General features: G+C 57.4%; 87 protein-coding genes (2 of these 87 cut by a window edge). 42 read left to right on the top strand and 45 right to left on the bottom strand.

Features of this window, described 5'->3' with window-relative positions:
- The 3 genes from HFP54_RS04855 to HFP54_RS04845 all read left to right on the top strand — a co-directional run.
- A protein-coding gene (locus tag HFP54_RS04855; RefSeq protein WP_146414167.1) for a glycosyltransferase family 4 protein crosses the window boundary here: on the top strand, window positions 1-1,144 show its 3' portion. It extends 35 nt beyond the left edge of the window; 1,144 of the gene's 1,179 nt are visible here — the last part of the coding sequence; its start codon lies beyond the left edge, outside the window; its stop codon occupies window positions 1,142-1,144.
- Between the two features lie 232 nt (window positions 1,145-1,376).
- Entirely contained in the window at window positions 1,377-2,321 is a 945-nt protein-coding gene (locus tag HFP54_RS04850; protein WP_146410876.1) for a serine/threonine-protein kinase, read from the top strand.
- Window positions 2,318-3,289, top strand: coding sequence for an acetyl-CoA carboxylase carboxyltransferase subunit alpha (locus tag HFP54_RS04845; RefSeq protein ID WP_146410878.1), 972 nt, complete (start codon window positions 2,318-2,320; stop codon window positions 3,287-3,289). The genes HFP54_RS04850 and HFP54_RS04845 overlap by 4 nt, the downstream gene beginning before the upstream one ends.
- A gap of 225 nt (window positions 3,290-3,514) precedes the next feature.
- Here HFP54_RS04845 and HFP54_RS04840 read toward each other — a convergent pair whose 3' ends face one another.
- Window positions 3,515-4,549, bottom strand: coding sequence for a CvpA family protein (locus HFP54_RS04840; protein WP_168564289.1), 1,035 nt, complete (start codon window positions 4,547-4,549; stop codon window positions 3,515-3,517).
- 346 nt (window positions 4,550-4,895) lie between these two features.
- Here HFP54_RS04840 and HFP54_RS04835 point away from each other — a divergent pair, with 346 nt between their 5' ends.
- Window positions 4,896-5,642, top strand: a complete 747-nt coding sequence (locus tag HFP54_RS04835; protein ID WP_146410882.1) for a metal-dependent hydrolase — start codon at window positions 4,896-4,898, stop codon at window positions 5,640-5,642.
- A gap of 20 nt (window positions 5,643-5,662) precedes the next feature.
- On the opposite strand, the gene dtd is transcribed toward HFP54_RS04835, so the two are convergent.
- A complete protein-coding gene (dtd, locus tag HFP54_RS04830) occupies window positions 5,663-6,103 on the bottom strand; it encodes a D-aminoacyl-tRNA deacylase (RefSeq protein ID WP_146410884.1) in 441 nt (146 codons plus the stop codon).
- Between the two features lie 271 nt (window positions 6,104-6,374).
- Between dtd and HFP54_RS04825 the strand changes: the two genes are divergently transcribed.
- From HFP54_RS04825 to HFP54_RS04810, 4 genes are all read left to right on the top strand, one after another.
- Window positions 6,375-7,325: a DUF1559 family PulG-like putative transporter gene (locus HFP54_RS04825; RefSeq protein WP_168564288.1), complete on the top strand. Its 951-nt coding sequence runs from the start codon at window positions 6,375-6,377 to the stop codon at window positions 7,323-7,325.
- A 383-nt stretch (window positions 7,326-7,708) separates the two neighbouring features.
- Complete coding sequence (locus tag HFP54_RS04820) at window positions 7,709-9,139, top strand: sulfatase family protein (protein WP_168564287.1); 1,431 nt, start codon at window positions 7,709-7,711, stop codon at window positions 9,137-9,139.
- Window positions 9,140-9,202: 63 nt separating this feature from the next.
- Window positions 9,203-10,600: a sulfatase family protein gene (locus HFP54_RS04815; protein ID WP_168564286.1), complete on the top strand. Its 1,398-nt coding sequence runs from the start codon at window positions 9,203-9,205 to the stop codon at window positions 10,598-10,600.
- A gap of 98 nt (window positions 10,601-10,698) precedes the next feature.
- Window positions 10,699-12,153, top strand: coding sequence for a sulfatase (locus HFP54_RS04810; protein WP_390656857.1), 1,455 nt, complete (start codon window positions 10,699-10,701; stop codon window positions 12,151-12,153).
- Between the two features lie 59 nt (window positions 12,154-12,212).
- On the opposite strand, the gene HFP54_RS04805 is transcribed toward HFP54_RS04810, so the two are convergent.
- The 9 genes from HFP54_RS04805 to HFP54_RS04765 all read right to left on the bottom strand — a co-directional run bounded on the left by HFP54_RS04805 (window position 12,213) and on the right by HFP54_RS04765 (window position 24,523).
- Window positions 12,213-13,760: a glycerol-3-phosphate dehydrogenase/oxidase gene (locus tag HFP54_RS04805; RefSeq protein WP_235951281.1), complete on the bottom strand. Its 1,548-nt coding sequence runs from the start codon at window positions 13,758-13,760 to the stop codon at window positions 12,213-12,215.
- Entirely contained in the window at window positions 13,760-15,244 is a 1,485-nt protein-coding gene (gene glpK / locus HFP54_RS04800) for a glycerol kinase GlpK (protein ID WP_146410891.1), read from the bottom strand. The genes HFP54_RS04805 and glpK overlap by 1 nt, the downstream gene beginning before the upstream one ends.
- Before the next feature lie 287 nt (window positions 15,245-15,531).
- A complete protein-coding gene (locus HFP54_RS04795) occupies window positions 15,532-16,329 on the bottom strand; it encodes a FliA/WhiG family RNA polymerase sigma factor (RefSeq protein WP_145302784.1) in 798 nt (265 codons plus the stop codon).
- Window positions 16,330-16,391: 62 nt separating this feature from the next.
- Window positions 16,392-16,625, bottom strand: a complete 234-nt coding sequence (locus HFP54_RS04790; RefSeq protein ID WP_168564285.1) for a hypothetical protein — start codon at window positions 16,623-16,625, stop codon at window positions 16,392-16,394.
- A gap of 222 nt (window positions 16,626-16,847) precedes the next feature.
- Window positions 16,848-17,996, bottom strand: a complete 1,149-nt coding sequence (locus HFP54_RS04785) for a flagellar biosynthesis protein FlhF (protein WP_146410895.1) — start codon at window positions 17,994-17,996, stop codon at window positions 16,848-16,850.
- A 98-nt stretch (window positions 17,997-18,094) separates the two neighbouring features.
- Window positions 18,095-20,158, bottom strand: coding sequence for a flagellar biosynthesis protein FlhA (gene flhA / locus HFP54_RS04780; RefSeq protein ID WP_168564698.1), 2,064 nt, complete (start codon window positions 20,156-20,158; stop codon window positions 18,095-18,097).
- 236 nt (window positions 20,159-20,394) lie between these two features.
- Window positions 20,395-21,294, bottom strand: a complete 900-nt coding sequence (locus HFP54_RS04775) for a hypothetical protein (RefSeq protein ID WP_168564284.1) — start codon at window positions 21,292-21,294, stop codon at window positions 20,395-20,397.
- Window positions 21,295-21,297: 3 nt separating this feature from the next.
- Complete coding sequence (locus HFP54_RS04770; protein WP_146410898.1) at window positions 21,298-21,795, bottom strand: hypothetical protein; 498 nt, start codon at window positions 21,793-21,795, stop codon at window positions 21,298-21,300.
- 277 nt (window positions 21,796-22,072) lie between these two features.
- Window positions 22,073-24,523 (bottom strand): DUF4962 domain-containing protein, encoded by a 2,451-nt coding sequence (locus HFP54_RS04765; protein ID WP_168564283.1) that lies wholly within the window; start codon window positions 24,521-24,523, stop codon window positions 22,073-22,075.
- Window positions 24,524-24,950: 427 nt separating this feature from the next.
- Between HFP54_RS04765 and HFP54_RS04760 the strand changes: the two genes are divergently transcribed.
- Together HFP54_RS04760 and HFP54_RS04755 are read left to right on the top strand one after the other, a co-directional pair.
- On the top strand, window positions 24,951-26,324 hold the full coding sequence (locus HFP54_RS04760) for a putative porin (protein ID WP_168564282.1): 1,374 nt from the start codon (window positions 24,951-24,953) through the stop codon (window positions 26,322-26,324).
- A gap of 346 nt (window positions 26,325-26,670) precedes the next feature.
- On the top strand, window positions 26,671-27,045 hold the full coding sequence (locus tag HFP54_RS04755) for a hypothetical protein (RefSeq protein ID WP_168564281.1): 375 nt from the start codon (window positions 26,671-26,673) through the stop codon (window positions 27,043-27,045).
- 25 nt (window positions 27,046-27,070) lie between these two features.
- On the opposite strand, the gene HFP54_RS04750 is transcribed toward HFP54_RS04755, so the two are convergent.
- From HFP54_RS04750 to gatA, 3 genes are all read right to left on the bottom strand, one after another.
- Window positions 27,071-28,792, bottom strand: coding sequence for a methyl-accepting chemotaxis protein (locus HFP54_RS04750; RefSeq protein WP_168564280.1), 1,722 nt, complete (start codon window positions 28,790-28,792; stop codon window positions 27,071-27,073).
- 163 nt (window positions 28,793-28,955) lie between these two features.
- Complete coding sequence (gene gatB, locus HFP54_RS04745; protein WP_168564279.1) at window positions 28,956-30,419, bottom strand: Asp-tRNA(Asn)/Glu-tRNA(Gln) amidotransferase subunit GatB; 1,464 nt, start codon at window positions 30,417-30,419, stop codon at window positions 28,956-28,958.
- Between the two features lie 143 nt (window positions 30,420-30,562).
- A complete protein-coding gene (gatA, locus tag HFP54_RS04740) occupies window positions 30,563-32,038 on the bottom strand; it encodes an Asp-tRNA(Asn)/Glu-tRNA(Gln) amidotransferase subunit GatA (protein ID WP_168564697.1) in 1,476 nt (491 codons plus the stop codon).
- Between the two features lie 462 nt (window positions 32,039-32,500).
- Here gatA and HFP54_RS04735 point away from each other — a divergent pair, with 462 nt between their 5' ends.
- From HFP54_RS04735 to HFP54_RS04725, 3 genes are read left to right on the top strand one after another with little or no spacing between them, the layout of a single operon-like run.
- On the top strand, window positions 32,501-34,909 hold the full coding sequence (locus tag HFP54_RS04735; protein WP_168564278.1) for a hypothetical protein: 2,409 nt from the start codon (window positions 32,501-32,503) through the stop codon (window positions 34,907-34,909).
- Window positions 34,906-35,508 carry an STAS domain-containing protein gene (locus HFP54_RS04730; protein ID WP_168564277.1) on the top strand — a complete coding sequence of 201 codons (603 nt, stop codon included), beginning with the start codon at window positions 34,906-34,908 and terminating at the stop codon, window positions 35,506-35,508. Before HFP54_RS04735 ends, HFP54_RS04730 begins: the two co-directional genes overlap by 4 nt.
- Complete coding sequence (locus tag HFP54_RS04725) at window positions 35,505-36,770, top strand: GspE/PulE family protein (RefSeq protein WP_168564276.1); 1,266 nt, start codon at window positions 35,505-35,507, stop codon at window positions 36,768-36,770. The genes HFP54_RS04730 and HFP54_RS04725 overlap by 4 nt, the downstream gene beginning before the upstream one ends.
- Before the next feature lie 37 nt (window positions 36,771-36,807).
- On the opposite strand, the gene HFP54_RS04720 is transcribed toward HFP54_RS04725, so the two are convergent.
- A complete protein-coding gene (locus tag HFP54_RS04720; protein WP_168564275.1) occupies window positions 36,808-38,241 on the bottom strand; it encodes a sensor histidine kinase in 1,434 nt (477 codons plus the stop codon).
- Between the two features lie 66 nt (window positions 38,242-38,307).
- On the bottom strand, window positions 38,308-38,895 hold the full coding sequence (locus HFP54_RS04715) for a response regulator (RefSeq protein WP_174820194.1): 588 nt from the start codon (window positions 38,893-38,895) through the stop codon (window positions 38,308-38,310).
- A gap of 510 nt (window positions 38,896-39,405) precedes the next feature.
- On the opposite strand from HFP54_RS04715, the gene HFP54_RS04710 reads away from it, so the two are divergent.
- The 3 genes from HFP54_RS04710 to HFP54_RS04700 all read left to right on the top strand — a co-directional run bounded on the left by HFP54_RS04710 (window position 39,406) and on the right by HFP54_RS04700 (window position 42,332).
- Window positions 39,406-39,642: a FeoA family protein gene (locus HFP54_RS04710; RefSeq protein ID WP_165701455.1), complete on the top strand. Its 237-nt coding sequence runs from the start codon at window positions 39,406-39,408 to the stop codon at window positions 39,640-39,642.
- A 93-nt stretch (window positions 39,643-39,735) separates the two neighbouring features.
- Complete coding sequence (gene feoB / locus HFP54_RS04705) at window positions 39,736-42,060, top strand: ferrous iron transport protein B (RefSeq protein ID WP_315853847.1); 2,325 nt, start codon at window positions 39,736-39,738, stop codon at window positions 42,058-42,060.
- Window positions 42,045-42,332 carry a hypothetical protein gene (locus HFP54_RS04700; protein ID WP_168564274.1) on the top strand — a complete coding sequence of 96 codons (288 nt, stop codon included), beginning with the start codon at window positions 42,045-42,047 and terminating at the stop codon, window positions 42,330-42,332. Before feoB ends, HFP54_RS04700 begins: the two co-directional genes overlap by 16 nt.
- Here the strand turns inward: HFP54_RS04700 and mnmG are convergent.
- On the bottom strand, window positions 42,329-44,176 hold the full coding sequence (gene mnmG, locus HFP54_RS04695) for a tRNA uridine-5-carboxymethylaminomethyl(34) synthesis enzyme MnmG (protein ID WP_168564273.1): 1,848 nt from the start codon (window positions 44,174-44,176) through the stop codon (window positions 42,329-42,331). The genes HFP54_RS04700 and mnmG overlap by 4 nt on opposite strands.
- 321 nt (window positions 44,177-44,497) lie before the next feature.
- Here mnmG and HFP54_RS04690 point away from each other — a divergent pair, with 321 nt between their 5' ends.
- Window positions 44,498-46,630, top strand: coding sequence for a hypothetical protein (locus HFP54_RS04690; RefSeq protein ID WP_168564272.1), 2,133 nt, complete (start codon window positions 44,498-44,500; stop codon window positions 46,628-46,630).
- Window positions 46,631-46,671: 41 nt separating this feature from the next.
- Here HFP54_RS04690 and HFP54_RS04685 read toward each other — a convergent pair whose 3' ends face one another.
- Entirely contained in the window at window positions 46,672-47,271 is a 600-nt protein-coding gene (locus tag HFP54_RS04685) for a hypothetical protein (RefSeq protein WP_168564271.1), read from the bottom strand.
- A gap of 213 nt (window positions 47,272-47,484) precedes the next feature.
- Between HFP54_RS04685 and holA the strand changes: the two genes are divergently transcribed.
- The gene (holA, locus tag HFP54_RS04680; RefSeq protein ID WP_168564270.1) at window positions 47,485-48,534 is read left to right on the top strand and encodes a DNA polymerase III subunit delta; all 1,050 of its coding nucleotides are present in this window, start codon (window positions 47,485-47,487) and stop codon (window positions 48,532-48,534) included.
- A gap of 36 nt (window positions 48,535-48,570) precedes the next feature.
- On the opposite strand, the gene HFP54_RS04675 is transcribed toward holA, so the two are convergent.
- From HFP54_RS04675 to HFP54_RS04665, 3 genes are all read right to left on the bottom strand, one after another.
- Window positions 48,571-49,509, bottom strand: coding sequence for an ABC transporter ATP-binding protein (locus HFP54_RS04675; RefSeq protein ID WP_146410941.1), 939 nt, complete (start codon window positions 49,507-49,509; stop codon window positions 48,571-48,573).
- 104 nt (window positions 49,510-49,613) lie between these two features.
- Window positions 49,614-51,959, bottom strand: a complete 2,346-nt coding sequence (locus HFP54_RS04670; protein ID WP_168564269.1) for a hypothetical protein — start codon at window positions 51,957-51,959, stop codon at window positions 49,614-49,616.
- A complete protein-coding gene (locus tag HFP54_RS04665) occupies window positions 51,956-52,300 on the bottom strand; it encodes a MazG nucleotide pyrophosphohydrolase domain-containing protein (protein ID WP_168564268.1) in 345 nt (114 codons plus the stop codon). Before HFP54_RS04665 ends, HFP54_RS04670 begins: the two co-directional genes overlap by 4 nt.
- Before the next feature lie 580 nt (window positions 52,301-52,880).
- On the opposite strand from HFP54_RS04665, the gene HFP54_RS04660 reads away from it, so the two are divergent.
- From HFP54_RS04660 to HFP54_RS04650, 3 genes are read left to right on the top strand one after another with little or no spacing between them, the layout of a single operon-like run.
- Complete coding sequence (locus tag HFP54_RS04660; RefSeq protein WP_235951278.1) at window positions 52,881-53,912, top strand: sulfotransferase family protein; 1,032 nt, start codon at window positions 52,881-52,883, stop codon at window positions 53,910-53,912.
- A complete protein-coding gene (locus HFP54_RS04655) occupies window positions 53,884-55,221 on the top strand; it encodes a 3-keto-disaccharide hydrolase (protein ID WP_235951277.1) in 1,338 nt (445 codons plus the stop codon). The genes HFP54_RS04660 and HFP54_RS04655 overlap by 29 nt, the downstream gene beginning before the upstream one ends.
- A 14-nt stretch (window positions 55,222-55,235) precedes the next feature.
- On the top strand, window positions 55,236-56,165 hold the full coding sequence (locus HFP54_RS04650) for an alpha/beta hydrolase (protein ID WP_168564267.1): 930 nt from the start codon (window positions 55,236-55,238) through the stop codon (window positions 56,163-56,165).
- Window positions 56,166-56,172: 7 nt separating this feature from the next.
- Here HFP54_RS04650 and ispH read toward each other — a convergent pair whose 3' ends face one another.
- Entirely contained in the window at window positions 56,173-57,129 is a 957-nt protein-coding gene (ispH, locus tag HFP54_RS04645) for a 4-hydroxy-3-methylbut-2-enyl diphosphate reductase (RefSeq protein WP_168564266.1), read from the bottom strand.
- 117 nt (window positions 57,130-57,246) lie between these two features.
- Here ispH and hpnC point away from each other — a divergent pair, with 117 nt between their 5' ends.
- The 4 genes from hpnC to HFP54_RS04625 all read left to right on the top strand — a co-directional run bounded on the left by hpnC (window position 57,247) and on the right by HFP54_RS04625 (window position 63,227).
- Window positions 57,247-58,164, top strand: a complete 918-nt coding sequence (gene hpnC / locus HFP54_RS04640) for a squalene synthase HpnC (protein WP_235951276.1) — start codon at window positions 57,247-57,249, stop codon at window positions 58,162-58,164.
- Window positions 58,161-59,153, top strand: a complete 993-nt coding sequence (locus HFP54_RS04635) for a phytoene/squalene synthase family protein (RefSeq protein WP_168564264.1) — start codon at window positions 58,161-58,163, stop codon at window positions 59,151-59,153. Before hpnC ends, HFP54_RS04635 begins: the two co-directional genes overlap by 4 nt.
- On the top strand, window positions 59,150-60,583 hold the full coding sequence (gene hpnE, locus HFP54_RS04630) for a hydroxysqualene dehydroxylase HpnE (protein ID WP_168564263.1): 1,434 nt from the start codon (window positions 59,150-59,152) through the stop codon (window positions 60,581-60,583). Before HFP54_RS04635 ends, hpnE begins: the two co-directional genes overlap by 4 nt.
- Window positions 60,584-60,716: 133 nt before the next feature.
- Window positions 60,717-63,227 carry an FAD-dependent oxidoreductase gene (locus HFP54_RS04625; protein WP_168564262.1) on the top strand — a complete coding sequence of 837 codons (2,511 nt, stop codon included), beginning with the start codon at window positions 60,717-60,719 and terminating at the stop codon, window positions 63,225-63,227.
- On the opposite strand, the gene HFP54_RS04620 is transcribed toward HFP54_RS04625, so the two are convergent.
- From HFP54_RS04620 to HFP54_RS04610, 3 genes are all read right to left on the bottom strand, one after another.
- Window positions 63,218-64,687, bottom strand: a complete 1,470-nt coding sequence (locus HFP54_RS04620; protein WP_168564261.1) for a UdgX family uracil-DNA binding protein — start codon at window positions 64,685-64,687, stop codon at window positions 63,218-63,220. The two genes, HFP54_RS04625 and HFP54_RS04620, sit on opposite strands and share 10 nt — an antisense overlap.
- Window positions 64,684-66,018, bottom strand: coding sequence for a putative DNA modification/repair radical SAM protein (locus HFP54_RS04615; RefSeq protein WP_206036008.1), 1,335 nt, complete (start codon window positions 66,016-66,018; stop codon window positions 64,684-64,686). The genes HFP54_RS04620 and HFP54_RS04615 overlap by 4 nt, the downstream gene beginning before the upstream one ends.
- Window positions 66,019-66,160: 142 nt before the next feature.
- Window positions 66,161-67,999, bottom strand: coding sequence for a TIGR03960 family B12-binding radical SAM protein (locus HFP54_RS04610; protein ID WP_168564260.1), 1,839 nt, complete (start codon window positions 67,997-67,999; stop codon window positions 66,161-66,163).
- Window positions 68,000-68,168: 169 nt separating this feature from the next.
- Here HFP54_RS04610 and nirD point away from each other — a divergent pair, with 169 nt between their 5' ends.
- Window positions 68,169-68,495 (top strand): nitrite reductase small subunit NirD, encoded by a 327-nt coding sequence (gene nirD, locus HFP54_RS04605; protein ID WP_146410978.1) that lies wholly within the window; start codon window positions 68,169-68,171, stop codon window positions 68,493-68,495.
- Window positions 68,496-68,600: 105 nt separating this feature from the next.
- Here nirD and HFP54_RS04600 read toward each other — a convergent pair whose 3' ends face one another.
- The gene (locus HFP54_RS04600) at window positions 68,601-69,299 is read right to left on the bottom strand and encodes a metal-dependent hydrolase (RefSeq protein ID WP_168564259.1); all 699 of its coding nucleotides are present in this window, start codon (window positions 69,297-69,299) and stop codon (window positions 68,601-68,603) included.
- A 110-nt stretch (window positions 69,300-69,409) separates the two neighbouring features.
- Window positions 69,410-70,651 (bottom strand): tryptophan synthase subunit beta, encoded by a 1,242-nt coding sequence (gene trpB / locus HFP54_RS04595; RefSeq protein ID WP_168564258.1) that lies wholly within the window; start codon window positions 70,649-70,651, stop codon window positions 69,410-69,412.
- An 86-nt stretch (window positions 70,652-70,737) separates the two neighbouring features.
- On the opposite strand from trpB, the gene HFP54_RS04590 reads away from it, so the two are divergent.
- The 3 genes from HFP54_RS04590 (at window position 70,738) to HFP54_RS04580 (ending at window position 73,718) form a co-directional block, all read left to right on the top strand.
- Complete coding sequence (locus HFP54_RS04590; protein WP_235951275.1) at window positions 70,738-71,616, top strand: DUF429 domain-containing protein; 879 nt, start codon at window positions 70,738-70,740, stop codon at window positions 71,614-71,616.
- A 94-nt stretch (window positions 71,617-71,710) separates the two neighbouring features.
- Window positions 71,711-72,607: a bifunctional DNA-formamidopyrimidine glycosylase/DNA-(apurinic or apyrimidinic site) lyase gene (gene mutM, locus HFP54_RS04585; protein WP_168564257.1), complete on the top strand. Its 897-nt coding sequence runs from the start codon at window positions 71,711-71,713 to the stop codon at window positions 72,605-72,607.
- A gap of 130 nt (window positions 72,608-72,737) precedes the next feature.
- Window positions 72,738-73,718 carry a prenyltransferase/squalene oxidase repeat-containing protein gene (locus HFP54_RS04580; RefSeq protein ID WP_390656854.1) on the top strand — a complete coding sequence of 327 codons (981 nt, stop codon included), beginning with the start codon at window positions 72,738-72,740 and terminating at the stop codon, window positions 73,716-73,718.
- Window positions 73,719-73,761: 43 nt separating this feature from the next.
- Here HFP54_RS04580 and HFP54_RS04575 read toward each other — a convergent pair whose 3' ends face one another.
- A complete protein-coding gene (locus tag HFP54_RS04575) occupies window positions 73,762-75,021 on the bottom strand; it encodes a BamB-related PQQ repeat family beta-propellar protein (protein WP_168564256.1) in 1,260 nt (419 codons plus the stop codon).
- A gap of 151 nt (window positions 75,022-75,172) precedes the next feature.
- Window positions 75,173-77,167: an ABC transporter ATP-binding protein gene (locus tag HFP54_RS04570; RefSeq protein ID WP_168564255.1), complete on the bottom strand. Its 1,995-nt coding sequence runs from the start codon at window positions 77,165-77,167 to the stop codon at window positions 75,173-75,175.
- Window positions 77,168-77,339: 172 nt separating this feature from the next.
- Between HFP54_RS04570 and ald the strand changes: the two genes are divergently transcribed.
- The 3 genes from ald to HFP54_RS04555 all read left to right on the top strand — a co-directional run bounded on the left by ald (window position 77,340) and on the right by HFP54_RS04555 (window position 81,712).
- Window positions 77,340-78,437 carry an alanine dehydrogenase gene (gene ald, locus HFP54_RS04565; protein ID WP_146410996.1) on the top strand — a complete coding sequence of 366 codons (1,098 nt, stop codon included), beginning with the start codon at window positions 77,340-77,342 and terminating at the stop codon, window positions 78,435-78,437.
- Window positions 78,430-79,470 (top strand): endonuclease/exonuclease/phosphatase family protein, encoded by a 1,041-nt coding sequence (locus HFP54_RS04560; RefSeq protein WP_168564254.1) that lies wholly within the window; start codon window positions 78,430-78,432, stop codon window positions 79,468-79,470. Before ald ends, HFP54_RS04560 begins: the two co-directional genes overlap by 8 nt.
- Window positions 79,471-79,546: 76 nt before the next feature.
- On the top strand, window positions 79,547-81,712 hold the full coding sequence (locus HFP54_RS04555) for a sodium:solute symporter family protein (RefSeq protein WP_168564253.1): 2,166 nt from the start codon (window positions 79,547-79,549) through the stop codon (window positions 81,710-81,712).
- A gap of 31 nt (window positions 81,713-81,743) precedes the next feature.
- Here HFP54_RS04555 and HFP54_RS04550 read toward each other — a convergent pair whose 3' ends face one another.
- From HFP54_RS04550 to HFP54_RS04540, 3 genes are all read right to left on the bottom strand, one after another.
- Window positions 81,744-82,199, bottom strand: coding sequence for an FHA domain-containing protein (locus HFP54_RS04550; RefSeq protein WP_146411005.1), 456 nt, complete (start codon window positions 82,197-82,199; stop codon window positions 81,744-81,746).
- A gap of 98 nt (window positions 82,200-82,297) precedes the next feature.
- A complete protein-coding gene (locus tag HFP54_RS04545; RefSeq protein WP_206036056.1) occupies window positions 82,298-83,086 on the bottom strand; it encodes an ABC transporter permease in 789 nt (262 codons plus the stop codon).
- 135 nt (window positions 83,087-83,221) lie between these two features.
- On the bottom strand, window positions 83,222-84,031 hold the full coding sequence (locus HFP54_RS04540; protein ID WP_146411011.1) for an ABC transporter permease: 810 nt from the start codon (window positions 84,029-84,031) through the stop codon (window positions 83,222-83,224).
- Window positions 84,032-84,380: 349 nt separating this feature from the next.
- Here HFP54_RS04540 and HFP54_RS04535 point away from each other — a divergent pair, with 349 nt between their 5' ends.
- Window positions 84,381-85,325, top strand: coding sequence for an alpha/beta hydrolase (locus HFP54_RS04535; protein ID WP_235951274.1), 945 nt, complete (start codon window positions 84,381-84,383; stop codon window positions 85,323-85,325).
- Window positions 85,326-85,354: 29 nt separating this feature from the next.
- Here the strand turns inward: HFP54_RS04535 and HFP54_RS04530 are convergent, their stop codons facing one another.
- From HFP54_RS04530 to HFP54_RS04490, 9 genes are all read right to left on the bottom strand, one after another.
- On the bottom strand, window positions 85,355-86,167 hold the full coding sequence (locus HFP54_RS04530) for a FliO/MopB family protein (RefSeq protein ID WP_168564252.1): 813 nt from the start codon (window positions 86,165-86,167) through the stop codon (window positions 85,355-85,357).
- Between the two features lie 40 nt (window positions 86,168-86,207).
- The gene (gene fliN, locus HFP54_RS26110) at window positions 86,208-86,723 is read right to left on the bottom strand and encodes a flagellar motor switch protein FliN (protein WP_315853846.1); all 516 of its coding nucleotides are present in this window, start codon (window positions 86,721-86,723) and stop codon (window positions 86,208-86,210) included.
- A 163-nt stretch (window positions 86,724-86,886) separates the two neighbouring features.
- Window positions 86,887-87,441 (bottom strand): dihydrolipoamide acetyltransferase, encoded by a 555-nt coding sequence (locus tag HFP54_RS04520; RefSeq protein ID WP_146411016.1) that lies wholly within the window; start codon window positions 87,439-87,441, stop codon window positions 86,887-86,889.
- Entirely contained in the window at window positions 87,441-88,217 is a 777-nt protein-coding gene (locus HFP54_RS04515; RefSeq protein WP_168564251.1) for an OmpA/MotB family protein, read from the bottom strand. The genes HFP54_RS04520 and HFP54_RS04515 overlap by 1 nt, the downstream gene beginning before the upstream one ends.
- 3 nt (window positions 88,218-88,220) lie before the next feature.
- Window positions 88,221-88,982, bottom strand: a complete 762-nt coding sequence (locus HFP54_RS04510) for a motility protein A (RefSeq protein WP_145302639.1) — start codon at window positions 88,980-88,982, stop codon at window positions 88,221-88,223.
- A 136-nt stretch (window positions 88,983-89,118) separates the two neighbouring features.
- Entirely contained in the window at window positions 89,119-89,346 is a 228-nt protein-coding gene (locus HFP54_RS04505) for a flagellar FlbD family protein (RefSeq protein WP_146411022.1), read from the bottom strand.
- Window positions 89,347-89,548: 202 nt separating this feature from the next.
- Window positions 89,549-90,247 (bottom strand): hypothetical protein, encoded by a 699-nt coding sequence (locus HFP54_RS04500; protein ID WP_168564250.1) that lies wholly within the window; start codon window positions 90,245-90,247, stop codon window positions 89,549-89,551.
- A 40-nt stretch (window positions 90,248-90,287) separates the two neighbouring features.
- On the bottom strand, window positions 90,288-91,442 hold the full coding sequence (gene thiO / locus HFP54_RS04495; protein WP_197136010.1) for a glycine oxidase ThiO: 1,155 nt from the start codon (window positions 91,440-91,442) through the stop codon (window positions 90,288-90,290).
- A 152-nt stretch (window positions 91,443-91,594) separates the two neighbouring features.
- On the bottom strand, window positions 91,595-92,476 hold the full coding sequence (locus tag HFP54_RS04490; protein WP_168564249.1) for a TIGR04282 family arsenosugar biosynthesis glycosyltransferase: 882 nt from the start codon (window positions 92,474-92,476) through the stop codon (window positions 91,595-91,597).
- 398 nt (window positions 92,477-92,874) lie between these two features.
- On the opposite strand from HFP54_RS04490, the gene HFP54_RS04485 reads away from it, so the two are divergent.
- The 6 genes from HFP54_RS04485 (at window position 92,875) to HFP54_RS04460 (ending at window position 101,975) form a co-directional block, all read left to right on the top strand.
- Window positions 92,875-94,479, top strand: a complete 1,605-nt coding sequence (locus HFP54_RS04485; RefSeq protein WP_146411028.1) for a serine/threonine protein kinase — start codon at window positions 92,875-92,877, stop codon at window positions 94,477-94,479.
- Window positions 94,479-95,699 carry a lysophospholipid acyltransferase family protein gene (locus HFP54_RS04480; RefSeq protein WP_168564248.1) on the top strand — a complete coding sequence of 407 codons (1,221 nt, stop codon included), beginning with the start codon at window positions 94,479-94,481 and terminating at the stop codon, window positions 95,697-95,699. Before HFP54_RS04485 ends, HFP54_RS04480 begins: the two co-directional genes overlap by 1 nt.
- 62 nt (window positions 95,700-95,761) lie before the next feature.
- Window positions 95,762-98,671, top strand: coding sequence for a PSD1 and planctomycete cytochrome C domain-containing protein (locus tag HFP54_RS04475; RefSeq protein ID WP_261346676.1), 2,910 nt, complete (start codon window positions 95,762-95,764; stop codon window positions 98,669-98,671).
- Between the two features lie 7 nt (window positions 98,672-98,678).
- Window positions 98,679-100,058: a DUF1501 domain-containing protein gene (locus HFP54_RS04470; RefSeq protein WP_235951272.1), complete on the top strand. Its 1,380-nt coding sequence runs from the start codon at window positions 98,679-98,681 to the stop codon at window positions 100,056-100,058.
- Window positions 100,059-100,167: 109 nt separating this feature from the next.
- Complete coding sequence (locus HFP54_RS04465) at window positions 100,168-100,545, top strand: STAS domain-containing protein (RefSeq protein WP_165701450.1); 378 nt, start codon at window positions 100,168-100,170, stop codon at window positions 100,543-100,545.
- 161 nt (window positions 100,546-100,706) lie between these two features.
- A complete protein-coding gene (locus tag HFP54_RS04460; protein ID WP_168564246.1) occupies window positions 100,707-101,975 on the top strand; it encodes a PP2C family protein-serine/threonine phosphatase in 1,269 nt (422 codons plus the stop codon).
- A gap of 231 nt (window positions 101,976-102,206) precedes the next feature.
- On the opposite strand, the gene HFP54_RS04455 is transcribed toward HFP54_RS04460, so the two are convergent.
- Entirely contained in the window at window positions 102,207-103,139 is a 933-nt protein-coding gene (locus HFP54_RS04455) for an ATP-binding response regulator (RefSeq protein ID WP_168564245.1), read from the bottom strand.
- A 260-nt stretch (window positions 103,140-103,399) separates the two neighbouring features.
- Between HFP54_RS04455 and HFP54_RS04450 the strand changes: the two genes are divergently transcribed.
- Window positions 103,400-106,798: a PAS domain-containing hybrid sensor histidine kinase/response regulator gene (locus HFP54_RS04450; RefSeq protein ID WP_168564244.1), complete on the top strand. Its 3,399-nt coding sequence runs from the start codon at window positions 103,400-103,402 to the stop codon at window positions 106,796-106,798.
- 16 nt (window positions 106,799-106,814) lie between these two features.
- On the opposite strand, the gene HFP54_RS04445 is transcribed toward HFP54_RS04450, so the two are convergent.
- The 3 genes from HFP54_RS04445 to HFP54_RS04435 all read right to left on the bottom strand — a co-directional run bounded on the left by HFP54_RS04445 (window position 106,815) and on the right by HFP54_RS04435 (window position 110,658).
- Complete coding sequence (locus HFP54_RS04445) at window positions 106,815-107,636, bottom strand: ExeA family protein (protein WP_146411054.1); 822 nt, start codon at window positions 107,634-107,636, stop codon at window positions 106,815-106,817.
- A gap of 5 nt (window positions 107,637-107,641) precedes the next feature.
- Window positions 107,642-109,123: a division plane positioning ATPase MipZ gene (locus HFP54_RS04440; protein WP_168564243.1), complete on the bottom strand. Its 1,482-nt coding sequence runs from the start codon at window positions 109,121-109,123 to the stop codon at window positions 107,642-107,644.
- A gap of 107 nt (window positions 109,124-109,230) precedes the next feature.
- Window positions 109,231-110,658, bottom strand: a complete 1,428-nt coding sequence (locus HFP54_RS04435; protein ID WP_168564242.1) for a hypothetical protein — start codon at window positions 110,656-110,658, stop codon at window positions 109,231-109,233.
- A 362-nt stretch (window positions 110,659-111,020) separates the two neighbouring features.
- Between HFP54_RS04435 and metH the strand changes: the two genes are divergently transcribed.
- Both metH and HFP54_RS04425 read left to right on the top strand, forming a co-directional pair.
- Window positions 111,021-114,728, top strand: coding sequence for a methionine synthase (metH, locus tag HFP54_RS04430; protein ID WP_168564241.1), 3,708 nt, complete (start codon window positions 111,021-111,023; stop codon window positions 114,726-114,728).
- Window positions 114,729-114,958: 230 nt separating this feature from the next.
- Window positions 114,959-115,343, top strand: the 5' portion of a protein-coding gene (locus tag HFP54_RS04425; protein WP_168564240.1) for a DUF6655 family protein. 245 nt of this gene lie beyond the right edge of the window; only the first 385 of its 630 coding nucleotides appear in the window; its start codon is at window positions 114,959-114,961; its stop codon lies off the right edge, out of view.

The following is a 115,343-nucleotide window of genomic DNA, read 5'->3' as shown; positions in this document are numbered from 1 at the left end:
CGGCGGCGCGCAAGAAAACACGTTGCTGAACTGTTTGGACTTGGTCCAACTGTATGGAGATGACGTGTTGCTGGCGACTGGACCCGCGCTGGGCCCCGAAGGTGATTTGATCAGTCAGGGGCGAACGGGCGATTTGCCGGTGCGGATGATTGATTCGCTGCGACGAAACATTCATCCGTTGCGTGACGCCACCGCGGCCCGCCAATTGCGGCAAGTGATTCGGCAATACAAACCGGATGTCGTTCACACCCACAGTGCCAAGGGCGGCATGCTGGGACGATGGGCGGGATGGGCGGAAAAGGTGCCGGCCGTTGTGCACACCGTTCACGGTGCGCCGTTTCACCCATATCAGCCTGCCGCATCGCGACGATTCTTCGCTGCGTGTGAACGTTGGGCGGCGAAGCGTTGCCACCGGTTGATCTCGGTGGCCGATGCGATGACCGATTTGATGGTCGACGCGTCCGTCGCGCCGCGTGAAAAGTTCATCACCATTCACAGCGGAATGGATGTGCAGCCGTTTTACGACGCTGATCAGCATCGAACGGAAATGCGGCGTCATTACGGCTTTGTCGACGACGACATTGTCATCGGCAAGATCGCTCGACTGTTTCATTTGAAGGGCCACGCCGACCTGATCGAATCGGCCAAAGATGTCGTCGCCGCCAATGCACGGGTGAAATTCTTGTTGGTCGGAGATGGCATTTTGAAAGATTCCCTTCAGCGTCGCGTGGACGAACTCGGGCTGGCGAAGCACTTTGTGTTCGCCGGGTTGGTCCCACCGACCGAGGTCCCGCGCCAGCTGAGCGCGATGGATGGCCTGGCACACACGTCGTACCGCGAAGGTCTGGCTCGTGCGTTGCCTCAAGCGTTGATCGCCGGCCGCCCGGTGGTTTCCTACGACGTCGATGGGGCCCGCGAAGTTTGCATCAGTGGCGAAACTGGATTCCTGGTTCCCCCCGGCGATGTCGAAGCACTGACCCGCGCATTGGTCGAACTGGCCGCCGACCCGCAGCAGCGTCAAACGATGGGGGATGCCGGACGACGCCGTTTCACCGAACAGTTCAAGCACGAAACCATGACCCGGCGGATCCGCGACGTGTACCAAGAATTGTTGGCCGAATCGGGTGTCCAGACCGGTTCCTGAAAGGGCAGGGCGGTGCGGAATCGACCAGGCGTTTGGGGGCCAGCATCGCCCGATCCCCAGTGTCCCCGCCACCGGCAAGGTTTCCCAGACGGTCAGGGCTTCTGCTGCAGTCGACCCGGGTGCGGTTCGTGACGATTGAGGCCACCTTTCGGTCTACACCAATCTGCCGGTCGTCTACTATGATGAGAGCCCGCACGACTTATCTAACCCTCATCGGCCGCAAAGATTACGAATGTCAAAAACTCGCGACTTCCTGGGCCCCTATCGCCTAGCACGACTGATCCGGGCGGGCAGTACCAGCGAAGTTTGGGAAGCCATCGAGGAGCATGACCACAAGCGGTATGCGTTGAAAATTTTGAAACGCAGCATGCGTGAGAACAAAGGCGAAATAGCTGCGCTAAAGCACGAGTTCACCGTCGCCAAAGATCTCAGCAGCGATCGCATCGTCAAGATGTACGAACACCGAGTCGAAAACGGGGTGCCGTTTTTGGTCATGGAATTGTTCAGCGAATTGAACATGAAGCAGGCTCTGCGACGCGGACCCGAATCTCTGGCGTTCATGCTGGACAAGATCATCATGCAGGCCGCCGAAGGCCTGTATTACATGCACACCAAGAATTGGATCCATCGCGATATCAAGCCGGACAATTATCTGGTCAGTCGCGAAGGCGTCACCAAGCTGATCGACTTCACGATCGCCGAGCAAAAGAAGTCCGGCATCGGCAAGTTGTTTCACCGCAGCGGCGGGACAGTGCAGGGCACTCGCAGCTACATGTCGCCGGAACAGATCCGCGGCAAGATCTGTGACGAACGCAGCGACGTCTATTCCTTCGGCTGTGTGTTGTACGAAGCGGCGACGGGAAAGCCGCCGTTCACCGGCCAGACGCCGAACGATTTGCTCAGCAAGCACCTCAACGCGTCCATCCCGAGTGCCGTCGCACAGAACAACAACGTGACCAAAGAGTTCGCGGAGTTGGTCAAGAAGATGATGGCCAAGAAACCCGATCAACGACCCGAATCCATGTGGGAGTTCTTGAAGATCTTTCGATCACTGCAGATCTTCAAGAAACGTCCCAAGCCACCTGAAATCAGCGTCTTTGACGACATGCCGGGAATCCGCGGCAGCGAAGACTTGTTGATCAAAGGCAAGCCAAAGAACGAAGGTGATGAAGAATGAGCGCCGGCCCCGGTTTGGAATTTGAACAAGAGATCAACGATCTGGAAGAACGGATTGCTTCGATCGAACGCGCCACCGATCGTACCGGTGCCGATGATGACCAGTTGCGTCAATTGCGATTGGAATTGGTCCATCGCTTGAAGGATGTCTACGGTTCGCTGGATGCATGGCAGACCGTCCAGATTGCACGGCACAAGAACCGCCCCTACACACGCGACTATTTGACCCTGGCGTTCGACGAGTTCGTCGAATTGCACGGCGACAAACACTTCGGTGATGATCGTGCGATGCTCAGCGGATTCGCGAAGCTGGACCGATTCAAGGTCATGGTCTTGGGACACCAAAAAGGCCGCACGTACAAAGAACGCGCCGCCTGCCATTTCGGATGCGCCCACCCCGAAGGCTATCGAAAAGCGATGGTCAAAATGCGGCTGGCCGAAAAGTACCGCTTGCCGCTGATCTGCTTTATCGACACGCCCGGCGCCTATCCCGGCGTCGGTGCCGAGGAGCGTGGGCAAGCTCAAGTGATTGCCGAAAGTATGTTCATGATGAGTCGGTTGAAAACGCCGGTCATCTGTATCGTCATCGGCGAAGGCGGCAGCGGCGGCGCCCTGGGGATCGGCGTCGGCGACCGTGTCGCCGTTTTGCAGCATGCTTACTACAGTGTGATCAGCCCCGAGGGTTGTGCGGGCATTTTGTGGAAGAGTCACGAACACGCGCCCAAAGCCGCCAACGCACTGCGGTTCACCAGCAGCGATTTGGTTCGCCTGGGCGTCGTCGATGACGTCATCGAAGAACCGCTTGGCGGTGCCCATCGTGACCATCACCAGATGGCGTCGCGGCTGAAGACTTATCTGTCTCGCAAGCTTTCGGAATTGGAATCCGTTCCGGTCGATCAGTTGATCGAACAGCGGTACGAGAAGTTCCGCGCGATGGGCATCTTTGATGAGATCGCGGCGACCGCTTGATGGTCTGCGTCGTCGACTTCATGGGCATGCATGATCGGCCGATCGATGGGCGATTGTTCCAAGACGTTGACGCTGATGCGGCCGCAAAACAGGGCGAATTTCAACCGCTCCGCAACGTCCGATAATGCCCCTTATGTTGTATTCGAGGTGCGGTTTTCCCCGTGTTTCAGGTGATTCGCTGTTCCGCGGGTTCGTCACAGTGGACCCACGGCGATGGATGCCCCGCTAACGTTGCCATGGTGGCACGCTGTTGTTCGATCCGCCGTAATTCCATCCGCCGTTTTGCGGCGCCGATGTGCCGCCGAAATTCGATCCGCCATACGCTGAACCGTTCGTTCCGTAGGCCGATCCGTTGCCGGTTTGGCCTTGGTTGTACGTCGAAGATGGCTGGGAATTTTGGTACCCGCGTTGTGCGTTTTGATACGTCTGCGATGCCGATTGGCGGACGTCTTGATACGCGTTTTCGGCTCGCCGATAGGCGTCTTGTGATTGGTCGATTTGGCGTCCCCAGGCATCGACTTGCTGGCGCGCCTGATCCAGGCCTTGCTGGATGAATTGGTTGATCGGCGTCGAATTGGATCGGCCACCGGACCATGATGATGCCGATGCGGGAATCGCCGGCACGCCGCCGGGCGCAGATCCTGAACCCGATGCGAATCCGGAATTCCAGTTTTGCGCCGCGGGATCGTTTTCCGCCGAGTTACCCGACCACGGTGCCGACCATGGTTGGGATGGACCGGGTTGTGCCTGTTGGAACTGCTGGTCGAATTTGTCCAAAACCGGCTGAACGATTTCGTGCAATTCCGGTGGGATGATTGCTTGACTCTTGTCCAGGACGCGAGCGATGTAGCGACCGCTGCGACTTGCGACAATAGACTCGCGCAGGCCCGGACCCAACAGAGTGACGGCGAATAGCGTGATCAGGGTGCAATACAACGCGCCCTTCAACAGGCCAAACATCGCACCAATTTGCCGGTCAAATTCTTTCAATCGCATGCGGTCGATCGTCCGGCTGATCATCCGGAACATCATCCAGATGACCAGCGACGTACCCACGTACAAAATCAGCATCGCAAGGAAGCGATTCCACGGCGGATCGGCTTTGATGGATTCGCTGAAAGGTTCGCGAAACTGGTACGCGACGATGTAGCTGACGACGATCGATGCGATCGAAGCCAGTTGCCACGCAAAGCCTTTGATCGCGCCGAACAACGTGGCTCCGACCAAGACGACCAGCATCAGGATGTCGTAATTGTCCATTCCGCGAACGAGTTTGGGAGCAGGGCGTTTTGCTAGCAAAAAATGAAACACGACTTCGTTGTTCCATGACGCCGCGACGTTGGCCTCTGCAAGCGACTTTCTTATACGCGATCGACCGGCGGCATCTGAAGACCAATCGCAGTGGCATTCGGCGGTGAATACTGGCTATGTAAGACGCGGGGAACTCCGCATGGCTGTTGTTGGTGACGGGGATCCAGCGATCGCCAAACTGACCGGCGTGTTGCCCGCGGCAAGGGCGACGCAATGATGCCCCGGTGCGACACCCCGCGGACCGCCCTGCTCCGTCGATTCGAACCTTCACCCCTGCATTGAAAACCGACGCGTCGTGGCCGATTTCAAAACCCACATCACCGGAAGCACGCTGGTCGGCGTCGGCTATGGGTATTGGGGAATGGCGTCCCAGGGGATGTCGCTGGAATCCGCGATCATCGCAGGCGGGTTGTGCAGCGTCAGTGGGATGCTGCCCGATCTGGACAGTGATTCGGGAATCCCTTTGCGTGAAACAAGTATGTTCGCCGCGGCGATTGTGCCTGTCCTGATGATCGAACGCTTTCGCGACATGGGGCTATCCAACGAAGCGATGGCGTTGGGGGCGATGCTGGTCTACGTGACGATCCGATTCATCCTGGTGGAGGTCTTCAAACGCTACACGGTCCACCGCGGAATGTGGCATAGCATTCCGGCGGCTTTGGTCGCGGGACTTTCGGCGTATCTAGCAATGCCCTGCGCCAGCGAAGGAATCCGTGTCTACAAATCGTTGGCCGTTTTCGTGGGCTTCATGGTGCACCTAATCCTGGACGAAATCTGGAGCATCGATTTCCGACTCGGGCACTTCCGACTGAAAAAGTCGTTTGGAACTGCGCTCAAATTCTTCGGCAACAACTGGCTCGCCAACGTGTCGGTGTACGCCAAGCTATTCTTGTTGGCCTATCTGGCATGGGGCGACTACGGGATTTTGGATCGTCTGCGTCAACGCAACCGCATGCAAGAAACCGGGGCGGCCTATGAAACCTACATTGCCGACCCACAGCAAGAGTTTCGGCAATGGGCCGATCGATTGCCGTGGCGATGATCCTGACGAGATTCGGGGAATCAATCTCGCTCCAAAATGAAAGTGACCGGCCCGTCATTGGTCAGCGCCACTTTCATGTCGGCCGCGAAGATGCCGGTCTCAGTCGGAACGCCCTGCCCGACCAAGCTGTGCACAAAATGCTGGTACAGTTCGTTCGCGATGGCGGGGTCGGCCGCGTCGGTAAATCCTGGGCGACGACCCTTTCGACAGTCCCCCAGCAAAGTGAACTGGCTGATCGCCAAAGCCGACCCGCCGATATCCAGAATCGATTGGTTCATCTTGCCGTCGCTATCATCAAAGATGCGCAATTCGGCGCACTTCTTGGCTAGCCACTCGGCGTGTTCCGCTTGGTCCCCCTGCCCCACCCCGACAAGTATCATCAGGCCGGGGCCGCAGCGCCCCACAATCTTTCCGTCCACAGACACCGTCGCTTCGGTGACTCGCTGGATAACCAAACGCATGTTTCCGTTTCCCAATGAGCAAAAAGGGCGATCACGTTCGTTGAGTTCGCAGCGACCGTTGTGGCGGACAAACCCGTCCAAGCGTCGTCGATGACCTTGGGGAAAATGACACCGGGGACTCCGGTCGGAGCCAGAAGGTGATCGATGGATCGAAGGGCTGAATCGACGGCCGTTTGGGCCATGGATCTGATCCGGATGCCCCGCCTGTTTTACAATGGACCGTCGATACGAACTGACCGCAAGCCGCCTGATTCTTTGATCTGAATCGTCCATGGAATTTCTTTTCACCTGTCCGCACTGTGGAACGCGAACCGAAGTTGATCGGAAATTCAGCGGTGCGCAGGGGGCCTGCGTGACATGTGGCCGACCGATCACGATTCCCGACTTTGATGGTCCTGACGCATCGGCACTTCGATCAAGTGCAAACGCCAACGACACGTTTCAGTGGCGGAGCACCCTTGCCCGCAAGCCGCTTGCCATCTTTACCGCCGGGCTGGTCTTTCTGGGCTGCTTGGTCGCCATGCTAGTCGCAGTGGTGAGGTTTGGTGGTGGAGCCGTTTCGACAATCCAAACGGCTCAAAGCCGCGCGGTATCGACTTCGAACTTAAAGCAAATTGCGAAGGCGTTGAATGCTTACGCCGATGACTATGGGCGCTATCCGCCGGCCTACACGGTCGGTCCGTCGGGGACTCCGCTGCATTCATGGAGAGTCTTGATCTTGCCTTATCTGGGTGAAAAAGAGCGATACGAATCCATACAGCTCGATCTGCCTTGGGACAACGCGGCAAACCAACAGTGGACAAACTTGGTGCCGGACGTTTACAGCCATCCAAGGAATGAAGGGTTGTCGGGAACAACGCCTTATCAGGTGCTGCTCGGACCACGAACGATCTTTGCGCCCGGTCAGTCGAAATCGCCGAAAGAAATTTCCGATGGTCGTGCATCCACATTGTTGGTGGTCGAGGTGCAGCCCGATGCTTTTACCAGAAGCTGGATGCAGCCCACCGACTTGGATTTTCGTCGACAATGGAACCAAGGATACGGTGGCATGTCGGATGAAATACGCGGCATGCATTCAGGTTCCATTCTGGTCGCCACGGCAAACGGCCAGGTGCATCAGTTGGATCTTCAGACTCCCGTCACAACCATTCAAGCGATGATCACACCCAACAGTGGTGATTCGGTGCCGGCGGGGACGCTGCGTCCGATCGTCGCTCGATAAACGGTGCTAGCGGGCATTCGGGTTCAAATGGCTTGGTGCGACACGCGCCGGCTATCACTCTAGATTCCGTTGTGGGCGTCACGGATTTGCTGTTCCGAACGATTCCTGGGGACCGGGAAAATCAGGGCTGGGCGTCTGGCCAGCTTCAGCCAACCAAAGTTGATGCTGATTTGCCGTCGACATTTCGATCGGTGATCGTATTTCAGTTAAGGTGTTCCTGAAGATGGTCTGACGCAGAAACCCCAGGACTGAAAACCCAGGACCGTCCTGGCCCGAAAGATGGGCCCCCTACCCTGCCCCGCCCCTTCGATCCGAGTTTCCGCCGGGAATGGCATTTCCATTCTTAGAGGGAACCGGCTCCAATCTCGACAACTGAGAAAAACATGCCAAATCAAACGAGCATTGTGTGTCTGTTCTCGATCGCGTTTCTCTGGATATCCGGCGTCTGCTGGACCGGCACTGCGAGCGGAGATGAATCGGCCGACGCAGCCGAAATTCAACGCAGCAACATTGTCTTCGTGATTGCCGATGACTGTACGTTCCGTGATATCGGTTGTTATGGCGGGCAAGCGTTGACGCCCAACATCGATGCTCTGGCGACGCAGGGCATGCGGATGACCCACTGCTTTCAAGCGGCCCCCATGTGTTCACCCACACGTCACAACGTTTACACCGGTCTTTATCCGGTCAAAAGCGGGGCATATCCAAATCATACGACGGTCGATCCAGGTACAAAGTCGGTGGTTCAGTACCTGGGCGACTTGGGGTATCGCGTCGCGCAAAGCGGGAAAACGCACGTCAATCCCAAGAGTGTCTTCACTTGGGAAAAACTGAATGCAGATGGGAAGAAGAAGCAAGGAAAGACCCCCGATTTCAAACGCATCGACAAATTTTTCGCCGAGTGCAAGCAGGCTGGTCAGCCGTTCTGTCTGCTTGCCTGTTCGAACGAACCTCACAGTCCGTGGGACAAGGGGGATGCGTCGCAATATCCGCCGTCAGATTTGGAACTGCCGCCCTATTTTGTCGACACGCCCGAAACACGTGAGGCGTTCTCGCGATATCTGGCCGAAATCACATACTTCGACGGCCAAGTCGGCAAGTTGTTGGACCTGTTGGATAAACGGGGATTGGCCGACAACACTCTGGTCATGGTCGTCAGCGAGCAAGGAAATTCTTTCCCGTTCGCTAAATGGACCTGTTACGACACCGGGCTTCAGTCGGCTTGCGTGGTTCGTTGGCCTGGCAAAGTGGAACCAGGTGCGGTGAATCCGGCCATGATCGAGTATGTGGACTTCTTGCCGACTTGGATTGAGGTCGCTGGCGGTATACCTGACAAAAATCTGGACGGCGCAAGCCTTTTGGATGTGTTTGCAGGCAAGCAGACACACAAAAACTATGTGTTTGGCGAGATGACCACTCGGGGGATTCACCATGGATCGGAATATTACGGAATCCGATCGGTTCGTTCCGGACGTTTTAAATACATCTGGAACTTCAGCCCGGAGATGGAGTTCCAAAACGCGTGCACGCGATCGAAAGAATTCAGGAGTTGGGTTCAGGCTGCAGAAAATGGAAATGAACACGCCGCCGAATTGGTTCAACGCTACACGAGTCGCCCCGAAGTCGAACTGTACGACATTCGAAATGATCCGCTGGAACAAGATAACCTGGCACAGATGCCGCAGTACACGGCGGTGAAAGATCGATTGAAAGCGGAACTGGATCGCTGGATGACCGCTTGTGGCGATGCCGGTCATCAAACGGAAATGAAAGCCTATGATCGCATGCCCGGTCATTCGCCCAAATCAAAATAGTCAGGCGATCGATGTCAGGTTTCGAATCCGAAGAACTGTTTTATCTTGCCGAAGGTTTCGTTGATGCGATTGACCATGATATGGATGGCTGCATTCACCGCGATTGGGGTGTCTACGGCTGATGGTAGTGGGACGCAATTGCCACATTTGGTCGTCTACCTTTCAGATGACCATTCGCAGGTGGATTCCAGCCTTTATGGGAATTCAAATATACCGACGCCACAGATGGAGCGTTTGGCTGACGAAGGTCTCGTGTTCACTCACGCATTTGTGGCTTCACCCGCCTGTGCGCCAAGTCGCGCCGCCTTGCTGACCGGGCTGATGCCTGCTCGCAACGGCGCGGAGGCGAACCATACACAGCCGCGTCCCGATATTGCGTCGCTGATCGGGAATTTGAAAGATGCAGGATATTGTGTTGCTGCGTTTGGAAAGGTTGCACACGGCAAGCAGGTGAAACGGTACGGTTTCGATGACGTTCGATTGCAATCTTCCCTTCAACAGTTGAAGCCCAACGTCCGGAAGTTTTTGCGGACATATGACTCGTCGCAACCGCTGTGTCTGTTCGTGGGGACGAGCAATCCTCATGTTCCTTGGACCAGCAAGACGACCTTCGACATGGGTGATATTGAATTTCCACCGCATCATTTGGATACGCCGGCGACCCGCCAGCACCGCGCGGAATATTACCAAGAGATCAAAGAACTGGATCAGTACCTGGGCGAACTGCGTTCGGACGTCGCGCAGCATTTGGGATCAAATGTTTGCTTTGTGCATTCCAGTGATCATGGATCTCAATGGCCGTTTGGGAAATGGAACTTGTATGATTATGGGACCCGTGTGCCCTTGATCATGGCTTGGCCAGATCACATTCCAAGCGGGAAGACGACCGGTGCCATGGTCAGTTGGGTTGATCTGCTGCCGACTCTGATCGACCTGGTTGGTGGCCGTCTTCCGGATGATTTGGACGGTCGCTCGTTTTCTGATGTCGCCTTGGGAAGAGCGGATCAGCATAGAGATTGGATTTTTACCACGCACACGGGTGATGGTCGGATGAATGTCTATCCAATCCGCTCGGTGCGTTCGCGTCGTTGGAAGCTGATACACAACCTGCATCCAGAATGGGCGCATACCAATCACTCGGATCTGCTACGCAAGCCCGGTGCAGGTGCCTACTGGAACGAGTGGTCGGATCGGTTTTTGTCTGACGAACGTGCAACCGCCATCATCAATAGATACTACAAGCGGCCGCAGTGGGAGTTCTACGATTTGGAATCGGATCCCTGGGAACAGCAGAACTTGGCGAACGATCCAAACCATGAAGCAACCATCGGTGATTTCAAACACAGACTGAACGATTGGATGCTACAACAGGGGGATCAACGCACCGTTCATGCTGATCCGCGGCCCTTGGAGAATCCCAATCAATGGCATCCACGCTCGTTTCCCGATATCGCCGATTGACGAAGGATTGGTTCTCGCCGTCTGTGAAAATGGATCGGCCTTCGTTGTGCTTTGGCCGACGCGGATCGCTGTGCAGTGTCGCGAGGTTTCCGCTCGCCATCTTACTTGGAACGCTGCTGTGGATTTGTGCGACCACAGTGGGGGCGGAAACGCCCAAATCGGTTCTGATGATTGCGGTCGACGACTTGGGTGCCGCAATCCGGTGCTACGGTGATCCGATTGCGGTGACGCCGAATATCGATCGATTGGCCTCTCGCGGGGTAAAGTTTGATCGTGCTTACAACCAGTTGCCCCTTTGCAATCCATCGCGTGCTTCAGTGATGACCGGGCTGCGGCCTGACGCCATCAAAGTGTACGACTTGGCGCGTCATTTCCGCGAAGAATTACCCGGTGCCGTGACCCTGCCCCAAGCTTTCCAGATGGCGGGGTATCAAGCGCGGAGAGTTGGGAAGATCTTCCACTATGCGGTTCCCGCTGCCATCGGAACCGATGGATTTGATGATCCTGTGTCTTGGGATCAGGTGGTCAATCCAAAAGGACGAGACAAGCGTGAGGAACATCTTGTCTTCAACGCCGAACCGCATCGGAAAATCAGTGCTTCGTTGTCATGGCTGGCCGCCGATGGAACCGACGAAGAACAGACCGATGGGATGGTGGCAACCCAAGCGATTCAGTGGCTGGAAGACGTGCCTAAACGACCCCAGTTCATTGCGGCAGGTTTTTTTCGACCACACACACCTTACATTGCACCCAAAAAGTACTTTGATCTCTATCCGTTGGAAACCATTCGGCTTCCTTGGGCACCCGAAAATGATCGGGACGATATCCCCACCCCGGCGTTTGCCCACAATTGCCCCGTTCCAAACTATGGTTTGGATTCATTGACGCTGCGGAAAGCCATCCAAGCCTATTACGCGACCGTTTCATTTGTTGACGCGCAGGTGGGAAGGATTTTGGACGCAGTGGACGCTGCCGACTTGTGGGATGATCTTGTGATCGTGTTTTGGTCCGATCACGGATACCATCTGGGAGAACACAACGGCGTTTGGCAAAAACGAACGCTCTTTGAACAAGGGGCACGAACACCGCTGGTCATGTATTCGCCCAAGGCCAAAGGAAACGGCGTCAGTTGTGATCGTATCGTTGAATTTGTTGATATCTTTCCGACATGCCTGCAAATGGCTGGTGTGCCATTGGGTGACCTGGCAGGACAGCTTCATGGCCGTTCGTTGGTGCCGCTATTGGATCAACCGCTGAACGAGGATTGGAACGGCAGTGCGGTGACGCAAGTATTACGCCCAGCAGATCAACGCTTGGCAACACCAGTCATGGGACGCTCCGTTCGAACCAGACGTTATCGCTATACGGAATGGAATGGCGGAGATTCAGGTGTTGAACTGTATGACCACCATAGCGATCCGATGGAATTTCATAACTTGGCAGAACAACCAAACGAATCGGTCCGACGCAGCATTGAAAGGCTTCGGAAACTATTTGGGGATCGCGCCATTTCGCATCCGCCGGCCAGTCCCTTTGAACCAGCGGCTCTTTGACCAGGCCGGCTAAGAATCGCAACTTTAAATGCTGTCGGTTTTAGCGTCGTTCAATGGGGCTAGCGAGGTTGCATCGTTGGAGATGGCGGAAAGAAATGCGATGCCGTTTCGCGAAACTCACTTAGTTGCTTTTGCTTCCAATCGCCATCTTTTTGCAGCTCGATTGCCATTACGTCCGCCACCGTTTCGGCGATTTCCATCGTCGCTGATGTGTTCAGGAATAGACACCGGGTGCGGCGTGCCAGGACGTCTTCCACCGTTCGGGCCATTTGATAGCGTACTGCTCGTTGGACGTCGGCAACGGTGTAGGCGAAGTTCTGATGTAGAGGCGTCGGGTCGGCACCGTCCGGTTCGATGGCATTGCCATCGATGATGGCAGTGTCGGTGGTGCGACACGGTTGTGATGGCAGATCTGCCGTTTTGATCGCTCGGTCCACCACGTCTTCCGCCATTTTTCGAACGGTCGTCCATTTGCCGCCAGTGATGGTGATCAAGCCGGAGTTGGACACCTGAATTTTGTGGTCTCTTGAAAGCGATGCCGTCCTTGCGCTCGGATCGTCTTGCACCAACGGTCGAATTCCAGTGAAGACGCTCAGGATGTCTTGGTATCCTGGCCGGCGGTTCAGATAATCCGATGCGGTCTCCAGAATAAATTCGATTTCTTGATCTTGTGCCGACGGTTCGACGATCGCTTCATCAATCGCGGTGTCGGTGGTTCCGACCAGAACATGATCGTACCAGGGGATCATGAACAGCACGCGTCCGTCGCTGGTCTTTGGAACCATCAGTGCCGATGATCCCGGCAGGAAATCTTTGGGCAAGACAATGTGGACGCCTTGGCTGGCGGCGACCAGGGGCGAACTGTCCGGCGCATCGACCGCTCGCAACTGGTCGCAGAAGGGGCCGGTCGCATTGACCACTGCCCTGCCCCGAATTTCCAACGATTGATTCGATTCCTTATCGGTCACGTGAACGCCAACGATCGAGCCCGAAGTCGACTTTTCAAAGTCGAACGCGTTCGCATAGTTCAGCAAGCATGCGTTGTGCTGTGCTGCGGTCAGCGCCATGTCCGTCAACAACTGCGTGTCATCAAACTGGCCATCTTGGTATTGGACGCCGCCGCCGGTTCCGTGATTGGCCAACGTCGGTAAGTGTTCGCCGACGGATTTGGCGTCAAGCATTTTTGAGCCCGCGAAACCTCTGCCGGTCGCCAGCACGTCATACAGCTTCAGCCCGGTCCAGTAATACCATCGGGCAAGTTTTGAATCACAGGGAATGATGAACGACAGCGGATGAACCGTGTGCGGTGCGTTCTTTCGCAACAACGATCGTTCACGAAGTGCATCGCGGACCAGGGTTAGGTTGCCCTGCTGGAGATAACGAACGCCACCGTGAACCAGTTTAGTACTTCGGCTGGAGGTGCCTTTGCCAAAGTCGTCGCGTTCCACCAACACGACATCCAGGCCTCGCGTTGCCGCATCCAACGCGATGCCGACACCCGTTGCCCCGCCTCCAATGACCACCAAGTCCCAGGGGGCAGAACGAGTTTGGATTCGTTCAACCGATGCGTGTCGGTCCAATGGTTTGGGCACGCTATTCATGGACATCAAGCTTTATCCCAATGGCGAGATCTGGAAACGGCGTCGCGCCAACGCCCGCGACGGTGAATGACCTCATCGGACGACATCGTCGGGTGAAACGTTTGGTCGACGGTCCAGATGGTTTCGATTTCGGCGGTGTCTTTCCAAAATCCGGTTGCGAGGCCCGCAAGGTAGGCGGCGCCCATCGCGGTTGTTTCCACCGACTTGGGGCGAACAACTGGAACGCCCAAGATGTCCGCTTGAAACTGCATCAACAGATTGTTTGCGGCCGCGCCGCCATCGACACGCAACTCGGTCGGGTCGATGCCGGAATCTTTCTTCATTGCATCCAAAACGTCGGCAACTTGAAACGCAATGCCTTCCAAGGTCGCGCGAGCCAAATGGGCACGGGTTGTACCACGAGTGATTCCAATCAAAGTGCCGCGTGCGTGTGCATCCCAGTGGGGTGCCCCTAGTCCGGCCAGTGCCGGAACCAAATAGACATCATCGGTGTCGTCGACCTGAGCAGCCAAGGCTTCGACATCGGACGATTGTTCGATGATGCCCAATCCGTCGCGAAGCCACTGCACCGCTGCACCGGCAACAAAGATGCTGCCTTCCAGCGCATAGGAGGATGATTCGTCCAAGCGACATGCCGCCGTGGTCAACAGCTTGGATTCGGAAAGCATCGGATGATTGCCGATGTTCATCAGCATGAAGCAACCGGTCCCATACGTGTTTTTTGCCATGCCGTGTCGCGAACAATTTTGTCCCATCAAAGCGGCTTGTTGATCGCCCGCGATTCCAGCGATTCGAATCGGGGAACCGAACAGGTCAGCGATCGTTTCACCATGGATCGCAGACGACAAAACGACGTCGGGTAAAACGCTGGCCGGGATATCGAATAGCTTCAGCAGTTCGTCGTCCCACCGCTGATCCGACAGATTCCATAACATGGTTCGCGACGCGTTGGTGACGTCGGTGATGTGTCGTTGCCCGCCGGTCAGGTTCCAGATCAGCCAACTGTCGACGGTCCCGAACGCGACCTTTCCGGAATCGGCCAGTCGCCGAGCGTCGGGAGTGTGGTCCAGCAGCCACCGTAACTTGGTGGCACAAAAATAGGGATCAATCACCAATCCCGTCTTGTTTCGTACTTGTTCGCTGTGCCCTGCCTCGACCAAGCGTTCGCATTGCTCGGCGGTGCGGCGATCCTGCCACACGATTGCCGGCGCTAGGGGCTGGCCGGTGTCGCGATTCCAGATGATGGTCGTTTCACGCTGGTTGGTGATGCCGATTCCCGACACAGCGTCCGCTGGAACCTGCTGTTCCTGAAGCAATTGTTGTGCGACGTCGCGTTGGGTTTGCCAGATTTGCAACGCGTCATGTTCGACCCAGCCCGGCTTGGGATAATGTTGGGTGAACTCTTGCTGTTTCATTCCAACGACGGATCCGTCGTGATGGATCAGCAGGGCGCGGCTGCTGGTGGTGCCTTGGTCGAGTGCCAGGATCATAAGTCAGCGGTCGTGCGAAAAGGACTTGGTGTCGGGCCCAATCGAAATGGCCCCACTAACTGGGAAGCCAACATTTTATCGCAACGGCCCACGGTTCGCTGTTTTGGAGTATGTCGCACGCACCAGTCGCTATCGATTGGATCGCGGTTTACCCCCCACGGAAATCTTTTCCGCAGACGCTGGAAAACGCGGTTGTATTTCGAGGCATCGAAACAATGGTCGACTCACGAAAAAAGCCGCCGGTGAAAACACCGGCGGCTGTTCGAGCTAGAGCGTTGGTCGATGATCTAGGCGGCGAATTCAGTCTTGCGGACACCCAGTTGCGTTTGCAACCGGTTGACGATGGAGGTGTGCATTTGGCTGACGCGTGACTCGGAAAGATCCAAAGTCGCGCCGATTTCCTTCATCGTCAATTCTTCGTAGTAGTACAGAATGATGATCAGGCGTTCGTTTCGATTCAGGCCTTTGGTCACCAGACGCATCAGATCGTTCTTCTGGACACGACGCGTCGGGTCTTCACCCTTCTTGTCTTCCAGGATGTCGATTTCACGAACGTCTTTGTAACTGTCCGTTTCGTACCACTTCTTGTTCAGCGAAACGACGCCGACCGCGTTGGCATCGGACTGCATCTTTTCGACTTCTTTGACGTCCAATTCCATGTGCTCGGCAAGTTCCTGGACGGTCGGGGCACGCCCCAACTTGGTTTCCAGGGTCTTGCGAGCGACGCCCAGCTTGCTGGCTTTGCTGCGAACCAAACGCGGGACCCAGTCCATCGTTCGCAGTTCGTCCAACATGGCGCCACGGATCCGCGGCACGCAATAGGTTTCGAATTTGACACCGCGGTCCAGGTCGTACGCGTCGATGGCGTCCATCAACCCGAAGATGCCCGCGCTGATCAAGTCGTCCAGATCGACGCCATCGGGCAAGCGTTGCCAGATACGTTCGCCGTTGTATTTGACCAGCGGCATGTACCGTTCGACCAGCTTGTTGCGAAGCGGTTCGTAGTTGGGAGCGTCTTTCGACGTCTCCTTCAACGTGGCCCATACTTGTAGGATCTCGTCATCGGCTGTGACTGTCGCTGCCATTCAATCCTCCGTGAAATCATTTGGCCGTCGCGGCATCCTGCCGGCGACGCGTTTGGCCACGTTTAGTCTGTATTATTGGATTTCGTTGTCGACGTTTCGATTTCCGCGATGCTCTGGCGATACCAGTCCACTCGGTGGCGAAACATCTGTTCGACGTTGTGACAGATCAGGTGATCCGTGATCCATCCGGCAAAAGCGCCGATGATCGCGAACACCACCAGCACGGTCACGGATTCCAAAACCACTTGGCTGACCAATTCGCGGTGGATTGCACCACGAATGATGACCATCGCCATGGCGAGGGAACCGAGTGAGACGGCGTAAGTCCTGATCAACGGCCCATCCACGTGAACGGGTCAAATCGAAACAATAAATTCCTGTCGGAACGATCTGGCAAGATTTTGAAAATCAGACTCAAGCTGAATTTCTCTTGCGCGGGCCGCTCCATTTTTCTGTATCGGTTGGCGGGTGGCTTTGACTTGATCGGATTGATCGAAAAACCTTTAACAATCCGTTTCTCAGGCGGCTTCCAAATGCTGTCGTGAAACCGCAGAGGGAAACATTTGCTGTGCCAAAGCATCCGCGTCGGCAATGCCGATGTCGTCGGGTACTTGCTGACCATGTGTGACGTAACTCAGCGGCAATGATCGCCCGTTTCCGCGGTCGCTTGCGACCGACTGTTCGAGCGCGGCCAGTACCGTTGCGCTGTGCGGTGTTTCGTCCATCTTGGTCAAGATCATTGCGTCGGGACGTGCCGGCGAAAAACCGTCCAGCGTCGTCAAAATGGAATCCAAGCCGCTGGTGGCACTCAGCACCAAGTGAATCTCATCAGGCTTTGCGGCATCCAAATAGGACACCAGTTGTTCGATTCTCGCGTCGCTGCGAGGGCTACGGCCTGCGGTGTCGATCAAGACCAAGTCGACGTCGCCCAGCCGTTCCAAAGCCGCTTGCATATCGCCGGGGTCTTCGACGACCTCCATGGGCAAATCCATGATTTGCGAATATGCCTTGAGTTGTTGAACTGCGGCAATGCGATAGGTGTCGATGGTCAGCAAACCGACCTGACGACGGGCTTCGATTCGGAAGCCGGCGGCCAGCTTTGCGATCGTTGTCGTTTTTCCGACGCCGGTGGGGCCGACCAGAGCCACCACATGGCGGTGCCCCGGACGTGTGCGAATGGGGCCGGCGATTTTGATGTTGCGGGCGACGGTTTGTTGTAGCGGTTCGGCCCAGGTCAGCGGGCTTGCATGGTCACCCAGCGTTGCCTGAAAACTGGCGGTGGAACTGATCCATCGTGCAGCGATCGAATGCGGTACACCCAACTGAAGCAATTCGGAACGATAGACTTCCAACGATGCGGGCAGATCATCGCTGCTGTCGGTGCGAAGGCGAATTTGCACGTCGGACGAAGGGTCACGGGCGTCAATTCCTGTCGGTTCCGGTGCCATCGGATCGGTGGGCGACGCGGACGTTGACACCGGCATTTCGTTTGCCGGCAATTCATCGCTCATGCCCGCGGTGACTTCGACGTGGGTTCGTCCCAACCAGCCCAGCCAGCCGTCACGAACCTGACGAGTGTGCAGCACCGACGCGGTCGGGCCCATCTGTCGCCGAATTTCCGCCAGGGCGGCTTGCAGGTTGGCGGCTCGGAACGTGCGAATGTGCATGGTGTCAAACGTGGAAGTGATTGTCGTTTTGAATCGTCGGTCGACGAAGACAAACGGAAGACGATGGCGTCGGTTTCAGGGACTGTTGATATGGGGGATCAGGCCTTGCCGGAAGCTTGGTCGCTGACGACCCCGTGTGATTCGATTTGGGTGTCTTGGGTGATTTCGTTGAAGGAAAGGATTCGCAACCGTGGAATGGTCACCGCGGTGATTTGCCGGAGCCCCGGTCGGATTCTTGGACTTACCAAAACGACCGGGTGGTGGCCCAGACCGATCAGTCTCTTAACCGCTTCTTGCAATCGGCTGCAAGTGAGGTCCACGGCTTCAGGGCTCATCCGGACAAAAAGTCCTCGTTCGTTGTGTTCCACGCCGGCCGCAATGCGATCTTCCATTTCCGGATCCAGGGTGACGACGTGCAAACGGCCTGATGCATCGCGATAGCGGGAACTGATGGTCCGTGCCAGTCGGTGGCGCACGTATTCACAAAGCAGCGTCGGATCTTTGGTTTTGCCAGCGAAATCCCCCAGGGTTTCCAGGATCAGGCTGAGTTGGCGAATCGGCACGTCTTCACGCAGCAGTTGTTGCAACACCTGCTGGACTTCACTGACCTTCATCACCCCTGGTATCAGTTCATCCACGACGGCGGGAGCGACTTCCTTCAATTCGTCGATCAGATGCTTGGTGGAATCGCGGGACAACAATTCGTCGGCGTGCCGCTTGGCGATTTCCTGCAGATGCGTTGCCAGGACTGCACCGGGTTCGACCAACGTGTAACCAAAGATCGCCGCCTGTTCCCGCCGCATCGGGTCGATCCAAACCGCGGGCTCGCCGAACGTGGGATCGCGAGTCGCTTCGCCTTCGATGGTACCGGTGGTCTGTCCGCTATCGATGGCTAGCAAATGGTCGGGAAGCAACGACGCGGTCGCCATGGAGTTACCGGCGATACGAATCTGGTATTCCATTTGTCCCAACGTCATGTCGTCGCGGACTCGCACCTTGGGCAAAATGACCCCGATATCGCCGGCGATGGAGTGGCGAATGCCGGTGATGCGTTGCATCAAATCACCGCCACGCGACGGATCGGCCAATGGCAACAATCCAAGCCCGATGGCGACTTCCATCGGATCGACGGCAAGGAAATCTTCGGGACGTTTCTCTGGTGGCGGCGTGGCCTTTTCCGCCTCCATTTCCGCCTGCTTCGCTTCGGCTGCTTGATGAGAGTGCCGATTCATGACGACGGCCAACCCGATGCAACCGAAACCAAGCGTGGCCATGGGCAAGGCGGGCAAATTGGTCACGATCATCAGGCACAAGAACGCACCAGCGACCATCAAAGCTTTGGGATTGCCAAACAGTTGTTGCAGGAACTGTTCCGGCAGACTGCTCTTGGCGGCACTTCGCGTCACCAGCAAGCCGGCAGCCAGGGAGATCAACAGCGCCGGGACTTGGCTGACCAACCCGTCGCCGATCGTCAACTTGGTGAACAATTCCGCGGCTTGGCCAAAGGACATGTCCGCCCGCATCGTGCCGATGTACAGTCCGCCAACGACATTGACCAAGGTGATGACGATGCCGGCGATCGCATCGCCCCGCACGAATTTGCTGGCACCATCCATTGCACCATAAAAGTCCGCCTGTGCGTTGATCTCTTGGCGTCGACGTTGGGCTTCTTTTTCGTCGATCAGTCCGGCATTCATGTCGGCATCGATGGCCATTTGCCGACCCGGCATTCCGTCCAACGCGAATCGGGCAGCGACTTCACTGATCCGAGTCGCCCCCTTGGTGATCACGATGAACTGAATCAGGACGATGATCACAAAGATGATCAATCCGATTTCAAGTCGGTCGCCCGCCACGAATTCGCCAAAGCTTTGGATCACGCCGCCGGCGGCGTTCATCTGGTTCTTTTCGGCACCGCTGAGGATCAAACGCGTCGTGGCGACGTTCAGCACCAGCCGAGCCAGGGTGGTCGCCAGAAGCAACGACGGAAAGATGCTGAATTCCAGCGGTGTCGCTACGTAGACGGTCGTCAGCAACACGATCACGCCGATCGTGATGTTTCCCGCCAACAGCAGGTCCATCAACATCGGTGGTAACGGGACCAGAATGACCACCAAACAGGCGATGATGCCCAGCGGCAGAATCAAGTCGCGATAACGCATCAAGCGTTGCATGGGCGATCCTTCGCACCGAAACAAACGTCTCCGCGGCACCCATCCCAAGGTGCGGTTGCGGCAAAGATGGGAAACTAGCGAACCTTCATCGCCAGGGTCCAGACGGAATTCTGATTCGACCCTGACCCCACGGCATGTTTCACGTTGCCGGGCGCAAGAACGTGCCGCGCATGCTTACGAGTTTCCCTGCGATTTGTCGCGTTAGCTATTCAGCCAAGAACGAATCAATCGTTCCGTGAAACATCTTCAGTGCCAACGGTAAACCAGCCGACCGAAGCAAGCCCGATCATGGTCAGCAAGACGCTGAACAGCAGCAGGTTCGACAGCAAGGCAATGGATGCAAAGATCAGGACGCCCAATGCCGCGGCATGACGCGGCGGCAGAAGCCAAATGAACAGTCCGCCCAGTGTTTCCACCACCACGGCTTTGCGACTGTACCAGGTGGCGATGTCGCGAACCGTTTCGGCGTCAAAGTTGGCTCGCAACCAATTGAAGACCCAGTAGTCACGGTCGAAGAAATAGATCTCATAGAACACTTGGCCGGACCAATATTCGTCCGTCCATTTTCCCACCGCGCCGCCCAGCAATATCATCGACACGATCAGCCGGCTGAGCCATGCCGCCCGTCGGATCAAGATGCGTTCATAAGCTGGGCGTTGGTCGGCGGTCAGTTCATCCAGCTTCACTAGCCTGGATGACATCCAAAACGCCCAAAGGCTGGCCCACCACGCCGTCGCGAACGTCATGTCATTGTGGCTGCCCTGGTGCCAAACCAAGACGGTTATGCAGGCAAAGCCGATCAGACAGCCCGTCCGACGGACCTTCGCAGTCGGCGTCACTACCGCAAAGGCGAGTGCGGAGATTCCGCCAAAGAATCCGATCCGGAGTGTCGTGATGGACTGCAACCAACCAGGGAAAAAGTCATCCGCCAGCGGCCAAGTGGAATACACATAATCTGCCGCTAAGAAAAACGACCATTTCCAAAACAAGGCCGCCAGCATCAACACGACGACGAAGCGAAAGGCGGCCAGGGGTCGTGACATCGACCAAGATTCCGCGGCTTCGGTATCGATCCAATCCATGTTGTCCAAGGACGCCGACATCGACGGTGGGGTTGAATGCATCGATCACAACCCCCGTGTCGGTAACTGTCCGTGATCGTCATCGACCCGCCGCAGACGCATGGTGATGTCGGCATCGGTGTCGACTTGATAGACCGTTCGCAAGCGATGCCCGCGATAGCTAGATTCCAGCTCGATCTGACAGTCCTGTCGATCTTTCAAATTTCGATAGCGACCATTGGCAAACGTGACCGAACGCAACGGGAAATGATTGATCGTTGCTTGTTCGGATATTTGCCGTTTTCCGTCTTGATGACGAATGACGGCGTATCGGTTGCGAAAGCTGTACATCGCGGGAATGGGCTGTTGAATTGCCCACAATGCAAACGATTCAGTCCGCAGGTGAAAGCGATCCATCGTTGCCCGAGTCACCGCGGGGACGAACGGGAACAGTGCCAGCCATAGTGTGATCGCGACGATCAATCCCACGATTGCCGCAAGCAGCGGATCGTCGCGAAAAACAAAACGAGGCGGTTCCTCGGTCGTGACAGGTGGTGCACGCATCAGTGGCATTCCAAATTCAATTTCCTCGGTCGTGGTCGACCGGGGCGTGCGAGCACCGCAATTGCAAACTGTCGGATTCGCACTAACAGGCAACGCTACGTTACGCAAAACGTGCGTCATCCAGCTGGTTGCACCGGAGAGTCACTTTTGACCAGGAAATCGATGCGTTTCTTGCGGAATGATCCGGTTGTGCGTGCGTGGACGCGAAATTTCCAGGGCCTGGACGCGAATTCAGACCCCAGAAAGTTTCTTTTTTGCCAGACGAACGCGGATTTATCTAACGCAAATCTGCTGTGAACCTCTGCGGCGTCTTCTTGCCGGCGGGATCTTCGACTCTGATCTGAATTTGCTCGGTCTCAGCGTCAGCAGTGCTTCGGTACGCTGCGGCGGCTTGCGGGATTTGAACCGTAACCGTTTGTTGCGGTGTGCGCGAAACCAATTCATAGCGATCGTCCATCACCCGATAATCGAAGCTTGCAAACGCAGGATCGCGACCCTGGGCAACTCGGTAGACGGTCAAAAACTCCGATGGCCGACCAGCGACTGAATGTTCGGCGGGAACGTCCGCTGATAAGTGCCATTCACGCAACTGGATTCTTGGTCGCGGATTGGGATCGTATTGATCCGTTTGGTTGAACTTCAATCCATCGGGAACCAAGAAGTTCACGTGGCAGTGGACATCGTCCTGATGAACCTGGATCTCGTGCTGGTTTTCAATGTCAAATTTGTCGACGGCGTGAAGCCAGTAAGTCATCGTCGACGCTTCGGTCGGAACTAGACGGTCGTAGACGACCACGGTTTCCGGCTTCACAAAGATGACGGTTCTGGTGAACCGATCCAATGCGGATCGTGAGTCATTCGCATTTGCACGATAGCAATCGCCCGCTTCACCAACCACAACATCGACACTTGGCGACTGGACGAAGTCGACGATCTTCGCTGTTGCCTTTGCAGAACGCTTCAACTGTCCGATGCCATTGACCGTGATATTGTTGACCGATCGGGTGCTCCACATCCAATTCTTGTGATGATCGCTGGCGTACATGTCTCGCTTCCCAGATCGAATCAGCAAGCGTTTCCCGTAAGCCCAAAGCAAGAACGAATTGTTCGCTTCGTAGCCATGGGATTGCGTGCCGAACGGGCTGGACTTGAAGGTGACTTGGACATTGTCCTTCGCATCGATCAAGTTCGTATTTAGCATTGCCTGGCCGGTGCCGGCGAAGCAACGAGATTCGTGCAAGTCGACCGGTGGGGATGACTGCAGATTGCCCATCGCACCGCGAATGAATTGAACGTAGTCCGTTTCGGGTTCATGGTCGGGATGTTGTTGGACGTACCAGCCCCAGTGAGGATTCCCAGATTGCGATGCCAAGACGTGCATCAGATCGACGACTTTGGACGATGATGCTTTGGCGTTCAGATCGCCGAAACCACCGCCCACCTTTCCCGGCGGCAACAGATAAATCGGATAGTAGCCGATCTGACTGAAGTAAGGCTTTTGATAAGCATCGATCCGCAACGCGCTCTTCATGATGTCGGCCCACCAAGTGAAACGGCTGATGTAACTGTTCCAATATGTGACCCCTTCATGCCAACCACCGTCGTCATCGCTCCATACGGGGTAGTTGCTGAAGAAAACGTTGGCGGCGAACCAAGTCCATTGATCGGCGTCATCGATCTCCCCATGAAACGCAATCCCCACCTCGCCCAGGAAGTGCCAGGCACGGTTGCTGTGACTGGAATACGGGCTCCACAAGTGCCGCGGGCACAGGTGTTCGTACATCTCCTGTCCCCGGATTTGCATCACCTCTTGGCACTTCCGCCGGTCGGCTTCCGTCAACCGTGAATGGATGAAGGTGTAAGCGCGTGAAAAGTAGTACGCGTAGGGCATTCCTGCTTCATCGTTGTAGCGATAGCCCGTCGCACCTTGTGGATCCCACTGGGCGCAATCCATCAAGATCTGTTTAGCGAGATCGCCGTAGGCATCGTTACCTGAAAGTCGATAGGTGAATGCCAACGTGGTGGCCGAACGCAGAGCGGCGATGGTACGCTGACGATTGCCCCACCAAAGTTCTCGCCATTGTTCGCCACGCGGCGTGATGTCGTCGCCATACTTGCGGGGCTCTTCCGTCGATGGAGGAGATTTCAGTATGCGATCGCATTGCCGGCACAGTTCGGCGTACTGTTCGGCCATCGGACCTTCGGCAAGCTCTTTTAAACGGTCCACGTCTTCGGGCCGAATGAAAAGTCGAGGATGTTCGCTTGGAATGCGGGCCAGCAGTTCGCTACGCGACGGCATGGGCATTTCCGGCAAACCGCCAGTGATCGTAAACCGTCGGGCTTGGCTCCAGTTCGTCTTTCGGTCGCTGGCGTCGATTCCGCGATAACGCCAAAAGTAGGTTCCCGGTGATAATGTGGACGCCGGCGTATGTACCGACAAATCCAAGTCATCGGCGTGGTACGTGTCGGCATCTGGAAAACTTGGGTCAAGCGAACACTGAAGCTGCCAGCGATTGATTTCTGCTTGCGGCCGCCAATGAAAATTGGGTGGATTCGACGACACGGCCGTGTCATGCCCAGGACGATAGCCCCAATCCGATTCGTTCGCCGGCGACTGGTCCAACGGTCGTTCGGTCGCACCGCAAATGGAGGCGTCGAACAAAAGCACATCAAACGATATGGAAACCAATAGCGCAATAGCGAGGGATGGCAGCGGGCGGAGCGACATGGAAGCTTTGGGGGTGGGCAGGCGGGCGGGACACCAAGTCATGGTCGACCGGCGTTGCCACTATCGTACCGTTTGCCCTCGTCGAAGATTTGCCGTCACACACGTTGAAAGGGTGATGGCCGCAGTGTCACATTGTCGCATCGGGCCCATTTGATTGATGAGAACTGCTCATTGCGGCTGAGTGCAAATCGAAGTCAGTCGCGTCAGAAGTCACGGTTGTACGGCGCGGCGACGCTGAGAAGTGGACCTGGAGGTCCACTTCTTGTGGGGTTCACTCATCCCGATTCCCGAAGGACGCTACTGAACGTTCGGTCGTCATGAATCGCCTGAGTCACGATGCTCTTTTGTGACATGATGGTTTGCATGTGCGGCGTTTTCGATCAAAGGTATCTGCTGCGGTGGGTGCCGCAATGAACATCAAGTCACGATGAATGCCCCAAGCTTTTCTTTTCGTCCGGATTGTCTTTGTGGACTGCTGATTTTGTCTTGCCTGACCAGTGTCGGGACGACAGAGACGGTCGATGTATTGCAAGACGCCGCGAGGATCGGGCGGCAAACCGATCCCGCTTTTGAACAGGCTTGGGAAGCTTTGGTTCAACCCGAAGTCGCATCCGATTTGCAAGTGCCAGTGCCCTGCCCTGACGAAAATGAGGCAGACGATCTTGCTTGTGACGCGGATCCCGGTTGGCTGGATTTGGACGCGGGATACGACCACGGCTTTTACCTGGGGACTGCCGACGGCAACTTCAAGCTCCGGATGCTTGGACTGCTGCAGACGCGATACTATTCCAATTGGCGCGACATTGATGCATCGGTTGGGGACCGATTGGAAGCTGGTTTCGTGCTGGAACGAGCTTCGTTGATCTTCACCGGCAACGTGCTGAACCCACAATTGCAGTATTGGTTTGTTTTGAACGGCGAACGGTCATCGGGGACCCGATTCGTGGAAGAGGCCCGAATAAGCTATGCGTTCTCCGACGCGTTGTTGATGCAGATCGGTCGCCTTCGAAACCCGGCGTTCTTGCGGGAACTCGATATCAGTTACACCCGTCAATTGGGAATCGATCGTTCCTATTACCATTCCGTGTTTTCAACAGGTGTCTTGGAGGGCATCACTTTGACCGGCCAGACGCCTCAGTTCCGCCTGATCGGTTTCTTAAGCGATGGCAGGCATTCGGGATCTGTCAGTCGCACGAAAGACTTCTTCCAAGACCAAACGGACTTTGCATTGACGGTGGGCGGCGATTGGAAGCTGTTCGGGGAGTGGGCGCAATACGGTGACTTTGCATCGTGGGCAGATGAGGGGCCCGCGTTGTTCGCCGGTCTATCGATGCACTACGAGCACGGCGAAACGCACGACGTCTTGGGAGTCGACGAAGACTTCATCAGTTGGACAGCGGACCTGACCTATGAAAACGCTGGCTTCATGGCATTCGTCAGTACGGTCGGTCGTCATGCCCAACAATCCAACGGCAATATTGATCAAACCGGCGTGATGATGATGTCCAGCTATCAAGTCGTTCCGGAAAAGTTCGAGCCGTATGTACGCTATGAGTACGTGGATTTCGATGGGGTGATCAATACGGGGGCATTGGCCTTGCCCGTCTCGGACAGTTCTTTGAATGTCCTCTCTTTAGGGATCAATTGGTACTTTGCACGTCATGCCTGCAAATGGACCACCGAGGTGTTGCACTCATTCGACCCGGTTCCGTTCACCTCAGCAAATACCGGATTGTTGGTCGACCAGGCGGGCCGCAATGGCCAGACCGTTCTGGGGACCCAGTTGCAACTGTTCTTCTAAGAAGGTTCCAGCGTGAATGTCGCACCGGAAAGTCACATCTTGGTCGGCATATTCCGCAGATTCAGATCAACCGCGGTGGGACGACACGTTTGTACCCAACTGGTTGCTTGTGTCGTTTGACATCTCCGACTAGTGTCGGAATGACCTCATTCGCCGCACCGGATCGGCCCATCATTTCGTTTTGTCCCGCCCACACTTTGGCGCAAACGAGTCTTTGATGGACCGTCTTTGGCGGATGTCGTGGCCGTCTATCCCTTGAAGCGATGGGGATCACCGAGAGTACAGGGAGGGAATCAAAGCGGTGTGATGCCTCAACGCCCCACCTGTCATCACTTTCGGATCCGTCATGCGTTCACAACGACTTGCAATTTTGGCATTCGCCAGTGTGTGTTTGATTCTTTCGGCACAGTCCAGTGTGTTTGCGGACCAAGTCATTTGGTCGTCGCATTCAGCGATCGTCTATCCACAGGGCGTTATGACGTATACCGTTCCCTCGCCGACAGAATCGCCGGTGGTGGTCTATGACGCTCCGGTGATCGTGCATTCAGCTGATCCGGTTCAACGATCGATCCCCGTCTATCGGTCGCATCCCACGGTACAGCGGCCATTGACCTGGCACCGTCGCGTGTATCGGCGTCGTGGTTTGGCGGGTTACGAATACCAAACACAGCGTGCCCGGGCGCGAACTGCCGCCGGATACAATTCGCTTTTCGCCTTTTGAGGACGCACCGATCAAGGCGATCGAATCAGACGCGGAACGTTGAAAGGGTCTGCAGCAACTGAGCGGAGAATTCTTTCAGGTCGTCGCTGCTGTGATCCACTTTTTCGCTGCATCCGGACAAGTCACCACTGGACTGGCTGACGGCAGCGATGTCGCCGGAGATGCTGGTCGACGCGGTGGAGACTTCGTTGATGCTCTGGTTAATTTCGTCCATCCCGTGAGCGGCCTGGCCGATGTTCAACGCGATCTCTTGAGCAGCTTTGGATTGTTCGCCGACCGCGGCTGTGATGGAAGCGACGATCGCATTGACATTTTCGATGACGGCGGTGATCGCTTCGATATCCGTCACGGCGTTGTTGGTATTGGTTTGAACGTCCGTGATTTTTTCACGAATGTCCAGCGTCGCGTCAGCGGTTTGTTTTGCCAAGTCCTTGATCTCACTGGCCACCACGGCAAAGCCTTTTCCTGCTTCGCCTGATCGAGCGGCTTCGATGGTTGCGTTAAGCGACAGCAGATTGATCTGTTCGGAAATCTCAGTGATCACCTCCGTCACCTCATCGATGGCATCGGCACGAGACCCCAGGTGATGGATCCGCTGCCAGGTGGACTTGGTTTGATCAACCGCTCGCATCGATACATCGGTCGCCTCGGAGGTGCTTTCGGCGATGGATCCGATGGTCGCCGTCATTTCTTCCGCGGCAGTTGCCACGGTGGCGATGTTGTTGCGTGACTGTTCCACGGCTGATGCGATTCGCGAAATGTTCTGGCTCATTTCCTGCGTCGATGAATTGACATCGTTCGTACGTCGGTTGCTGTTTTTAGCGTGTGACGCAAGGTCATCGGCGACGCCCGAAAGGCTGCGTGCCTCTTGGTCCAAACGCGTGACATTGTTGACGATGGTCGAAACGACTTGGTGCAATTTGTCCATGAATCGATTGAACCAACCGGCCAATTCGCCGAATTCATCTTGCGAATGAATTTCGATTCGCTTGGTCAAGTCGCCTTCACCATCGGCGATGTCATGCAGGCTTTGGGTGACCATCTTGATCGAACGCAATAGCCCCCATGCCACCCACAGGCTGGTGGCTAGAATGGCGATGAATATCAGGGTCGAAATCAAACGCATCGACCAAGCATTGTTTGAAAGAGATTGTTCTAATTCTGCGCGGATCAATGCTTGTTGTTCATCGATATTGTCCAGATAGACACCGGCCCCCAACCACATGGTGGTGCCCGGAATCAATTCCGCATAACCCAGCTTGGCCGTCGGTCCGTGCCCCGGTTTGTCCCAGACATATTGGACGAATCCACCACCCTGATTTGCGGCATCGTTTAGATCGACCACCAGAGGGACGCCATTAACATCGGTCATGTCCGAGAGGTCGGTGCCCTGCAACGAATGGTTGGTCGGGAGGGCGACGTTCGTCGTCCCATCGTAGACGTAGTAGTATCCCGATCGATCGTCTTCGAAACGAATGCCGTCGATCAAACGACGAATCTCGGCGATCCGTTCGTCTTTCGTGTTGATGCCACGAATGTGTTCACCCAATGCTTCGGCAAGCGTATGGCTGGCGACCTGCAGTTTTTCTTTCTGGTCGTGCAACATGCGCTCGGTGCTAAGCCGCAATCCGATCTCCGCAGCGTTTCGGCCATTCTGTTCGCCGAAGTATGACATTTCGGCAAACAATGCCATGATCAAACAGGCGACAAGCAGCAGACGACTGCGTACGGAGATGCGGTTGAGCATTTTCGCTGGGCTCGGGTTCGGGTGTGGTAGTGGACAACCAAACCTAGGTCACCAGCGGCACCCATTGGTGCGACAGGGTGACGCACCGGCGTCGGCATTGGCCGGGGCAGACGCCATGGCCCGAAATGTGTCGACAGTAAGGACAAAAAAAGCGGTGCCCGCGTCAGCCGTTGATCAGCTTCAAGAGTGTTTCGCGGACCTGCTGTGGATTCGCGTTGGGATTCACCTTTTTCGCTTGTCCGATCAGGCGGCCGACCGCCTGTTGTTTGCCACCGCGAACGTCTTGGACCACTTGCGGATTGTCATCCAGTAGTTTCTGGCAAAGCGATTCGATCTCGCCGCTGTCCACCGCTTCGATTCCCAGTGCGGTGCAGGCCGAATCGACATCCGAATCGTTGTCTATCAGATACGCGAAGACATCTCGCGCGCGGTTGTTGTCCAGATCACCCGACCGCACACGGCCCAACAATTCTCCCAATCGCTTGGCGGGAATCGGGAACTCTTCGATCGACGTTTCCTGTTCCTTCAACGTTCGCAATACATCCTGCTGAATCCACGAACTGGCGCGTTTGGGGTCACCGCTGACATCGGCGACGGTTTCAAAGTACCCAAGCATGGCGGCACCTTGATTGACGATCACATCCGCATCGTAAGCCGACAGACCGTGTTGGGTCTGCAAGCGGTCACGGGCCTGGGCGGGAGTTTCTTGGATCGTGTCGCGAACTTGATCGATGAACGATCGGGGCAGTCGTACGGGCAACAAATCGGGATCGGGGAAGTACCGATAGTCGGCCGATTCTTCTTTTTCCCGTTGGGCGAACGTTTGTTCGCGCGAATCGTCCCACCCGCGTGTCGTCTTGGGGGCGTCCTTGATCGTTTGACCGGTTTCTTCCCAGTGTGCGTATTGGCGTTCCGCTTCGTAATCCAACGCTCGTTCCACGGCGCGGAAGCTGTTCATGTTCTTAACTTCAACGATCGGCGTGGCGATCTTTTTGCCATCCACATCCAGATGCAAGTTGATGTTGGCATCGACACGCAAACTTCCTTCTTGCATTTCGCAGTCGGACACTTCCAAGTGCGTCAACAGAAGCTTCAGTTCGGTCAGATAGTTTTTGGCTTCGGCGCTGCTGCGCATATCCGGTTGGCTGACGATTTCTAACAACGGGGTGCCACATCGATTCAAGTCGATGCGAGAATCTTGGCGACCCGACGCTTCGTCGTGTTGGCTCTTGCCGGCGTCTTCTTCCAGGTGTGCCCGGATCAGCCCGATGCGTCGCGTGTCGCCTTCGGATGCAGGATCGTCGATGTCTAAGAAGCCGTCAGCGCAAATGGGAAGATCGTATTGGCTGATTTGATATCCCTTGGGCAGGTCGGGATAGAAATATTGCTTGCGGTCCCATTTGGTCATCGGCGGGATGTTGCAGTTCAACGCAAGCCCGGCTTTGACCGCCAGGGTGATGGCTTGGCGATTCATGACCGGAAGCGCACCGGGCATGCCCAGGCAGACCGGACAGACTTGGCTGTTCGGCGGCGCACCAAATTGAGTGCTACAACCGCAGAACAGCTTGCTGTCGGTCTTCAGTTGAACGTGGACTTCCAGCCCGATGATGGTTTCGTATTGCGGCATGTCGTTGCAGCGGCCAGGAAGGAGGAGTGTCGATAAAATTAAATGCGAAACGGAACAGATTCGGAAAACGATTCGGCTGTGCAAGAAAGCCCGCGCCCAAGCGGGGCCACGCACAAGCGGTGTCTTCCGTGCTCGATGCACCGCTATGGTTTGCCCGGTCGCAATTGATGAAACTGGGTTTGGCTTTGGAACGCGGCTGCGGCGAACAGCAAGCGGGATTCTTCCAGCGCCGGGGCCTGTAGCTGCACGCCGATCGGCAGGCCCGAATCGTCAAGGCCCGCCGGGATTGATATCGCGGGGATCCCGGCCAAGTTGGCGCCGACGGTGTACAAATCACAAAGGTACATTTGGATCGGATCGTCAAGCTTGTCGCCCAGAGCGAAAGCGGACGTCGGTGCGGTCGGACCGAGCAGCAAATCGGCCTGTTGGAACGCCGCGTCGTAGTCGCCGCGGATCAACCGACGGACTTTCAAGGCTTTGTTGTAATAAGCGTCGTAGTAACCGGTCGAAAGCGCGTAAGTGCCGATCATGATCCGTCGTTTGACTTCGCTGCCGAAACCTTCTTGGCGGCTATGTCGATACATCGACAGCAGGGGGCCGTCGGCGGGATCGATGTCGGCATCCGATCGATGCCCGTAATGGGCGCCGTCATAGCGGGAAAGGTTGCTGCTGGCTTCGCAGGGAGCGATCACGTAATAAGTCGGCACCCAATATTGGCTGTGCGGCAATTGGACGTCGACGATTTCCGCACCTAAGTCGATGAAGACTTGCATGGCTTCGGTCACCGATTTTCGAACCGATTCGTCCAAGCCGTCTTGTTCCAATCCGTCACGCAGGACCCCGATTTTGATGCCCCGCAAATCGGCCGATTGGATCGCCTTGCTGTATTCGGGCACCGGCGTGTCCAGCGAAGTGGAATCGCGTGGTTCATAACCCGCGATGGTTTCCAGCAGCAACGCGACGTCTTCGGCCGACCAAGCCATGGGGCCGATTTGATCCAGGCTGCTGGCGAATGCGACCAGGCCGTAACGGCTGACTCGACCATACGTCGGCTTCAGCCCCGTGATGCCACAGTGTGAGGCGGGTTGACGAATGGATCCGCCGGTGTCGCTTCCCAGGCTGGCAGGAACTTGACCGGCGGCGACCGTGGCGGCCGATCCGCCGCTGCTGCCGCCCGGAATGCGGTCATGATTCCAAGGGTTGCGCGTCGGGCCGTAGGCGCTGGTTTCGTTGCTGGCCCCCATCGCGAATTCGTCCATGTTGGTTTTGCCGATCAAGACCGCATCGGCATCACGCAGCTTTCGAATCACCGTGGCGTCGTAGGGTGGCACGAAGTCGCGCAGCATCCTTGATGCGCAAGTCGTCGGCATGTCCGTGGTACAGATCAGGTCTTTGATGGCGATCGGCACACCGGCCAGTGCGCCAAGCGGTTGGCCGGCCGCTCGGCGACGGTCGACATCATCGGCGGTCGCCAAAGCCGCTTCGGCAGCCACATGAGTGACGGCGTTGATTTTCGGGTCCGTCTGGGCGATGGCGTCCAGCGATCGTTCGGTGATTTGCCGCGCCGAAGCGTCGCCGGACGCCAGGGCGTTCAGGATGGCGGATACGGAATCAAGCATGGACAACGATGGGCTTGCGAAGGTGTCGTCGGTGTCAGCGGTGCCGCGTGAATTCGAATCGAAATCCGCGACTTCGGCAGACAAACCGTCAGAGTATCCAACATCCGATTCGATTCGACCATCCGGGCTGATTTGCCCGCGGTCGGCCCGTCTGGACCATCGGACATGGCCACCGCTGCGATGAATTTTCGATGAACCGTCACACTCGCACCCCGCCAAAGTCTTGGCACCACGGTTCCTGACGCACCATACTTCTCGATCGGGACGAACTCATCCTGATGGCCCTTCCGGATGGATGCGGTGGAATCAACGGGCCGAATCGTTGCGGTGGATCAGGATGCGATGTCGATTCGACACCCACAAAATCAGTCGATCTGGCCGAACTTAGCCGTCTGGCCGAATCCCTTCACCCGGTCCTGATCGGCAAGATTCGTCCTGGTCCTCCTGTCGTGACTCGCTGCCATGTCCTCATCTGCAAAACCGATTGGTACGCCGGCGCGGGTGGCGTCTGTGGATTCGCCACACGAGCCGACGCGATTGCGTGATGGCGATCGTCCAGGTGAATCAACGTCCGATCAGAATTTCGGAAGTGACCGAGCGAACGATGCGGCGCCATTGAATCGTGCCGGCAATCAAGCGGGGCATGCCGCTGCAACGAAACCCGCCGCAATGAACCAGCCGAATCAATCGGCTGCGGTCGTGGCGGCATACTCGTTGATCGGTGCGACCATGTTTGTGTTGGCCCTGGGGCCGTTCGGGTTGGGCAAGCTTGGTTTCTTGGTCGCAACGCCTTGGGCGATGCTGACATTGGACGCGCGACGCATCACGCCGCTGGGATACCTGGCGGTGTACCTAAGCGGGCTGTTGATGTGGTTGATGCTGTTGTTGCTTGAAGGCAGCACAGCAACGGTCAACTGGACCATGGGGTTCGGACAGATCGTTTACTTGGCCACTGCCCTGCCCTTGTTTATCGGGATCGGCCGCGCCGGTCGATCGGTTTGGATGGCACCGTCGTATCTATGGCTTCCGGTGGCTTGGTCTGCCGTCGAATATCTGCGGGCCAACCTGTTCGGCGGATTCGGGCTGGGACAGTTGGCCCACGCGGTCACCGACAGTCCCCAGTTGTTGCAATTGACGGACTTGTTAGGCAGCGTTGGACTTAGCGCATTGATGATCGGATGTGGTGCCAGCGTCGCCGAAGTAATTTGGATCACGCGTCGTTTGAGACGTTTGGAGCGTCACATTCCGATGCCAGAGGCTGCAACGACCGCCGATGACCTAACGGCCCCGTCGCTGGCACCGTCAAGCCAGGGAAAGCCGGTGGATTTGTCGCGACCCATGATGGTTCGAAGACGCGAATCGGCTTTCACGTCCATGCAAGCCGCTATTCGACGGAATCGGGATCGCGCGCGAGACCAACATCTGGGGATGGCGGCTTTGGCGATTTTGTTCACCGCCGGCATGCTGTACTTCGCCCGCTATTACGGGTTTCAACGTGTGCAAGAGACACGCAACTGGAAACTGTTTGAAAGCAGCTTGTATCCGTTGTCGGTCATCGGCGGTTCCGATAGCCAACAGATTTTGCGTCGCGAATTTGAATCGCGAGCCGTCAAAGATGTCACCCTGCGACGCATGGCCATCGCCCGATACCATCGACCGTTATTGCTGACCGCGTTGGATGCGCCGCCGTTGATTCGGATGGATGCGGCATCCTTGGGCATGATCGATGCCGACGGGGATTTGGAACTGCCGGGTGCACCACCGGATGATGACTTGGTGCCGATCGAATTACCCGGTGCCCCAGCGTTGGTGATTTATCGTCAGGGCGACGACCAACAGGCGGAAGCCGCCCTGAACGTGGTCGAGTATGCCGGACCCGTGTCAATCGATGACGATTCAAATTCGGATCGGCCGATCGACCAGGCCACAACGATTGCGTCCACCACAAAGGCCGATGGTCCCTGGGTGGTTGAGATGAATCTTAGCGATGGTGGTCGTCAGCTGGAATCCTTGGACCCGGCAGCCACCGCCGTTGTACCGACGTCGCTGTGGCGTCCACGTTGCCAGTCCGTGTCGGCCAGCGATCCCGCTGGGGCCATGCCGCTGCGGTTGGCTTGTTGCGTGACGTCGTCCAGCAACATCGAAATCGCACTGCGTGAAATACTATCGGATGCACCGGAGGGATCAACGTCGGTCGATTTGGCGGTAATCGTGATGCCGACACGTCTGACCAATGCGACTCGCTGGCCGAGGTTGATGACGCGTGCCGTCTTGGCTGCTGCGGTCGCAAATCGCTGTCCATTGGTCGGGTTGGTTCCGGATGAATCCATGGTCGTTGCCAACTGTGATGGAAAGCTTTTCTGCAGTTCAATCGGATCGAAGTCTTTGACACCGTCGGTGTTTGAAAACTGGTTTGACGAGGGTTTTGGTGAAGCCGTGGAACAACGCGGAGACGTGGTTGAAGTTCGGGCGATGATCGATCCGCGAGAAAGCTTTTACGTCCGCTCCGCCGGCTGGTTTCCATTCACTTGTTTGTTGTTGTCGGCCGCAACTTTCGTGGCGACACGTTTTCGCGGCAAGCGAAGCCGGAACCAGGTTTCGACGACACAGGCGAACGGTCCTGCGTTGGAAGATCACGGCGCAGTCGGTCGACCGGTCTCGGGGCAACCCGACGCGGGCCGCAAGGATGATCCTCGTGAAAAGATGAACCAGCAAGAGATGGGCGTTGCCGATGTGGGGACGTCATCCCCTGAATCCGGCAACGGCGAATCGAACGGTCAACGAACCGTGCGGCCGCCAATACGGTCGCGGGGAAGATTGCGAAAGCCGTTGTCGCCCCGGCAACCTCCTTCACCGGGATCGAACGAATGAGCCTCAGTGAGTATTTTGAATTTTCGCTGCCGGTCGATGGACGGCAGACCGTCGTGGTACGCCGGCGATTGGATCCGACCGATCCGGTGGGGCTTGCCGATGACTTGATTTTCAAGCTGGATCAAGGACGCGGGGCTGACGACGCCGTCGCCGGATCGCCTGAAGTCGTTTTGGATCTGCATCGCTGCGATTCGGTTTCAACTCGCGGTATCGGCATGCTGTTCCACTTGCACCAAGTGCTTGTCACCGGCGGCAGACGCTTTCGTATCGTCGACGCACCATCGCCGCTGATGCGAATGATCAGGTTGTTGAATTTACAGGATGTTTTCGACGTTCAGCAGCATCACGGCACAACGTCCCAGTGGGTTGATATGCAGGATCTGGACAGTCTCGGCACCACGCCGTCGGCTCAGAACGCGAACTCGCATTCAGTCAACGACTCCACTGTCGAATCGACGTCTCGTGGACCTGCGATCTCCAAGGTTCCAGCAGATGCCCCGGTTCAGGGCGATCCAAACGCCGCGCCGCCGGCCGCCGACCCGGATTCGCATCAGCGACAATCCGTTGAATCGGAGCCCAGGTTTCAGGAAACCAAATGAGTACGACTTCAGACGACCTTGAAATCGATTTCCGCGACGAAGCCGACTTGCAGGCCTTTGATCCCGAAGCTGCGGCACGCGAATTGGTGACTTATGCGGTGTCTGTGGATGCGACGGACGTGTTTCTGACCGATGAATCGACCAGCGTGGTCGTGCGTCTACGTCGGATGGGGCAATTAGAAACGGTCCAGCGGCTTTCCCATGCCGCCGGTCGCCGGCTGCAAAACCACTTTCGTGCCGTCAGTGGCGCATACGTCACCGATCAGATGAAACCGGTGGAAGGTCGAGAGTTGTTGGAATTGGACGACGGGCGCATGGTCGACGTCCGAATCAACGCCCTGCCCAGCATCTACGGCTATGACTTGGCCCTGCGTATTTTCGGAAGCAACGAATCGATTCTTTCGATTGACCAGCTGGGGATCTTTGCCAGCGAGGCCGATCATATGCGTCAGCTGCTTGATTGTGGCAGCGGGCTGGTGCTGGTTTCCGGACCCACGGGAAGCGGAAAGACACATTCGCTGTATTCGTTTTTGAAATACCTTCAAAAGGCGGATCGCAAAATTCATACGATCGAAGACCCGATCGAACACGTGATGAACGGGATCGTCCAATCCCAAGTGAACGTGCGCGGTGGGATCGATTTTGCGCAATTGTTGGCTGCGATCCTGCGTCATTCTCCGGACGTCATCATGATCGGAGAAATTCGCGATGCTCGTGCGGCGGAGGTTGCCGTGCGTGCGGCCGGCAGCGGCCACTTGGTTTTGGCCAGCGTTCATGCTCGTACCGCGGCCGGTGCGGTGCATTCGATGTTGTCCTATGGAGTTTTGCCACACTTTTTGGCCAGCAGTCTGGTGGGTGTGGTCGCGCAACGGTTGGTCCGGCGATTGTGCCCACATTGTCGACAACGCATTTCGATGTCGGATTGCGACGATTTTCTATCCGACCTGCGTCCACGCTTGCCCAACGACATGCCACGCAATTTGTGGTTGCCGGTCGGATGTGATCGTTGTGTTGATGGATACGACCGTCTGGTTTGTCTGCCGGAGATCATTCGGGTGACCCCGTCGATGCGTGACGCGATCCAGCACGGATCCGACGAGCAGGAATTGGCACGAATGAGTCACCAGGCAGGCAACCTTTCGTTGGAGACAGCGGGGCGACTGCGATTGGCGACGGGGTGGACCACCGCCGAAGAACTGATTCGCGTGTTGCCCGAAGACGACCACGCCCGTGCGTCGGGTCGCCTGTTTCAAGAAGCCTAGGTCGATAGCGGTCGTCGACCGATTTCTGACGCGAACGTTATCGGGACGTGGACACGTTTGCCATGTTTAGCGATGCGTTGGGCAGAGCGATCGGCAACTGAATGGTCGCCACGCATCCCGCCGCCCCACCGGCCAAATGGATTCGTCCCTGGTGCAGTTGCACGATTCGGTAGGCGCGGCAAAGGCCCAGCCCCAATCCACGCCCCGCTTCCCGGCCGGAAAAGTAGGGATCGAACGCGTGCCGTCGTGCTAGGGGTGACAGTCCCGGTCCGCTGTCGGCGACATGAATTTTGATCCAGCGGTGATGTTCGGCCGCATCATCGTCGTCGGGACGGTCGCCGTTGACTTGGGTGGACACGATCACGGTTCCATGGCGACCGATCGCTTCGATTGCATTTTGGATCAATGCCGCAAGTGTTTCGTGCAGCATGTCCGCATCGAATTTCACCGGGGGAAGTGAAGACGGCAGGTCGGAACGGATTTGAATCGCCTGTTCATCTGCGTGATCCATCCAATCGCCGATGGCACCTTGGACCACCGGTGTCACGTCCCCGATGGAAAAATCGGGCTGTGGTGGATTCGCATAGAACATTAAATCCGCGATCATCTCGTGAGCCCGATAGGCTTGATCGACGATCCGTTGCAGCGAGGCATGACGCTGTGGATCCGCTTCGTCACGCTGTAACTGTTGGGCACGCGTGGAAATGTTCGTCAGCGGGTTGTTGATCTCATGGCTCAGCCCGTACGCGAGTTCCTTCAGTGAAGCCAACTTCGCTTGTTCCAGCTGTAATTCAAATTCGGATTCTAGTGCCAACTGCTGTTTGCGTTGTCGTGCAAGTCGTTGCAGCGGAGTCACCGCAGGCGGCGTGCTGTCTTGGGAACGTGACGTGTCGTCGTGTTCCGCCGGATCAAACCAGTTGGGCCAAGTTTGTTTCCAGTCGTTTGAGACCTGGGGGCCGAAAACCTCCAACCACAGATCCGCTTGGTCAATCCAGCGGTGTCGTGGCAGTGTGGCAAAATAGCTTTGAAGTTCGCCCCATCGTGCTCGCGTCGTAGGGGTGACTTCGGGCGCAGCGAGAAACGCGTCACCATCGGAAAACAGATCAATCGCGTGTGCGGACAACCAATGTGCCAGTTCAATGGTTGTGACACTGCGACGCGATACGTCTTCCTTTCCCTTGGCATCTGGCTTCGAAGACTCGTTTTGCTCTGCCGTATTGCCTCGCTGACGATCTGTTTCGGACGTCTTGCCTGTTTCAGGCATGGAGCCCGATGCGATCATCGCCAACGCTGTGAAAATCATCAGCGGTGGATCGTCGTTTATCTGTTCGGCTAGTCGATCGATTGCCGAACGTGCCGGAGCGTCCCCGTCAGACATCAGAATGATGCGCATCAACACATCAGCGGCACCCGCGGACAGTGGCAACCACCAGCGTTGACCGGCAATGCGGAGACACGGCAGCAGTCGCATGAACAGTCCGCTTGCCGTGTGGTTGGGGGGAAGGTGGGGACAACGCAATCTGGATCGCGGACCGGATCAGCCGGGGACGTTGCGATCCATTTCAAGCAAGTCGCATGATCGAGCGACCAAGTCGTCGATGGCGAACGGCTTTTGCATGAAGTCGTTGGCGCCGGCGGCTTTCAAGGCGTCAACCTTGCTGTGCTCCACCATTCCGGAGATGCACAGAATTTTGACGGTGTCCATCGACGGATCGCTACGGACGCGTTGGCAAACTTCTTTGCCGTTGATGTCCGGCAGCATCACGTCGAGAACGACCAAGTCCGGACGAAATTCCTTCACGCCCATGCCGGCGTCGAAACCGTTATTGGCCGTGCGAATGTCGAACCGACCGTCACGTTCGAAACCGTCGCGGATCAATTCCACGAGATCCTCGTCGTCGTCGACAATCAGCAGCTTTTTCTTGCCGCTTTCCAAGGCATCGGTCGGGATGCCGTTGTCTTTCATGAACAGGTACAGCTGCTCCCGAGGGATCCGCCGGAACTTACTGCCGGGGACACGGAATCCTTTCAGAGAACCATTGTCGAAGCAACGAATGATCGTCTGTTGGCTGACCTTGCAAATTTTGGCCGCTTCACCCGTTGTGAAGACCGTTTTAGTGGTCATGTCAGAAATCATCCTCCCTGCATGACAGATAACACGAAACACATCAAAGCAATCGGTCGACGTCGCCCTTTTCCCAGGCCACGCCAGCATCACTGCGTTCACCGACAGGCCCTCTTTAGCAAACCTGCCGCTTTGACGCACGGTCACTTTCCAGGCTATTTTGCGTGAACGCCGCAGCGTGCAAGAAGCCCCTGAACCGTCCTGGGCCCCGAAACTCACGCGGGTCGCAAATCTTGTCCTGGTTGCCAAGCTTTCCTGGCTTGCGAATTCTAACGAAACCGACCCCACGGTCAATGTGAATTCATCTTCCCGCTTATCGCCCGACGGTGGGGCGAAGGGGCGCATCGGACCAGCGGCCGGAACCCTCGTTTTTTCCGCGATATGACCACGCGAGCGTTTTTTGACATTTCTTGGTGCAAAAAAGCCGGGGATGCTTGACAACGCACGCCGAAAGTTTCAGTATCTCAGTTGAGATCGATTCTCAATAAACGTAATCAGCGAGGTGACCGCGTGACGACTTTGGATCAGCTTTGCCCCGGCGAAAAGGCCACGATCGTGCGTATTGCAGGCGTGGACGGGATCGCCTCGCGGCTACGTGAAATGGGGTTCGTGCCCGGCCAGCCGATTCAGTTTCTGCGTGCCGCACCCTTGGGAGATCCCCTGAAGTGCAGCGTCCAGGGCAGCCGGATTGCACTGCGTTGCGGTGAGGCGCAACGCGTCTATCTCGAACCCGCATCGGCTTCTTAATCAGTCTCCGTTGATCGGGCGTTTCGATTCGGTAACAGGCGGATCCGTTTCGACGACGTTCTCTTGGCGACACGCCTGTGGAGGTGCACCGACGTGGCGTCGGTCGATCAATTTCAACCGCCCGCCGGTTCGACGACTGATGTGATTCGCGTCGCCTTGGTCGGGAATCCGAATACCGGCAAGAGCACTCTGTTCAACGCCTTGGCGGGAATGCGTGTCCGCACCGGCAACTATCCGGGCGTGACCATTACGAAAAAGGTCGGGCGAATGACGCTGGGCGATCGCCCGGTGGATTTGATCGACCTGCCCGGGACCTACAGCTTGGCTCCGCGGTCGCCCGATGAAATGGTTGCCGTGGAGGTGTTGTCGGGAGACCTACAATCGGAGCCTCCGGTCGATGTCATCGTTTGTGTGTTGAACGCAACGCTGCTGCAACGTAGTTTGTTCTTGGTCAGCCAAGTTCTGGAACTGGGCCGACCGACGCTGGTGGTGTTGAATATGTCCGACACCGCCCAGTCCCGTGGGCTGCGGATTGATGCCCAACGTCTGGAGCAAAACTTGGGCTGCCCCGTCGTCAGTACCAGCGCCAGTAAGCGTGGCGGTATCGACGAACTGCGACAACGTCTGGCCGATCTGGTCATGTCCGTCGGCCAAAGCGATGCCGGCAGTGAGTCGGCATCCCAGCGACGTGACGATTGGGCGTTGCCGGAAAGCTTTTATCAGATCTGTGATCAGTTCCGCAGCCACCTGATTCAGTCCGCGTGTGTTCCCGTTCAGTCGGGCAATCCGACCGACGACTTGCCCGCGAACACGGCTGAGCTGCCGGATGACTATTTGCTGCAGCGAGCCCTGTTGGATCGTGGCGGCGCCGCGGAAAAGCGACTGGTTCGAAAACTCGGCGCGGCGATACTTCCCGTGCTGAATGAAACACGCGACCAACTGCGTTCCGACTTCGACGATGTGGTCGATATGGAATGCAGCAGCCGCTATACCTGGGCCGGACGAAAACTGGACGGCGTCCTTTCGCAAGGCAGCGGCAGCGGCGGCTTGACCGACACGCTGGACGGCATCCTGACGCACCGCGTCTTGGGCTTGGCTATTTTTGCCGGGCTGATGTTGTTGGTGTTTCAGTCGATCTATTCGTTGGCCGGCTATCCGATGGATTGGATCGATGCCGCCACGGGATGGGCCAGCGACTTGGTCACCGACGCCATGCAGCCGGGAATCCTGCGCAGCCTGATCACCGACGGTGTGATCGCCGGGGTGGGCGGTGTTGTGATCTTCGTGCCCCAAATTGCTTTGCTGTTCTTCTTTTTGGCGGTTTTGGAAGACTGTGGTTATATGGCCCGCGCGGCGTTCTTGGTCGATCGCATCATGCGTTTGTTTGGGCTAAGCGGGAAATCGTTCCTGCCACTGATGAGCTCCTTCGCATGCGCGGTCCCCGGGGTGATGGCGACTCGAGTCATTGAAAACCGTCGCGACCGTTTTGCGACGATGATGATCGCGCCGCTGATGAGCTGTAGTGCACGTTTGCCGGTTTACCTGTTGTTGATCGGTGCGTTCATCCCATCGGTCACGATTCTGGGTTTTCTAGGTTTGCCGGCACTGGTTTTGATGTCGATGTACGCGGTCGGCGTGTTGGTGGCGATCCCCGTTTCGTTGATCTTGAAGCACACGATGCTGCGTGGGGAGGCCGCGCCGTTTGTGTTGGAGTTGCCCGAATATCAATGGCCTGATCCGACGGTCGTGTTCGCCAAAGTGTGGGAAGCCAGTCGGGAATTCTTGGTCCGCGCCGGGACGCTGATCTTGGCTGCATCGATCCTGATCTGGTTCGCCGCTTATTGGCCGGGGGATCACACGCGGCAGTATGAATTGCAGGCCGAATTGGCTCAGATCAAGCAACAGCTTGATGCATCGGAGTCGTCACCCGCCGGACCATTGATGCAACGTCGCGATGAAGTGTCGGAAGAATTGAAAGTGATCTCGTCTGATCTATTGGAATCCAGCTTGCTGGGCCGAGTCGGTCATGCCATCGAGCCCGCCGTTCGACCTTTGGGCTGGGATTGGAAAATCGGCGTCGGCGCGTTGGCAAGTTTTCCGGCCCGTGAAGTCATCATCAGCACCCTGGGCACCATTTATTCACTTGGCGGGGACGTCGATGAAGAAGACGAAGGCCTGATCGGTGCGATCCGTGCCGCGACCTGGCCCGACGGATCACCGGTCTACACCGTACCCACGGTGCTTTCGGTGATGGTGTTCTTTGCCCTGTGTGCGCAGTGTGTCAGCACGCTGTTGGTGATTCGTCGCGAAACAAATTCGTGGCGTTGGCCGGTGTTTAGCTTTACGTACATGACCGTCTTGGCATACATCGGAGCGATGTTGACCTATCAAGTCGGTTCTTTATGGTCGGCGGGATGATGGGCGATGCATCTTGGCCCCAAACGATCGCGGCGTTGGTGATCGTGTTCACGGCTTTGGCGTTTGTGGTTCGACGCGTGATGCGAAACTTGCATGCCGCATCCAGCGGTTCAGGAATCCAGGGCTGTTACAACTGCGCGAAATCTAAACCGTCTTCGTCGGGACCGAAGCAAGTCCCGTTGGTTTCATTGGGGACGCCGTCTCGTCGTGACGCACCGGAAAACGATGCGTCGGAACATTCCGCCCAGGGCGGCGATCCCAAGCAGGTCTAAGACCGGTTTTCCAAATGTGCCAACACCAACGCCAAGTCGGCGGGGGTGATGCCGCTGATTCGTTTGGCTTGGTCCAGACTGACCGGACGAACGCGGTTCAGTTTTTCTTTGGCTTCGATTCGCAATGCGTCGATCGACAAGTAGTCGAAGGAAGCAGGGATTTTCTTGTCCGCATGACGGCGTTGTTTTTCAACGTCCGCTTTTTGGCGGGTGATGTAGCCTGCGTATTTGATGTCGTACAGACATTGTTGGGCGGCTTCATCGTCGATCGCGGAAAGCTCCGGTGCAACGCCGCGCATCACATCCCAGTCGACTTCGCTGCGACGCAGGTAGACGTCACCTGGTGTCCCGTCCACGCGGATCTTTTTCAGCAAGTCCATCGCGTGTTCGATTTGTTTCTTCTTGTCATCAAACCGCTGTCGACGTGGTGAATCGATCAAACCAAGTTCGTCGGCGATGGGTGTCAGACGCCGATCCGCGTTATCCTGGCGCAGCAACAGCCGAAATTCCGCACGGCTTGTAAACATGCGATACGGTTCGTCGGTGCCGGCGGTTACCAGGTCGTCGACCAAAACACCGATGTACGCTTGATCGCGACTGGGGACCCAGGTCGACTGGCCGGCGACCAACCGTGCGGCGTTTAGCCCTGCGATTAAACCTTGTCCGGCGGCCTCTTCATAACCTGTCGTACCGTTGATCTGGCCGGCAAAGAACAGCCCCGCGACGGTCTTGGTTTCCAGGTGTGGCCACAATTGTGTTGGTGGACAGAAGTCGTATTCCACCGCATAGCCGTACCGCATGATCTGGGCCTTTTCACAGCCCGCGATCAGCGGAAACATCTGGTCTTGGACGTCGCGTGGCAGACTGGTCGAAATTCCGTTGACATAGACTTCGTGCGTCTGTCGCCCCTCGGGTTCTAGGAATAGTTGGTGTTCCGACTTGTCGGCGAATCGGACGATTTTGTCTTCGATCGACGGACAATAACGCGGGCCTCGTGATTCGATTCGACCGCTATACATCGGTGCCCGGTCCAGGTTGTCGCGAATCAGTTGGTGGACGTTTTCGTTGGTGTATGTCAGATGACAGGGCATTTGCTGGACGTCCAGCTTGCCGGACATGAACGAAAAAGGTTTCGGGACCGCATCGCCGGGTTGAACATCCAGGGCGGCGAAGTCGATGGTTTTGGCATTCAAACGGGGAGGGGTTCCGGTTTTGAAACGATCAATTTCAAAACCCAGTCGACCGAGCGCACCGCTGATGCCTTGCGTGGTACCCTCCCCTGCCCTGCCCCCGGCGGTGGTCGACATGCCGGTGTGCATGATCGCTTGCAGGAACGTGCCCGTCGTCAGCACCACGGTCGGAGCAAGGTATTCGGCATCGCCACGGACTTTGACGCCCACAACACGATGGCGGACGCCACGTTCGATGGCATCGGGATCGGTCTCTTCGGCCGTGATCAGATCGTCCACGGTTTCCTGGCGAAGATCCAATCCGGCTTGGGATTCGATGGCCAGTTTGATGTGTTGTTGATAGCCCCGCTTGTCGGCTTGGGCCCGCGGGCTGTGCATCGCGGGGCCTTTGCGGACGTTCAACAGTCGAAACTGAATGCCCGTGGCGTCGATGGCTTGGCCCATCAGTCCGCCCAGTGCGTCGACTTCGCGGACGATCTGGCCCTTGGCCACACCGCCGATCGCGGGATTGCACGACATCTGGCCGACCGTATCCAGGTTGGTCGTCAGCAAGGCGGTTCGAGCCCCCAGACGTGCCGAGGCCGCCGCGGCTTCGGTTCCCGCATGGCCGGCGCCGATGACAATGACGTCGTAGTGGTAGCGGACGTTGGACATGGGCAAATTCAGTCGAAATCGTCAGAAACGTGGAAAAATTGAGTCGGGGGGGCGCGCGGATTCCGGCTCGTGAACGAATTGGCTCAAGAGCTGCCTGGACGTCACCCGAATTTCGATACTGTGACCGCGCCTTTTCGTGAAGGCCTGAAACCTGTCGTCGCCAGAATCGAATCGAGACCGATGATGATGCCCGGCCGTCCAGAATGGCGCCACGATTCATGGATCGTAGCCGCAAGTGTGCGGTGGGTCAGCCGGCTGCGCCGCCCCCGGTCCCGTGCGTTTGGAATCCGCGATGGGTCACAGTCTTTCGCCAAATTTCGAATGTTCAAGTCCCAATGCAAGATTGACCCGCCCGTGGCAATGGTCCTATCGAATGCGAAACCTGCCGGAAAGCTGGACGCCGCCGTCGTGCTTGGTGACCGGAACGTCGGCCGGTGGCCGGCTGCGCCTCGGATGATCGTCCGTTGTTTTGTAGCGGCGGTCGCATTGGCTGGCAGCGTCGGGTTCGCACAAACGCCCGCATCGCCCGACGCCGGACCGCCCGCAAGCACGGTGGTGCCCGATGGTGGCAGATCGCCGGAGCCATCGGGAGCCGTCGAAGCCGCAATCGTGGGGCAGCGTAGTTTTTCATTGCCTGTGCAGGTCCGCCAAGACCAGCCGGCGCCCGCGGAAGTTCAGTTGTATGTGGCGTCGGTGTCGGATGATGACACGCCACAGCCGCCGGCGCTGCAGTGGCAAATGCTGGGTCGGCAAGCGTTCCCGGCCGAAGCGTTTGACGTGACCAGCCCCAGCGACGGACGTTACTTCTTTGCCATTCGAACGTTGGATTCCGATGGCCGCGTGTCGCCACCGGGACAGTTGCGGCCGGACGTCCAGGTCCTGGTGGATACCACCGGCCCGGTCATTGAGCTAAACGCCGAGGCGACCGAAGACGGGCAAGTTCGAGCCGATGTTCGCATCGATGACGCCTCGGCGATTCAGGGCGTTCTGATTCAGTACCTGATCGACGGCGCGCCTGCATGGCAAAAAGTGGACCAGACGCTAGGACGCGGTGCCAGTCAGTTTCAATTTCCCGTGTCGGGCGATTGGCGGGGAATGACGCTTCGCGTTTCGGCGATGGATTCACTCGGACACAAGACCCACGTCAGCGATGTCATTCGTCGGCCGAGATTGGCCCAGCGGCCGGGAACCCGATTGGCCGATCGCGGCAAGGCGACGGATGCTTTGGTCGCATCCGACGTCTCCAGCCACTCCAATCCGCCGGTTCGTTCGGTTGGCGTGCCGATCACCCGGAGAATTCACGCCGTGCCGATCGGCGGATCGAACGCTGCTGTTCCGGAGAACGCGGGCGATTCTGGGGCGTTATCCGGCGATTCGGCCGCTTTGCCGCCACCGGCGACGCCCGAAGAAATCACCCAATCACGGCTGCTGAATGGTCCCAGCCTGGGAGCATTGGCCCCGACCATGCCAGAATCGGCCAAGCCCGCGTCCGAAGATTTGGCAAGCCCCGGCCAGTCCGCGCTCCGTCGCTGGCAAGCCGCCGGCGGTGTGGACCGTCAGTGGGATCCGGAACAAGTGATGCAGAAACCGCGTAGCGTCCAAGACGCCATGCGTCCGATCGGTACAGCGCCGGTGGATCGAAAAAACACATCGGATCGTACGTATCAGTCCGCGAGGGTGGATTCAAGTCCCGCTCCGGTGCAAGGTGATGTTTCCGACGACGCAGACGCCAGCTTCGTGCCCTTTGCATCGACCCCCGTGGATGCTCCGGTGCGCTACAGTGATTCGCCTCGATTCAGTCTGGACTATGAACTGGAGGCGGTCGGCAGCAACGGTATCAAAGCGGTAGAACTTTGGGGCAGCGTCGACGGCGGACAGTCGTGGGAAAAGTGGGGTGAAGATCCCGATCTTGCCAGTCCTTTCGACGTCGAAACCAAGGGGGAAGGTCTGTTCGGCTTCCGCATCGTTGTCGTCGCGTCTAGCGGATTGAGCAGTCCGACACCGCTGGCCGGTGAATCAGCGGACATCAATGTCGTTGTCGACACGACGTCGCCGACCACTCGCATTCGTGGCGCCCGCTATGGCGATGGCGATTCGACCGGATGTTTGATCATCCAATATGACGCCGGCGACGAACACCTTTCGGCGCGTCCGGTGACCCTGTCTTTTGCGCCGAAAGCCGAAGGACCTTGGACGACGATCGCTGCCGGACTGCGACCGGACGGTCCCTATGTTTGGCCGGCCGATCCAGGCTTGCCGCCCCAGTTGTATTTGCGGGTGACGGCGACGGATCTGGCGGGGAACGTGACGTCCTATGCCCTGCCCGACCCGATCGACACCCAGGGCTTGGCGCCTCGGGCACGCATTCGTGGATTCCGAACGCTTGGCGGTGTCACGCCGATCAACGGACGTGAACAGACTGCGGGTCGATTGCCACGCGCATCGTTCAAGTAAGACTCCGACACCTGTGACCGATGTTCGATCGGACCTGCAAATCATCGATTGGAATATCGCTGGCGTCGCTGGAGGTTGTTGCGGTGATATGCCGAACGAATGTCGGCCAGTTCTTCCTCCGCTGATTGCCGGACCCAATCCTCGGTCGCGGCGTGGATGAATCCCTTCGAAATCTGTTGAAACAGCAGCAGTGTCAGCAACGTCAGCGCGACGATGACAGGGAACGCCATCAACAACCACGATTTTTGCCGGCTGGCGTCCGTGGAGGAATCCCCTTGGGAAATTCGCCAGTGGGTGTAGCTTTGGCTGACGTTATGCGGGCCGGTGCTTAGATTGGTTTTCCACTGGGCGGGATCCCAACCAGATTCCAAGGGAATCCGAGCGGCCAGTTCCAGTGGCATGAAAAAGCGATCAACCGCGATCAATAGTGTTGATAGCGACACCGCGAAGAACATCAGGAACATCGACAGACCGCTGAACAGCCCAAAAATGGAATCCACGGTCGGCGTTCGCGATGTGACTTGCTCGGTCGGTTCGTCGTGCCGCGACCAAGACGCCCCCGATCGGGAGCGGCGAATGCCACGAACCAATGCGACGCAAAATAACGTCACCAAGGCGACGTAGACCAGCAGGACAGCCATCGTTCCACCCAAAAAAAATTCTGCCGAACGCGTTGATTATAGCTGCGGTGGGGGGGGCGAGTAGTCTGGAGCGACGGTGGCCCATTCCGGATGGACGTTTCCATCAGCGAGAAAGTCGCTATCGTGCCGAGATGATTCGGTGCAACCGTTCCCGCTCGGGCGTCGCTGGGTATGCGTCGAGTCTCCGATGCAAGTCTCTAACGCGAGGTTTTCATGCCTGTTCGGCACGCATTTGACTGGTTACCCGAGAACGAATCATCCGGTGGCGAACAAGAGCTTCCTGACGTCGTCGTCGTCTCGGGCGGCGACGCGACGTTGCGGTCGTGGGTGATCAGTGAATTGTCGCGTGAAGGAGATCGCACGCAATTTGACGGCGAGGCGGTGCGATGGAATGACTTGCGAGACGATCTGCAGACCGCATCGTTGTTCGACATGGGCGAAAAGCGAACGATCGTGGTCCGTGACGCCGATAAGTTTTTGTCCGCACACCGTGGCGAACTGGAGGCGTACGTCGCGCGGCCGTCGTCTGCAAATCGTTTCGTCCTAGAACTGGGATCGCTTGCCAGCAACACGCGGATTTATAAGGCGGTGGTGAAGGATCATCTGTTGGTCGCCTGTTCCAGTTCGCCCGACAAGAAACTGGGGGTGACCGCTGCGGGGCGTCGCAAGTTTCTGACCGGTTACATCGCGCGTCGACACGGGTGCAAGTTGGCCGCCGGAGCGGCGGATCGACTGATCGAAATGTTGGGCGAAGAAATCGGCATGCTGGAAACCGAGATCGCGAAGCTGGCGGTCTATCAGAATCCTGGCGACACGATCGATGAAGCGTTGGTTGAAAAGATTGTGGCCGGCTGGCAGGGCCAAACCATCTGGCAAATCACCGATGCCATTGCGGCTGGGGATGCGGCCGAAGCGTTACGCCAACTGGACAAGTTGATCAGTGGCGGACAACGACCGATCGCATTGTTGCCCCAGATCGCATGGTGGCTGCGGCGGTTGGGCATGGCGACATCGGTGGTGTTGCATCGCGAAAAGGAAGGCCGCGTGTGGCGGTTGGAAGACGCAATTGCGGCGGCGGGGATTCACCGACCGGGTGACATCCAACGTGCCAAGAAGCAACTGAAGTCGTTAGGCCGTGAACGAGCCAATCGGTTGCTGCCTTGGCTATTGGACGCCGACCTGCGTTTGAAGGGGACCCACAGCCAAGAAGGTCGTGACCGAATGTTGTTGGAACAGTTTGTTCTGCGACTGGCCAAGATCTGATTTGCCGGCCTGAGACGGCCAACGATCAACAGCAGATCACATCCGCGTGCTGGTGCCTTTGGTCAAGGCCATGAAGGCCGATTCCAAGTCCAGTTCTTCTTCGGTAAAGCGTTTCAGATCGATTCCGTTTTCGATCAACAAACGTGGCAGATCGGCGTAATCGGTGACGTCACGTTTTAGCACCACTCGCAACATGTCGTCGCCGGTTTCGATGCCCTGGATCTTGTCATGATGTTCCAGCAATTCGCCGATTCGTGACATCTGATCGCGGACCGATGGTTGGATTTCCAGAACCGTGTGTTCGCGGACCATTCGAATCACTTCGTCCTTGGTCGCGTTCTGTTTCATTTCGCCTTTGTCGATGATACCGACCTTGTTACAGACATCGGCAAGTTCGGGCAGGATGTGGCTGCTGACGATGATCGTTTTGCCCAACTGGCCCAGTTTGCGAAGCAGATTCCGCATCTCGATTCGGGCACGCGGATCCAGGCCGCTCAGTGGTTCATCCAATAACAAGACCTGGGGGTCATGCAACAGTGTTCGTGCCAGACCCAAACGCTGCGTTTGGCCTCGGGACAGCGTGTTGGCGTAGGCGTCGCGTTTGAAATCCAGGTCGACGATGTCCAACATTTCGTCGACACGTTTGCGGCGATCCGTTCCCTTGATGCGATACGACGCGGCGAAGAATTCCAGGTATTCGACGACCGTCATGTCGTCGTAGACGCCGAAAAAGTCGGGCATGTACCCAACCAATCGACGTATCTCCTTGGGCTGGGTGTGAACGCTGTGGTCACACACGTAGGCCTCACCCCAACTGGGTTCCAACAGCGTTGCGATGATCCGCATCGTTGTCGTTTTTCCGGCGCCGTTGGGGCCGATGAAACCAAACAAGTCGCCGGGAGCCAAATTCAAGTCGATGCTGTGAATGGCGAATGCGTCGCCATATTTCTTCGTCAGGTCAACGGTCTTGATCACGATGATGGGCCGATCGAATGGCGTTGCGATTGGGGGATGGGATTGGGTCTGGCGATTCGGTTGCCCGTTGGTTCGCCCGGACGATGGATACCGAGGTGGTTGATTTATTGGGATTGAACGGGGATCACGACGCGGACCATTGCGATGCCGCGTTGCGGTTCGGGAATCGTATTAGCGGGGGCGGTCTGCGTTTCCGATGTCATCGCGGGGGTCCAGGAAACATCGGTCATCGGATCGGCAAGCCTGGCGATCAACACACAGCGGTCATCCACCAGCCATCGGCTGGCATCCAACTGACCCAGCGGACCGTGCGTCAGACCGGTGTAGCGTGAACCGCCGACCACGTCATGGAACATCAGCATTTCGGTGACACGTGGCAAATTGTCAAAGTCCGACCCGTCCCACGGTTGCGCGTCGCTGTTACTTTCCAATGTCTTTTGGCGTGTCAGGTGCCAGCGGAAATTCTCTTGACGTAATTCATCCAGGCGTTCGATCCGACCGCCCGCGGGCAACCGAGTCGGCAACCGATAAGCCCAATTGCGATACACCAGCATTCCGTCCAACAGGTCGACCGGTAATGGATTGGCCAGATCGCCCTGCAGCAGATCGCTGCCTTTGCGACGACGCACCGTCAACGATTCGCCATCGGGAGCAAAGTCAAACGTGTAACCGGCACCGAAAGATTTGCTGCTGCGTGGTGCGATGCCAACGCGTTCCAGTTCCGAACGCATGGGACGCGATACTGAATCGTCCGGCGGCGATGATGCGATCCGAATTTGATTTGTGTACGGGGGCAACCCGGTGTCCGATTCGATTTGAATGCCACCGAATTCTCGTCCGGCTTGCCCCCAAGGCCGACACAGAAAACGACCGATGTTTGGCGTTGTTTGTTTCAGCGCATCGGAGGCGTTGACGTCAATGTCAAAGATGCCACCGTCGTGGCTGTACAGCACGCTCCAGGACATACCGCGTCCCGAACGTGTCGCCAAATCAATGTCTGTGATTTCTAAGTGATTCCATGCTTCGCCCGAATTTCTTTTCCCAACATTAGTGCTGGACGCCGTCATGGTTGCATCGGGATCGCGATCGGTGTTTGCCGAACTTGCCGGGGAAACCTGTCTCGCTTGGTACACAAGGACCACCGAAAACAGGATCGCAACCAAAGGCATCGTCACCCAACCAAGCTGTGGACGTCCCACCAAGCGATTGATGACCAGGTAATCGATGGGACCGATCAACAGGATCAGCCCCATTAGGATCAGCGAGAGCACCGAGAAACCGAAGGAGCGCTTCACACTGAATTGATCCAGGGTTGAACGCGTCTGTCCGGCCAGATCACTGAAACCCGCGACTTGATTGTTGTTGGTTTCGTTCGTCGAATCCTCCAAAATCTGTGGCATCAATCGCTTGATCAGATCCAGTCGATCGGGCCATTGCTGGAACATGGGAGTGTCCAGGTCTGCGGCGATCACCGTGACATGTCCGAAACCGGGAAAGTATTCCACGGCCATTCGCGCGGCCACACGTCGGTTGGTACGTCCGGTGATCAACGCGAACCCGTCGCCACCGGGAATTCGAATGCCATCGAAAGCATCCAACGGGCTCTGGCTGTTGGTGAAGGTTTCCAGTGCCGCAGGGTTCAGCGTCACGTTGTCGGCGTCGACCAAGGCTTGTGGCAGCAAGCGATTTAGCCAGGGCGAGGCTTCTATGACGTCTTTGGATCGTTCACCCAGGCAAAGGAACAGGTTGCCGCCTTCGGTACGCACCCATTGGACGATGGCGTTCTGCTGGGATTCGGACAACTGGGTCAAAACATCCACACCGCTGGCGTTGATCATCAGCAGGTCAACGCCCGACCATCCGAGTGATCGATCGGGTAGATCGTCGGCATCCTGGATGGAGCACACCGCCAGTTGGGCTTCACGGTTCAACAGTTCATTGGCACCGATCGTGTCGACGTCCAGTGGATCGCCGATGGCAACCACCCAAGGCATCGATTCGGGAACAAGCGACGGTTCTTTCGCGGGCGCCCCCAAGTAGGGAAATCGCGTGGTGGCCGACGGTGTTGTTTCATCGTTGACGAAAAGGTCCAGCGGTGCCGCTTCGCCGGTCGGGATGACATAACCCCAGCGTTGTTGTGTCGCGTCGGCCACGCGGTACCGAACCGGCACACCGTCGGCATCGGGGGTCTGCAGCGACCACGAATCATCCGCCGCACCCCCGCCGGAAACGGTCATCCGGTCCCACGCCAATCGGACCGCCGTCCAGCGGCCCAGCCGATAGCGGCCTTGAATGCCCACCGACAAGGACCCAACGGAATCCGCGGCTGACGCGGGCATCGAACCGAAACCCTGGTCCACATCGGAAGACGCGGGATCGGAAACGTCGGCCATCGCAAGGCTGGTCCAGCAAGCCAGGCACATGACCGCGATCAGCATTCGACCGGTCACGGCTTTTCTCCTTGGGGACATTCGCAAACCAGTCGGCGACATCCGGGGCATCCGTGGCCATATTTTTGGGTCAGTGCCGCCGTTAAATCCACGTCGGCCACGTTGGCGATCGTGACCAGCCATGCGATCACGTCGGCGAATTCCTCCGCCAAGTTCTCGCGGTCATCGCCACGCAGAGCCGCAGCCAATTCCCCGACTTCTTCCATCAACCACATGAAGGTGCCATCGACGCCGCGTTGAACGTCTTTTTCGAAATACATTTCGCGGATGTGACGTTGCAAATCGGCGAACGTCAGAGATTCGCCGCGGGTGGAATCGGACGGGGACGTCGATGAGCTCATGAAAACCAGTCGTATCGGAAAAGCCGCGTGGGGATACGAATTGTCGCGGGGCGGCCCTGAATGGGCGGAACAAATGTTCGGCACGCTGCGACATCGCTGTGCGAAAGTGTAATCGCCCGCCGAGTTCCAACCGAGGCGGGGATGCGAGATGCGCGGGGGAACGGAGACGGGAAATCTTGAGATGATCACCTCACGGGGGCGAGGGAAAGGATTTCGTGTGAAGTCGTCGCTACGGCCGGAACCGCGTTTTCGGCAGGCGTCGGTTTGGCCGATCCCCCATCCCAACGTTGGATACATTGGTTAGAACGGTTTGGTTTCGTAAAATCTGCCGCTCCGACTCCATCGGCACGAAAATCTCTCACCCGATCGGTCTCCGTTGCCCCCCACCGATTCCCCCACGTCGCTGCCGTCAGCTGACGCACCGACGACGAACACATCTTCTGACCAGGCGAAACCGCCGAGCCAGGAATTCCATCACTATCCGTTCTATTCCCCGCGTTTTTGGCATGGGATGCGACCGGGCGGATGGCTGGGTTTGCTGCGCGGTGGAAAATTTCGGCTCTCCCCGTCACGTTGGCCGATGGCGATCAGTGTTTCGCTGGCGACGCCGGTCAACACGATTCTTGCCGGTGTGGAATCCGCTTTCTTTGCCAAGAAGGTTCGTGAAGCCGAATTTCAATCGGCACCGGTCTTCATCATCGGGCACTGGCGCAGCGGAACCACCTTGCTGCACGAATTGCTGGTCCGCGACGAACGATTCAGCAGTCCTTCGACTTTTCAGTGCTTCGCGCCCAGCCACTTTCTGGTTTCCGAATGGTTCTTTCGAAAGTTTTTCAAATGGCTGCTGCCCGGCAAACGTCCGATGGACAACATGGCGGCCGGATGGGACCGTCCCCAGGAAGACGAATTCGCGTTGATGAACTTGGGCTTGCCGTCGCCGTACCGACGCATCGCATTCCCCAATGAACCGCCGATCGATCTGGACTATCTGACGTTTTGGAACGTCGACGACGCGGCCCGGCACCAGTGGCTGGAAACGTTGCGTCGGTTCTTATTGCGTGTTTCGGTGGCGACCCAACGACCGTTGATCGTCAAAAGTCCTACGCACACCGGACGGCTTGCGATGCTGGCTCGCCAGTTTCCCGATGCCAAGTTCATCCACCTGACGCGAGATCCACGCAGTCTGTTTCCGTCCACCTGTCGGTTGTGGCGCAGTCTGGATGAAGCCCAAGCTCTGCAGTCGCCCAACGGCGATGAACCCGCGATGCACGAGTATGTGCTGGATTGTTTTCGGCGGATGTACGAAGCGTATTTTGACGCGTGCGAACAAGTGCCTTCGCAGCGTCTGATCGAAATGCGGTACGAGGATCTGGTGGCCGATCCCGTCGAATCGTTGCGGCACATCTACGACACCCTGCGTCTGGCTGATTTTGATTCGGTCGAAGAAGACTTTTGCCGATGGGCCGAAACGGAACACCGCGGCTATCAAACCAATCGGCACCGTCTGGATGCCGCGACCGAAAAGGTCTTGCTGGATCGTTGGGGCGAATACTTCCGACGATACGGTTACGATCGGCCCGAACATGAATCGCACAATGTGGAAACAACTTGAGATGGTGATGGGAATGCAGATGATCGCGAACCGACCGGGGGCCCACCGACACGTGTTGCTTGTCGTGGTCATGATGGTCGGTGTCGCCACCGGGTGTCGCCGCGACAACGCAGCGGTCGAAAAGCCTGCGGATGAATCGGCCGCTTCGCAATCCGATGCCGAACCGACGGTCTACGTGCCCCAGGCATACGAGGCCACCGCCGACGAATTGTTGGCCGCCTGCCTAACACCGGACGAAGCATCCGAAGGCTGGATTCGATTGTTCGACGGCCACACGTTGTTCGGCTGGGACATCGCAGGCAACGCCAACTGGCGAATCGAAGACGGAACGCTAGTCGCCGATCAGGGCGAAGTCAGTCTGCTCTGTACGTCCATCCCTTGGACCGATTACGAACTGTCGGTGCAGTTCAAAGCGACACCCACGACCAACAGTGGCGTGTTTCTGCGGACGCCTTTGGAAGTGGATGATCCGGGCAGCGATTGCTATGAGGTCAACATCGCCCCGGACGACAATCCGTTTCCAACGGCAAGCGTCGTGCAACGCAAAAAGGTCGACGTCCAGCAAAAGTTTGACACGTGGCGCACGATGCACATGGTGCTGCGCGGCGATCAGCTGACGGTCCGTTTGGACGGCGAAGTGGTGTGTGAATACACCGATCCCGAACCGTTGGCTGCCGGACGCATCGGATTGCAAAAAAACAGCGGGCGAATCGAATTCCGCGACGTCAAGCTTCGGCCACTGGGGCTGGAAAGCATGCTGGGTGAAGGCCTGGACGGCTGGAAAACCTACCCGGAAATGTCGGGCAAATTCGAACGCACCGACGAAGGCGGCTTGCGAGTGATCGGTGGCAAAACACAACTGGAAACGGAAGAACGATTTGCCGATTTCAACTTGCTGGCCGAGTATCAAATGGATCAACCGACCAGCAACTCCGGCATCTTTTTCCGCTGTATTCCCGGCGATGAATTGATGGGATACGAATGTCAGGTCAGCAACGAGATCATTGACGGCAATCCGTTGAAGCCGGCCGATTGCGGCGTCGGTGGAATCTTTCGCCGCCAAGACGCACGCATCGTTGCCGGAAAGCCGAAGCAGAAAAACGTGATTCTGTTGACCACGCGTGGCCCTCGAATCGCCGCATGGGTCAACGGATTGCAGGTCAGTGATGTGACCGACGATCGAGATCCGGACGAAAACCCACGGCGAGGTCTGCGTTTGGATCCTGGGACGATCATGATCCAGGGGCACGACGAAACAACGGATGCGACGTACAGCCAACTGAAAATCAAATCGCTGGATACACCATGATGCGAATGCCCCCGATGCACCGAAATTTTGGCACCGTTGCCGCTGTATTGCTGGTGGTCATGACGGTTGCAGCCGCCGGCCGGCAAGGTTTCGCGCAAACTGCGACGTCTTCCCCAAAATCGACGACGATCCCAAAGAACATCGTTGCCGATTTGGACGTGGTGTACGCCGAAGTCGATGGGCGAAAGCTTCACTTGGATTTGTTTCGTCCTGCCGCGGATGCGCCCCCGCCAATTCTGGTCGTCGTGCACGGTGGCGGATGGCTAAAGGGGGACAAGGAAAAGTTTCGCGCCTTGTCCTTACGATTTGCAGAACGCGGTTATGCGACGGCCGCCGTGGAGTATCGCTTGGGCGGTGAAGCCCGTTTTCCAGCCGCCATCCGGGATTGCAATGCGGCGGTGGCATTTTTGCGGCACTCGGCGGAGCGATACGGTCTGGACGCAACACGATTGGCGGCGGTTGGTGGTTCGGCAGGCGGCCATTTGGTCGGACTGATGGCGGCGGGTGACGATGAACCTCGTTTGCGTCATCCCGGGATAATGGATGACGTGTCCACGCACTTGGACGCTGCGGTGATTATGGCCGGCCCCCTGCAAATGCTGACCGGGTCGGTGGCCCAACGTTCCAAGTCGGACCCGGAAAATAGCAACGCGGTCAACTGGATCGGCGGCGACGTTGATCAAAAGCGGGACCTGTACCAACTAGCCGATGCGCATCAAAAGATTGACGCGACGATGCCACCGACACTGTTTATCTGTGGATCCCTGGATTCACCGGAACGGAATGAGGCGACACGCGAAAAAATGCGCTCACTGGGCCGGCCGGTCGAATTGATCGTTCACCCCGATGCCAAACATGGACATTGGAACCGCCCGGAGTGGATCTTGCGGGTGGTCGATGACATCGACGGTTTCTTAGGTCGCCACGGTGTCGCGCCGCGGTAGATCGTGCCTAGGTTTGGCTTTCCTGGGCCAACTGCTTGGCGAAGGGACGCAGTGGTTTGGGAAGCGGGAAATGGACATCTTCCTCCCGAACCGACTGGGATTCGACGATCGCGTTGAAGTTGTCGCTGAGCCATTCGATGGTGGCCTGAACGACGGATTCCGGGGCACTGGCCCCCGCGGTGATCATGATCACGTCGTCATCGGAGAACTGGTCTTTCGACAGGTCTTGTGGGCCATCAATTAAATAGGATTTCTTTTTTCGTTCGCGGCCAAGTTCGGCAAGACGTTGGCTGTTGCTGCTGTTTTGGCTACCCAGAACCAGCACGACATCGGCTTCTTGGCTGAGAAGTTTGACGGCTTCCTGGCGATTCTGCGTGGCGTAGCAGATGTCTTCCTTCGGCGGACTATGGATCTCGGGAAACCTTTGCCGCAGACGTCGAATGACTCGGTTGGCATCGTCAACGCTTAGAGTGGTTTGCGTCAGATAGGCCAATTTCGTGCCTTCGGCGAACTCCAGGCGGTCCACATCGTCTTCGTCTTCGACCAACACGATCGCTTCGGGGGCTTCGCCCATGGTGCCAAGCACTTCGTCGTGCCCTTCGTGTCCGATCAGCAAAATCGTGTACCCTTCCTTGGCGTATTTGATGGCCTCCAGGTGAACTTTGGTGACCAGGGGACAAGTCGCATCCAGGGCATGCAAGTTTCGCCGGCGGGCTTGGTCGCGGATTTCGGGGCTGACACCGTGAGCGGAAAACATCAGAACGCCGCCATCGGGCACTTCGTCGACGTGATCGACGAAGACCGCGCCTTTTTCGCGGAAGGTTTCCACGACATGCTGGTTGTGCACGATTTCGTGGTACACATACACCGGCGGACCGAATTTGCGGAGCGTCAAATCCAGCGATTCGATCGCCATGTTGACGCCGGCACAAAATCCACGTGGGGCAGCCAGAATAACTTTCATCAATTGCTCGGAAAGGAAAGGCGAATGAAGACGGGTCGGTCCACCAGCGGCCAGGATAACCGTCGATTCGGGGCGTCGTCTAACCCGGAATGTGGATGGACTGACCCGGACGGCCCGTTGACATTGGCACAATCGCGTCAACAGTGCCGCAGAATTGCGCGATCGAATTATGAAAACTTCGTCGTCGCATCGGTGTTTCTGCCGCGACGGCTGCGTCAGCCGTTTTTCGATGTGTACGCTTATTGTCGGACGGCCGACGATTTGGCCGACCAGTCGCCCGATACGGCATCGGCACTGGCCGGATTAGAAGGATACGCAGATCAAATTTCGTGTATTTATGACGGTCGTGCGGTCACCGGAATTTTCGTCGCTTTGGCCGACACGATTCGGGCCTTTGAATTGCCTCGACGACCTTTCGACGATCTGTTGGATGCGTTTCGGCAAGACCAAAGTCAGCATCGGTATGAAACCATGGACGATCTGTTGACGTATTGCCGCCGTAGTGCCGATCCGGTTGGACGATTGGTGCTGGCGCTTGCTGGGGCGTTGAACGAGACCAATGCAAGGCTGTCTGATTTGATCTGTACCGGGTTGCAACTGACGAATTTTTGGCAGGACGTTGCACGCGACCGCGACATCGGACGGGTTTATCTGCCCCAGCAATCCATGCGCGACTTTGGTGTTGATTCCGAAATGTTGCACGCCAACCGGACGCCAAAACCACTGCGTGATCTGCTGAAGTTCCAGTGTGATCAGACGCGACGGTATTTCGTCGATGGGGCCGAATTGATTGATCGGGTTCCATCGTGGCTGGCACGCGATTTGTCACTTTTTGTGCGGGGTGGTCTGGCAACCTTGGATGCCATCGCCTTGATTGATTACGACGTCTTAGCGAAGCGTCCGATTGTCGGCAAAGGCACGCAATTGCGTTTAATGCTGGCGTCGATGTTACGGCCGCAACTGAATCTGGTGTCGCCACAAGGATCGGATCAAGCGTCGGTCGCCGGAGCCGGTAATAGCGGGGAGGCGTTGTGACGGTCGATTCGATTGAAGCAAGTTATCGTTGTGCCAAGCAGATCGCCCGACGCAGCGGCAGCAACTTTTATCGTTCCTTTTGGTTGCTGCCCGCCGCCAAGCGAAAGGCCATGCATGCGTTGTACGCGTTTGCACGAATCACCGATGACGTCGGCGACAGCCATGAACCGGTCGCACTTCGGTCTCGAGCGTTGACGTGGTGGCGACAAACGGTTGCGTTGAACCTTATCGGCGAAGACACCTTGGTCACCCCCAAGATGCCAAAGTCACCGACCGGTGATGTGGATCCCATCCCATCCGGTCTGCCCGACGTGGCGGTCCAAATCTTGCCAGCGCTTCGTGACGCGGCACAGCGATTCGAAATTCCATCGCGGTATCTGCTTGAAATCGTCGATGGCGTGATGGCCGATCAGCAGAAGACACGCTTTGATACTTTTGAACAACTGGAGCACTATTGCTATTTGGTCGCATCGGCGGTCGGATTGGCGTGCTTGCACATCTGGCAATTCGAATCTCCACTGCCGGTCCGACCTGCGGTTGATTGTGGCTTGGCATTTCAATTGACCAACATTCTGCGGGACGTCAAAGAAGACGCTTCACGCGGCCGCATCTACTTGCCTCGGCAGCACTATGAACAGCACGGTTTAAGCGAAGATGATTTGTTGTCGCCGCGCCGGGACGATCGATTTCAGTGCCTGATTCGTGATGAAATTTGCCGTGCGGAACGCCTGTTCGACAGTTCCTGGGAATTGTGGGACAGCATTCACGACGACGGCAAGCCGATGTTCAGCATGATGTGGCGAACCTATCGACGTTTGTTGCAACAGATTGCCGAAGACCCCGGGGCGGTGGCCGAACGTAGGGTTCGGTTGAGCCGACGCGATCGTTGGTCGCTGGCGCTAGGGCATTTGGTGCGGCCCTGGTACCGGCGTCTGCCGATTCCGCCAGCGGAGTTGCAAATGCGGTCCGAACCATCGATCAAAGCATGACCGCGCGGGTGACCATCATTGGCGGTGGTTTGGCGGGGTTGGCCGCTGCCGAATCGTTGTCCCGGTTCGGGACCGACAAAGTGGCGATCCGTCTGATTGAATCACGACGCCAAACCGGTGGTCGCGCCGGGTCGTTCCACGATTCGGCGTCCGGGCAAACTGTCGACTATTGCCAGCACGTCGCAATGGGGTGCTGTACGAACTTCATCGACTTTGTCCAGCGAATGAAGTTGGATCGGCATTTCCGCGTCTATGATCAACTGACGTTTTTGCATCGCAGCGGCAGCAGTCGCTTTGCGGCATCGCGTCGAATCCCACCACCGTTGCATCTGGCCGGGGCGTTCGGGCGGCTAAGCTATTTGTCGTGGCCCCAGAAGTGTCGTGTGGCTTATGGGGTTTGGCGTTTGATGCGAACGCCGGCGTCGGAGTTGCGGCAACTGACGGCCAAGCAATGGTTGATTCGCAACCGACAGGACGATGCGTGTATCGCCAATTTCTGGGACGTGATTTTGGTCAGTGCACTGGGCGAACACACACGCTACGCGGCGGCGGATGCTGCGCAGAAAGTGATTCTGGATGGTTTCGCGTCGCATCCCGATGCGTCCGATGTCTGGGTCCCCGCAATGCCGTTGTCTCAGTTGTTTGGGATTCAGGCAACGGAACGGATCCAACGCGACGGGGTCGATGTCATTCGAGGGGCTCCGGTGCGAACGGTTGTCCGCAGTGACGGCTCGTTTCAGATCCGAACGGCCAGCGGCCAGCAGACCTCTGATGCAGTGATTGCTGCGGTCCCCTGGCACCAGATGGCAAAGATCGATTGGCAAACGAACAGTGACCGTGGCAATGATTGGTTCGCCCGATTTGCGTCGATTCCATCCAGTGCGATCACAGGAATCCATCTTTGGCTGGACCGACCGATTACAACGCTGCCGCACGTGGTGTTGGTGGGGACGCTGGCACAATGGTTGTTCCGCGAACCGATCGCAGAAACCAAGCATCCGTCGACCAACGATTGGGTTGGCGGAACTCCGGCGTTTTATCACCAGATCGTGATCAGTGGTGCGGTGGATGTCGCAGGCGAATCGAAAGAGGCGTTGGTTTCGCAAGTGATGCAGGAATTGCGAGACTTCTTTCCGGACGCGCGGGATGCCAAACTGTTGCGGCATCGCGTCGTTACCGATCCAAATTCCGTTTTCTCAGTGACCCCCCAGGTGCAGGAATTGCGGCCGGCTACCGACACACCCTTTGATGGTCTATTTCTGGCAGGCGACTGGGTCGATACCGGCTGGCCGTCGACGATGGAAGGAGCGGTTCGCAGTGGGCGCATGGCTGCCGCACGCGTCGCCCAGCGATGTGGCTTGAATCCGTCGCCATTGACGCCTGATTTGTCTCCCGGACGGCTGTATCGCTGGTTTTCCAACCGTCCCTAATCTCGCTTTTGAGGGACAATCGTGGCGACACGCGGTGGTGCCCGTGTTTCCGCCGGCCAGGGGTGATTGCCGTTGTCATAGACTGACGGTAGTTCTGAGGCTGTCATTGTCATTCGTTCACCGGAGCCCGCGTATGGATATTCACTTGCCGTCGCATCTTGACGTGCGCACGCGATGGCAAGTCCATCCCGAAGGCACGGCCGGACCGCCGGGTGAAATGGTGCTGTATTGGCTGCACAACGCCTGCAGAGCTCACGAAAACCCGGCGTTGGACGTTGCCATTTGTCTGGCACGACAGAACGGTTTGCCGCTGTTGGTCTATCACGGTCTGTGCGAAACGTATCCCTACGCGTCAGATCGGCATCATGCTTTCATTTTGCAAGGGGCCCGAGACCTGCAACGACAAATGGAAGACCGGGGCATTCGCTATGCCTTTCATTTGCAGCGTCAGGGCAACCGTGGCCCACATTTACGCGACCTGACCCGGCGGGCGGCCGTATTGGTGACCGAGGAGACGCCGGTTCCACCGCTGACGGGTTGGTTGGAACGTCTGGCCAGCATTACGACCACCCCGATCGCCTGTGTCGACACGTCATGTCTGGTGTCACCGGGGCAATTCCCTGATGCGTCGACCCGTGCGTTCGAATTTCGGTCCAAGTCCAAGGCGATGTATCGCGATGCGGTGAAGCAGCCGTATGTGGACCAAGTCGCCGATTGCCAAGTGTTCGATGACGTCCTGCCGTTTGAACCATTGGATTTACAGCATGCCGATTTGGCGAATTTGATCGGTCAGTGCCGGATTGATCACGGCGTGGCGCCGGTGTCCGACACGCCGGGCGGATCGCGCGAAGGGTACCGTCGCTGGGATGAGTTCAAGCGATCGGGATTGAACGCCTATTCTGATCGGCGCAACGATGCCGCCGACCCGCTGGGGGTCAGTCGCATGAGTGCTTATTTGCACTACGGGATGGTCAGTCCGTTCCGCATTGCACGGGAGGCTGATCAGCACCATGCGAAAAAGTATCTGGATGAGTTATTGATCTGGCGCGAGCTGTCGTTTCACTACTGCTACTTCCATCAAGATGAACTGGACACGATGGAGGTGATTCCGGATTGGAGCACGGAAACTTTACAGCAACATGAAACCGATACGCGGCAAAAACGATTTCATTGGGAAACGCTGCGACGCGGACGCACCGGCGATTCACTGTGGGACGCTTGTCAGCAAAGTCTGCTGCGTCACGGCGAACTGCACAACAATGTTCGGATGACTTGGGGGAAAGCTTTCATTCCCTGGACCGACAATTCGCAACAAGCAATGCAGCTGTGTACGGATTTAAATCATCGCTATGCATTGGACGGACGCGATCCCAATAGTTATGGCGGCATCTTGTGGTGCTTTGGTCAGTTTGATCGTCCTTTCGATCCACCCCAACCCTGTTTTGGGAAAGTCCGCTATCGGTCCACCAAGGAACATCAACGCCGTATCAATCTGGACCGTTACTGCCACGTCGTTGGACGCCCGATCGCAAGATCGATGCCCAAAGTGGCCATTGTCGGAGCGGGTTTGGGCGGGCTGACGGCCGCACGAACGCTGATGGACCATGGGATGACTGTGACTCTGTTTGACAAGTCACGGGGCGTCGGCGGGCGATTGGCCACGCGACGTGCCGAGGTGGACGGGCGTTGGTTGTGCTTCGATCATGGTGCCCAGTGCTTTACGGCACGCGACGGCCGCTTTGCCAAGCATGTCCAAAGCTGGCAACAAGACGGGCTGGTGCAAGCATGGCTGGGACGGTTTGTTTGCTTGGACGGTCAAGGGCAGTCGGTGCAGCGTCGACAGCCACCGGCACGATTCGTCGGGACGCCCACCATGAATGCATTGGCGAAGCATTTGGCAAAAGATCTGCACATTCACCTAGGTACTCGAATTCGTCGCATCAGCGGTGGGGCCGATCAGCGTTATCAGTTGCATGATGATTCTGGGAATGTGTTTGGTGATTTTGATGTGGTTCTGGTCAACTGCCCTCCACCGCAAGCCGCTGATTTGCTGGGCGATGTTTCGCCGACGTTGGCGGAAAAGGCACAACAAGTGAAGCCACAGCCATGCTGGGCGGCAATGTTCGGGTGCGATCAAGAAATTGATACCATCGGGTATGATGCGGCGATCGTGACCGAAGGCCCTTTGCACTGGGTCACCCGACAGGCGTCGAAACCGGATCACGCCAGCATGGGTTCAACCAGTTGGGTCGTGCATGCGTCGTCGGAGTGGACGTCGGCGCATTTGGATCGACCGAAAGACCTGGTCGCATCGATGCTGTTGGATAGTCTTCGTGACTTGACCGGTGAAAAGTTTGATCGCGTACGCCACTTGGACGCGCACCTGTGGCGGTTTTCGGGGGTGGCATCGGCGCTTGATGACGAATGTTTGTGGGAACCGACCGAACAGTTGGGAGTCTGTGGCGATTGGTGTTTGGGGCACGATGTGGAAGCCGCGTTCTTATCGGGCCAAGCATTGGCTGGACAGGTCTTGCGTCACTACACGATCGACCGAGCCGCGGTCGATTTGGCACAGTGGATGGAAAAGGCCGACAACCCAAGGGCTGCATCCAACGTCGCCGAACGAATCGGACTTCAGGACTGATTCAATATCCGATGGTGTTCCGCGGTTCGGCGAAGGTCTTCGGTGAACATGGCCATCATTCGTGCGCGGGCGTTTTCGTCTGGAACCCTCAGCAAGGCTGACGGATGGTACGTTGCCATCGCCCACTTGGCGTGATCGCATTTGTCGACTTCGCCACGCTGGCGTGTGATGCGAAAGTTCGGTCCTTTGATGACTGATGCTGCGGTTGCGCCGAGGCACAAAATCATGGCGGGACGAATCGCGTCCAGTTCCGCTTCCAACCAAGGCCGGCATGCGGCGATTTCACGCGATGACGGCTTCACGTGCAATCGTCGTTTTCCCTGCAATTTGAATTTGAAATGCTTCACCGCATTGGTGATGTAGACCTGGGTGGCGTCCAGTCCGACTTCGGCCATGGTTCGACGCAAAAGCTGTCCGGCCGGGCCGATGAAAGGCTCGCCGGATCGATCTTCCATGTCGCCCGGCTGTTCGCCGACGATGACCAGTTTGGCGTCGGCCGGACCACGTCCGAAGACCACGCGACTTGCATCCCGATGAATATCGCAACCTTCACAGGCCATCGCCGCGTTGCACAACGATGCCAGCGTTCGATCGGACTTTGGCAAGAACGATTTCGCGGTTGGTCCGCCTTCCTGGTGCCGCACCATTTGTCGGACTCGCTGCGGCGCATCACGAAGCATGTCATCAATCAATGATGTTTCGGGCATCGTCGGCCAGTGCTTCTTGGGCATTTCAGCCCGCATCGCATCCAGCTTGATACGAGCCGGATTGAAGATGTGGGCGTAATACGTCTTCCACAACTCTTCCAACTGGTCATGGTCCGGCGCATCGCTGCGAGGAGATCCATCGCCGAAGTGGATCGTTTGACCGTCCCAGTAAACCGATTGTCGTGGCGTCATGATGGTCCAACGCATCACGTCGAAACGACGAGCAAAAAAGTCTGCGGTGAGATCAAGCGAATAGTGATCGGGACGATGCCAGGCGACGAACAATTCGCCGATCTGGTCGACTGTTTTTCGAAAACGAACGAACGCTTTGGTCTTATGAGCGTCACGCCGGACCGCGGAGTGCATTTGGGCCGCCCGACGGACATCCGGATCCGAAGCGATCTGCAACAAATGTCGCTCTCCACCAGTCATTCGCCAAAGCAATCGATAAAGCAATTCCCAGCGTCCTGGGGCGCTGTGGCTGGCGATGGTTTTCGCCCACTGGATGAACTTCCCCGGCACACGTAGCGACGGAGGCGACTCGCGGGCGTCGGACGCAGGAAGCGACAAGCCGCCCTCGGCGCCCGCCACGTTTTCGAACAAGTCCTTCTGCATCGAAGCGTCATCGCCCCGCTGGTCAATCCAACGCACCGTCGACGGATGGGCTCCGATGGTGACCAGCCTGCGAGCGGTGTTTCGCCAATCGTTAAAATGGGTCGCGCCGACGGACATCAGTTCTTCGCTGGCCGTCACGGCAGGACCTCCAACCGTGACGACGTCCCATCGTCGGCGGACGGGTCATCATCGAAAAGATGCAGTTGCCGCTGTGGCGGACGAAACTGCCTTTGCAGCGATGGCGAATCCAACGACAGGGGGCCGGCATTTCGGTCCGCGGTGATCAAGAATGGACGGGCTTTTTTGTAAACGATGCCCATCGCCGCTAGGTCCTCGTCCCGAATCTGATGATGTCGCCGAGTCTGTAGGATGCGTTTGACGCCTCGACTGCCGATACCGGGAACGCGAAGAAGCATTTCGCGTTCGGCAAGATTGACGTCCACCGGAAAGCGATCGCGATGCCGCAGTGCCCACGCCAACTTGGGATCCATCTGCAAATCCAAGTTTGCCGATTCGGCGGTGGTCAATTCTGCTGCGTCGAAACCGTAAAATCGGATCAGCCAATCCGCCTGGTACAGACGATGTTCACGAACCAATGGCGGCGATTTTCCGGGCAGCCGTGAATCGGCGTGCGGGATGGGGCTGAAAGCACTGTAGTAAACCCTTCGCATTGCGTGGGTTTGATACAGGTGGCTGCTGGTGTCCAAAATTTGTCGGTCGGACGTGTCGGTGGCACCCACGATCATTTGAGTGCTTTGCCCGGCCGGTACGAATTTGCCGGCATGTTTGAATCCCGCCTTTTGGTCACGGACGTGTTCGTCACGTTTCACCTTGATCTGATTCATCGACTGTTCCAGCTCGGGACGCTTTTTTTCCGGTGCCAGTCGTTTCAGGTCCGCTTCGGTGGGCAGTTCAATATTGACGCTCAGGCGGTCGGCGTACGTGCCCGCCTGATGGATCAGATCGTCGCTGGCACCGGGAATGGTCTTGAGATGGATGTAGCCGCGAAACGACTCTCGTTCGCGCAGCGTCCGCGCGACGTCCAGCATCTGTTCCATCGTGTAGTCGGACGATTGAATGATGCCGCTGCTAAGAAACAGACCTTCGATGTAATTGCGTCGATAGAAGTCCATCGTCAATCGCACGACTTCGTTGACGCTGAAACGCGCTCGTGGCGTGTCGCTGCTGATGCGGTTGACGCAGTACTGGCAATCAAAGACGCAGTAATTGGTCAGCAAGATTTTCAACAGCGAAACACAGCGACCGTCGGGTGTGTAGCTGTGGCAAATCCCCATCCCCTCGGTGCTGCCCAGCCCGCCACGACTTTCGCGGCGTGACCCGCTGCTGGCGCATGAGGCATCGTATTTGGCGGCATCCGCCAGAATCGCCAACTTCCCAGATAGATCCTTCGCCGTCACGATGCCCGTTTTCCCCGTCGCCTGTGAATCCGTCGCGCTGATTGCCACCATTCGCGGCAGCCCCGATTAACCGCATTTGACCGTAACGCAAAACTGCGGTGTGATCAAATGTCCAGTTTTTTCGTGGCGGCGATTCGGGACGGTTTGGCGAGGCGTGGGGCGGTTTGAACCTTGGGCGAGGGACGACCGAGACTTACGACTGAACGGTTGCCATCGCGGCCAATTGGACGGTCGATCGGTCCTGTTCCTTTTCCAGATAGGCGCGACCGAATTTGACGTTCACGTGATCCCAGGGCAGCTTGTCCATCATCTGATAGGGCTGGTGGACTTGGGATTCCACGTTAATGCCGGCGTCTTCGATCGCGGTCCACCATCGATCGGCATCCAGGTGTTCGGTCCAGCCGTCCATGCGAGCGCCACGTTCCCAGGCCAGACGGATGGCCTTGCCCGTGCGTCGGTCGCCGCGGCTGAGGACGCCTTCGAGCAGGCTGGTTTCGACGTCGTGACATTTGACTTTGACACTGCGAATTTTGCAGCGACGTCGCATGTATTTGTGGGCCCAGTGGAAATAATCGCGGTGTTGCATTCCGTTCCACTGATAGGGCGTGTGGGCTTTGGGAACGAAGTTGGACACGCTGGCGGTGACGCGGGCATAACGGCCGCGAACTTCTTTGCCGACGGTGGCGATTTGTTCGGCCAGATCGACGATGCCGTCCAGGTCGATCTCCCGCTCGCCTGGCAAGCCACACATGAAATAAAGCTTGACGCTTTCAAAGCCGTTTTGAAACGCGACGCGACAGCCTTCGATCAGGTCGCTGTTCTTAATCTTCTTGCGGATCTGTTCACGCATGTCATCACGCGCGACTTCCGGTGCCAGCGTCATGCTGCTGCGTCGCCCGTTGCCGATCAGTTGGGGCAGCGTTCGCAGTTGATCGTTCACCCGCAAGCTGGGGACGCTGATGTTGACGCCCAGAGGTTTGAACACCTCGTGCAATCGGTGAACCAGCGGTTCAAAGTGCGGGTAATCGCTGCTGGACAGCGACAGGATGCTGATTTCGTTGTAGCCCGTGCTTTCATAGCTATCGATGGCCGCTTGGACGATCGTTTCGACTTCGCGGATCCGCAGCGGGCGTTTGATCACCGTGCTTTGACAGAACCGGCACAGGTGGGGACAGCCACGCATGATTTCGATGGCGATCCGGTCGTGCACGCAATCGATGTAAGGAACGATCGGTTCGGTCGGCAACGGGGTGCCGTCCAAGTCGCTGATCACGCTGGGGGCGATCGTTTCGGGCACGTCATCACGCAACCGGTTCAGTGCGACGATGCGATCGCCGGCATATTCGGGCTGATAGAAACGCGGGACGTAGGCCCACGGCAACCTTCCGGCCACCACGGCCAATGCCTCGGCGCGTTGACGTCGACCGTCTTCGCCGTCGGCAAAGGTGCCGTCGTCGCGACGATATTTCTGTTTCAACTCCAGCCACAAGTCACAAATTTCCGGCAACGCGGGTTCACCGTCCCCGGTGATCATGACGTCGAAATAGTCCGCCATCGGTTCGGGGTTTTGGCAGCACGGACCGCCGGCCACCAACAGCGGATCGGCCATTGTGCGATCGCTTGATTCCAAGGGAATTCCCCCCAGGTCGATCATTGTCAGCACGTTGGGCGAACTGATTTCGTATTGCAGGCTGAGCCCGACGACGTCGAAATCGGACAACGCCGTGAACGTTTCCAGCGTGTACAGCGGCACGTCGTGCCGGCGCAGCAACGCTTCCATGTCGGGCCAGGGCGTGAACACCCGCTCGGCACACCAATCACTGCGACGGTTCATCAAGCTGTACAGGACTTGCAAACCGTGGTGGCTCATGCCGATCGTGTAGGCATCGGGAAAGCCGATCGCCAACTTGCCGCGTACGTCGCGGTGATCTTTGACCACAATGTTCCGCTCGCCACCGACATACTGTGCCGGTGTTTGAACGTGAGGCCAGATTTGGGATTCCAAAAACCGACGTCGCGTTTGGTTGATCATGTGGGCAAACCGTGGTCGAAGTTAAAGGTCGCGGTCGCCGAGCGGTCCGGAAGGAATCTGACCCCCGTGTGCCGTGGCGTCTGCGATCGTTCTATTGAATGCTGTACGTACGGCAAGTTTGTGCGTTTCCGCACGCGACATGCAACCGCAAAGTGAGTGACAAAGTTAGATGGCCGAATTCGAGAATGTCGGGAAAGTCGATGATTTTGACCTGAATGTCGGGCGAGCCGTACCCGTCGACGGGCGGATGGTGGCCGTTTTTCGGACCGACGAGGGCTGGTACGCGATCGATGATCTGTGCCCTCACATGGGGGCCTCACTGGCCGAAGGTCACGTCGAAGACGCCACAGTGACCTGCCCTTGGCACGCCTGGCGTTTTTGTATCAAGGACGGGACCTGGGAGGACAACCCGCGAACCAAGGTCGATGCCTTTGAGGTCAAGGTGGAAGGCGACGACGTGTGGGTTCGGGAAAAGGACGAGCCGACGTCCGAGTAAGCCGGAACCGCAAGGCTTGCGATACAACGAGTGCCCTGTGCCCCAGGCGTTTCATCTGCCCAGACGTCTTAATGGGCCCAGAAAGAATGGGCCCAGCAAGTCGGCCTAGATTTCGATCGCTTGACCGATCTGCGGGACCACGGGTTCCGCCTCCGTTTCTGCTTTCACACGTTCGGACCAAGCGTCCGCGTCCTGGGCGATCGGCGGCCAGGTGTTGTAGTGAGTCGGCAGGACGCATTTGGGACCGATCCGCTTGACCGCCGCGATCGAATCGTCGATCCCCATGGTGAAGCAATCACCGATCGGCAGCACGGCCGCGTCCACGCCGCCGGCGTAGAAATCCATGTCGCTGTAATAGGCCGTGTCACAGGCGAAATAGATTCGCCGTCCGCCGATGCCGATCACGAAACCGGACGCCGGTCCGCCGTAGGAACCATCGGGAAGTCCACTGCTGTGGATGGCGGGGACCATTTTGACCGTCGCGACATCGTCTTCGCCGACGGAGATTTCGATTTGCCCACCGATATTCATCGGGCTGGCGTTTTCGATGCCTTGGCCGCCCAACCAGTTCACCAGTTCGAAACTGGCGACCACCATCGCACCGCTCCGCTGGGCGACGTCGACCAAATCGCCGACGTGATCGCCGTGGCCGTGCGACACCAAGATGTGATTGACGTCATCAAATTCCGACGACTTGGCCGTGGCGGTCGGATTATCGGTCAAGAATGGGTCCAGCATGATCTTCAGCTTTCCCGATTCGATCAGCCAAGTGCCGTGGGACAACCAGGTTAGTTTGCAAGTCATGGTTCTGGTGCTTCTTGCGAGTGGTTATTTGTCGATGCATCTTTGGCCGGTCGGCAGCACACTGCTCGGAATGGACGGATATGCAGCGGGGCTGAAACGCGGGCCGGGGATCACGATTCGTTCATCCAATCTTCGCCACGCAGCCGCGCGATTTCCATGGCGTCTTTATCACCACGACCCGACAGACAAATGACCAAGTGCTGGTCGGGTTTCATGTTGGCGGCGATCTGCATCGCTTTTGCAATCGCGTGACTGGTTTCCAGTGCGGCGATGATGCCTTCGGTACGAGCCATCTTATCAAACGCATCCATCGCTTCGTCGTCGCGACAGTCGACATAATCGACGCGGCCGGTGTCTTTCCAATAGCTGTGTTCGGGGCCGACGCCGGGATAATCCAGCCCCGCGCTCATCGAATGCACGTCGCAGGTTTGGCCGTCGTCGTCCTGCATCACATAGCTGTAACTGCCATGAAGAACCCCCGGCATGCCGTAGGAAAGTGGGGACGCGTGTTGTCCGGGATCCGCCGATCGCCCGCCCGCTTCCACGCCGACCAGACGAACCGATTCGTCTTCGACGAACGGGTAAAACATTCCCGCCGCGTTGCTGCCGCCGCCGACGCAAGCGACCACACAGTCGGGCAGTCGGTCAAAGGTGTCGACACATTGGCCGCGGGTTTCTTGTCCGATAACGCTTTGGAAATCACGCACCATCATGGGAAACGGGTGCGGTCCGATGACGCTGCCGATGATGTAGTGGGTATCTTCGACCGAGGACATCCAGTCCCGCATCGCTTCGTTGACCGCGTCACGCAGGGTCTTGGATCCCGATTGGACGCTGCTGATCGTCGCGCCCATCAATTTCATGCTGAACACGTTCGGTTTTTGGCGGCGAATGTCTTCGGCCCCCATGTACACCGTGCATGGCAATCCGAAATGAGCACAGGCGGTCGCGGTGGCCACGCCGTGTTGGCCAGCCCCGGTTTCAGCGATCACGCGGGTCTTGCCCATCCGCTGGGTAAGCAGGGCTTGTCCAAGCGTGTTGTTGATCTTGTGGGCACCGGTGTGATTCAAGTCTTCACGCTTCAGCCAGATTTGGGCCCCCCCGGCCGCTTCGGACAGTCGCTTGGCGTGATACAACGGACTGGGCCGACCGACGAACCGAGCCAGCAATTCGCGGAATTCACGTTGAAATTCAGGGTCCCGACGGGCCGATTCGTATTCCTCGATCAATTGATCCAAAGCACGCGTCAGCGTTTCGGGCACAAACCGACCGCCGAACGATCCGAATCGTCCTTGCGGATCGGGAACCGACGCGGTGGCTGGAGTCGAGGGCGTTTCGGCGGTATTGGTCATGGAGTCCATCTTCTTGTGAATGCGGGGGCTGTGGCCGATAGTTGGCCCGACGACCCTAGAACCGAATTGTCTCTGGAGAGCAAACCTTGGTCAACGCGATCGATCCGGCCGCGCCTCTGATCATGCCATGGATTTCCACCGTCTATGGCGTGGATTTCAGCGGGGCGGCCGAATCCGGGAAAACCGCTTGGTGCGCCACGCTGGACGTCCAGGGGGGATCGGACGTCCTTCGGTTGGTCGATTTGAAACCATTGGGGAAATGGGCCGGCTGTGATAGTCGAGACGCGGTGTGCGGTGAACTGGTTCGTCGAATCCAGGACAGCCACGAAGCCTACTGGGCAATTGATTTTCCATTCGGGTTGCCCGTCGAACTGAAATTGGGCGGCTGGGACGAACAACTGCAACACGTGGCTGCATTCGACGGCGACGCGAAACAGTACGGCCGAAAACTGGTGGCCATCACCCAGCAATACGCCCACCAGATGCACGTGCGCCGACGTACCGACACCGAAACCAAGACACCGTTTGATTGTTACCACTACCGGATCATCTACCAGACGTTCCACGGAATGCGCGATGTGTTGCGTCCGTTGTCGACCGACGCCGATACGGCGATCTTGCCGTTCACGTACGATCGTTTTTCCGCGGCGCGGCGGATCATCGCCGAAGCCTGTCCGTCGTCGTCGCTGAAACGTTGGGAATTGCCGTACCAACGATACAAGCAATCCGCCGGTCGTCCGCCCGGTCGGGAACACCGTAAAGTCCGCCGTCGAATCCTGGCAGAATTGTCCCAGTGGGTCGAACTGTCGGATTACCGCAAGCGAATCTTATTGAGCGATCCTGGCGGCGACGCACTTGATGCGGTGATCGCCGGTGTGGGCAGTTGGCAAACGCTGCGGTTGATCGATCACCAGGCCATCGCAACCGACGATCGCTATCCGTTGGAAGGCTTCGTTTACGCTTGATCTGAACTTTGAATCGGCACGCGATTCGACAGCCACGCAACATTGTTTCCATTGTCTTCGCTTCCTCCGCCACCAGCGCCATCGCAAACCACGCATGCCCGAGTTACCCGAAGTCGAAACGATGCGTCGCGGCGTCATGGAAGCTGTCGGTCGCCGCGTTGAATCGGTGACGGTTCCCCCGTGTTCCTGCCGGCCGATCGCAATGTCCCCGTCGGATCGCCAACTGGATCGGCGGATGAAGGGGCGACGCATCGACGACGTTGATCGTCGCGGTAAACGGTTGGTCATCGTGTTGGACAATCAGGACCGCCTGGTGATCGAACCCCGCATGACCGGGATTCTGTTGGTCGCGGACCCGCCCGATGTCGATCATTTGCGGTTGCAAATCGATTTGTCGGGTGATGGCGTGAATCGGCTTTGGTTTTGGGATCGACGGGGGCTGGGAACGGTGACGCTGTATCGCGAACGCGAATACCAGGTTGCGATCGACCAACGGTTGGGGGTCGATGCGTTGCAGATCAGTACCGAACAGCTTCGCCAAAAACTTTCGTCTAGTCGCCGATGCATCAAAGTGGCGTTGTTGGACCAAAGTGCGGTGGCCGGGATCGGCAATTTGTACGCAGCGGAGATTTTGTTTGCCGCCGGGGTGGATCCGCGGACCCGCTGCGATCGGCTGACCGGCCCCCAGTGGCGACGGATTCACGAACAGATCCGCGTCATCCTGGAAGATGCCATTCGGCATGAAGGCAGCACCCTGTCCGACGGCACGTATCGCAATGCGCTGAATGATCCCGGTGGGTACCAGAATTGCCACCGTGTTTACGACCGGGCCGGGCAAGTCTGTCGACGGTGCGGTGACGGACAGATTCGCCGTATCGTCCAGGCCCAACGCAGCACGTTTTTTTGTCCCCGGTGTCAAAGGCGGTCGGGCCTCCATTCCACCCTTCGCGAAGATTTCCATTCGCACGATCGGTCGGCATCGTTACGCTAGGAATGGTGTTCGCCCAACGTCGTGCCCTTTTTAGAAAGTTTGCCGAATGCAACGCCCTGCCCTACCCGCCCCTTCGGTTTCGCGTCGTCGATGGATGCTTGGTGCCGCGGCGACCGTCGCGTCGGCTGGGATGGGGGCCGGTCGGGTGACCGCGGCCGCATCGGACAATCCACGCTGGTCCGAAGCGATCAACAAGGGGCTGGAATACCTTCGCAAGACGCAGTCGTCACGCGGGCTGTGGAACACCCAGATCTATCCCACGGCGCTCGCCGCGCTAGCGGGTACCGCGATGATCGCCAGCGGCAGCACGACGACCCAGGGTTTGTTTTCCAAAGAGATCGCTTTGGCGTCGGACTTCATCATCAGCAAGTCACGCGAAAACGGATTGATCGGCGACCCGCTGACCGACCCGCGGTACACGTACGGTCATGGGTTTTCAATGCTGTTCTTGTCCCAGGTTTTGGGCGAAGAAGGCTTGTTGGACCGACGCGAAGAAATTGTCGACGTGCTGACACGTGCGGTGAAGTTCAGCGCGTTTGCCCAAACCGCCGCGGGCGGCTGGGGCTACGTTTCCGCTCGCGAAGGAAACGATTTTGACGAAGGCAGCACGACCATCACCCAGGTTCAAGGTCTACGTGGTTGTCGAAACGCCGGCATTCCCGTCAGTGGCGAAGTGATCGACAAAGCCAAACAGTACATTTATGGCTGTAAGAACGAAGACGGCGGCATCAGCTATAGCAGTCGCCAACGGGGCAGCAGCCGTCCGGCCATCACCGCAGCCGCTTTGGCGGCACTCTATAACGCCGGCGACTACGACAGCGAACACGTTCCCGAAATGCTGGCGTACAGCAAGAAACAGCTGCACGACATCAGCGACGGGGCCCGTGCGTTTGGTCACTGGCACTACACGTACCTTTACTACAGCCAAGTCGTCTATCGTCAGGGCGACGATTTATGGAAACCGTTCCGCACTCGGCTTTATGATCGCATCGCCGGCACACAGCGACCGGATGGATCCTGGGAAGGCCAAATCCATCCGGTTTATGTCACCGCGTGCAACCTGATCATGTTGCAACTGGACAACGGGTTTCTGCCCATCTACCAGCGTTGAGATCGCATTTGATCTGACGCGTTGCTTCGCTGACGCGTGATGTTCAGCGGGCGATGTCGAACGCAAACATCAAGTTCTGGTCGCGAATGAAAAGCATTCCATCTGCGACTACAGGATGGGACCAAATCGCGCCACGATTGTTGCTGCCTCGATTACCTTCGAACGTTTTCGGCAATTTCAGCTCGCCGACCTGCTGAAAGCCTTCGCGGTTGGGCACGACCAAACGGACGATGCCATCTTTATCGCCGTAGCAATACAGTCGCCCGTCGGCAAAAGCGATTGATCCGCTTTGGTTGGGCCGCGCCAATTGGGTCCACAGCACCTCGCCGCTGCGGTGGTCCTGGGCCATCCATTCGCCACGGTTGGTCCGCGAACAGCCATAGATCACACCGTCGACCAGGACGACGCCGCCGTGATGATTCTGCATCGACTTTGCCGATTCGGCGTACAGCACCTCAGCGGTCAAGCGATCGCCGTCACTGGACAATTCGATCAATTGATTGCCCGCGTTGTAGTCGCTGGTGTGATAGATCAGCGATCCGTCGATCACCGCGGTGGGAATCACGGCCGTTTGGTTTCCGGTTGCCGGTTCCATGAAAATCTGGCGACCGGTATTGGCATCGATACCAATCAAGCCGGCTTTGACCGCGGTCACATAGTACGGCTTTCCATCCAGTTCGCCTTTGACGATCGATACGTACTGGGCGGGTTCTTCGATGCCCTTGGTGGTCCAGGTGACATCGCCGGTCTTGCGATCCAAACCGACGATAAACATTCGAAGACCGGGGGTGACAAGGACTTTGTCGCCATCGACCAGCGGTGATTCACTGTAACCCCATTTGGGAATCTCACCGCCGAACTGTTCGACCATGTCGACTTTCCATTGCAGTTGTCCGGTCAGATCAAAGGCCGCGACGACGCCGATGTCGCTGACGACAAAGATTTGATCGCCATCGACGGTGGGGGTTCCACGCGGGCCGCCGCCCCAGCCGTCCAGGTAGTCGTCGCCGGTGCCGGCGCGGCAAAACGGCGTGCTCCAAACCACCGATCCGTCCGCGGCACTGAGACAGTGCAAATGACACTGACCGTTCCGACTGCCCATCGTGTAAATGCGGTCGCCGACAATCGCGGGAGACGAATAACCAATTCCCAATTGGTCGTTCTGCCAAACCATGGTCGGCCCGCCGTCGGGCCACTGTTGCAGGTATTGGCCATCATCGGCATGACCGTCACGGTTGGGGCCACGCCACTGTGGCCAGTCCGCCGATACGGTTCCGGCGACCAGCACAAGGACAAGCGACAAGCATCGCCATCGGTCGGTGCGCAATGATACGGTAGGCATCTTCATGGAAATTCGATCACGGGTAGGAAGGTTGATCGGAGGCCGAACGAAGCACTGAAGGCGACACTCGGTGAAGAGGAAGGACGACGTTTATGCCGCAAAACGGGCAGGGCTAGGGTTTGTTTGTAGCGTAATTCACGGCGGCTCGGTCGTCACGATCCAGAAAATCATCCGTCTGCAAGCTGACCATTCGCTGATAATGCCCGTCACCAGCCAGCAATTCGTCATGGCTTCCGGATTCGACAATCCGGCCGTCTTCCAGGACCACGATGCGATCGGCATTGCGAATGGTGCTCAGCCGGTGGGCGATCACAAACGCGGTGCGTCCGGCCAACAGATCGATCAAGCTGGCTTGGATCAATTGTTCGCTTTCACTATCCAGATTGCTGGTGGCTTCGTCCAGAATCAAGATCTGTGGATCAGCCAAGATCGCGCGGGCGATCGCCAGCCGTTGCCGCTGTCCGCCGGAAAGCTTGACCCCACGTTCGCCAATCATGGTGTCGTAGCCATCGGGAAGCGAACGGATGAATCCGTCTGCCGCCGCCGCGGTTGCCGCCGCCACCAATTGGTCATCGGTGACACGCCGCCGTGCGTACGCAATGTTTTCAGCGATCGTTCCGTCGAATAGGAACACGTCCTGTTCAACGATCCCCAGCAAACGTCGATAGCTGGAAAGTTCGATGTCACGCAGGTCCGTTCCATCGATCGCAATGCTTCCGGCGGTGGGATCATAAAAGCGGGCGATCAAATTTGTCAGCGTGGTCTTCCCTGCCCCGCTGCGTCCGACCAACGCGATCGTTTCCCCCGGCCGAACTTCCAGGTTGATGTCTTCCAGCACCAACGTGTCTGAACCCGGATAGGAAAAGCTGACGTCGCGAAACGTCATCGCGGCCGGGACGATCGGAGGCAACGTGATCGCATCGGCCCGCGTCGGTAACTCTTGATGAATCTCCAATACATCCAAGACGCGATCCAAGCCCGCCAGATTGTTTTGGAAGCCGACCGCGCTGCCGGCCAATGTCGCCAAGGGCCCCAACAGCATGGTTAGATAAACCAAGAACATCATCAGGTCGCCCAGCGTTAAATCGCCTTGCAAAATCTGGTAGCCGCCGTAAACCAGCAAGCCGGTACTGGCCAGCGGAATGACCACCTCCCAAATCGTTTCGATGATCCGGGTCCACCACCATGTGAAAAGCTGTTGGCGGACCAAAAAGTCGCCTTCGCGAACGTAACGCGACGATTCACTGCGATTGCGTGAAAACGTCCGAACGACTCGGATCCCGCCAAAGGTTTCGGTCGCCCCGCTGTCGATCCGTTGACGCTGTTTGCGGACGTCGCGGTACAGGGGGCGGATGCGGTTGATCCAAGTCCGGTGCGTCACCCAGACGATCGGCAATAGCATCAATCCGCCCAACATCAGTTTCCAGTCCACCAGCATCAAAATGACCAGACTGCCGACGAACTGGACGATCGCACGCCACGGGTTGTAGATCATGCTGAAGATCAGATCGGCAACCCCGCCGGCGTCTTCGCGGATCAGGCTGGCAACACCGCCGCTTTTCAGGTCGTAAACTTGATGCAGCGGCAATTTCATTGCATGGTCAAAAACTTCTCGCCGAACCGACACTTGGGTCTGATTGACAGCTTTGGTGGCCATCCATCGGCTGGTCAAATGAACGACCGTCGCGACCATCGTGATGACCGTGACGGCAACGGCCACACCGATCAATAATCCCAGACGATCGACCGGGACGCCGTCGTTGTTGACCCACGACGGAATGGAATCGGCCAGCCATGACGGCAAGGGCTGGGGGGGATTGGTCAGCGCCGAATCGATTGCCAATTTCGTACCCAGCGGGGGCAGCAAACGCAACGCAATGCCGATGGTCAGCAGGACCAGTGCCCCGACGATGGAAGACCGATGGCCGCGCGTCAGCCGAATGAATTCACCGAACAATTCGGCAAACTTGCGTTCGCGTTCTCCCAACTTTTTGGCCGATCGGTCCGGTCGGTGGGGGTGCGACGGTACGGCAGCACCGCTTTTGTATCGTTGCCGAATCTGGTCGCGGTATTCAGCGAATCGCTTTCGGCTGGGCTGCACAGGCATGGAGGAACAACAAACGCGAAGGAATGGCAATGCGGTCGATCAAGAAATCGGTCGGCCAACCGGTACGTTGTCAAGTCGGCAAAGTCAGTGTGTCGTATCATGCCGGCAGGTCAACCGAGGCGTCGTGAGGTCTCGGTGACGTCGGCAAGGTTGTTACAAAGCAGATTTCACCATGATCGTTGGCGTACCCACGGAAGTAAAAAAGGATGAGTATCGCGTTGCAATGCTGCCGGTCGGTGCGGAGGAATTGATCGCCGATGGGCATCGCGTGGTCGTCCAGACCGGGGCGGGATTGGGGTCCGGGTTGGCAGATCATGACTACCTGAAAGCTGGTGCCGAGATCGTTGCCACGGCCGACGACGTGTTTGCGGTCGCCGATTTGATCGTCAAAGTCAAAGAACCCCAGCCCGAAGAATACCCACGCATTCGCAAGGGCCAGTGGCTGTTTACCTACTTTCATTTTGCCGCCAGCCGCGAATTGACCGAAGCGATGGTGCAGTCCGGCGCGACCTGTTTGGCCTACGAGACATTGCGCGATCCCTCCGGGCGGCTGCCGTTGTTGACGCCGATGAGCGAAGTGGCCGGACGGATGAGTGTTCAACAGGGGGCGAAGTACCTGGAGCGTCCTCAATTGGGACGCGGCATTTTGCTGGGCGGTGTTCCCGGCGTTCCGCCGGCGCATATCACCGTTTTGGGCGGCGGCGTGGTCGGTGCGAATGCGGCGAAGATTGCCGCTGGCTTTCGGGCCGATGTGGCCATTCTGGATGTGAACCTGGATCGGCTTCGCTACCTGGACGATACGATGCCGCCTAACGTCAACGTGCTGTACAGCGACCGACACACGGTATTGGAACAACTGGCTCGCGCCGACTTGGTCATTGGCTCGGTGTTAATCCCCGGTGCGAAAGCGCCCCAACTGGTTCGCAAGGACGATCTGCGTTTGATGAAATCGGGCAGCGTCGTGATTGACGTGGCAATCGACCAGGGCGGCTGCATTGAAACCAGCCGACCGACCACCCACAGTGAACCGACGTTCGTTGTCGATGAAGTGGTCCATTACTGTGTGACCAACATGCCAGGTGCGGTCGGCCGGACCAGCACGTTCGCCCTGTGCAATGCAACACTGCCCTGGGTGCGACGGATTGCCGATGCGGACCAGACGACCCTTGTGCAGGATGCATCGATTCGGTCCGCACTGAATATTCACGATTACGGTGTCACCAATGAACCCGTGGCGCGTGCGTTTGACATGGAATACTGCAGTGAATGATCCATCAAACGCTACGCGAACGCGTAAAGCAGCTCCGGTGCAATCGGAAGTGCCGAATCGGTGGGCGCGTGCGTTACAATGGATCGCCGGACGAACCAGCGTCTTGCTGGTGTTGGCGGTGCTGATGACTTTGGCCGGATATGCCGGACGGTGGCACTGGTTTGCCGACGCAATGAATCACACACGCTTTCACTTGATGGTGGGGGCATTGGTGGCCTTGGCGGTTTTCGCCGCGGTGCGATGGTGGCGGTGGGCGGTATTCGCCGGTGTCTGCTTTGTCGCCAATTTTTGGACGGTCTGGCCGGTGCAGTGGGTGATGCCGGTGCAGTGGGTGATGCCGGAGCGGCAGGCTGATGCTGAGGGCCCCGAGGTCCGTGTGTTGTTTTGGAATGTGCACGCCAGCACTGATCGGTGGGAACAAATCCGGGCGGTGATTGATCAGGCCGACGCGGATGTCATCGCGTTGATCGAATTGAATCATGCGTTGGTTCCGGCACTGCAACCCCTGCGGCAATCACACCCGTACTACCAGGAACTGTCGCGGTCGGGGGCATTCGGACTGGGCGTTTACAGTCGTCATCCGGTTCATTGGGTCAAGACGGGTGGGGATCCGGCAGAAATCCGCGGCACCATCAACGCCGGTCAGGCTGAACTTGATATATGGGCGGTTCACACGCTTCCCCCCATGGGGACTGCAAACTTGGCCGAACGCAATGGGCAGTTACGGAGTGTTGCATCGGAGCTTGCGGGTGACGTTCGTGAACGCCGCGGTGTGGTCGTCGGCGGTGACTTCAATATTACGCCTTGGGCTCGTGAGTTTCGAACGCTGGTTCAGCGTTCAGGTTGTCGCGATTCCCGTGATTCGCGTGGGTACCAGGCGACTTGGCCACGATCTTTGGGGCCGCTTGGCATCCCGATTGATCACGTTTTGGTCAGCCCCGGTGTTCAAATCATTGATCGCATGGTGATCGCAGGTGATGTGTCGGACCACCGTGCCGTCTTGGTTCGGTTGCGTCCGGTGGGCGGTCGCTGACATTGGGGAAATCGCCGGTCAGCGGCGGCGTCGGTGGGCGACACCGCGGGCGGATGTGTTTGCTACAATTCGCCGCATGAGTGCCATTGATATTGCCGTTTTGTTGACCTATTTCGCCGTCATGATCGCCATCGGTGCCTGGGCGTCGCGCCGCGTGCGCGATCAAGAAGGCTATTTCATGGGGGGCCGCGGTTTCGGCAAATTGTTGCAGACCTTTGCCGCCTTTGGTGCCGGAACCGGAGCACACGAACCGGTCACCGTCGGCCGAACCGGTTGGACCAGCGGGTTGTCCGGCGTGTGGTCGGCAATGATGTGGTTGTTCGTCACGCCGGTGTACTGGATCACGGCTGTTTGGTACCGCCGCATGCGTCACCTGACCTTGGGGGACTGGTTTGTCGAACGATACGATTCGAAACTGCTGGGTGCTGCCTACACCTTGTTCGCCATCGTGTTCTACATGTTTTATCTGTCGACAATGCTGTCGGCGGTGGCCAAGTTTTCAATCCCGCTGATCGGAACGGAAACAATTTTCGGCTTGCCAGCCGCGATGGTGTTGATCCCGTCGATATCCGTGGTGGTCATTTTGTACGGCGTTCTTGGCGGACTGACGGCGGCTTACTGGACCGACTTGTTGCAGGGGATTTTTATCATTCTGTTGTCCGTCCTGTTGATCCCGTATGGGTTGTGGCAATTGGCCGAGCGTTTCGGTGGTGACGCACCGGTGACTTTGCAGACGGGTTTCGAGATTTTGCATCGTCGCGTCTCGGCGGACTATTTCCAGTTGTTCGCGGGGCCGTCCAGCGGTGAATTTCCGATTCACTACATTTTGTCACTGACGGTTCTTTCACTGGTCGGCATCGTCGTTCAGCCACACTTTATCGCAACCGGTGGCGGGTCGGCCAAAAGTGAAATGGAAGCCCGGGTGGGATTGGTTGCGGGTAACTTTCTAAAGCGGCTTTGCACCGTCGGTTGGGCGATGACGGCACTGATCGCGTTGGCGTTGTTGGCCGATCAGGTGGAGATCGCACAGGACCCCGATCGCGTCTGGGGTGTCGCGGCACGAGAAATTTTGGGGCCTTTGAAATTCGGTCTGGTGGGGCTGATGCTGGCGTGTCTGTTGGCCGCGATGATGAGTTCGGCTGACACCTATATGATCGTCACGTCCGGATTGGTTGTGCGAAACTGGTACGCCGCCTACGTCGACCAAGATGCGGATGAATCGAGGTATCTGTTGGTCGGCCGACTGGCGGGATTGATCATGTTGATCGGCGCTGCGTCGATCGCGATGACGATGTCCGACGTGTTCGGACAATTCAAGATGGCGATCGAGTTGCCGATTTTGTTTGCCGCACCGTTTTGGGTCGGCATGTATTGGCGACGTCCGGGAAAGGCCGCCGTCTGGGGCACCGTGGCGTTTTCAACATTGGTGTTCTTTGTTCTGCCCTTGTTGTTGCCCGCAGTGTTGCCGTCGCTTCGGACCAACGAATCCCTGCTGGCCGCGACACGGCGGGTCACGACGACCGTTATCCGACCGGCGACCGAATCCGACGTCGCCAAACGTCAAGCGTGGGATGCCGCCGCCGAGCAAATCCGGTCACAGGGTGCCGAAGCGGACGCGACCCAAATCGAAAGCCAGTTGTCGCATTTAGGTCCCGCTCCGCCAGTGGCCGTGTTGGGCGAAGACATCACCGTGACACGGCAACGGGGCGGTCGTTCGGTGTACTGGCGAGGCGGGTTTGAATCGCCCGAGACGTTGCAATGGCAGGTGGTCGATCAACAAACGAGCGAAGGTAGGTCGACCGTCACCGAACGACGCACCGCTGGCGGTCGGGGTGCCGGCGCGTTGGATTTGGATCTTTGGCTTTACGAATGGATCGGATTGGATTTGTCCGGTGCCAGTGATGCCTTTTTGCAGACGCTACGCTTGCCGGGCCGAGTGTTGATGCCGTTCATGGTTTTGATGGTCTTGTCCTTGTTCACCCCTCGACCACCCGAACCGCAAACTTCGCGATACTTTGCCAAGATGAACACACCGGTGGATCCCGATCCGCTGGCCGATGCACAGCGGTTGGCCGCCGCATATTCGGATCCCGATGCAACGGGTGGGAACAAGCTGTTCCCGGGATCCCAGTGGGAATTCGTTCGTCCAAGCAAAATCGACGTATTGGGATTCGTCGCGTCGGTGGGAATCTGCGTTTTGGTGATCTCGTTGTTGGTTTGGCTGGCCGGGCTGGGCAGCTAACCCACCGACCGACGGTTGCCAGACCGAACGATCACGAGCCGTCTGCTTTCTTCTTCTGCTGCAGTTCTTTCTGTTTTGCCAAGAAGTTTTGCACGTCTTCGGGCGTGATCACTTTCATACGTTCGGTCACGTCCAATTCGATGTAGTCATCGGGTTCGTCGGGAATTTCCTGTGGCAGATCGGTCCATTCCAGACGCAGATTGAATTTGCCGATTTCGATCATCATCCCCGGGCTGATGACGGCTTTGTCGACCTTTTGATCGTCGATGTAAACGCCGTTGGTCGACCCCATGTCGCGGACAATCAACGCGCCCTGTGGGTCCAACGTGAAGGTGCAATGTCGGCGGCTGATGGTCGAATCATTGATCGTGATGTCCGCAGCAGGGCTGCGGCCCACGGTTGCCGGCACGGACAGCACCCACTGTTGCAGGTCCTTTCCCGAGGCGGTGTCGACCAGGACGAATTTGTAGACCATCGAATCACGCAAGCTGAAACACCAGAGTTACCCGCTGATTTAACCCGCCCGGCCGGCGTCGGTGTCGGATGTGGCGCCGCGAATTTCGGAAATTTTGTGGCGCCCCACGCTCAGCTACTGGCGCTGCGGTAACTGCCCAACGCCCGCCGAAACACCCACCGGCTGCCCGCCACGCTGACCAAAGTCGCCACCAACGCCCAGCCGACCAGCCACCATTGATCGCTGGTTTCCGGATTGACGGGCTGGGCCAAAATGCGGGCCGGTACGTTGACAACCACCAGCACGGGAATCACGAAAGTGAACAAACCGTACAGCGTGGTGCCCCAACCGCGGTTGTAGATTTCCATCGGATAGCGGCTGAAGTTCGTGATGTAAAACCAAAAGTTGTACAGCGTTTGATTTCGTCCCAGCCATACGCTGGTCGCGCTCAGGCAGATCATCAGGCTGTACATGATCACCACACCGCAGCCGCAAAACAGGACGTACAGAACCACGGACAAAGCCGACGGTACCAAAGGATCGGTCTCGTGATGAGCCAAGCGGTACAACGCGACTGCGGCGATCACCAATCCCGCCGCAAAGTTCGAAAGCGAACTCCAGCTGACTTTGCGGAATGAGATCAGGAACTGTGTATCGATCGGTTTCAGCAATGCGAAATCCAGACCGCCGGTGCGGATCAATTCACTGAATTCTTCCGCATTGGGCATGAAGAACGCTTGGACTAAGCTGTTGATGAACCAAGTCGTTGCCAGGAACAAAAAAAATCGGTCTTGATCCCAACCGGTGCCTTCGCCGATTGTCGGTGTGAACTGAAAGATGATCAGATAAAACCCGACATTCATCAGCGTCCAGCCGATGCTGCTGACGCAATCCAAGATGAAGTTGGTGCGGAACGTCATGTCGCGAATCAGGCTGTTCCGCGCGAACGTCGCAAAGACTTTTGAGTAGGAAGGATTCACGTCAAGGTCGACCGATGGCAATGGACAAATGGGGTGAGGCGTTCTGCATGCAATGCCCCGCCAAAACAACTTGGTTCAGCCGCCGTACCCGCTGTAGCGTTCCAGGCCGCGCGAATAGGCGAAGCGACAGACCAAGATGAAAAACGTCAACCAAGCCGCTTCGACCGCCATCTCCAGCGGCAGTTGGTCGTCCGGAATCTTGTTCAAAAACACCGCGGCCGGGAAATAGGCCAAGTACTTGAACGGCAGAAAACGCACGACTTGACCCACACCGTCGGGAAGCAGCGTCAGCGGAAACATGTGGCCAGACAAAAAGAAGCTGAACAGCATGAAGACGAACAGCAGCGACGTGACTTCCAGAAACCAAAAACCAATCATTCCGATTGCAGCTTCCATGAAAAAACCGATCAAAAACCCCATGATGAGGCTGCCGACGAAGGCTGCCAGCACGTGGGGTTCAGGCCAACCGTCGACGAAGTAACCACGACACAGATAAAAGACGAAGGCGAACGGTGCGATCGCCACGGCGTAATAGGCGATCTTGTGAGCGACGCGATTGAGCAACAGAAAACTGATCAGATCGATCGGTTGAATCAGATAACGCTTGATTTCACCATCTCGGATCTGACGTGCGATGCCCGATGCCAGACCCGGCATGCTGCTGAACGCGCGGGCAATCATCGTCAACAAGTAATAGGCGACGATGTCTCGAAATCCGAAACCTCCGATCTCTGTTGCATCATTGCCATCCGCGCTGCCGATCGCATCAAAGACCGCAAACCACAGAAAAATCTGGGTGATGATCGGCAGGAAACGCATCAACGTTCCCAATGCGAAATCGCCACGATAAACCAGGCGTTCAGCCAGCGCGGTCGAAAAAATCATCCGCCACGTCGCAAGGCGTTGGCCCCACGTTGGTGGCGGCAGGGAAACCCCGGCATCAGCAAGCGTCGTGGAAGACAATGCGATAACCTTTGATGGTGACTGCGGGAGGCAAGATTCAAAGCGACGCGCCGATCGCGGCGGTGTTTTGTAGCCAAATGGGCCGATGTCGTTAAGGTCCGCCCGACTGTGCACCACCCTGCCCTGCCCCGCGAGGTTTGATTTCACCAGTGGTGTTCATGCCACTCCCGTCAGACCCCAGTTGCCAGTCCCCCCGTGACGCGAGGCGGACGGCCACCCCGGCCAATCCGTTCATCACGCACCCACCCCCAACCTTAAGAGAGAAGCCCGCATGAAGTCCTGTTTTGAACGTGTTTGTCCCACAGTCCAATTCATGGTGGCCATGTTGGTCACGATCATTGCCACCGGAGGAACGGAGTCCGCGTGCACGGCCGACGATGAGAATTCGTCGCAGCGTCAGGTCATGGATTTGTGGCCCGACGGGGTTCCCGGCGCAACGCAAACCGGCGACGGCGATGTCCCACAATTGATCGTCACCCACGCAGAATCCCAGAATGCTGTGCCGGCCGTCGTGATCCTTCCCGGCGGTGGCTATCGCGGCCGAGCAATGGATCACGAGGGCTATCAGATCGCGGATTGGTTTCGATCGATGGGGTTCACTTCAGCGATCTGTACCTACCGTGTTCGTGGTCAGGGGAACGATGGAAAAGGCTATGGGCATCCCTATCCGATGACCGATGCCCAACGCGCCATCCAGACGGTTCGCGCCAATGCGAAAGAATGGAACGTGATCCCTGACAAGATCGGAGTGATCGGTTTCAGCGCGGGCGGCCACTTGGCGTCGACCGTTTCAACACACTTCGCTGACACCAATGTTCAGCAAGGCGACCACATTGCGGAAATCAGTTCACGACCGGACTTCAGTATCTTGTGTTACCCGGTGATCGCCATGGGTGTGGATTTCACTCATGCCGGAAGCCAGCGGAATTTGTTGGGCACCGATCCCGATCCGAGATTGGTCACGCTGATGAGTAATGACAAACAAGTCACGGCGCAGACGCCGCCCACATTCCTGTTTCATACCGCTGCCGACACCGTCGTGCCGGTGAAAAACAGCTTGGTTTACTATCAAGCCTGCGTCGACCATGGCGTGCCGGCTGAAATGCACGTCTTTCCCGAAGGCCGACACGGAGTGGGGCTGGCGAAGGGAATCTCCGGTGCATCGGCTTGGCCGGAATTGTGCCGAGATTGGTTGCAGCGCATCGTGAAGAATTGACGTGCGTGGGGCTCGCCGACCAGATGCGATCAAGCAGTGGCAAACAGACGGCCGCGTGATTGCGTTGCCGGGGCGGCTTGAGCGTTGGTCGGCGATATTCCGCCGGGCACTTCGTGTGGGCTTCCGGCAAATCCCTGTCCAAGCGGCTGGGTTTCAAACGACTTCAGCGTTTGCATGAATTCGTTTTTGGAATTACCGGTGCATGCGGCGCAAAGCATGCGGACTTCATCGGGATCGGTGATTTCCGCCAGAGGGCTTAGGCCGGCACTGCTTTGCGATAACACCAGTACCTTCGAACCACAACGCACCAGACAGATGCGATGACGGGCATCGATTGCGGTGCTGCCCAGCGGGGTCAGGACTTGTTGTGGCAATTCGCCGCCGCCACGCGATGTTGCGCCGAAGCGTCGGGTGAACCAAACAAACCCGGCAAACAGCCCCAACACGATCACCAGACTGGTGCCGGTGGTGATCAACGGTGCGGGGATCGATGCCGTCGATTTTTCATTGGGGTCGCCAAAGGATGGGGCCGTGTCCGCGTCTTGACGCAGGGCCGGAAAACCGCCAGTCCGTGCCACGATGCGTGTGTCGGATTCCGGTTCGCTGGGCGATGTCGAATCAATTCCCAGCCCATCTTCGGACGGGATCTGCATCGCCCGGTTCGCGGTCACTGACGTATCTTGTTCATGGACCGCATATTGATCATGGACGGCATAGTGCGATTGGGCCTGGGCCGTTCGGGGTGCCGTGACAAACGAGCCACAGCATGCGATGACTGTGGCGATCACGGGGACGACGCCACGGCAACGAGAACGTTCGGTGGGCTGTGTCGGTTGCGTCATGGCGAAAGATCCTTTCTTTTCCCCAGAAATAGCCCGTAGGTCAGACTCCGACCAATTCGGTGACACGAACACAAAAGTTGTCGTTCATCACCAAGACTTCGCCGCGGGCGATCAAGCGTCCGTTAACGAACACGTCGACCGGGTCGCCGGCCAGTTTGTCCAAGGCGACGACGCTGCCGCTGCGCAATTGCAGGACTTCGTCCAAACGCATTTCGGTGCGTCCAAGCTCGATCCGCAGGTCCAGTTCCACGTCACCCAACAGGTCGACGCTTTGCCGATCCAGTTCGCCCGGGCTGTCCTGAAGCGGGTCCAGTTGAAACGGTGCGGGTTCAGCGTCGGCCGATACCGGATGATTGACCGCTTGATCCAATCCACCGGAAGCTTCGGCCAACAAGCGTTCGATATCGTCCGTGCTGAGGTTGTCCGCGGCACCGGGGCCGTCGGCGGCACCCTGTGTCGGGGCATCGGTGATCGGATCGACGGCAGCATCGGTCGCAGCCGACGCATCGGCGGCGGGCGCATCGTCGGGTTTGGGTTGACCGGCGTTTTCAGACACGATGTCGTCCTTGCATGGTGCCGCGATGGTGTTGATCCGTCCCTGTCACGATCGACCGGGGCCCTTGGGTTGAGCGGGCCGCCGCAACCCGGTCGCCGAGTTTCACGCATCGACGTCCGGCCGTCGGCACAGCCCCGGTGTCGCGTGGCGGCGACGTTCCGAACTACTGTTCACGCAGCTGGTAATTGTGGAATCCCACCCCCAGTAACAGGTCTTCATCCAACAAGTGGTTACATGTCGTCAAAATTCGTCGTTGTAGCAAGGCCAGTTGGTTATCTTTCAGTTCCGTCAGCTCGCTGTTGCGGATTTTCATTCGGATCGCGTGCCGCAGACGCCCCTGTTTGGATTCAAACTCCTTTTCCATCTTTTCCAGGTTCTTCTTGCGAATCAGACCGAACAGCGTGATTTCGACCGTATACATTCGCTCGGTGTCGATGGGGCTGAAGGTTTCACCGAAATCACCCAGATTGAATTCGATGCTTTGGTTTTCATCGTATTCCTGTTTCACGGTTTCTTCCTGACCTTCCTGGACGGATTCGATCAGGCTTTGTTCGGCCAAAGCGCTGACTTCATCGGCGCTGGGAACCAGGAAAAAGAACATGCCCGTTTCCACCATGACGACCATGGCGACAAAGGCCACGATCAGTCCGATGTTGCTGCGTGGTTTTTGCGGAGCTTCGTTGACTTCGTCTGCTTTGGATTCGTCGGTGTCTGCCATCAGATCGACTCCGAATTAGAAGTGGAATATTCGTTGCGGCCGCTGCGTCGTTCTTCCTCGGTTCCGTGAAGGTCGTCCACGGTTTCGTCCAACAGAAAGACTTCCACCCGGGGGTTGCGTGACGTGGCCGCATTGCCGGCGCTGTTGTGCATCGGTTCGGTGCCCCCGGCGGTGGCGATCCGAAACCTTTCGGCTTCGATGCCTTCTTGTTCGATCAGGTATCGGCGGACCGCGTTTGCCCGATTGAAACCCAGTTCCATTGCCTTGCCCGTACCACGTGTACGTGCGGCGAATTCGGATGACGTGTGCCCACGGACTTCGATCTTTTGTGGTTTGCCACGCAGTTGTGCGGCGGCTTCCTTCAAGATCCGCTGCGCCGTCTTGTCCAGTTCATCGGACCCCATCGGGAAAAAGATCACCGAACCAACCGCGGTCATTTGGCCGGGGCGGACGATTCGAACGTGCGGGTCTTCACCAGTCGGTGCCTTTTGTGGCACGCCACCCTTGGCGGTGTTCTTGTTCTTGGCGCGGCCGACGGTCGACAGGACGGAAAAGTTTGATTCCCGCGGCTTTGATTCGCCTGGCGTCAGCGCTTCGATCGTGCGTTGATAGCCAAAGGAACGCTGCATCGAATCGACCAGCGCCTGATAGGTTTCTTCTTCTTTGATTTCACTAAGGGACACCAACATGATGAAGAACGTCAGCAACAGACTCATCATGTCGCCGAAGGTCACCACCCACTCTGGGATGCCCATTTCTTCCGGTTCTTCGTTCATGGATTACTCCAGGGTGCGTTCTTTGGCCGGAAGGAAAGTTTGCAGTTTTTGGTCGATCGCACGCGGGCTTTCGCCACTTTGAATCGCCATCACACCGCGGATCGCGATCTCCATCGTGACCATCTCGTTTCGACTGATCAGTCCCAGTTTTTCCGCGAACGGACTGAAGAAGACGTTGGCGACGATCGCCCCATACAGCGTCGTGATCAGTGCCACCGCCATCCCGGCACCGATCCCTGACGGATCACTCATGTCTTGAAGCATCATGATCAGCCCCATCAACGTTCCGATCATCCCGTACGCCGGTGCGAATCGGCCTAACTGGTCCATGATGCTCTTGCCTTCGCGATGGCGTGTTTGCATCGCTTCGACCTCGGTCCGCAAGACTTCTTGAACGACCTCAGGCGTGCTGCCATCAACCGCCATCTGAATGCCTGTCTTCACCAACGGGTGATCGATTTCGGCAATTTGCGACTCCAACGCCAGCAATCCATCACGACGTGCCGTTTCCGCCAGCTTGACGATCTGTTCGATCAGCGTGCGGCGGTCTTCGCCCTTATTCAGCAACACCTTCAACGCGATCATCGGCGATTTCAGCATGCTGCCCAGTGGGAAGCAAATCAGTGCGGCGGCGATCGCACCGCCGACCACGACCATCACCGAAGGAATGTCGCAGAAGGCCGACAGCGGCGCGGTTCCCAATAACATCGAACCGATGATCAGGCCGATTGCAAGCAACAGGCCAATCAGGCTGGCTATGTCCATGGTTTGTGTCGCAGTGCGTTAGTGAAGGGATCTTGAATGGAAACGGTGGTTCGGGCTTCGCAAAAAGCGTCCGGCATCGTCGCCGGCGGTATCGGTTGGTGGCCTCAAGCCATGTCGGCTGTTTGGAACCCAAGGCCTAGTGCGTTGGCGATGGCATCGGCGTGGGCGTGACGGCCGGTTTCCAAAAATGTTTTTGCTGTTGGTAGTGCACGGCCCGGTCGATGACTTCGTCCATCGTTTCATTGACCACCAAGCGTTCGCCGTTGATCAACGTGATGAACGTATCGGGTCGGGTTTCGACGTAGCGGATCAGTTCGGCATTCAAGACGAATGCTTCGCCGTCCAATCGCGTCAGCTTGATCATTTGGAAAGTTCCCCCTGCCCCGATGCGGAATCTTGGTTCGCGGATTCGTGCAGTAAAAGCTAGGACACGACGCACGCACGCGACGGCGGTTGCAAAAAAGAAACGGCTGACGCCGTAGGAGCGTCAGCCGTCTGGCGGCGTCATCATCGGTACATTGGTCCCAATCGATAGGACCTGAACCCGTTGAGGGCATTGGCAATGGTCACAGCCGCACGGGGCGGTACAAATCCAGGTCACCACGTCCGGCAAGAATCGCAAAAATCTGGACGATGCGTCGCCGCTGGGCCAACAAAGCGTCACCGGCGGACGCTTGGTCGCCTGAATCGATTGCAAACCAATATTCGGTGGGCAACGCAAATTTAATCGGCAGTTCCCCCGCGTCCGGGGTCACGATCACTGCTTCGCATTTCTTGGTCGTGCCGTCGGCGAACGTCACCAGGAAATCCGGGGGCAACTGATCGGCGTCAACGATTTCTGAATCTTCGGAGACGGGTTCTTCCTCCGGATCGGGTTCCACGGGAACCTGATCGATCGATTCGACGGCAGAGATCACCAGCCGGTCACGCAACAGATCGGTTTCGGTCAGCGCGGTCAAAAAATCATCGATCCATGCCGACGCGGTGGTTGGCAACGTGATGTCCAATTCTTCCGACCTTTGGGCACGTAGCGCCGATTTGGCCAACGGTGACAGACATTGCTCCGGTGCAACGGGAAGTTCGTCATCGATGGACGATTGCCAAAGACCGGCAATCCCTTGGGAATCGCCCAGGGTGACATCGTAGCCCAGGAAGCGTCCATACAACGCCGCTTCGATCCCGGTCGGTCCCGCACCCAAGACGACAATCGTTCCCGGTGGATCCAGTGTCATGGATTCATCATCGATCGGATCAATTTTGGTCATCAGTGGGTGGACACCTAGAAACGTGTGATTGGTGGGCGGACTATGCCGTGTTGGCCAACTGTTTGCCGACGCGAAAGTCGGCCACATCCAACATCGGCGTTTTGGACTGGACAATATCGGCAACCAATTCGGCGGTGCCGAAAGCCAGATGGATCCCGCTGCGAAAATGTCCCGTGGCGACCAAGACGTGCTTCGATCCCGGCAAAGGGCCGATCATTGGGAAACCGTCAAACGTCAACGGACGCAGCCCGGACCACGTCCGTTCGATTTGCGCGTTCTGCAGCGGAGGGCACAGGTTATACGCGAACTGTTTCAATTGATCGATCGCCCGATCAGTGGTCGACAGATCAAATCCCACTTCTTCTTCGCACGATCCGACCAGGGTTCGCCCGTCGTCGCGACACAGCAGATAGCGATGCCCGATGTTGATGACTGAACTGAGCAACGGTTGTGGCGTCCGCATCAGCACAATCTGCCCGCGGACCGGCACGACACTGTTGCGCAGTCGCTGGTCCGGCAGCAAACGCCCGGCCCAGGCGCCGTTGCAGACGATCACTTTGTCGGCGGTGATGGTTTCGTCATCGGCCAGGTGCACGTTGCCCGTTTCCGGATCGATCTGATCGACCGCACAGAATTCTCGCAGTTCGACACCGGAGGATTCGCAGGCGGATCGTAGCGCCTTCAACAAACGAGGCGGGCGAATCTGTTCCTCCCCCGGTGCGAACCAGACGCCCGCATCGGGATGTCGCGTGCACCAGTCGGACAATGCCGGTTGCCGCGATGCTAGTTCGTCAGGAGAGATCGACTGGCATTCGATCTGCATTTCGTCCCAGTAGTCGGCCGTGCCGATCATCGCCGCCTTTTCGCCAGGGGTGTCGGCCAAGTAGTAACCTCCACACCGACGGTACCCACAGTCGATGCCGGTGACCTTTTGCAACCGATCGCACCACGGTGCGATGCGACGGTGGCTGAACCCCCGCAATCGGTCCAGCGGGTCGACGGCAGTGTCGAACTGATTGGGCGGAAGAATCCCGCCCGCGGCCCAAGACGTTCCCTGGCCGATCGCACCTTGGTCCAACACGGACACCCTTAGGCCGCGGTTGGCCAATTCCCATGCGACGGAAAGCCCGATCACACCGCCGCCGATGATCAGATGATGTGGCGAAAGAAGCTGTCGATGGTTCGAATCGTTCACGGCAAAAGGGCTCGATCGATGAAGTGGCAAAGTAAACGGATTCTTCCGCCGACGGGACGGCATCCTGCTTCCGTGACGTGATCATTCCGGGGAATCAACCGCGGAACCTGACACCACGCAAACGACGGTCCGACCACAAGACAAGGCGGGGATCACACGGGGGGATGCGGCGGCAACAGCTGATCCAATCGTTGACGTAATCCATGCAACTCCGTTCGCTTGGTGGTCCGCAATTGATCACGCAATCGATTCAGATCTTCGATCGTGTCGACGTCGTCCTTCAATTCCAACATGCCGATCGCCAGACCGTTTTGGTTCGCGTTTCGAAGCGTCAGTGAAAGGACCTTGTCGCTGCTCCAGGGAATGTTGGCAAACAGGGAATCACAGCGTGGCAATGCTTCGGTGCGGATGCCCAACAGGTAGTAACCGCCGTCGGAGGCCGGACCGATGACCAAGTCGTTTCGACCCAGGTGGTCGATCGCCTTGCGGATGGTGTGGTGCGATACTGTTGGGCAATCTGACCCGATGACCAGCACGGCATCGGACGGGGGCGTGCTGTGGGGCACTGTCCGATCGGCGGGGTGCGTTTGATCAGAACCGTCGGTGCCGGAGACATCTTTCGGCAAGGACGTTCGGTCTGCGGCATCACAGGAATCAAAACCATCGGCAGCCTCGTAAAACCAGTGCCGCACGCGTTCGCCCAAGTCTTCCCCTTGCTGCGTCGTCCAGTCCCAGGGGCCGGTGATCGACTGCATCGCCTGGTCCAGCATCGTTGCGGGGGAAAACACGATTGACCGAGATAGATCTGCCGAGCTTTGTTGGTCACTGGGGCGGAATCGAGATCCCAGGCTGTGGCACAAATGTTCAAAAAACGTTCTGTACACGTTGGCGGCCACATCGTCGCCCAGATCGGAGGCCAGGCGCGTTTTGACGTTTCCGGGTGTCCAGTATTTGGCAAACATTCCCAGACGGATTCGCCCGAGAGTTACGGTGTCGGACGTCGGCCCGTCGTCGGGGAATGCATCACGGGGCATAGGTTCAGGTGGGCTCGGAGATCGAGGTCGGGGGTTCGGGATCGTTATTGCATCCTTCGGTCGCCGAAAACGGACCGGGCCGGCGCCGATAATGCTGGTCTAGACACACGAAAGCTGGGGCGGTTTTTCCCAAGCCATCACCATGTGGTCGATGAATCGCTTCCGCACGATGTGGGGGACGGCGGCGGGCTGCCGTGGGGGGCGTCCTGATTGGGGTGTTTTTCGAGTCGGCGTGACCGTTGCAATCGGCTTGTGGGGTGCGACAGGATCGACAATTGTGAACCGGGGATGTGTAATCGGTGACCCGTTCGGCTATCGTAAACTTAGCGACGCATCGCAAAGTGTGGTATCTTCCCCGCCAACCGAATATCCATGATGGGGATCGAAGCTAGGCACCCATGCCTGATTTGACGTCAGAACGTTTCGTCGAATTCGTCCGAAAAAGTCATTTGGTGGACGAACCGGCGCTCGACAAACTGCTGGAGAAAGTCCGCGCCCGATGTGGTGGTGATTTGCCCCAGGATCCGCGCAAGCTGGCCACCGTGCTGGAGACCAAGGGCCTGATCACGTCCTGGCACAGCGAAAAATTGCTGGCCGGCAAATACAAGGGATTCTTCCTGGGCAAATACAAACTGCTGGGCCACATCGGCACCGGCGGGATGAGCAGCGTGTACTTGGCCGAGCACGTTCGCATGGCGCACCGGCGTGCGATCAAGGTGTTGCCCAAGAAACGCGTGGACGATTCGTCCTATCTGGCTCGGTTTCAATTGGAAGCCAAAGCGATCGCATCGCTGAACCACCCGAACATCGTTTCGGCGTATGACTTGGATAACGAAGGCGATGTGCACTACATCGTCATGGAATACGTCGATGGGTTGGATCTGCAGGCTTTGGTCAAACGCGATGGCCCGCTCAGTTTCGCCATCGCCGCGGATTTGATCGCCCAGGCCGCCGAGGGTCTGGAACACGCGCATGAAAGCGGTGTGATTCACCGTGATGTCAAGCCGGCCAACTTGTTGCTGGATCCGAACGGTCGTGTGCGGCTGTTGGACATGGGCCTGGCTTTGGTCGCCGCACAAGACGAAGAATCGTTGACGGTTGCCAACAACGAAAACGTTTTGGGAACCGCGGACTATCTGGCGCCCGAGCAAGCGTTGGACAGCCACGGGGTTGATCATCGTGCGGATATCTACGGGCTGGGCTGTACGCTGTACTTTTTGTTGACCGGCCGACCGCCGTTCAGCGATGGCACGTTGGCGCAGCGAATCGCCAAGCACCAAACGGAGATGCCCGAATCGATCAAGAAGCATCGATCTGACTGCCCCGGCGAACTGGAAGGCATCGTTTGGAAGATGATCCAAAAGGAAGCGAAGTATCGCTATCAAACGGCGGCCGACGTCGCCGAAGCGCTAAAAAAGTTCGCCGCAAGCATTCCCAAAGGTGAACCGGTCCATGCCGGTGGCGGCCCCGGGTTGCACGGCGGCGCTGGTTCTTCCGCGTCCAGGTCTGGTGGTAGTAAAAGGTCTTCGTCCTCGGGAACAGGTGACACGGTCACCAACAAAAACGACGACACATTGACCAGCAGCCGTTCCAAGCTGGCCAGCACCGGTGGCCTTAGCAGCGGTGACAGCGGACGCTTGGTCGACATCAAACCCAAGATCGCTCCGTCGGATTTGATGGACGGCAGTTTTCTGGATCTGGAAATTGAATCCGGCTATCGCGGCGGCAGCAAGATCCTGGAACAAAAGGGTAATCGGCCTCAGGGCAGCAGCATTGTTCGCCGATCACGCCCGGACAGCGATCTGCGTTCGATCACCGAAGCGGCCCGTCGGTCCGTTGCCACACGACAAGAAAATTCGTCGGTCGGAAAGTCGGTACGAAAACGCTCCGGCAATCCCAAACAACGCACCGGAATGGATCCACTGTTGTTTGGAACTCTTTTGGCGACATTGTTCGCCGTTGCCCTGGTTATCGGATACGTATTGGCTAGGACGCTAAACTAATGACCGTGGTCCTGTCACGGCCCTACGAATTTATCCCGCCGCACCGGGGGGACCGATGGCCAAGTTTTATCCAAGCGTTTCGGTTGATCGATTGGCACCTGCGACGCAAGGAAGGGGTGGTCGAACACGAGTGCCGCAATTTGGACGCGTTTCGTGAGGTGTTGGACAGGCGCGAAAGCGTTTTGTTGACGCCCAACCATTGTCGCTATGCGGACCCCATTGTGCTGGGCTGGCCGGCGCGTGTGGTCAAGACGCATTTGTATGCCATGGCGTCCTGGCATCTGTTCAATACGACGTCGTTCGAATCTTTCGCGCTGCGTCGCATGGGCGCGTTCAGCATCAATCGCGAAGGCAATGACAAACAGGCGGTCGACAAAGCCATTGAATACTTGGTCGAAGGCAAGCGTCCCTTGGTGGTGTTCCCCGAAGGCACGACGAACCGAACCAACGATCTATTGAAACCGCTGTTGGATGGTGTTGCGTTCATCGCGCGGCGTGCGGCAAAGAAACGTCAAAAACAGGATGGCGGCAATGTCGTCGCGTTGCCCGTTGCACTGAAGTATCTGTGCTTGGACGACATCGAATCTTGGGCAGATCACCAACTGGGGCGATTGGAATCACAGTTGGGATGGCATCAGGCAGGACGTCGCGACATCATCGGGCGAACGATGCGTCTGGTGGAAGGCATGCTGGCCCTGAAGGAAATCGAGTACACCGGAACATCCGCATCCGGGCCGTTACCCGAACGCCGCGATCGTTTGATGCATTTTTTGCTGGACGATGCGGAACAGAAAATGGAAATGACGTCGCCGTCCGCATCCGACGTGCGAGAACGTGTTCGCAAGATTCGCAGCCGCGTGGTCGGACACTATTTTTCCTTGTCCGAAACCGAGATGCAGTCACAGCGACCGTCCTTGTTGCAGATTGCCGAAGAAGCGGATTTCGCACAGAACCTGCTGTCGTTTCCCGATTGCTATCTGTGGCCCGGCGAAATCACGGACACGCGGATTTTGGAAACGATCCAGCGGATCCAAGAATCCATTTACGGCAAAGCCGACCAGACGATGCGTTTGAAGGTGATTGTGGAGTTCGCCGATGCGATCGAGGTGTCCGACCAGCGCCCGCCTCGTGGTGAAGCCGATCCTCTGTTGGAATCCATCCGCACCAGCCTGTCCGGCATGTTGGATCGTCTTTCCGGGGAAGCACGTTTGATCGGTTAAGACCCGCCGCTGAGGCTGCGACGATTCTGCATGTTGAATTTGATCCTGCTATCCTGGTTCGGATGAGCAGACTATCTAGAAATTCAACCGATCGATGGCGCGGTGGACAGCTGTTTCTGTGTCTGGTCCTGGCCACAATTGGCTGCTTTTCGGCTGGACGAGTGCAGGGGTCGGATGATCCACGCGCCGACTTTTTCGAATCCAAAGTCCGACCTTTGCTGATCAGCAAATGTCATGCATGTCATAGCGCGGCCAACGATGATCCCGCAGCCGGATTGATGTTGGATTCCGCCGACGCGATCGAAGAATCGGGCGCGGTCATTGCTGGACAGGCCGACGACAGCTTGCTGATCGAAGCGGTGTCCTATGAAAGTGGTTTGGACATGCCGCCGGACCAACCGCTAAGCGACCAAGAACGGGCGGTGTTGCGGAAGTGGATCGACGATGGCGCATTCTTTCCTGACACCAAACCTGTCTCGGGTTTCGATCTGGCTGGACGCCGTGACAGTCACTGGGCGTGGCAACCGGTCAATCCGCCTGAGATTCCTGCCACCGGCACCACCGCGAGTGACCCGATCGATGCGTTTGTGCAAAGGTCGAACGGACCGCATGACGGCGTGGATCGGGCAACGTGGCTACGCCGTGTGACGTTTGCATTGACTGGATTGCCGCCGACACCGGAGCAACTAGAAAAATTCTTGGCCGATCAGCGACCCGATGCAAAGTATCGCTGGGTAAATCGTCAGATGGCCGATCCCGAATTCGGTGTGCGATGGGGCCGGCACTGGATGGACCTTGTGCGATTCGCAGAAACCTATGGTCACGAATTCGACTATCCGATCCCGCACGCGTGGCGATTTCGCGATTGGGTCGTGCGGTCGATCAACGATGATGTGCCATTTGATCAGTTTGTGGTCGAACAATTGGCCGGCGACTTGGTGCCATCGCCAAGACGCGATCCGGTCGATCAAACCAATCTGTCGAAACAAGGCAGCGCGTTCTGGTGGCTGGGAGAAGCGGTACACGCACCGGTGGATGTGAAAGATGACCAGGCGATCCGTGTCGACAATCAAATCGATGTGGCTGGGAAAGCCGTGTTGGGGCTGACCATTGCTTGTGCTCGTTGCCACGACCATAAATTCGATGCGATCTCACAAGCTGATTACTATTCGCTGTCCGGAATTTTGCAATCGACCACGCGCAGTATCGGTTGGTTGGATCCTGGCGGCAAAGTTCAGCAACGCGTCGATGAATGTCGCCGGTCTTTGGATCAGCTTCAAACAGTTACGTTTGCGAACGCAGATCTTGGCCGCTTGGAAAAAGCAGAAGTGTCGAATCCGCCATCGGATCTGCCCAACGATGCGGAACTGGTTTTTGATCTGACCCAAGGTTGGCCCGACGGGTGCACCACCGAAGGTTGGGCATTCGAGCCGTTCGAAACCGATGCGATCACGCCTGCCGTGACGCCGAGCATCGTGCCCACACCGGACGGCGATTCTGTGGCGATCGAAACTCATCCGGCCGGATGGCTGGACAGTCGCGTCGCCGGCGTCGAAGCGGCCGGTGTCTGGCGATCACCACCGTTCGTGATCAAACAGCCACATTTGATCTACCAATTGGCCGGTCAGGATCAATGCGAAATCCGCTTGGTCGTCGACGGTTATTTCATGGGCGACTACCACACGCTGTTGTTCAGCGGAATGCGAATCAAAGTGGAGCAGCCGTCCGCTGGCGATGACGGACACTGGGGGTGGCAGGTGCAAGGTGGTGACCTTCACCACTACATCGGTCACACCGCACACTTAGAAGTCTGGGACCCCGGTCCCGGCTGGGTCGGCCTGGCACGTGTGTATCAGTCTGCCGAAGCAAAAAAGCCGGATTCGTCAGTAGCTCCGGTGCAATTGCTTGATGCAAAATCAGTGTTTGCTTCGCAGGCTCGTCCCGACCAGTGGGATAGTATTCTGCAAACTGCAAGATCGCGGGTGTATCGATCCGGGGGCCCCCGGGCCGTGCCCGTGTTGCAGTCGTCCAAGCTGACCGGGCGTGATGTTCCGTTGGCGGTCCGCGGCGACGTTCATCAACCGGGCGATCCGGTGCCTCGCAGTGATTTGACCGCCTTTCGAATTGCTGAAGGCCAAGAAGAAAAAGGTTCGCAAAGCGGGCCGATCGATCGTTTGGAATTGGCCAGACGTTGGACCGATCCCGCCAATCCATTGACGCCGCGGGTGGCCGTCAACCGCTGGTGGCATCACGTGTTTGGGCAAGGCATCGTGGCATCGTGTGATAATTTTGGCGTGCTTGGTCAAATGCCGTCCGATCCGGACCTGTTGGATCACTTGGCGGATCGGTTGATGCGCGGCGATTGGTCACGCAAGCGAATGGTTCGTGATTTTGTTTTGTCCGATGCGTTCGCCGATCCGTCCAGGATTCAGCGTTTGGAAGGCGAGGCCATTCGTGACGCTTTGCTGACGATTTCCGGTCGGCTGGACAGGCGAATCGGTGGTCCTAGCGTCCCCATTCACTTGACCAGTTTTATGACCGGGCGCGGACGCCCTAGATCCAGCGGTCCTATCGACGGTCAGGGCCGACGTAGCTTGTTCGTGGAAGTGCGTCGAAACTTTTTGTCGCCGTTCATGGCCGCTTTTGACACGCCGGCACCATCGACCAGTGTCGGAAAACGAAATGTTTCCAATGTCCCCGCCCAGGCATTGGCGATGCTGAACGATCCGATGATCGATGATTTGCTTGATCATTGGACACAAACGCTGCTAAAAGGCGGCCCCGTGGATGATTCATCCGCGACCGGGCGGTTGATCGATTCGGTTTACATGCAGGCGTTTGCTCGGAAACCAACCGAACAGGAATTCGCCGTCGCAGAGCAATTCCTGGTCGAATCGGAATCGGTTGCGGTGGGGCTGCGTGATTTCGTCGACGTGCTGGTCAACACCAAGGAGTTCATCTTTGTTCCCTAAGCAAACCATGGCCCGACCTGCGTTGTCACGTCGCCAATTGCTGCAGCGTTCGGCTTGCGGTTTCGGTGCCGTTGCGTTGTCCGCACTTCACCAGGCAGCCGAGGGTGCGAATCGTTTGCACCATGCCGCCAAAGCAAAGCATGTCATTTTTCTTTATATGGATGGCGGGCCCAGCCAGATCGACACTTTTGATCCCAAGCCGCGGCTGACCCGGGAAAACGGCCAGCCGTTTGGGATGAAGATGGAAAAGACGCAGTTCGACAACAATGGAACGACGCTGGGCAGTCCATGGAAATTTTCACAGCACGGTGAAAGTGGTTTGCCGATCAGCGAACTGTTTCCGCATGTCGCCAAGCATGCCGATCGGCTGTGCGTCATCCGCAGCATGACCAGCGAATTCAGCGAACACACCAGCGCCAACTATTTCCTGCATAGCGGGCTGGGCCAAGTCGGACGTCCCAGCATGGGAGCGTGGGTGACGTACGGTTTGGGCAGCGAAAGTCACGATTTGCCGGGCTTCGTGGTGTTGAACGGCGGTCTGACGCCGCCGGGTGGTCTCGATAATTTCAGCAGCGGTTTCCTACCCGCCAATCATCAGGCTTCGGTGTTCGCATCCGGCCCCATGCCGGTGGCCAATTTGGTGTCGGACGATGCCGTCGATCGGGCAACGCGAAAGCGACGTTTGTTAAGCCAGCTGGATCAATCGTTGTCCGAACGTTGGGGACGACCCGATCCGGTGGAGGCCGCTATTCGGAATTACGAGCTTGCATTCCGTATGCAATCGGCGGTTCCCGAACTGGCTGACCTATCAGGCGAATCCCAGCATGTTCGGGATCAGTATGGCGTTGACGATCCGTTCAAACCCAAGGCGATCTACGCACGCCAGTGTTTGCTCGCACGGCGATTGATCCAGCGCGGGGTGCGGTTCATCGAATTGACGTGTCCCAGCGTGTCGGGGAACGACCGCTGGGATCAACACAAGCGATTGCGCAAAGGACACGAAGAAAACTCGCTGGCCGTTGATCAACCTATCGCGGCATTGCTGGCCGATCTGGACGATCACGGATTGTTGGACGAAACGTTGGTGGTGTTTGCGGGAGAATTTGGCCGAACGCCTTTTGCCCAAGGCGACGACGGTCGCGACCACAACCCGTTCGGCTTTAGCATCTGGATGGCCGGGGGCGGCGTGCGTGGCGGCACGGTCTATGGTGCGACGGATGAATATGGCTACCACGCTGTGGAAAATCCGCTGATGATTCACGATCTGCATGCGATGATGCTGCATCAGTTGGGGATCGACCACCGACGTTTGACATTTCGATTCGGTGGTCGCGACATGCGTTTGACCGATGTCCACGGAACGATTGTTCCGGAAATCGTCGGCTGACTTCGGTCGCGCCGCCACGAGGTCGATCTGGTTTAAAATAGAACGTTGGCCGCCGGTCATCGATGACCCGATTGATTTTGACACCGGATTTCCGGAATGGAGGTGCCCCATGACCGAGCCACTGACAACGTTCAACGTATCCCATGTTGATGAGGTCACCGTCATTTTTCTCAAGCCGCTGGATTTTCTACAGCGAGAAGTCATCACGCGGACGCAGGAGGAATTGCTGGAATTTTTGAAACAGCAAGGTCCGCAGAAATTGGTGATCAATTTTAAAGACGTCGCAGGGATTTCGTCCGAGTTCATCGGCACCCTGCTGCGTGCCCGCGACTACGTGATGGCGGTCGACGGACAGATGCGTCTGTCAAACATGAACGACAACATTCATACCGCGTTCTGTGTCACCAATCTGAAGGACCGAATCTTTCCCATCGATGCCACGATGCCGAGGGCGATTGATGCGCTGCACGGCATTGAGTCGTCTTGAAAGCGGACTCGCTTGCTGGGGAATTTTGGTCGGCTCAGGAGACGGTACCGTGCGAGTTTGCTAGGACGAAGACTCAGCGGCGTGTCGTTTTGGCGATTCGGATGGTTGAAAATTGAACGGTGTGTGCCGCTGGAGCACGGTATTGCCTGCAACGTGGGGGCATGCGGGTTAGACTTGCGTTCATGGATCCGTTGCCCTACAGCCGAAACGATCGCGATTCCATTGCGATCCTGCTTGTTGAAGACTGCGCGACCGATCGAACGTTGGCGACACTGTGCCTAGAAAATGGCCTGGGCGACGGTTTGGAACTGTACACCGCCGACACGCTGCAGTCCGCGATGGATCGGATTTCCCAATCGCGGCTGGACCTGATTTTGTTGGATTTGCACCTGCCCGACAGCGAGGGGCTGGACACGCTGCGGCATGTCTTGCGGGTCGATCCCGACGCGACGGTGGTTGTGATCAGTGGCGAATCCGAAGAATCGTCGGCCATTTCCGCGGTCCGTTTGGGTGCCCAGGACTTCATCGTCAAAGGCACACAGTTAACTGATCGCCACTTGATTCGATCGATTCGTTTGGCGATGGAGCGGGCCGCGCATCGGTCGATGGAAGCGGAACTGCTGGAGATCCGCCATCAGATGCACATGGCGCATCAAATCCAGAAACGCTTATTGCCAGGACGGCTTTTCGGTTGCACGAAATACTCCATGGCGGGCGGATGTCAGCCGGCCAACGAGAACGGCGGCGACTATTTCGATTTCATGCGATTGCCGGATGGTTCCAGTTGCGTGGTGATTGGTGATGTCAGCGGACACGGCATCGGGCCGTCGATGGTCATGATTGAAACGCGGGCATCCATCCGTGCTTTGGTCATGACCGGGATGGAAATCGGCGAAGTGTTGACCGAGGTCAATCGGCTGTTGATCAACGATTTGAAGCACAATGCGTTTGTAACGTTGTTCATGGTGCACTTGGATCCGACCGGACGCCGGTGTGCGTACAGCAGCGCCGGACATCCCGGGTACCTGGTCCGCAATGATGGGGCATCGTTGGTGTTGTCTTCACCCAATCCGCCTTTGGGAATTGTTTCGGACGAACGCTATTTGTCGATGAATCTGGACGATCTTCGGGGAGATGATCTGCTGGTGATGTTCACCGACGGCATTACTGAGGCCACTCGTGACCACGAGACGTTCCTTGGCGTCGCTCCGGTGCTGAAGACGGTCGTCGCGAATCGGCACCGATCCGCCGACTACGTCGTAGACCAAGTGTTTGAATTGGCGGCGCGGGTGGAACCGGAATCGTGTCAGCATGATGATCGAACGGCGGTGGTCATCAAGCGTTTGGCCGACGCCGTTCCGCGTCCCCATTTCCAAAGCCCGGCGGATTCAATCCACAGCGATTATCGGATGCCTCCGCCGCCGCACTAAGCGGGCGGACAGAAGTTTGGCGGCAAATGGCAACCCAGCGCGTCAGCAAGGGACCGCGTTCTTCGCCGGTTCGTTCCTCGGTTGCGAATCGGGTTACTAAACTGAAAAGTGTTGTCCGCCGAGTTGATCACGTGCCGGGAAACGTCAGTGGCCAAATTCATCAGCGATTGATCGGGGCGTTCCGCATGTGTCCCGCGTCATGTTTGCCAATCGCAAAGAGACGAATCACGCTCAGTCGTCGCTTTCGTCTGACGAATCCGAACCGTTTTGGTCGCATCGTTTGACCATGATCAGTTCGTTGCCCACGTCGTTGTGGCTGACCGAATCCATGAAAGCGTTGATCAGCAACAGGCCTCGGCCGCTGACATTTTCCAAGTTGGCCGGATCGGTCGGGTCCGGCAGGGAAGCAACATCAAATCCGTTGCCTTCGTCGCGAATTACAAAGCGTACCGATTCTTTGTCGGCGGCCATTTCCACACGAACACGACGGTCACAGAACGGAGACTCCTTGGTGCGGCGATCGATCATCTCACGATAGGCTTCGCCGTCTTCCAACTCGCGTAGCTTGGACGAAACTTCCAGGTTGCCATGGATCATCGCGTTCAGTAACGCTTCGTCCAACGCCATGCTGATTTGCATGCGGCTGCCTTCGTCAAACAGGTCCAACTCGATCAGCGGTTGTTCCAATCGGGCGATGACACCGGGGACCAAGGTTTCATCGTTGCGAAGGCTTAGGCTGACCGACGCGGATGTGACATAGTCGCTGACGTCGCTGCGGCCGGTTTCCGATTCGGCCAGCTGCAAGACTTGTCGCAGGGTGGGCAACAAATCACTGTTCATCGACCGTTTGGGGACGTAGCTGGCGGCGCCTTTTCGCAGTGCTTGGGCGGCGATGTCTTCACTGCCCTGCCCTGTCGTCAAGATGACGGGGACCGACGGGGCGGCCTGTTTGACGGCTTCGGTCAATTCCAACCCGTCCATTTCCGGCATTTGCAAGTCGGTCAGGACCAGGTCAGGTGGCGATTGCATGACGATGACCAACGCTTCTTGGCCGTTGCCACAACTTTCGACTTCCAAGTCAGGTTCTTGTTCCAGGACGCCCCGAAGCAGCAACTGCTGCGTCGGGCTGTCATCGACAACCAAGATCTTGAATACGCGGGGCATGATGAGGAAAGACCAGGGGGCAAGTCGAACGTTCCGCCGGACGACCGACGCATCCTAGCGTCATGACGGTTGGGCGTCACGGATTCACGGGAAATTCGCGATTGCCGACCTGTCCCGCGAACGCCATGCCAACAACTTTGTGCGATGGGAATCATGCCCACCATCCGCCGGGGTGACCAAATGCCACGTCGGCTGTGCTCACAGTTTATGATGAATGGAGGGCCCTATGTTGAACCCACGAGACTCGCGGAGGTACCCGCGTGGATGATTCCCGCCCCCATGATGCGTCCGAAACGCCTGACGTTCCTGCCGATTCCCAGGCGACGCGACAATCGGAATCGTCCATCGATGTTTCGGACTCACGTTCAGGTGATCCATCAACGATTCACGAAATCGAGCGTTTGGAAACGGCGCTGCGCGAATCGGACGCCGTGTATCGGTCGCTGGTCGAAAGTTTGCCGCTTAGCGTCATTCGCAAAGGCATGGACGGGCGAATCAAGTACGTCAACAAGCGTGCTAGTGAACAGATCGGGCGTCCGGCCGCCGAATTGGTCGGTAAGACGGATTTTGATTTGTATCCGGCGGATTTGGCAAAGAAGTATGTCGCCGATGATCTACAGGTCATCGAATCTGGGAAGCTGCGGCATGATATCGAAAGGCACCAGTCGGGAAGCGACGACCAGACGTACGTCGAAGTATGGAAAGCCCCGGTCCGCGATGCGGCCGGAACCGTGGTGGGCGTCCAGGCCATGTTTTGGGACGTCAGTCGGCAAAAGGATGCCGAGCAACAGATCGAGTACGAAAAGTATTTGCTGGGCACCTTGTTGGACACCGTGCCCGACTCGGTCTATTTCAAAGACAGCGATAGCCGCTTCATCCGGCTAAGCCGCAGTTGCGCGAACAAGTTGGGGGTCGACGATCCCGAAGATGCGTTGGGAAAATCCGACGCGGACTTCTTTGCATCGGATCACGCACAAAAGGCACTGGCGGACGAAAGGCAGATCATGCAAACCGGCCAGCCCGTCCTGGCCGACATTGAACACGAAACGTATCCCGATGGATCCGAATCTTGGTGCAGCACGACCAAGGTGCCGCTGCGCGATAAGCAAGACAACGTGGTTGGTACCTTCGGAATTTCACGTGATGTGACCGAGCAAATCCTGGCCGAACAAGAATTGGCCAGGGAACGTGATCTGTTGAAAACCATCATCGATAACGTCCCCGATTTGATCTACGTCAAAGATCGGTTTGGTAGGTTCGTCACCGCCAATGCGGCCCTGGTGCGGATGCTTGGCGTTGATTCGGTGGACGACTTGATCGGTAAGACCGATTACGATTTTTCGCCGCCGGATCTGGCGTGCAACTACGTCACCGATGACCAGAATGTGATGCGCTCCGGGCGTCCACTGTTGGATCGTGAAGAATCCCATCGTCGTCCCGACGGCAGCGAGATCTGCCTGCTGACGACCAAAGTGCCGTTGTTCCCGGCTACCCAGGACGAACAACCGTCCGACGAAGCCGTCGGAGTTGTCGGCATCGGCCACGACATCACGCGTCGAAAAAAGATCGACCGCGAGATCTTGGAAGCCAAAGAATCAGCGGACCAAGCCAATCGGGCGAAAAGTGATTTTCTGGCGAACATGAGCCACGAGATCCGCACGCCGTTGAATGCCATCATCGGCATGACTGACTTGGTCCTGGATACCAAGTTGGACACGACGCAGCGAAACTTCTTGTCCATGGTTCAGGAGGCCGGTGAATCCCTGTTGTCGATTCTGAACGATATCTTGGACTTTTCGAAGATCGAAGCGGGCAAGCTGGAATTCGAAGAAGCGACCTTCGATCTGCGTGAAAGCTTGGGCGATACCATGAAATCACTCGGCTTGAAGGCACACGCAAAGAACTTGGAGTTGGCCTTCCGCGTCGATCCAGAAGTGCCGCGATTTGTCGTGGGGGATTCCACGCGACTGCGACAGGTTTTGGTCAATCTGGTCGGCAATGCGATCAAGTTCACCGAGGCCGGCGAAGTCGTTGCCGAAGTTCGTCTGTTGTCGCAGAACGAAGACGAAGTGTGGTTGTCGGTCAGCGTTCGCGACACCGGAATCGGTATACCGGCGGAGAAGACCCAGTCGATTTTCGATGAATTCGAACAGGCCGATACGTCGACCACACGACGTTTCGGTGGGACCGGATTGGGCTTGGCAATTTCATCGCAGTTGGTTCGTCTGATGGGCGGTGAAATCCAGGTCACGAGCGACGTCGGTGTCGGCAGCGAATTCAACTTTGACATCCGCCTGCGGGCCGCCGACCAAGAGGTGGAAGAACAGCACCGGCGTGGAATGGTCGTTGTCGGTGGGACTCGTGTGCTGGTCGTTGATGACAACCAGACCAACCGCGAAATCCTTTTCGAGATGCTTGGTAATTGGGGCATGTTGCCGATTCTGGCCGAATCGGCTTCGCAAGCAATGCAGAAGATTGAATCGGCCGAGCAAGACAGCCAGCCGTTTGGGTTGATCATCAGCGACGTCAATATGCCGGAAATGAGCGGCTTTGATTTCATACGAGCACTGCGCAGCAGCGATTCGGCGTGCCGCTTGCCCGTGATCCTGTTGACCAGCGGCGGACGCGAAGGGGATCGCGATCTGGGCAGGCAATTGGGAGTCGAGGAACGATTGCTGAAGCCGGTGAAGCAATCGGAGTTGTTCGATTCGATTGTTCGGACTCTGGGTATCTCAGCACCGGAAGACGCAGCGACACTGGCGACGCAACCGCACAACCCACCGGAACAGACACTCAAGATCCTGTTGGTCGAAGACAACGAAATCAATCGCCGATTAGCGGTCGGTGTATTGTCGGCCGATGGTCACCAAGTTGATGTCGCACATGACGGTCAACAGGCTGTGGAACGTTTGGAGAACGAAGCCTTTGACGTCGTGTTAATGGATGTGCAAATGCCGATCATGGACGGTTTGGAAGCGACGCGACAGATACGTCAGCGTGAAGAATCAACGGGACGTCACCAACCGATCATTGCCATGACCGCTCATGCGATGAAGGGTGACCGAGATCGCTGTTTGGAAGCCGGAATGGACGATTACTTGGCCAAGCCGATCCGAGTGTCCGAATTGCGAACAAAACTGTCGAAAACCATCGAGCCACCGGATGCTTCCGAAGACGCCGATGGAACGTCCGATGCATCGGAGTCGTCCGGCGAAGCGGAAGACAAGATCCAAGCGACAACAAGTTCGGAAGAGTCAGGCCGTCAGCAAGCGGACCCAGAAGAAACGATTCCCTCGCCCAATGTCGATTCGGATGATGGTCCGTGTTTCGATTGGGAACAAGCCAAACAAACAGTACGAGGCAACGAAGCGTTGCTGCGCGAGTTGCTGGGCGTTTACATGCGCGAGGCACGCGAACTGGCCGATCAGATGAGTGATGCGACCGAACAACAGCAATGGGACAAGGTTCGACAGGCCGCACATACGCTCAAAGGCGCATCGTTATCGGTCGGAGCGGTTGGAGTTGGAAAGCTGGCCGAACAGATCCAGAATGCCGCCGAGCCGATTGAGCCGGCGCAAATCGAATCGCTGGTCTGCTGTGTCGATCAAGCTGTTACCGAAGCGGAAGCCTATCAAAAATCCGACGACGCGGATCAATAGTCGCGGGCGTCACCAATCAAGGCGTGGTCGCCAATTCCCGGTGCACACCTTCGATGTGATCTTCGGTCACCCGGGCCGCATCATCCGCGTACGCCACCATCAATGCCAAATCAGCCAGCCGGTTGATCCGGCGTGGTATGCCTAGCGAACGAGAATGCAGTCGGTCGACGGCCGCCGTTGTGAAAACGTCGGGCATTTGGCGACCGACCTGTTGCAATCGATGCTGGACGTAAGACGCGGTTTGGTCGGGCGTGAAACGTCGCAGCAGACATTTTTCGCTGACGCGTTCATCCAAGGATGCGTTCTGTTCGATTTGCGTCAGTAGGATACTTTGGCCGACCAACAGCAATGTCAAAGCGGATTCTGCATGGCCACCACCGGTGGCCAGGTTCAGCAACAGACGCAAGGTTTCCAGTTGCTCGTGACTGTCCAGCAGGTGAGCTTCGTCGACCACCACCAAAGCGTGGCGATCGGCCGCAACGTTTTCATCCAAAAACGATTCCAAACGATGAAGGGTCAAGCGATCCGGTTCATCGGGCGGTCCACACTGGCGAGTGATCTTGTCGGTGACGTATCCCAACAATTGATCGCCGGGCAGTTTGGGAAAAACAACCGTCACCAATGGTGCGATCGCTTCGGGCAATTGTGCCGCCAAAAGCCGAATCAGCATTGATTTACCGATTCCGCTGTCGCCGCATACCGCGATCGCCGAACGCCGGTTTTCGATGGCGTAGCGCATTTTCAGCATCGCGGTCTGGTGGGATTCCGACGGATAGTAACTGTCATCGCCGAAGTTTTCGAACGGGCGACCGGTCAGCTTGAAAAATGATTCGTACACCGGAATTAGCCTTCCACAAAGTTTTCGATCACTCCGACACCGCGGATTCCGCTACGCATCAGCCGACGTGCCAATTCGTTCAATTCGTCGACGGAAGTGGACCGCATGTCGCGGACAATGAAAGCCGAATCGATCGCTTCGGTTTCCTGTCCAACCCCGTATCCGGCCGACGCACCGTCCAAGATGACCAGATCAAAATGTTGTTTCAGTTCGGCGACGATCGATTCCAGATGTTCAGTTGCGTCGTCGTCGGATTCGTCAACGAAAAGCGGCAGAAACGTAATTTGTTCCTCGCCGCTGAACACCGCAACTTCGTCGACAGCGATGCCGTTCTGGCCGGCTTCCAGCCATCCCAAGTCCAAGTCCAAACGAAGATCGTCCGCCAATGTCGGATGACGCAGGTCGGCGTCCACCAATGCGACTTTCAGACCTGATGCGGATGCGGCCAATGCGATTCCTGTGGCGACCGTACTGCGGCCTTCGCCCGACTGAACGCTGGTGACCAAAGCCGAACGTAGGCCCGAATCAACCGCTTGGGCCAAATGGCGACCGACGGTTTCCAATGTGGCGTCTTCGAAGAACAAACGCTCCACCGTTTCGGGAATATCCAGGCAATCGATTTCCCACGACGGTCGGAATGCCGAACGGTTCAGCGAAGACGCCGATGTGTCTGCCGATACCGAGGGCTCCGGTGTATCGGCTGGTTCGGACGCCGGTTCTGCTGCCGAGGCTTCGCTTAGTGTTTCGGCAACTGCTTCCGGTTCGGCCGTAGCCTCCAATTTGACCGTAGGCTCCGGTTCGACGGTTGGTTCGGATTGGACCACGCTTGTCTCGGCCGGTGCCTGTTCGGATTCCTCATCGTCGATGGCGTGAACATCGCTGGGAATTTTCAGCAACGGTTGGACGTCCAGCGATTCCGGTTGCTTGTCCTCCGTCGGGGCGCGCTGCGTGAGCGGTTCGACCGACTGCGACGCGGATTCCGTCGGTTCCAGTTCGCGGACGAAGTTGCGTTCGATTTGGCCTGCCGATGCGTACAGATCCGTGGTGAACGACGCGATGGCGTAGGTGGATTCGAACGAGAATTCAGCCGCCGTGTTGTCTGGTTCGATTTCGGAGGCAATGGATTCAGCAGCGACCGAGGATGTTTCATCGGCCGGCGTCGCTTCGCCTAGATGGTCGGGCGGCGAAGTGATTCGGTTTTTCGGTTCCGCTGGCACGTCTACCGGTGTCGCGGCGGGCGGTTCGCCGATCGATCGACAATGCGGCGGCGGAACGGTTTCTTGGTGGGCACGTTCGGCATGTACGATCCGATCTTCCGATGCGTCGATCCACATGCTGGTTTGATCCGCGACCGATCGATTGACTCGAATGGACCGATCCGACGAGCGTTTCAGCGTGGGAACTTCGACCGGATTTTCGGCTTGATTCACTTCGGCCGTTTGACGGCGGGCGAACGCCTTGACGAACGCTTGGTCAATATTGCTCATAAGAATCCAAAGGATTTCCGTCGAAGGGTTGAAACAAAGGTTTGTGCAATCTTTTTCACCGGCGGTTCATCGTTCGGCCGCCGGGCTTGTTGATCGAACAGGAACGCTTATCGGACGGGGTAAGCGTTGGCGTAGGGATTGACCGCGGTTCGTGGGATCTGTTCGGCATCGGGCGTGTTTGCCCCCGTCACATCGCGATTGACCGAGTTGCCCGCCGCGGGGGCGCCGGTGGACACCGTGCCCAGGTAGTTTTGATACACCGACATCGGGTCATTCGGGGTGGTCGTCGCGGGCGAAGTGGTGTTGGCGGAACCACCGGGCAACGCGGCTTGATACGGGTTTTCTTGGATCGCACCCGTCCCCGAATTGCCCGCGTTGACCGGCAACGCGCCGGGCAGATAGCGAGTCCAGTCGGAGATCGCGTTCGGGGTGGCCGACGGCGTGGGAGCAGAAGTTCCGCCACTCGCCGCGCGGATGCCTGCATCACTGCGATTCATCGTCGCTGGGGATGCGGATGTGGGTTGCGTGATCATCCCGTCACCGGTCATCGACAGTTGGTCCATTGCCATGGTTCCATCATCGTTAGCGTCCGGTGAAGCTTGGCGTGCCAACGCTTGGCCCACCGGATCGGACGTGAAATCGCCGGGTGTGGCCGCCGAAACCTCCAGTTCATCGTCGGTCGACGGTGCGGCGGCGATGGACGATTCAAAGGGACGATTGATCTTGGACGGCGCGGATAGATCATCCGATGGGCGACCCGATTGGGTGTCGGCAATGGCCGGGCCTTCTGGCACACCGGTGGAGATCTCTTGGATGTCCGCATCGCCGACGGCGATCAGGTCCAAGTCTTTTTGTTCCAAGTCCTGTGTGCGATGGCCGGCGAAATAGGTGGCCGACGCCAGTGCAACCAAGACAGCCGCAACGGCCAGTTTGGCGCCGTATCGTTCTGTCAACGCTCCGATGTTGATTGGCAGAGCCCAGCGTTGGTCGTCCGCCGGTTGGTCCGCGTCGACATCACCGGCGGTGCTTTGCGAGTTCTGTACGTCATCAACGGCTGATTCGGTCTCGTTTGAATCGCTGCCGTTGTGTTCGGTCGATGCCGTACGGTCAGCACTGTGTGCCGTGGGGACGTCTTCGTGGGGATCGTCGAAACGAATCTGGAAAACGGTTTGCGGGACGTCGGTGTCTGTGTCTGTGTCTGTGTCGTCCGCGCGGGATGAAGCGTCACCTGCAGTTGTCGGTGCGCTCACGTCCGTGGGATCGGCTTGGTCGGACGTCCAGCCCTGAAAGCGGTGCTGTTCGCCAGTATTGGCGTCCGTCGCGGGGCTCGCGGCGTCGAAGCGAACGGTTTCATCCACGCGTTCTTGGTCGTCCAGACGATCGGCTTCCGCCGTTGTGCGGCTGACCAACAGACTGCGAAGCCGGAACAGAACGGGTGGCAACGGCTCGGCGGTCTGCGTCTTGACCCGATGAAAGTGAACGGAGGGCTGAGAGCCCAACGGTCGCTTCGGGCGGCTGGACGGCGAGGCGGTCATGGATGCATCCTGCAAAAGCTGGCAGCGGCGGCATTTCCCGTTGTCTGAATCGACAAATCGGGTATTGAGGCTTAAAGGAACTGTTCGGGTATGACAGAATTTGCGGAATAGCCAAAGCGAAGCGATTCCCACAAGGTGGAAACCGCGCGAACCTGCCCATGCGGCTTGTTTCACAATGCGTGGGTGTGGAAGATGTCCCCAGGATGGATTCGGAGGCAGCCACCGCGATGGCGCCCACCTGTGCCGGACACCCCCTGTCGGACGGCCGTTAGCTGCGGCCCGTATGTCCGCGTCTTTGCACGGTTTGCAATGACCGGCCGGACTGATTCGTGTTTCACGCCCCAAAAAAATTTGCATTCGATATGCTGCAGTTATCCTCCGCGACGACTCTTCTGCCCGACTTGGTTCGAGACCGCATTTTGATGCTCGATGGTGCAATGGGCACCATGATTCAGCGGTTGCAGTTGGACGAGGCGGCGGTTCGTGGCGATCGATTCGCCGACCATCACAAGGATCTGAAGAACTTTTCAGACCTGTTGTGCCTGACGCATCCTGACGCGATCACAGATATCCATTTGGCGTATTTGGAAGCCGGCGCGGATATCGTGGAAACCAACTCCTTCGGTGCTTCGCCGGTCGGCATGATCGAATTCGATTTGCCAGTCGAATTGGTCGACGAAATCAACCATGCCGCGGTGGCTTGCGCGCGCCGTGCGACGGACCAATGGAATGAACGTACGCCAGACCGACCGCGTTTTGTGGCCGGTTCGATCGGTCCGACCACGCGTCAAACTGCGATCAGCACACGCGTCGATGATCCGGCCCACCGCGACACGACGTTCAATGAGATGCGGGACAGCTATCGGGCCCAAGTTGATTCGCTGATCGACGCGGGGGTCGACATCCTGTTGCCCGAAACTGCGATCGATACGCTGAACTTGAAAGCGTGCTTGTTTGCGATTCGCGATGCTTTCGACAGCGGTGCGCGCCGTGTGCCGGTGATGGTGTCGGGCACCTTCGACAAGGGCGGCCGAACGTTTGTGTCGGGCCAAAGTGTCGAAGCGTTCGTGACGTCGCTGGGACATTTTCCGCTGTTGTCGATCGGGATGAATTGTGCGTTGGGACCCGATGTGATGCGCCCGCACGTCGAACAGATGTCACAGGCCACGGGGTTGCCTATTTCCTGTCACCCCAACGCGGGTTTGCCCAACGACATGGGGGAATTCGATTTGGGCCCCAAAGCCATGGCGGACATTGTCGGCGAGTATGCCGACAACGGGTGGATCAACATTTTGGGCGGATGCTGTGGCACCACCCCGGATCACATCCGCGCGATGAGCGAGCGTGTCCGAACGTGTAAGCCAAAGCAAGAATCCACGGGACCAGTCTGGACACGTCTGTCCGGTCAGTTGCCGATGGTGATGCGCCCGGAGATCCCGTTCACCATGATTGGTGAACGCACCAACGTGACGGGCAGTCGAAAATTCGCACGGTTGATCCGCGACGAAAACTACGACGAAGCGGTCGAAGTGGCTCGCGAGCAGGTTCAAAACGGCGCGACGATCATCGACATCAACTTCGATGATGCCTTGTTGGATGGCGTCGAAGCGATGACCCGGTTCCTGCGTTTGATCTCCGGCGATGATGTCGTGGCCGCGGTCCCGGTGATGGTCGACAGCAGCCGCTGGGAGGTCTTGGAGGCCGGACTGCAAAACGTCCAAGGCAAGGCCATCGTCAATTCGATCTCCCTGAAGGTCGGCGAAGAAGAGTTTTTGCGGCAAGCCAAGCTGGTTCGTCAGTACGGTGCCGCGGCTGTGGTGATGGCCTTTGACGAACAAGGCCAGGCGGCGGACGAAGAAAGCAAAGTGCGGATCTGCAAACGGGCCTATGACTTGCTAACCCAGCAAGCAGACTTTCCCCCGGAAGACATCATTTTTGACCCCAACATCCTGACGGTGGCGACGGGGATCGAGGAACACAACAACTACGCCGTCGATTTCATTAACGCAGTTCGGCGAATCAAAACAGAATGTCCCGGAGCAAAAACCAGCGGCGGCGTCAGCAACATCAGCTTCAGTTTCCGTGGTAACGATCGTGTGCGGGAAGCAATGCACAGCGCGTTCTTGTATCACGCCGTTCGTGCGGGGCTGGACATGGGCATCGTCAATGCCGGGCAATTGGAGGTCTATGAGGAAATCCCCAAAGATCTTCTGGAGCATGTGGAAGATGTGTTGCTGAATCGTCGATCCGACGCGACCGACCGGATGTTGGAATTCGCTGAAACCGTCAAAGGCAGCGGAAAGAAAAAGGCCGGCGAAGATTTATCGTGGCGCGAAAATAACGTGACCGAACGGATCAAACATGCATTGATCAAGGGAATCGACAAGTTCATCGTCGAAGACACCGAAGAAGCACGTCAGCAATACGATCGTTGCTTGCAAGTCATCGAAGGCCCCTTGATGGACGGTATGCAGGTCGTCGGCGACCTGTTCGGTGAAGGCAAAATGTTTTTGCCCCAGGTGGTCAAGTCCGCGCGGGTGATGAAAAAAGCCGTGGCCTACCTGGAACCTTTCATGGAAGAGGAAAAGGAACAGGCCGGGCAAGCGGAAGCGTCCGATCGCGGTACGTTCTTGATCGCGACCGTCAAAGGTGACGTTCACGACATCGGAAAGAACATCGTCGGCGTGGTGCTGCAGTGCAATAACTACAGAGTGATCGACTTGGGCGTGATGGTCGATTGCGACACCATTCTGGACGAAGCGATCAAGCACTCCGCCGACATGATCGGTTTGTCGGGGTTGATCACGCCAAGCTTGGACGAAATGGTTCACGTGGCACGAGAAATGAAACGCCGTCAAATGAACCTGCCCTTGCTGATCGGCGGCGCAACGACCAGTGCCAAGCACACCGCGGTCAAGATTGCGCCCGCATACGACCAACCGGTCATCCATGTCGCCGATGCCAGTCGCAGCGTCGGAGTCGTGGAAAAACTGATCAGCGATGACATGCACGACGAATTCGTGCAATCCAACACGAAGCTGCAACAGGAATTGGTCAGCAGCTTTCGTGAACGTCAACAAACGTTGGTCCCTTACCAAACGGCGTTTGAAAAACGATTCGCAACCGACTGGTCCACGGTGCGTATTGATCAACCGGATTTCACCGGTGTGAAGGTGTTGGATGACTTCCCGTTGGCCACGCTACGAGAATTCATCGACTGGTCGCCTTATTTTCAAACTTGGGAATTGAAAGGGAAGTATCCCAAGATCTTGAAGGACGAAACGGTCGGCGAGATCGCCCGCGAGGTCTTTGAAAAGGCCAATGCAATGCTGGATCGTGTCATCGCCGACAAGACGTTGACCGCAAAAGCGGCCTATGCGTTCTGGCCGGCGGCCAGCGACGGCGACGACGTCGTGCTTTACGAGGACGATGACCGAAAATCAGAAAAAGCACGTTTCCATTTCCTGCGTCAACAATGGGAACGTCGTGGCCAAAACGATTTCCGATCGTTGGCCGACTACGTCGCACCCGTCGACAGCGGACGCAAAGACTACATCGGTGGATTTGTCGTGACCGCCGGCATCGGCGCCAACGAACTGGCGATGAAGTTCAAGCAAGAATTGGACGATGAAAGCGCGATCATCGTTCAGGCCGTCGCCGATCGTTTGGCCGAAGCATTCGCCGAATGTTTGCACCACAAGGTGCGACGTGAATGGGGATACGGTGCCGAGGAAGATCTGTCCAATGACGACCTGATCGCCGAAAAGTATCGCGGAATCCGCCCCGCCGCGGGCTACCCCGCTTGTCCCGATCACACGGAAAAGCGAACGCTGTTCGACTTGCTGGACGCCGAAAAGAACACCGGCGTGGAACTGACCAGCAGTTTTGCAATGACACCGGCCGCCAGTGTGTCAGGACTGTACTTTGCCCACCCACAGTCGCGGTACTTTACGGTGGATCGCGTGACTCGTGACCAAGTCGAAAGCTATGCCAAACGCAAAGGCTTGCCACTGGACGAGGTGGAACGCTGGCTCGCGCCGAACTTGGCCTACGATCCGAACGCCTCCTAAGCGTTGGATATACCGACGGGTCATGATCATTGGGAAAAGTTTGCCGGTTGGCTTCGGCAAGCTTCGATGATCGGATCGATGCGACCGAAGTTGCCTGTAACGGCGGCCCTATGGATGGGGCCGGTGATAGGGCCGATGGGCGACGCCCGTTCAGTGTGGACGATCGCATCGGAACGATGATGTTCGACCGGCCGCGCCGCCGGAGCGACCGAACAGGGATGGAGATTGGAATGGCATCACCAAGACGACGTCGATGGGTGATCCTGCCGCTGTTGCTGTCGGCCGCGGCGTGTGGCGGCTGTCGTTCGATCGTTCACAGCACCGATACGTCGGCAACCGGATCACAGCAATTGTTGCTCAGTTCGTCGGTGGATTCGGTTGTCTGCTCTTTTGACTTTCAGCCTCTTCTGGGACGTCGTTGCTACTTGGATACCCGATCGCTTGGGGCGGAAAAGGACGGGTATGTCACGTATCGCATTCGGGAACAGATGATTTCCCAGGGCGTTCGTCTGGTGGATTCCAGCGACGACGCGGACGTTGTCGTGGAAGCAGGCTTGGCTGCGTACGGTACGGATTCGCAGTACGACGATATCGGCATCACCGATGTGGATGCGT

The sequence above is a fragment of the Crateriforma spongiae genome (assembly GCF_012290005.1).
Taxonomy (GTDB): Bacteria; Planctomycetota; Planctomycetia; order Pirellulales; family Pirellulaceae; genus Crateriforma; species Crateriforma spongiae.
Note: the sequence above shows the minus strand (reverse complement) of the source record. Positions and strands in the feature narration are given on the sequence as shown.

What these genes read in the sequence shown, in the direction of transcription:
- HFP54_RS04850 (WP_146410876.1), top strand. Translation starts at nt 1,377, where the DNA reads ATGTCAAAAACTCGCGACTTCCTGGGCCCCTATCGCCTAGCACGACTG.
- HFP54_RS04845 (WP_146410878.1), top strand. Translation starts at nt 2,318, where the DNA reads ATGAGCGCCGGCCCCGGTTTGGAATTTGAACAAGAGATCAACGATCTG.
- HFP54_RS04840 (WP_168564289.1), bottom strand. Translation starts at nt 4,549, where the DNA reads ATGGACAATTACGACATCCTGATGCTGGTCGTCTTGGTCGGAGCCACG.
- dtd (WP_146410884.1), bottom strand. Translation starts at nt 6,103, where the DNA reads ATGCGTTTGGTTATCCAGCGAGTCACCGAAGCGACGGTGTCTGTGGAC.
- HFP54_RS04825 (WP_168564288.1), top strand. Translation starts at nt 6,375, where the DNA reads ATGGAATTTCTTTTCACCTGTCCGCACTGTGGAACGCGAACCGAAGTT.
- HFP54_RS04820 (WP_168564287.1), top strand. Translation starts at nt 7,709, where the DNA reads ATGCCAAATCAAACGAGCATTGTGTGTCTGTTCTCGATCGCGTTTCTC.
- HFP54_RS04815 (WP_168564286.1), top strand. Translation starts at nt 9,203, where the DNA reads ATGCGATTGACCATGATATGGATGGCTGCATTCACCGCGATTGGGGTG.
- HFP54_RS04805 (WP_235951281.1), bottom strand. Translation starts at nt 13,760, where the DNA reads ATGTCCATGAATAGCGTGCCCAAACCATTGGACCGACACGCATCGGTT.
- glpK (WP_146410891.1), bottom strand. Translation starts at nt 15,244, where the DNA reads ATGATCCTGGCACTCGACCAAGGCACCACCAGCAGCCGCGCCCTGCTG.
- HFP54_RS04795 (WP_145302784.1), bottom strand. Translation starts at nt 16,329, where the DNA reads ATGGCAGCGACAGTCACAGCCGATGACGAGATCCTACAAGTATGGGCC.
- HFP54_RS04790 (WP_168564285.1), bottom strand. Translation starts at nt 16,625, where the DNA reads ATGGCGATGGTCATCATTCGTGGTGCAATCCACCGCGAATTGGTCAGC.
- HFP54_RS04785 (WP_146410895.1), bottom strand. Translation starts at nt 17,996, where the DNA reads ATGCACATTCGCACGTTCCGAGCCGCCAACCTGCAAGCCGCCCTGGCG.
- flhA (WP_168564698.1), bottom strand. Translation starts at nt 20,158, where the DNA reads ATGCGTTATCGCGACTTGATTCTGCCGCTGGGCATCATCGCCTGTTTG.
- HFP54_RS04775 (WP_168564284.1), bottom strand. Translation starts at nt 21,294, where the DNA reads ATGCATTCAACCCCACCGTCGATGTCGGCGTCCTTGGACAACATGGAT.
- HFP54_RS04770 (WP_146410898.1), bottom strand. Translation starts at nt 21,795, where the DNA reads ATGCGTGCACCACCTGTCACGACCGAGGAACCGCCTCGTTTTGTTTTT.
- HFP54_RS04765 (WP_168564283.1), bottom strand. Translation starts at nt 24,523, where the DNA reads ATGTCGCTCCGCCCGCTGCCATCCCTCGCTATTGCGCTATTGGTTTCC.
- HFP54_RS04760 (WP_168564282.1), top strand. Translation starts at nt 24,951, where the DNA reads ATGAATGCCCCAAGCTTTTCTTTTCGTCCGGATTGTCTTTGTGGACTG.
- HFP54_RS04755 (WP_168564281.1), top strand. Translation starts at nt 26,671, where the DNA reads ATGCGTTCACAACGACTTGCAATTTTGGCATTCGCCAGTGTGTGTTTG.
- HFP54_RS04750 (WP_168564280.1), bottom strand. Translation starts at nt 28,792, where the DNA reads ATGCTCAACCGCATCTCCGTACGCAGTCGTCTGCTGCTTGTCGCCTGT.
- gatB (WP_168564279.1), bottom strand. Translation starts at nt 30,419, where the DNA reads ATGCCGCAATACGAAACCATCATCGGGCTGGAAGTCCACGTTCAACTG.
- gatA (WP_168564697.1), bottom strand. Translation starts at nt 32,038, where the DNA reads ATGCTTGATTCCGTATCCGCCATCCTGAACGCCCTGGCGTCCGGCGAC.
- HFP54_RS04735 (WP_168564278.1), top strand. Translation starts at nt 32,501, where the DNA reads ATGTCCTCATCTGCAAAACCGATTGGTACGCCGGCGCGGGTGGCGTCT.
- HFP54_RS04730 (WP_168564277.1), top strand. Translation starts at nt 34,906, where the DNA reads ATGAGCCTCAGTGAGTATTTTGAATTTTCGCTGCCGGTCGATGGACGG.
- HFP54_RS04725 (WP_168564276.1), top strand. Translation starts at nt 35,505, where the DNA reads ATGAGTACGACTTCAGACGACCTTGAAATCGATTTCCGCGACGAAGCC.
- HFP54_RS04720 (WP_168564275.1), bottom strand. Translation starts at nt 38,241, where the DNA reads ATGCGACTGCTGCCGTGTCTCCGCATTGCCGGTCAACGCTGGTGGTTG.
- HFP54_RS04715 (WP_174820194.1), bottom strand. Translation starts at nt 38,895, where the DNA reads ATGACCACTAAAACGGTCTTCACAACGGGTGAAGCGGCCAAAATTTGC.
- HFP54_RS04700 (WP_168564274.1), top strand. Translation starts at nt 42,045, where the DNA reads ATGGTCGGCGGGATGATGGGCGATGCATCTTGGCCCCAAACGATCGCG.
- mnmG (WP_168564273.1), bottom strand. Translation starts at nt 44,176, where the DNA reads ATGTCCAACGTCCGCTACCACTACGACGTCATTGTCATCGGCGCCGGC.
- HFP54_RS04690 (WP_168564272.1), top strand. Translation starts at nt 44,498, where the DNA reads ATGTTCAAGTCCCAATGCAAGATTGACCCGCCCGTGGCAATGGTCCTA.
- HFP54_RS04685 (WP_168564271.1), bottom strand. Translation starts at nt 47,271, where the DNA reads ATGGCTGTCCTGCTGGTCTACGTCGCCTTGGTGACGTTATTTTGCGTC.
- holA (WP_168564270.1), top strand. Translation starts at nt 47,485, where the DNA reads ATGCCTGTTCGGCACGCATTTGACTGGTTACCCGAGAACGAATCATCC.
- HFP54_RS04665 (WP_168564268.1), bottom strand. Translation starts at nt 52,300, where the DNA reads ATGAGCTCATCGACGTCCCCGTCCGATTCCACCCGCGGCGAATCTCTG.
- HFP54_RS04660 (WP_235951278.1), top strand. Translation starts at nt 52,881, where the DNA reads ATGGCGATCAGTGTTTCGCTGGCGACGCCGGTCAACACGATTCTTGCC.
- HFP54_RS04655 (WP_235951277.1), top strand. Translation starts at nt 53,884, where the DNA reads ATGAATCGCACAATGTGGAAACAACTTGAGATGGTGATGGGAATGCAG.
- HFP54_RS04650 (WP_168564267.1), top strand. Translation starts at nt 55,236, where the DNA reads ATGCACCGAAATTTTGGCACCGTTGCCGCTGTATTGCTGGTGGTCATG.
- ispH (WP_168564266.1), bottom strand. Translation starts at nt 57,129, where the DNA reads ATGAAAGTTATTCTGGCTGCCCCACGTGGATTTTGTGCCGGCGTCAAC.
- hpnE (WP_168564263.1), top strand. Translation starts at nt 59,150, where the DNA reads ATGACCGCGCGGGTGACCATCATTGGCGGTGGTTTGGCGGGGTTGGCC.
- HFP54_RS04625 (WP_168564262.1), top strand. Translation starts at nt 60,717, where the DNA reads ATGGATATTCACTTGCCGTCGCATCTTGACGTGCGCACGCGATGGCAA.
- HFP54_RS04615 (WP_206036008.1), bottom strand. Translation starts at nt 66,018, where the DNA reads ATGGTGGCAATCAGCGCGACGGATTCACAGGCGACGGGGAAAACGGGC.
- HFP54_RS04610 (WP_168564260.1), bottom strand. Translation starts at nt 67,999, where the DNA reads ATGATCAACCAAACGCGACGTCGGTTTTTGGAATCCCAAATCTGGCCT.
- nirD (WP_146410978.1), top strand. Translation starts at nt 68,169, where the DNA reads ATGGCCGAATTCGAGAATGTCGGGAAAGTCGATGATTTTGACCTGAAT.
- HFP54_RS04600 (WP_168564259.1), bottom strand. Translation starts at nt 69,299, where the DNA reads ATGACTTGCAAACTAACCTGGTTGTCCCACGGCACTTGGCTGATCGAA.
- trpB (WP_168564258.1), bottom strand. Translation starts at nt 70,651, where the DNA reads ATGACCAATACCGCCGAAACGCCCTCGACTCCAGCCACCGCGTCGGTT.
- mutM (WP_168564257.1), top strand. Translation starts at nt 71,711, where the DNA reads ATGCCCGAGTTACCCGAAGTCGAAACGATGCGTCGCGGCGTCATGGAA.
- HFP54_RS04580 (WP_390656854.1), top strand. Translation starts at nt 72,738, where the DNA reads ATGGGGGCCGGTCGGGTGACCGCGGCCGCATCGGACAATCCACGCTGG.
- HFP54_RS04570 (WP_168564255.1), bottom strand. Translation starts at nt 77,167, where the DNA reads ATGCCTGTGCAGCCCAGCCGAAAGCGATTCGCTGAATACCGCGACCAG.
- ald (WP_146410996.1), top strand. Translation starts at nt 77,340, where the DNA reads ATGATCGTTGGCGTACCCACGGAAGTAAAAAAGGATGAGTATCGCGTT.
- HFP54_RS04555 (WP_168564253.1), top strand. Translation starts at nt 79,547, where the DNA reads ATGAGTGCCATTGATATTGCCGTTTTGTTGACCTATTTCGCCGTCATG.
- HFP54_RS04545 (WP_206036056.1), bottom strand. Translation starts at nt 83,086, where the DNA reads ATGACGTTCCGCACCAACTTCATCTTGGATTGCGTCAGCAGCATCGGC.
- HFP54_RS04540 (WP_146411011.1), bottom strand. Translation starts at nt 84,031, where the DNA reads ATGATTTTTTCGACCGCGCTGGCTGAACGCCTGGTTTATCGTGGCGAT.
- HFP54_RS04535 (WP_235951274.1), top strand. Translation starts at nt 84,381, where the DNA reads ATGAAGTCCTGTTTTGAACGTGTTTGTCCCACAGTCCAATTCATGGTG.
- HFP54_RS04530 (WP_168564252.1), bottom strand. Translation starts at nt 86,167, where the DNA reads ATGACGCAACCGACACAGCCCACCGAACGTTCTCGTTGCCGTGGCGTC.
- HFP54_RS04520 (WP_146411016.1), bottom strand. Translation starts at nt 87,441, where the DNA reads ATGGCAGACACCGACGAATCCAAAGCAGACGAAGTCAACGAAGCTCCG.
- HFP54_RS04515 (WP_168564251.1), bottom strand. Translation starts at nt 88,217, where the DNA reads ATGAACGAAGAACCGGAAGAAATGGGCATCCCAGAGTGGGTGGTGACC.
- HFP54_RS04510 (WP_145302639.1), bottom strand. Translation starts at nt 88,982, where the DNA reads ATGGACATAGCCAGCCTGATTGGCCTGTTGCTTGCAATCGGCCTGATC.
- HFP54_RS04505 (WP_146411022.1), bottom strand. Translation starts at nt 89,346, where the DNA reads ATGATCAAGCTGACGCGATTGGACGGCGAAGCATTCGTCTTGAATGCC.
- HFP54_RS04500 (WP_168564250.1), bottom strand. Translation starts at nt 90,247, where the DNA reads ATGACCAAAATTGATCCGATCGATGATGAATCCATGACACTGGATCCA.
- HFP54_RS04490 (WP_168564249.1), bottom strand. Translation starts at nt 92,476, where the DNA reads ATGCCCCGTGATGCATTCCCCGACGACGGGCCGACGTCCGACACCGTA.
- HFP54_RS04485 (WP_146411028.1), top strand. Translation starts at nt 92,875, where the DNA reads ATGCCTGATTTGACGTCAGAACGTTTCGTCGAATTCGTCCGAAAAAGT.
- HFP54_RS04480 (WP_168564248.1), top strand. Translation starts at nt 94,479, where the DNA reads ATGACCGTGGTCCTGTCACGGCCCTACGAATTTATCCCGCCGCACCGG.
- HFP54_RS04475 (WP_261346676.1), top strand. Translation starts at nt 95,762, where the DNA reads ATGAGCAGACTATCTAGAAATTCAACCGATCGATGGCGCGGTGGACAG.
- HFP54_RS04470 (WP_235951272.1), top strand. Translation starts at nt 98,679, where the DNA reads ATGGCCCGACCTGCGTTGTCACGTCGCCAATTGCTGCAGCGTTCGGCT.
- HFP54_RS04465 (WP_165701450.1), top strand. Translation starts at nt 100,168, where the DNA reads ATGACCGAGCCACTGACAACGTTCAACGTATCCCATGTTGATGAGGTC.
- HFP54_RS04460 (WP_168564246.1), top strand. Translation starts at nt 100,707, where the DNA reads ATGCGGGTTAGACTTGCGTTCATGGATCCGTTGCCCTACAGCCGAAAC.
- HFP54_RS04455 (WP_168564245.1), bottom strand. Translation starts at nt 103,139, where the DNA reads ATGCCCCGCGTATTCAAGATCTTGGTTGTCGATGACAGCCCGACGCAG.
- HFP54_RS04440 (WP_168564243.1), bottom strand. Translation starts at nt 109,123, where the DNA reads ATGAGCAATATTGACCAAGCGTTCGTCAAGGCGTTCGCCCGCCGTCAA.
- HFP54_RS04435 (WP_168564242.1), bottom strand. Translation starts at nt 110,658, where the DNA reads ATGACCGCCTCGCCGTCCAGCCGCCCGAAGCGACCGTTGGGCTCTCAG.
- metH (WP_168564241.1), top strand. Translation starts at nt 111,021, where the DNA reads ATGCTGCAGTTATCCTCCGCGACGACTCTTCTGCCCGACTTGGTTCGA.